The sequence below is a fragment of the Roseococcus sp. SDR genome (genome assembly GCF_019083995.1).
Taxonomy (GTDB): domain Bacteria; phylum Pseudomonadota; class Alphaproteobacteria; order Acetobacterales; family Acetobacteraceae; genus Roseococcus.
This window is the reverse complement of sequence record NZ_JAHRCU010000015.1, coordinates 1-111,923: the sequence shown is the minus strand read 5'-3', so window position 1 is coordinate 111,923 and position 111,923 is coordinate 1. Positions and strand designations below refer to the sequence as shown.

Genomic DNA, 111,923 nt, shown 5'->3' with positions numbered 1-111,923 from the left:
GAACGGCAGCGCATCATGGTGCTCGGCATCGGCGGCACGCGCACCGGCTTCATCGTGGACCAGGTGGTGGAGGTGCTGCGCATCCCGCGCTCGGCCATGCAGCCCGCGCCGCGTCTCTCCGAAGGGCAGATGCGCATCATGCCGCGGGTGGCGAACCTCACCGAAGCGAAGCGCATGGTGCTGATCCTGGAGGCGGCGCGCCTTCTGGATGCCGATGAACTCGCCGCGCTCGAAGCGGCCTGAGCGCCCGATGCCGCAGCCGATCCGATTGCTGGTGGTGGATGACAGCGCGCTGATGCGCAAGCACATGCGCCAGATCTTCGAGGCCGAGGGCGACTTCACCCTCGCCTTCGCCCGCAACGGGCGTGAGGCTCTGGACCAGGCGCGTGCCTTCCTGCCCGATGTCGTCACCCTCGATGTGAACATGCCCGAGCTGGACGGCCTCTCCTGCCTGGAGGCGCTGATGCAGGCCGAGGCGCCGGCCCGCGTCGTCATGGTCTCCTCCCTCACCGAGGAAGGCGCGGGGGTCACGCTGCGCGCGTTGGAGCTTGGGGCGGTGGATTTCGTGCCCAAGCCCGACGGTACCGTCTCGCTGTCCATCGACCGCATCCGACCTCTGCTTCTGGGCAAGGTGCGCGCGGCGGCTCGGGCGCGGCCGCGGCGCGTGGTGGGGCTGCATGCCCGCGTCTCCGCCCGGCGGCGCGAGGTGGAAAGCCGCAGCTTGGCGCGCCCGGCACCCGGTGTCGCGGTGCCGGGGGTGGTGCTGATCGGCGTCTCCACCGGCGGACCGCGCACGCTGGAGGACATCCTGCCCGCCCTGCCGACCGATTTCCCCTGGCCCGTGCTGGTCGCGCAGCACATGCCATCGAGCTTCACCGGCGTCTTCGCCCGCCGCATGGATGGCGTCTGCGCGCTCGAGGTGTGCGAAGTGGAGGGCCCGATGCCGCTGGCGGCCGGCCGCATCCATATCGGCCGGGGCGATGCCGATATCGTTCTGGAACGCCGGCTCGGCCGGATCGTGGTGAACTCCGTGCCTGCCGATGACACGCTCTGGCACCCGAGCGCAGACCGGCTGGTCGCCACCGCCATGCAGGTGATGCCGGCGGCGCAGATCACCGGCGTGCTGCTGACCGGCATGGGCCATGACGGTGCGGCCAGCATGGCGGAGCTGCGCGAGCGTGGCGGCCGCACGATCGCGGAATCGCAGGACAGCGCCGTGGTCTTCGGCATGCCGGCCGCGCTGATCCAGCGCGGCGGGGCCGACATGGTGCTCCCGGCCGAGCGTGTGGCGGCGCAGCTGCAGGCCTGGGCCCGGCGGGGGCGCTGAGCGTGCCGCTGACCCGCGCCGCGAGGCCGCGCGCCCCCCGCCCCGCGCCCCTGGACCATCCCGACCCCGCGCAGCGCCGCCTGGCGGTTGCGGATTGCAGCCTGGCTGAACCCCTCTTCGCCCGGCTGGAGGTGGAGGGCGACGCGGCCGTGCGCCATGCGATCCTCACGCGCCTCGGTGCCCTCGAGGAAGCGGGGCTGGAGGCGCGGCTGCTGCCGCTGCTGGCCTCCGAGGATGTGGCGCTGCGCCAGGACGCCATTCTCGCCCTGCGGCGCCGCGGGGGGGCGGCTGTGCCCGCGCTGGCGGCGCAGCTGGCCGCGCCCGAGCCGGATCTACGCATCTTCGCCGCCAATGTCCTGGAAGGCTGCGCCTTGCCTGATGCCCGGGCGGCCCTGACCGCGCGCCTTGCCGAGGAGGCGGATGCCGCGGTCTGCCTCGCTCTCGTGGAGGCGCTGGCGCAGATCGGCACGCCGCGGGAGGCGCCGGCCCTGCTCGCCCTGCGCGCCCGCTTTGCGGAGGAACCCTGCCTGGGCTTTGCCATTGCCATCGCACTGGACCAGATGGGGTCGGGCGCGTGACGCATCTTTCCCCAGCCCTGCCAGCCTCGGGTTTCGCGGAAGAGGAGATCGCGCGCTTCCAGGATTTCTTCTACCGCCGCACTGGCATCCAGTTCGGCGCGGCCAAGCGCTATTTCGTCGATCGCCGCCTGCAGGAACGCATCACGGCGACGGGCGCCGCCGATCTGCGCGCCTATCTCTTCGCGCTGCGCCATGACGATCCGGATGGCACGGAATTCCAGCACCTCGTCAACGCGATGACGGTGAACGAGACCTATTTCTTCCGTGAGGAGTACCAGCTCCGCGCGCTCTCGCGGGAACTGATGCCTGCCCTCGCCGCCTGCCGGCCGGGCGAGCGGTTGCGCATCTGGTCGCTCCCCTGCTCCACGGGCGAAGAGCCCTATTCCATCGCGCTGCACCTGATCCAGAACTGGCCGGGGCTGGACAGCGTGGAGGTGGAGATCACCGGCTCCGACATCGACACCCGCGTGCTGGCGCAGGCCCGGCGCGGCGTCTTCGAGGCGCGCTCGGTGCAGAACCTGCCGGGCGCCGTGCTGCAGCGGCATTTCGAGCGGATGAGCGAGGGCCGTTGGCGCATCAGCGAAGCCCTGCGCGAGGCGGTGAGCTTCAGCACGGCAAACCTCTCCGACCCCGACTCGATGCGCGCGCATCGCGGCCGGTATGACGTGATCTTCTGCCGCAACCTGCTGATCTACTTCGACGATGCCTCCCGCCGGGAAGCGGCGGAGGCGCTCTATGACAGCCTGCGCCCGGGCGGCTTCCTGTGCCTCGGCCATTCGGAATCCATGAGCCGCATGTCCTCGCTCTTCACCGTCCGGAAATGTGCCGATGCCATGGTGCATCAGAGGCCCCACGCATGACACGCGCCCGCACCGCCCTGGTCGTCGACGACGCGACCACCATGCGCAAGTTCCACCGCTCGGTGCTGGAGCAGGCGGGCTTCGCCGTGTCCGAGGCGATGGATGGCGTGGCGGCGCTGGAACAGCTGCTGGAAGCTCCGGGCCGCTTCGGCCTGGTGCTGGCCGATGTGAACATGCCAGGCCTGGATGGCTACGCGCTGGTGGGCCGCATCCGCGCCGAGCCCGCGCTGGCCGCCCTCCCGGTCATCATGATCACGACCGAGCGTGAGCCGCGCGATGCCGCGCGCGGCTTCGCCGCCGGGGCCAACCTCTTCCTGGTGAAGCCGGTGCGGCCGGAGCGCCTGGCCGCCTTCGCCCTCGCTATTGCTGCGGAGCCCGCGGCATGAGCCTGCTGGAGCATCCGCTGCTCGCGCAGTTCATTCCCGAGGCGAGGGAGCTGCTGGAACAGGCGGGGCGCAGCCTGCTCGCGCTGGAGCGCGAGCCGGGGGATGCGGCGGCGATGGCCGCGCTGTTCCGCGCCGTCCACACGCTGAAGGGAACCTCCGGCCTCTTCGAGATTCCGCCCGTCATCCACAGCCTGCACGCAGCCGAGGACCTGCTGGGCGCGGCGCAGTCGGGCCGCCTCCCGCTGACGTCCGAGCTGGCGGACGTGCTGCTGGACGTGCTGGATCAGCTGGCCCGCTGGATCGAAGCCCTGGCCTGCGACGGCGCCCTTGGCGGGGAGGCCGAGGCTCTGGCCGCCGCCCTGGTCCAGCGCCTGGCCGCGCCGCTCGGCCGGGACCAGGCCCAGGCCTCCGAGGGGCCGGCTCTGGAGGAGCCGCCCGCCTGGCTCGCGCGGATCGGCACGCTGCCCGAGGGGCCGCTGCTTGCCATCACCTATACGCCCGATACCCATTGCTTCTTCCGTGGCGAGGACCCGCTGGGCCTGGTCCGGCAGCTGCCTGGGCTCGCCTGGATCGGCGTCGAGCCGCTGGAGCCCTGGCCGCGGCTGGAGGCGCTGGACCCCTTCGCCTCGAACCTGCGCTACCTGGCGCTCGCGCGCTGCGCCCCGGCCGAGGCGGCGGAGCTGTTCCGCTATGTCCCGGAGCAGCTGCGCATGGCCGCCATCGGCGGGCTCAGGGGTGCCGATGATGACGAAACCCTGCGCGCCGTGCTGGCCGCGCAGCTTCGCCTGCTGGAGGCTGCCCCGGAGCCCGATCCCATCGCCGGCGGCCGGATCGCCGCGGCGCGTGGCGCGGCACAGCGCGCGCTCGACGCGGCCGGGCGCGGGGCCGAACTGCCCGCGACGCGGCCCGAGCTGCACGCGGCGCTGGTGGCCTTGCTCGCCCCGCCGGCCACGCCCGCCGCCGCTGCCCCCGCAGAGGTGCCGCGCCCTGCCGCGCCCTCGGTCCTGCGGGTCGAACAGGCCAAGGTGGATGCGCTGATGAACCTCATCGGTGAATTCGTGGTGGCCAAGAACTCGCTCGCCTGGCTTGCCCGCCGCGCGGCGGAGGAAGATCTGCAGCCCCGCCAATTGGCGCGCGAGATCAAGGACCGTCACGCCCTCTTCAACCGCATCGCCGAGGAAATGCAGACGGCCATCATGTCGGTCCGCATGCTGCCGGTGGACCACGTCTTCCAGCGCTTCCCCCGCCTGGTGCGCGACATCGCCCGCCGCCTGGACAAGCAGGTGGAGCTGCGCCTGCAAGGGGCCGAGACCGAGGCCGACAAGACCGTGGTGGAAGCCCTGGCCGACCCGTTGATCCACATGGTGCGCAACAGCCTCGACCATGGCATCGAGGTGCCGGCCGAGCGGCTGGCCGCCGGCAAGCCGGAGCACGGCACGCTCATCCTCTCGGCACAGCACGAGAACGACCATGTGGTGATCCGCGTGCAGGATGACGGGCGCGGCCTTGATGCGGTGCGGCTGCGCGCCAAGGCGGTCGAGAAGGGCCTGATCGAGCCCGATCGTGCCGCCGGCATGAGCGAGGAGGAGGCCTTCCAGCTGATCTTCCTGCCCGGCTTCTCCACCGCCGCCGCGATTTCGGACCTGTCGGGCCGGGGCGTCGGCATGGATGTGGTGCGCACCAGCATCGAGAGGGCCGGCGGCCGGCTGCGGCTTTCCTCCCGCCCGGGCGAGGGCACGCTGGTGGAGATCGCGCTGCCGCTCACCATGGCCATCACGCGCATCATGACGGTCGCCTGCGGGGACCGGCTCTTCGGCGTGCCCATGGCGTTGGTGGTGGAGACGGTGCGGGTGCCGCGCGGCGCGCTGCATCGCGTGGGCGAGAATGATGCCTTCGTGCTGCGGAACCGCGTGGTGCCCGTGCTGCGCCTCGCCCGGCTGCTCGACCTGCCGGAGCCCGAGGGCGAGACGCCCGCGCAGGAGGCCATCCTGGTGGTGCGACTCAATGGCGAGCGGCTGGGCATCGTCGTCTCCGCCTTCGAGGAGGTGATGGAGACGATCGTGAAGCCGCTGGAGGGCGTACTCGCGGGGCTGCGCGGCTTCACCGGCACCACGGTGCTGGGCGATGGCCGGGTGCTGCTCATCCTTGACCTGCCGGAGCTTGTGGCCTGATGCCGATGATCATGGAGGGAGGCCTCGCCCGCCTCAGCGGCCAGGTCGCCATCGAGGAGGCGGAGCCGCTGGCCGAATGGCTGCGCGCCACGCCCGATGCGGCGCTCGATCTCTCGGCCTGCGAGGGCCTGCACAGCGCCGTGCTTCAGGTGCTGCTGGCGGGCGCGCCGGCCTTGCTCGCCCCCCCGCCTGATCCCTGGCTGGCCGGCCTGCTCCCTCGAACCCCGCTCCCAAATTCAACGGCTGAGGTGCCCTGATGAAACCCGTGATGCTCGTGGATGACAGCCCGACCATGCTTGCCAGCATGGCCAGCGTGCTGACCCAGGCCGGCCAGCCTGTCGAAAAGGCGAAGAGCGCGGAGGATGCGCTGTCCCAGCTCAAATCCATGCAGCCGCTGCGCGCCATGATCACCGACTACCACATGCCCGGCATGAACGGCGCGGCGCTGGTGCGCGAGATGCGCAAGCTGCCTGCCTACCGCTTCTTGCCGATCCTCGTGCTGACCACCGAGTCCGAGCAGTCAAAGCGCGATGAGGCGCGCGGCGCGGGGGCCACCGGCTGGCTGGTGAAGCCGGTGGCGCCGGACAAGCTGCTCGAGGTGCTGCGCCAAGTGGCGCCGGGCTGAGCCCGCGCATGCCCTTCGACGCCCTGGCCCCGCCCCGGCCGCAACCCACGCCGCGCGCCGGCCGGCGCCAGGTGGCTGCGATGCTGCTGCTGGGCATGCTGATCTGCGTCTCGGCCAGCGCGGCCGGGCGGGCGGTGCTGGGCGTTTCGCTCCTCGCGGACCTGCTGGGTGCGCTGGCCTTTGCCTGCGTCCTGCTGCCGCTGCTGGTGCGGCCGGTGCCGGCCTTGCACGCACCCGTCGCGCCGGCCGCGCCCGCCCTCGCCACGCCTCCGGCCGGGCTGCCGGCCCCGGCGCCGCACGCGGCCCCGGCCGTCGCCGCTGAATTGCTGCGCTATCGCGAGGTTGCGGGCATCCTGCAGGCCCAGGTGGACAATGCCATCGCGGAGACGGAGGGCGCCGCGCTCGGCCTGATCCAGGATCTCAACGCGCTGGACGCTGCCGCGCGCGAGCTGATGGCCGATCTGGCGCAGGCCGAAGCCGGCGCAGCCGGGTCGAATCAGGAGGGCCAGGCCGATGTGGAGAGCATGCGCCACGCGATGGAGGCGCTGCGCGCCAGGCTGGCCCAGCGTGCCATGCAGATCGAGGCGGACCGCACCGTCTATGAGCGTATCGCACAGGAGGCCGAGGGCTTCGCCCAGGCGATCGGCGATATCAGCCGGATCGCCACACAGACCCGTCTGCTGGCACTGAACGCCACGATCGAGGCGGCCCGGGCGGGCGAGGCCGGCAAGGGCTTCGCCGTCGTGGCGCAGGAGGTGCGGGAGCTGGCCGGCCAGTCGGCCAAGGTGGCCGATGGTGTGAATACCGGCCTCATCCGCCTGAGGGAGCTGATGCGAGCCCGCATGTCGGATGCGCTGGACACGGAGGCGGACCATCAACTGCTGGATGGCGCGCAGGGCCAGGCGGCCGGCGCGGCTGCGGCCTTCGCGCGCATCGCCGCGGGGGCCGGCGCGGTGCTGACCTCCACCGGCGAGCATGGTCAGCGCATCTCCGGGCACATCACCCAGGCGCTGGGCGCCATGCAGTTTCAGGACATCGTCCGGCAGCGGCTGCAGCAGGTGGCCGAAGCCATCGAGCGCATCGGGCTGCATGCCGGCTGGCTGGCCGAGGCGCTGCACGAACGCCGCTCGGTCGAGAGTGTCGAAGCCACCCTGCTGCGCCGCATGGAGGACAGCTACGTGATGCATGCGCAGCGCCAGGTCCATGGCAACGCCGCGGGGCAGGCGGGGCCCGCCATCGAATTGTTCTGACGGAGACGACCCATGGTCTGGCTGGCCTGCCTGCCGCTGCTGCTGAGCATCGGCTTCACCACCAAGCTCCTCGTGATCCTGCTGGCCGGCCCGGAGAATGGCTCGGCCATCGCCTCGCTCATCCTCGCGCTGACCTTCGCGGCCTTGGCCGCCCAGCAGTTCCGGCTGCGCCTCGCATCGCGTCTGGCCGAGCCCACCCGGGCCGCACCCGCTCCGGCCACGGTTCCGACGGCCCATCAGGCCGCTTCCGCCCCGGGCGAGCGGCGCCGCCACCAGCGTCTGCCGGCGGACTGGATGGTCGAGATCGCCTGGTCGCAGGCGCCCCGGGTTGCCGTCCAGCTGCATGACCTCTCGCGCGGCGGGGCAAGGCTGCGTCATTTCGCGCCCGAGCCCATCGGGCGGCGCGGCCTGCTGCATTCGCCTGGGCTCAGCCTGCCCGTTCCCTTCACCGTGGTGGAGTCCCAGGCGCAGAGCGGGCTGCACATCCGCTTCGATCTGGAGGGCATGGGCCTTGAGGCGCTGGAAGCACAGTTGGAGGCGGTGCTGAACACGCAGGAGTCCAGGAAAGCCTAGCTCCCGCGCATCGTCGTTGCATTCGTGCTTGGTCGGAGCCCGTACACGATGGCGATATCACCGCCGAGCGGCCGCCGACTGGTCATGATCGCACCGGTCGGAGCGCCGCGGTTGCCATAGGATATGGTCACGCAGGAGCCGATGTTCGGGGGTGTCACGAAGCACGCTCAGGCCGTCGGTGCCGGCTGCTGGATGACCTGACCCGGTGACTGTCCGGCGTCAGCACCCTGGGGACAGGCAAGCGTGTTGGAGAAGCGGAGGATTTCCGGCTCATCGTAACCCCCAGGAGAGTGAAGATGAGCCAGAAATCCTCCGCCCCCGCCGCCAGGCCGCCCACCGAGAAGCTGGTGCGCGACATCCGCCGCGCCACCCGCAAGCACCACTCCGCCGAGGACAAGATCCGCATCGTCCTCGAAGGCCTGCGCGGCGCGGAAAGCATCGCCGCTGACGTGCTCCCCTGAAATGGCGCCATTTTTCGGGAGCGTCCGATCCAGCAAGGGGCGGACGAATGAAGCGCAGCAGCTTCAGCGATGAGCAGAGCATCGGGATACTGAAAGAGCGGGGTTGATCGCTGCGTGCGATCAACGGTGCGGCAACGGCCGATATGTGCCGCCGTCACGGCCTCAGCGGGGCGACCTTCTGCAAGTGGAAGGCCAGGTTTGGCGGCCTTGAGGTGACCGAGGCCAAGCGGCTGCGGACGTTGGAAGAGGAGAACGCCAAGCTCAAGAAGCTGCTGGCGGAGGCGATGCTGGACATCGCGGTGCTGAACGACATCTCGACAAGAAAATGGTGACGCCCGGCGCGAAGCGGACCACGGTCGCCCAGGGGAGCACGTCACAACCGCTCGATCAACGAACAGCAACGAGAGAGGCACGGCAAAGGGGCCTCACCTGAAGCTCATCTTTGGCTTCGCATTCACTTAACCTGGCATTAATGTACCTGGGCTGATCCGGAGCCGGAATTGCCCCCTATCCTGCCGCACTGCCTTGGTGTCACGGTCAACAGTCAGGTGGCGCTACCCCGCTTCGCGGCCAACGTCGCGCAGGCCTGCCCCTCATTGATCTTCTGCGATCAGGCTGAGGCCATTTGCGCCGGACGCACGCTCGAGCTGGCCATGGAGCTGCCCGATCAGGTCACGGCGCTTCCGGCCGGGCTCTCCTGCAGGTCGCGCACTTCGCTCGGGGCTCTGGCTACGACGTTGACAAGGCGCTCGCGCATGTTGGCCGGCACGATACCTGATACCGACCTCCATGGCCTGAAGATCGTGCAGGGGTTCAATGAACCAGGGCTGACCCTCGGCCTGCTGGCCTGTACCAGTGCGTCAGGGCCTCGGGCTTCCGCGAACCGGACCCGCGTCGCTCTCGCTGCGATGGATCTGGGCGCCTTCGCCTCGGGCCAATTCGCGATGTTGGCCGAGGCTAAGGCCGCCTTGGCACCTCGCCAATGACCGCTTCCTGCGGAAGATGGACGTGTCCACCGGTCGGCTTGGCGCATGGGCGTTGGCGCAGCCGAGGTCGGGCATCGCGCCCCAAAGGGTCGCCGGCATCCAACGCCTCGGTCGGGCGCTTCGTCCGGGCGGCCTATCGCGCCCCATACGCCGAGACGTTCGCAGCCCCGACGATGCGGTGCGGAGAGTGGCGCGCGTCATGAACAGCTTCGATCGCCCGCGGAACATCGTGATCGACCCGCGCGGCGCGAGCGTGGAGGGGCTGGGCGTCCCCACAGCATCGGGTGCGGCCGTGCCGGACATCTCCAGCGATCACATGTCCTGGATCGCGCTGACCGATCTGGAGCGCTCCACCTTCCATCTGCGGGCCTATGGCGGCCGAGATGACGTGAAGTTCGACCTCACGACGATGATCGGCATCGCGCCGACGCGGTCCATCCCCCTCGCTTCGTTGAGCGGCGCGGCCGCGGAGGGAACGGCCTCGCTGATCGTGGTGCGGCAGGCGGCGCCAGGGATCAGACACGCGCCAGCGATGGTTGAACTCCAGGACTCATCAAGCTGGACACGGGCTGACGACCAAGACCACAGCGGAGCATAGAGCCAACGATGCAGCGCAAAGACCGTCGGCGGAAACTGCTTCGGGGCGCGCGAGGCGGCGCGGCTCTGGCCCTGCTCGCCGGCGCGCCTGCCGCGGCGCAAGACGTCCCGGCACTCCAGCTCTCCGCGGGGAATGTTTCGCTGGTCACGTCGCAGGCGCCTGACCCCACGAACAACTGCTCGGCACGGCAGACGGTCTATAATTCCGCGACACAGGCCGCGGGCTTCGCGAATGGCGTCGTTGCCTGCGTCGCCGGCATCTCGTCACCCGGCACGGTCATCTCCGGCCCGACCAGTGACTCCGCCGGCACCGTCACGATTGCCAATTCGGCGAATATCGTGGCGACGGCGGCCAATGCGCCAGGCGCGGCAGGGCCAGGCGCGGCAGGGATTGTCGGCCTTTCCATCGGCGGCACGCCCGACGTGGCCACGCCCGGCTTCGTGCCGGGGCCCGGGGCGGGCGGGGCGGTGATCATCAACAATACGGGCAGCATCAGCGCCGTGCCGGGAACGGCCACCCCACCCACAACCTTCGTCAGTGGCCAGAATTTTGGCTTCTTTGTCCTGCCCTTCGGCGGGGCCGTGGCGGGCGTTTCCTTCGGCGGGCAAGGGACGGGCGGGTTCGCGTCGAAAAGCCAGTCCGGCGCCGCGACGACGCTGGTCACCGGCGGGGCGGCGGGGGACGTGACCATCGCCAACGGCATCGACGCGTCCGGCAACCAGAGCTTCGTCAACATCTCCACCGGCGCCAGCGTGACGGTGCCGGCGGCCGGCACCTTCCAGGCACAGCCCAGCATCAATGCCGGGCTGCTCGCCATCAGCCTGGGTGGGGATGCGGCCAATGATGGGGGCATCGGCATCGGCCAGGGCGGTGCGGGTGGTGCGGTCAGCATCACCACCCTGGGCAACATCTCGACCATCGCCGACAACAGCCCAGGCGTGCTGGCCTTCAGCGCGGGCGGCGGCGGCTCGGTCGCCGCGGGCAGCCAGGGCGGCGGGAGTGGCGGGGCGGTCGGCGTCTCGTTCGTGGCCTTTCAGGGCAACACCGGCGGCCGCATCTCGACCAGCGGCGGCAACGCGCCGGGAATCCTCGCCATCAGCGCGGGCGGCAACATCATCGGCAGTGAGGAGCAGGGCAATGGCGGCGCGGGTGGGCCGGTCACGGTCAACGTCGCCAGCCCGAACCAGATCGTGACGTCGGGTGCCTTCTCGGCCGGCATCATCGCCGGCAGCCTCTCCGGCGGGGCCACGACCGGCGTCCCGCAAAGCCGCCTCTTCTTCAACGCGCCCGGCAGCGGTGGCGCGGTCACGGTCACCAGCAACGCGACCATCGTGACGCAGGGGCCTGGCAGCGACGGCATCGTGGCGCAGAGCATCGGCGGCGCGGGCGGGACGCAGCAGGCCAGCAACGTCACCACCAGCTTCACCCTTGGCTTCGGCACGAGCAATGTCAGCACTGCGAGCCTGGTCACGGTCACCCATGGCGGCAGCATCACGGTGGGCGCAGCCGGCATGTCGAGCGGCACCCAGGCCGATTCGCAGAACCCCGCTCTGATGGCGAATGGCATCGGCATCCTGGCGCAGAGCATCGTCGGCGGCGGCGGCATCGCCTATCTCGTCAACACGGCCGAGGGTGCGACGGTCAATCTCGGCGCGCCGAGCGGCGGGGGCAATGCCTCGGCCGCGGGCGGCGTCACCGTCACCAACACCGGCGCGATCACCACCTGGCAGGCGGGCGGCGTCGGGATCCTGGCGCAGTCCATCGGTGGCGGCGGCGGCAACGCCAAGAGCGTCTCCGGCCTGTTCCGCGTCGGCGGGAATGGCGGCGAGGGCGGCACGGGTGGCGTGGTCACGGTCGTCAATTCGGGCAGCATCCTGGCCAATGGCTGGCAGGCCCAGGCGATCGTGGCGCAAAGCCTGGGCGGCGGCGGCGGGAGCGGCTCCACCGTGCGCTCCGCCTTTTCGGCCGTGGGCGGCAGTGGCGGCGGTGGCGGCGCCGGCAATACCGTGCAGGTGACGGCGGAGGCCGGTGGCAGCATCCGCACCACGGGCGATGACAGTGCCGCCATCGTGGCGCAGAGCATCGGCGGGGGCGGCGGCCTCGGCGGGAAGGCCAACGCCTGGGGGATCATCGCGAGTGCCGCGGTCGGCGGCAGCGGGGGCGAGGGCGGCCCCGGCGGAGCAGTGACCGTGACCGCGGCCGGCACCATCGCCACCGGGACGGCGACCACCGTCGGCAGCAATATCTTCACCACGGGCGCCCACGCCTTCGGCATCATGGCGCAGAGCGTCGGCGGCGGCGGCGGCGCGGCAGGCGCTGCCTTCTCGACCCAGGCGGGTTTCCCCTTCGCCATGAGCGTCGCGGTCGGCGGCACGGGCGGGAAAGGCGGCGATGGCGGACCTGTCTCGGTCGCCTTCGGGGGAAGCGGGCCGGGCCAGCTCTCCACGATCGGCCCCGATGGACATGCCATTGTCGCGCAATCCATCGGCGGCGGCGGCGGTGCCGGGGGGCAGTCGCGCGCGCGCTCCTGGGGCCTGGTGTCCACCACGGCCATGCCGAGCCTGCAGATCGCGACCGCGGTCGGCGGGTCCGGAGGCGTGGCGGGCACGGCGCAGGGCGTGACCGTGACGACGGCGGCGCCGATCACCACCTCGGGGATTGGCGCCATGGGCATCCTGGCGCAGAGCATTGGCGGCGGCGGCGGCGCGGGCGGCGACAGCACCGCCCTGGCCACGACCCTTTTCGCGACCGGCAGCGCCGCCATCTCGGTGCCGGTCTCGGTGGGTGGCCGGGGCGGCGCGGGGGGCGATGGCGGCACCGTGGCGGTCACGCTCGGGGGCAGCCTCTCGACCATCGGCGATGGCGCGCATGGCATCGTCGCGCAGAGCATCGGCGGGGGCGGCGGGACCGGCGGTATCGGAAATTCGGCGGCGCTTCCGACGCTCGGCACCGGCACGGCGGCAACGGTCGCCTTTGCCGTTGGCGGCGATGCGGCGGGGGCCGGGGCCGGCAATACCGTCAATGTCTCCACCACGGCCGCCTTGCAGACCCAGGGGCTGCAGGCGCATGGCATCCTGGCGCAATCCATCGGCGGTGGCGGCGGCGTGGCCAATGGTGGCCTGGTCAATGGCTCCACCTCGACGAGCGCGGGCAGCGCGTCCTATGCGCTGACCGCCTCCATCGGCGCCAAGGGCGGCGCCGGCGGCAATGGCGGGGCGGTGACGGTCAATGCCGGCGCGGGGATCACCACGAGCGGCGCTTCCTCCATCGGCATCCTGGCGCAGAGCATCGGCGGCGGCGGCGGCGCGGGCGGCACGGCGGCCCCGCCACCGCCGGAGAACTGGCTGGCCGCCCTCGCGAACCAGGCCAACCAGATCTACGGCTTTGGGACCGTGGCGCAGGCGGCGCTGCTCCAGGGCAAGTTTCCAAGCATCATCAGCCTCACCTCCTTCACGGCCAACCTCACCATTGGTGGCCGCGGCGGTGCGAGCGGCGATGGCGGGAGTGTCACCCTCAACCAGACGGCGGGGGTCATCTCCACCACCGGCCTGCAGGCGCATGCGATCGTCGCGCAGAGTATCGGCGGTGGCGGCGGCATTGGCGGGGCCTCCTCCACGACCTCCAGCACCTCGACCCTGACGGCACCGCTCTCCGCCTCGCTCGATGTCGCGCTGGGTGGGGCGGGCTCATCTGGTGGCATTGGCGGGCTGGTGACGGTCAATCTCGGCACCGCCGGCCAGCCGGGGCAGACGGGCGTGTCCACCACCGGTGTCTCGGCCCATGGCTTGCTGGCGCAATCCATCGGCGGCGGCGGTGGCCTGGCTGAATCCGGCGGGGTGCAGAGCGCCGGCGTGATGACCCTGGGCTTCGCGCAATCCGGCAATGGGGGCGGCGGGGGCGCGGGCGGGACGGTCAACGTCACCAATTACAGCACCGTGCAGACGGCGGGCGATGGCGCGCTGGGCATGCTGGTCCAAAGCATCGGGGGTGGCGGCGGCGCCAGTTCCCCGCCGACCTTGACCGCCGGCGTAGGGCCGATCTCCTTCCGCCTGGGTGCGACCTTTTCCGGCAGCGAGGGCAGCGGCGCCACGGGAGGGGCCGTGAACATCGCGCATAACGCCGGACTGACGACGAGCGGGCCGCGGGCGATCGGCATCCTCGCGCAGTCCATCGGCGGCGGCGGCGGCTACGCGCCCACGCTGTATGGGCAGACGGCCCCGGTCTCCCTCGTGGCGGCCGGTTCCGGTGCCGCGAGTGGCGGCGCTGTCAGCGTCAATCTGGGGCCGGGCGGCTTCGTCGCCACCAGCGGGGCCGGGGCGCATGGCGTCATCGCGCAGAGCATCGGCGGCGGTGGCGGTGTGGCTGGCAACATGGACCAGCCAACCGTCTTTGGCCTGGCATCCGGGACCATCTCGAGCACCGCGAACGGCCATGGCGGCGCGGTGACGGTGCAGGTGAACGGCGGGACGGTCTCGACCACCGGCGCCAACGCGCATGGGATCATCGCACAATCCCTGGGCGGCGGCGGTGGCATCTTCGGCGGCAACATGGGCGCAAGCGGCCTCAAAGGTACGGCGGGGCCTGTCACCGTGAACATCGTGGGCGGCAGCGTCAGCTCCGCCCAGGGCTATGGCATCCTGGCGCAGAGCGCCGGCTCGACTGCCGGCGGCGCGGTCCAGCTGTCCATCACGGGCGGCGCCCAGGTGTCCGGCGGGTTGGCGGGCGTGGCCATCGATACGTCAGGTGCCAGCGGGAGCACTGCCGCGACCCTGACCATCGGTCGGGCATCGGCGCTCTGCGGCACAAGCTGTTCCACCAACACCGGCAGCCCGGTCACTCTGGTCAATCCGTCGAGCCAGGTGCTCGTCACCACCTACGGGCTGATTGCCGGCACGTTTCAGACAGAAGGGGCCGAGGTGTTGGCCCAATTGGGCGGCACATTGCGGTTGAGCGGGACGAACACGCTTGGCGGGCTGACGATGACCCCCGGCAGCACCCTCGATCTCCAGACGTTCAGCACCTTCGCCGGCGTGACACTCCAGACGCCGGCTGGGTCGCTTGTCCTGGACAGGGCGACCATCCTGATGCCGGTGGATTTCCTGAACCAGCAGTCCAACCGCCTGACGCTGATCGGAAATTATGGCGTCTACGGCGTGAAGCTGGGGATCTTCCCGACCAACCTCTACCCGGTGTCCAGCCCGGTCGAGGTCATCGCCGCCCAGGGCGTCAACCTCGGCAGCGAAACCCTCGCGAACGGGGTGTCCGTCGCGAACAGCGACCTCGTCTACAGCTTCTCGCTGGTGAACCAGACCCTCCAGCAGGCCAACACCCTGGGTGTGACGGTTGGCGCCAATTTCACGCCGGCCAATGTCGCGCTGAGCGGCAATCAGTCCCAGGTGGCGGCTGCGGTGCAGTCCAGCTGGAACACGGATGCGGCAGGGCAGCCCAACTCCTACACGCCGCAGCAGCGCGCCGTGGTCTATTCCAGCCTCTATGGCCAGAGCGCCAGCAGCTATGGCACCGCGCTTGGCAATCTTCAGAGCCAGACGCCGGGCGCCCAGGTGGCCAACAGCCTGAGCAGCGGGGCTGCGCTGGCCAATACCCTGCAATCCTGCCCGGATTTCGCGGGGCCGGAGACGCTGCTGCGCGAGAATACCTGCCTTTGGGCCAGGGTGATCGGCCGGCTCAGCGACACCGGCCGCACCCAATTCGGCTCCACCTCGAGCGCCTCCGCCGTGGCGTTCCAGATTGGCGGGCAATATGAGTTCGCGCCCAATTGGTTCATCGGCGCCGTGTTCAGCGAGGAGCAGGCCTGGCTTCGTGCCTCGGCCGGCAATGAGCGTGCGACGCTCCAGGGCCAATCCCTCGGCGTGACGCTGAAGCGCCAGATCGGCACCTGGCAGGTCTCGGCCTCGGCCCTTGCCGGCTACGCTTCGGGTGACGCGCGTCGCAGCCTTCCCGCCTTCGGCGCGAGTGCCACCAGTTCGCCCGGCGGCGACATGCAGATCGGGCGGCTGCGCGTGTCACGGGAGTTCGTGGGCGAGGCCGTCTACGTGAAACCGGCCGTCAACCTTGACGTGATCCGGCTGGGCGCCTGGGGCTACACGGAGCAGGGTGCCGGCGCTTTCGGATTGCGTGTGGCTGGCAGCAGTCAGGTGCAATTCGCCGTCACGCCGCAGGTCGAGCTGGGCGGCCGCTGGAATGTCTCCGAGAACACCGTGCTGCGTCCGAACGTGACCCTCGGCGCCACCTTCCAGTCGGAGAGCAGCTACGAGACACGGCAATATCTGCTGGGCCAGCAGATGCGGATCCGCAGCCCGCTGGCGGGGACGATCGGAAGCTTCGCCCTCGGGGTGGACCTGACGCATAGCCGGGGCTTCCAGATGCGGGCGCAGTATGTGCTGGATGCATCCGCGGACATGACGGCCCATACGGGGACGCTCCGTGCGGGGTATCGGTTCTGAGGCGACGCGGGCTTTGGCGCCTTGACGGTGGTCGGGCGATGTCGAGCCCCAGAGTCCAGAGAGCAAGTTCACCGTCAGCCTCTTCCCTCGGCAGCCGTGCGGCGCGTCATGCTGGCGGTCTGATCCACGCACCTGGCGGTCGCGGATACCTCCGGCGGGACGCTGTAAATGTCTGCGTCGTCGGTCCTCATGGCCGAGGAAGCTTGCTCGGCAGGCGGATAGGGTGAACACGCGTCCAGAAGAAAGAAGTTGACTAACGGACTTCTTTATCTCCAATTACAAGCATGCGAAGTCAATTATATAATTTGAAGTTATTTTTGCAAAGAATATATTTGTGACTGATGGGCTTGAACTTGCCAATGCAAGTTGCGTCGGCAGATTCCCATGGTCGCAAGTGCTGACCAACTCTCCTCCGCCGCGGCATGGGTCGTCTGGCGCCGTTGCCCGACCTTCCCGGGCCTCCCTGATTCGGGACGAGCGCCTTCTTCTGAGGGACATGCGCGATGCCTTCCACGGCTGACCGTCCAGCGGATCGTATGGCAACGACCATCCGCAGGCGTGTACAAGCGCCGAGGGTGCTGGCCCTCTGTGGTATTCTGCTGGGCCTCTGCCCGATCGCCCCCGATCGCGGGCCGGCGCGCGAGACATGTCGCGACGCGCCATGGCGCGCCACGACCTGGACCCCGTAGCGCCATGCCGAACGACATTCCTGCATCCGCCGGCCGAGAAGCGGCAGCCCCGTCCGAGGACGATCTGCTGGCGCTTGCCGGCCTTGGCACCTGGCGCGTGAACCTCGATGACGGGGAGGTGTCCTGGTCCCGCCTGACGCGGGAACTGCATGAGGTGGAGTCCGGTTACGTCCCGAGCCTCGACACGGCCCTGGCCTTCTATCCGCCGAGCGCGCAGGCCGCCCTGAGGCAGGCGCTGGAACGTTCCTCCCGCGATGGAACGCCCTGGGACCTCGACTTGCCGTTCAGGACAGCGCGCGGCCGCGCGCTGATGGTGCGCGTGCGCGGCTGCGCCGTTCCCGGCCCGAACGGGCGGGGTCTGATCTACGGCATCGTCGAGGATATCACGGCGCGTGAGGCACATCAGGCCGAACATGCTCGCCTTGCGCTGGTGGTCGAGCAGATGACCACGCCCGTCATCATCACCGATGCGGCTGCGCGCACCGAATGGGTGAACGAGGCGTTCGTGCGCGCGACGGGCTACAGCCTGGAAGACCTGCAGGGGCGCACGCCCGGGTCGGTCCTCCAGGGGCCGCAAACTGAACCTGGCACCGTGAACCAGATGCGCCGGGCCATTGCTGCGGGGGAGGCCTTTCACGTCGTCGTCGCCAATCACCGGAAGGACGGCAGCCCCTACTGGGTCGAGATTGAGGCAAGCCCCATCCTGGGGCCAGACGGAACCGTGACCGGCTTCATCGCCGTCGAGAATGACATCACGGCCCGCCGAAGGGCCGAGGAGGAAGCGCTGGCCGAGATCGCCCGCCGCACGCAGGCTGAGACTCTGCTGCGCGAGATCATCGATACGCTGCCCTCCGCCCTCTACGTTTGTGACGAGCAGGAGCGGATCATCCTTTGGAACGCGGCCTACGCGGCCATGTTCCCCAGCCTCGCAGAGGTGCTGCGGGACGGGACCACGATCGAAGAGCTGATCCGGTCCGGCGTCGCGAGGGGCGCCTATGCCGAAGTGGTCGGCCCTGATACGCCCGTGCCCGAACGCGAGGGCTGGATCACGGATCTCGCGAACCGGATCCGTTCCGCCAGCCCCGACAGCCCAAGCCGCGAAATACCCCTGCCGTGCGGGCGCTGGGCGCAGGCGTTGGAGCGGCGCACACCGTCGGGACATATCGTCAGCCTTCGCACCGACATCACGGCGCTGAAGCGGGCGATGGCCGAAGTCGAGGCGGCGGCTGAGGCGAAGAGCATGTTTCTCGCGCGCATGTCGCACGAGTTGCGCACGCCACTGAATGCGATCCTCGGCTTCGCCCAATTGCTGCTGGCCGACGGCTGCGCGACGCCGGGGCAGCGCGAACAGCTTCATCTGCTGCACGACGCTGGCGCGCATCTGCGTGACCTGGTCAATGGCCTGCTCGACCTCGCGAAGGTCAACTCAGGAAAGTTGGAGCTGGAGCTTGCCCCTCTTGCGCTTCTGCCCTTGCTGGAGGGCTGCGCCGAGTTGCTTGGCCCCGAGGCTCAGCGGAAGGATGTCGCGCTGGTGCTCGACTGTGCGCCGGAGCTGCCGGCGGTGGTGGAGGCGGATGCGACGCGCCTGCGGCAGATGGTGCTGAACCTGCTCTCCAACGCGGTGAAGGTTTCGCCGCACGGCGCGCATGTTACGCTGCGGGCGGCGCTCGGCGCCGGGGGTTCCGTCCGCATCGAGGTGCAGGACCACGGACCAGGTGTGCCGGAGGAGAGGCGCACCCGGCTGTTTCAGGATTTCACCCAGCTCGGCCGCATCTCCGATACGGATAGCCCCGGTACGGGCCTTGGGCTCGCCATCACGGCGCAGCTGGCGGCACTGATGGACGGGCGAGTCGGTGTGGAGAGCATGCCGGGCCAGGGCGCGACCTTCTGGCTGGACCTGCCGTTGCGCCCGGCCATTCTCCCCGCGCCGACCGATGAGGCCTCTCGGGAAGCTCGGGGGAGCCGGCCGCTGCGCCTTCTGGTGGCGGACGATGTCGCCGCGAACCGCATCCTCATGCGCACGATGCTCGGCGCCGCGGGGCATGTGGTCACCCTCGTCTCGGATGGCGCGGAGGCTCTCGAGACGGTGCAGGCCGGCGACTTCGACGCAGTGCTGATGGATGTGCGGATGCCGGTGATGGACGGGCTGGAGGCAACACGCCGCATTCGCGCGCTGCCCGCGCCGTTGAGTCGCATCGTGGTGATCGCCGTCACGGCCTCCGCGCTGCCCGAGGATGTGGAGAACTGCCGGGCTGCCGGCATGGATGCGCACATCTCGAAGCCAGTGGGGCGTGCTGCGATGCTCGACCTGCTGGAGCGGCTTTGCGCACCCTCTCGAGGTATGGCGCTCCAGGTCGAGGGAGTGGGTCTCTCGCTGCTCGATCAGCTGGGCCCTGCTGGGCCCGAGGTAGCACGGGCGCTCATGGAGGAATTGGAGGCGGTGGCGGAAGCGCTGCATTTGCCCCGAGCTGAGCAAGACCCGGACTCGCTGCGTGCTCTGCTCCATCGTGGCCTGGGCGCGTCGGGCGTGCTCGGTGCCGACGCCATCCGGCTCGCGATCGAGCAGGCTTCGGCGATGCTTCGCCAGGACGGTGAGGTGGCCGCTGCTCTCGCACCACTGCGGGACGCGCTGCTTCACCTTCTGCCCGCGCAGCGCGTCGCGTTCGAAGATGTGCTCCTCGGGAAGGCCGCGGCAGGAGCAGAGGGTTCCACCGAACCGGAGGCCCAGGCGAACGGCGAAGGCCCTGGCGCTGTCCGTGCCGGCAGACACGCATGACCCTTCGCCTTGCCGATGCGCCCCCCCCCCGCCGTTGAGTTCGTCGCCATTTTCTGGCTGTTCAGCGTGGCCTGCCCTCGCAGAAGCGGCCCGCAGGTCATGTCGTCCGGCGGCACCGAAAGGGTGGCTGGGCGACGGCGGGTGGAGGTGCCGCTCTGCCCTGGCGACCGCGTCTGAGGCTGTTCCAGGCGGTCGAGCCGCTGGGCGGCGGATTGAGCGTCACGCACACCGCCTTGGAGCTCGGATACGGAACAACCTCCGCGTCCTTCTTTTGCTTTTCGCAGCCATGTGGGGCGCAGCCCACACATCTGCATGCGCAGGAAGAGCGGTGCGCTCATGGCACCGGGTGCAACCGCGGAGGTGAAGACGGACGAAATGAAATGCCGACATCGGTGGTGCCCATGTCTCGCGCTTGATCTGCGATGGGGAGTGCAGCCCCAGAGCCGTATCTGGTCCGTCGACAGGGCTTCCGACGAGAAGCAGCAAATCAAGCTGTCCGTGCGTCCCAAGAGCCTCGCATCCACCGTGGCTTGCTGATGCTCCAACGCATGTGCGACCACCCATACGACCGGCGCGACACACACTCTCTCCGCGGGCTTGGTCTGTATCGAGCAGCGGGCCACGGCCAGTCGCATCGCCGGTTTCCGGCCGAGCCCGCACGCGAAGGCAAGCCAGCGCAATGCCTCCGGACCCTCGCGCGTGGCGTTGTTCTGCGGCGGCTCGGGAAGCGACGCGGCCCCAGCCCGACCGACCTCTAACCGGCATCTACCGCACAGGCGTCAACGAGTGCGCGGTTGTCTCGGCCAAAGGACGCTGGCTAGGCCCTTTGCGGCCGGTGAACACGACGCCCGCCATCCATTGTCCCGCTCGGCCCTCAGCCAGCTCTTCTGAATGTCCTGAGTTTCACACTATTTTTTGCATGCCGCCTGATACCGTTGGCCGGTGTGGAACGCCTCGAGGTGGAGTCGCCACGCCAACGACACAGGTTGGGAGAACGGTATGCGAGGAATATTCACGACCAGCCTCATGGTGGCTGGCATGGTCATGAGCCTTTCCATCGCCTCGCCCGCCCAGCAGCTCCGCGGTACGCCTGGTTCGCCCGATGCGGTGCTGACGCCCGACGGCTCCCACCTGCCGGCCCCCACGCCGCCCTTCAGCGGGAGCATCATGCCCAACCTGGTGGACAGTCAGCCCGCCTGGCCGCCGCAGATCATGCCGCCGCAGGGCGCACCCAACATCCTGCTGATCCTGACCGATGACGTGGGCTATGCCGCCCCCTCCACCTTCGGCGGCGTGATCCCGACGCCCAGCCTCGACGCCGTGGCGCAGACGGGGCTGCGCTTCACGCAGTTCCACACCACCGCCCTCTGTTCGCCCACCCGCGCCGCGCTGCTGACGGGCCGCAACCACCACAATGTCGGCTTCGGCAACATCTCCGAGCTCTCGGGCGGCTTCCCCGGCTACAACTCCATCATCCCGCCCGAGGCGCAGACCGTCGCCGCCACGCTGCAGCGCAACGGCTATGCCACCGCCTGGTTCGGCAAGAACCACAACGTGCCGCCCTGGGAGGCAAGTGCGGCCGGCCCCTTCACCAACTGGCCGATTGGAATGGGTTTCGACTATTTCTACGGCTTCATCGGCGGCGATACGTCGCAGTGGCAGCCGGGCAACCTCTTCCGCAACACGACGCCCATCCACCCCTATGTCGGCCAGCCCGGCTTCAACCTGATCACCGCCATGGCGGATGACGCCATCGCGCATATCCGCACCCAGACCGAGATCGCGCCCAGCCGCCCCTGGTTCGTCCATTACGCGCCAGGCGGCACGCATGCGCCGCACCACCCCACGCCCGAGTGGATCGCGCGCATCGAGGCGATGAACCTGTTCAACGATGGCTGGGAGCGGCTGCGCGAGCGGATCTTCGCCAACCAGCAGCGCCTCGGCGTGCTGCCGGCCAATGCGCAGCTCTCGCCCTGGCCCGATTTCCTGCCGCGCTGGGACAGCCTCTCGGAAGCGGACAAGCGCCTCTACATCCGGCAGGTGAATGTCTATGCGGCCTATCTCGCCTATACGGATCACGAGATCGGCCGCGTCATCGCCGAGGTGGAGCGGCTGGGCCAGCGTGACAACACGCTCATCATCTACATCAGCGGCGACAATGGCAGCAGCGCCGAAGGCTCGATGCATGGCACGCCAAACGAGGTCATGTACTTCAACGGCGTCGCTCTGACGCCGGAGCAGCAGATGCCCTTCATCCCCGTCTGGGGAAGCGACCGCACCTATAACCACATGGCGGTGCCATGGACCTGGGCCTTCGGCACGCCCTATCGCTGGACCAAGCAGGTCGCCTCGCATTTCGGCGGCACGCGCAACGGCATGGCGATTTCCTGGCCCAGCCGCATCACGGATCGCGGCGGCATCCGCCACCAGTTCCATCACGTGATCGACGTGGTGCCGACGGTGCTGGAGGCGGTCGGCGTGCCGCAGCCCCAGCAGATCAACGGCATCGCGCAGCGCCCGCTGGATGGCGTGAGCATGCTCTATACGCTCCCGCGCGAAGCAGCGGCCGCGCCTTCGCGGCGGACCACGCAGTATTTCGAGATCCTGGGCAACCGCGCCATCTATCACGAGGGCTGGATCGCCAGCACGACGCCGCCGGCGCCGCCCTGGGAGGGCACGGCGCCGCGCCCGGAAGACGCGATGAACGGCTTCCGCTGGGAGCTCTACAACATGAACTCCGACCCGTCGCAGGTCCGTGACCTCGCGGCGCAGGAGCCGGATCGGCTGCGGCGCATGCAGGACCTCTTCACCATGGAGGCGACGCGCAACCAGGTGTTTCCGCTGAACGCGAACGGCCTCTCGGGCATGCTGGTCTCGCGGCCCGGGCCGGCGGCGGGGCGCCGGCAATTCGTCTATACGGGGCCGTCCTGCTGCACCCAGGCGAATGCGGCGCCCAGCATCCTCAACCGCTCCTTCCGCATCACGGCGGAGATCGAGGTGCCGCAGGCGGGTGCGCAGGGCATGCTCGTCACCCAGGGCGGGCGCTTCGCGGGCTGGGGGTTTTATCTGCGCCAGGGCCGGCCGGTCTTCACCATGAACCTGCTCGGCCTCGAGCGCGCGAAATGGGAGGCGCCGGATGCGCTGCCGCCCGGGCGGCACACGATGGTCTTCGATTTCTCGATCGACCCACAGGGCGCCGTTCCCTTCGGCCATGGCGGCAGCGGCACGCTGTCGGTGAATGGACAGCAGGTGGCGCAGCGGAGCATCCCGCACACCACGCCCTTCACCTTCGCCTGGGACGAGACCTTCGATGTGGGCCAGGACACGGGCACGCCGGTGGATGACCGTGACTATCAGGTGCCCTTCGCCTTCACGGGGCGCATCGGCCGGATCACGGTGGATCTGGGCGAGAGCACGGTGACGCCGGAGGCGATCCGCAACTTCGGCGTGCTGATGGCCGAGCGGGCGCGCGCGGCGGCCGGTGGGGCCCAGCCGGCCGCAGCCCCGGCCCAACCGCAGCGGCGCTGAGCGCCGCGCCCGGAACGGTGCTGCGCCGCGGCCTGGCCACGCTCGGTCTGCTGCTGCTCGCGGGTCTGCCCGCGCTGGTGGCGGGCCTTCTCGTGCAGCCCAGCCTGCCCGTGGCGCGGGAGCGGGCGCTGGCGGGCTTCGTGGGCTCCGCCACCTGCGCCGGCTGCCATGCGCGCGAGGCCGAAGCCTGGCGTGCCAGCGACCACGCCCGGGCCATGGCTTCCGCCACGCCCGCCCATGTGCTGGGCGACTTCTCCGGCGTGACGGTGACCGATGGCCGCCACACGGCCAGCTTCCGGCGCGAGGGCGAGCGCTTCCTGATCCGCACCGACGGCCCGGGCGGCACGGTGGCGGATTTTCCGGTGAGCGAGACCTTCGGCGCCGATCCGCTGCAGCAATACCTCGTGTTCTTTCCTGACGGCCGGCGGCAGGTGCTGCCCTGGGCCTGGGACAGCCGGCCGGCGGGCGAGGGCGGGCAGCGCTGGTATCACCTGATGCCGGCGGAAGCCTTGCCGCCGGGCGACCCCCTGCATTGGACCGGGCGCGACCAGAACTGGAACTTCATGTGCGCTGCCTGCCACTCAACGGGGCTGACGCGCGGCCATGACGCGGCGCAGGGCCGCTACGACACCGCCTGGACGGAGATCAGCGTGGGATGCGAGGCGTGCCACGGCCCCGGGGCGGCGCATGTGGCCTGGGCGCAGGGCGGGCGCCCGCCGGGCCTTGCGCATCGCGGCCTCGCGGTTGCGATGCGCGACGCCTCGGGCGGCGCCTGGCGCTTCCCCCCGGGCGATGCGCGCGGCATCGCACGCTGGGAAGGGCCGCCCCGCGAGGGGGTGGCCGCGCAGCTCGACACCTGCGCGCCCTGCCATGCACGGGCGCGGCCCATCGTGGCGGACCCGCAGCCCGGCGCCCGCTTCCTGGACACGCATGCGCCCGTGCTGCTGCAGCCTGACCTCTATCACGCCGATGGCCAGATGCAGGGCGAGGTCTTCGAATGGGGAAGCTTCGTCCAGAGCCGGATGCAGCGCGCGGGCGTCACCTGCGGCGACTGCCATGATCCGCACAGCGGCCGCCTGCGCGCCGAGGGCAATGCCGTCTGCGCCCAGTGCCACCTGCCTGCACGCTTCGACACGCCGGCGCATCATCACCACGCCGAAGGCGCCAGTTGCGCCGGCTGCCACATGCCGGCCGTCACCTATATGGTCGTGGACCGGCGGCGCGATCACAGCTTTCGCGTCCCGCGCCCGGATGTCGCGCAGGCGGTCGGCGCGCCCGATGCCTGCACCGCCTGCCACACCGGCCGCACGGCCGAATGGGCGGCGCAGCGCATCGTGGACTGGCATGGCCCGGAGCGGCGGGAGACGCCGCACCCGGCGCTGACGATCGCCGCCGGGCGCCGCGGCGAGCGGGGGGCGGATGCTGCGCTCGCCGCCCTGGCGATCGACCGCAACCAGCCCGCCATCCTGCGGGCCACCGCGCTGACGCTGCTGCCCGTGCCGCCCACGCAGCCTGCCGCCCAGGCGGTTGGCGCCACGCTGCTGGACCCCGAGCCGCTGGTGCGCGCCACGGCGCTGCGCGCGCTGGAGGGGCTGCATCCGCGCAACCGGCTGCACGCGGCGCGCTTCCTGGGCGACCCGGTCCGCCTCGTCCGCATCGAGGCGGCGCGCGCCTTGGCGCCCGTGCCGCTGACCGCCCTGCCGGAGGCGGCGCGCCCCGCCTTCGCCCGCGCCTGGGACGAGCTGATCGCGAGCGAGCGCGTCGCGGCCGAGCGGCCGGAGGCGCATGTGAACATCGCGGGGCTGCTGGCCCAGCGCGGCGACGCCGCCGGAGCCGAGGCCGCCTGGCGGGCCGCACTCGCGCTCGATCCTGACTATCTGCCGGCGCTTGTGAACATGGCGGAGTTCGAAGGCCAAGGTGGGCGCAGTGCAGCCGCGCTGGCGCTGCTCGAGCGCGCGGTCGCGGCCCATCCCGCCGATCCTACCGGGCATCATGCGCTGGGGTTGATGCTCGCGCGTGCCGGCCGGGCTGGCGCGGCGCTGCCGGCACTGACCCGCGCTGCGGAACTCGCCCCGGAGCAGCCGCGCTATGGCTATGTCCGCGCCATCGCGCTCAACAGCCTCGGGCAGCGCGGCGAGGCGCGGCAGGCGCTGCGCGAACTGGTCCAGCGCCACCCCCGGCATCGTGACAGCCTGGTGGCGCTGGCCACCCTGGAGCGCGACCTGGGCGACCGTGCGGAGGCCGCGCGGCTGGCCGCGCTGCTGCTGACGCTCGACCCCTCGGATCGGGCGGCGGCTGCGCTGCGCGCGGAGTTGGGGCAGCCCTGAGCGTGGTGGGTGGAGGCGAGGTGAGGGACCGAGCCAATCCGCTTTGGATGCAGACAGATCGGCCAACGCGGCCATTCGGGCCAACCGCCAAGGGCAGAGGATCATGGAACGGGACCGCCGGTTGCGCGTCCCCGCATTCCGAACAGCGGCCACGCGGTGGAAGTTGAGGGGTTTGTTGCTGGTCAGCTCATCGCTGGCGGGACCGATGCGGGCGCGGCCTATGTCGTCTTCGGCAAGTCCACCGGTGCGCAGGTGAACCTCGGCGCCCTGGGTGCCGACGGCTACCGCATCACCGGCCAGGCGGGCGAGGGAGCGGGCAGCAGCGTCAGCGGCCTCGGCGATGTGAGCGGCGATGGTCGCGCGGATCTCCTCGTCGGCACCGCCTCGGGTGGGCATGCCTATGTGGTGTACGGCAAGACGGGCGCGGCGGAGGTCCTGCTGTCCGACATCGCGTCCGGCACGGGCGGCTTCCTGATCACGCCGGAACTGCCCGACGACCTGGCCGGCATGACCGTCACCGGCGGGCGCGACCTGAAACGCGACGGCGTGGTGGACCTCGTCATCGGCACCCCGCATGAGGGCGAGGGCGGCCTGGATGCGGGCGCGGTCCATGTGATCTGGGGCGGCGGCCACGGCCAGGTGGATCTCTCACTGGTTGCGCAGGGCATCGGTGGCGCCAAGATCGTTGGCGAGGCCGGCAATCCGCTCGGCAGCGCCCATGAGATGCCGGCGTCTCCCACCCCCTCATCCCGGCAGGATCGATCAATCGCCCGCCTCTGACGCGGCTCAGGAGTGGATCGGGAAAGGCTTGCCCTTGCTGATGAGCCGGTTGATCTGCCCCTGGGCGAAACCCACCAGCATCGGGCTCCTGTGGCCAGGCAGCAGGGCGATGTCATAAAGCTCCCGCACCACCCCGCCGAGGCGCAGCCAATGGACGACCGCGCCCGTTGCAAGCTCCACCACCAGGATCGCACATTCCGGCGCCCTTCCGGCAGCCTTCAGCCTCTCCTCGAGCGGCAATCCGGCGAAGACCTGATTGGCGCGCGGCAGCGAGGTGCCGACCAGCGCATAGCCGCCCATGAATGCAAGCCCTCGTGCGAATCCCGGCACGGATGCGATGGCTTCGAAGCGCCTCGCCGCGCGATCCACGACGCCCAGTTCGCCGGTGCCCGCATTCAGCACATACAGCGCCCCACGATGCAGCCGCGGCGAGTGCGGCATGCTCAATCCGCGGCAGACCACGGACTGGGTGGCGAGATCGAGCACGACGCCGTGGCCATCCCGCTTGTCGGCCCAGCCACGGGGCGTGTCGGTTTCCGCCACCGCGGTCATGTAGGCCGGGCGGCCCGTCGTGTCGTCCATGGCCAGCCCGTTGAGGTGGCAGCGATCCTGCGGCGCGAGTTGCGTGATGAAGGGCGGCGTCCAGACGGGGCGGAAGCTCGTCGCCTCGTCCACCGTGGCCAGGCAGCCGAACAGCGTGTTGACGAAGAGCGGCCGGCCATCGGGCAGCACGCCCACGTCATGCGCGAAGACGTCGCCCGTGTACCAGGCCACCTGCGGCACATAGACCGCGTCATGCCCCTCGAGCTCCTGCCCCTTGGGGACGACATTGGCGAAGCGGTAGATGGCGTTCAGGCCGGCGAGGTAGAGGCTCTCCCCCTGCACGGCCACGCCGAGGCAGCGCTCGAAGGTGCGTTCCGTCACATGGAGCTGGCCCGCATCGGGCGCGCCGACCAGGAAGAGCTTGCCGATCTGGTAGGTGGTGATGGCGAGCGAGACATCATGCTGGCGCAGCCAGCCCGCCATCCCGGGCGAGGCATCCACACGGTAGGGCGGGGCGCTGTCGCCACCGGATTGGATGTTCACGGGGACGGAGGACATGGGAGGCGGCGCACTCCGAGGCGAGGGATGGAGGCGTAACGATCACCCAGCCGCGCCTGCCGGGCAATCGGAGGTTTTCTTGAAAGTTAGACTTCCGTGGCTTTTCAACTGAAAAATTAAGTGTTGAGATCGCCTGAGTAATGATCTCACCGTGCCGCGCCCATGATGGGCGTGCCGGCCCAGGGGGTGCTCATGGCCAATCGGATCCTGTTCAGCGCCGATGACGGCCTTGACGGCCCGGCACTCTGGATTTCCGACGGCACCGCCCCCGGCACCAGCCTGGTCACCGACATCAACCCCGGGGCCGATTCGCCGTTCATCGGCAACTTCACGCTCCTCGGCGGCGGCCGGGCGCTCTTCACCGCGGATGACGGGACCACCGGCCAGGAACTCTGGATCACGGATGGCGGCCCGGGCGGGACCTTCCTGGTCAAGGATATCCGCCCGGGTGCCGATGCCTCGTCGATCACCAACATCACGGCGCTCGGCAATGGCCTGGCCGTGTTCCAGGCGAATGACGGCACGACCGGCCGCGAACTCTGGGCGACGGATGGCACCGAGGCCGGCACGATCCGGCTCTTGGACATGGTGGCCGGGGCGACCAACAGTCCCTTCACCACCTTCGCGGTGCTAAGTGGCGGACGGGCCCTCTTTACCGGCACGGACGGCACCAACGGCAGCGAGCTCTGGGTGACCGACGGCACCATCGCTGGCACCGGCCTGCTGAAGGACATCCGGACCGGCTCAGCCGGTTCCGCTCCCGGCAACTTCACCACCTTTGGCGCGGGCCAGATCCTGTTCCGCGCGACCGGCTCGACGGCGCAGGGCCAGGAGCTCTGGATCAGCGACGGGACGGTCGCGGGCACCACCCTGCTCAAGGAAATCCGGCCCGGCAGCGGTCAGACCTTCATCTCGGACATCACCGATCTCGGCGATGGCCGCGCGCTTTTCAGCGCGAATGACGGCACGCATGGCACGGAGCTCTGGATCACCGACGGCACCACCGCCGGCACGGTCCTGGTGCGGGACATCAACCCTGGTTCCACCAGCAGCAGCATCGAGCTGGTCACGCCGCTCGGCGATGGCCGCGCGCTGTTCCAGGCCGATGATGGCACGCACGGGCCGGAGCTCTGGGTCACGGATGGGACCGAGGCCGGCACCACACTGGTGTTCGAGCTGCAGCCGGGCGACCAGACCAGCTACTACCCCTCGGTGCGGGAGATCGTCTCGCTCGGCGGCGGCACGGCGGTCTTCGCCGGCGATGATGGCGTCAACGGCCGCGAATTATGGGTGACGGACGGCACGGCCGGCGGCACCAGCCTGCTGCGGAACTTCATGCCGGGTGACCTCGATGGCGCCCCGGGCGATTTCGTGGCCAATGGCGATGGCACCGCCTTCTTCGTCGTGGATGACCCGGTGGTGGGCGCCGAGGTCTGGGTGACGGATGGCACCGTCGGCGGGACGCAGCTGGTCGCGGACGTCAATGTCCAGGGCAATCCGTTGATCGGCGGCGCTCCGGGCTTCCTCAAGGCGACCGGGACGGGGGAGGCGGTCTTCCTCGCGGCCGATGGCGATGGCATCGGCGCCTGGATCACCGATGGCACGACCGGCGGCACGCAGCGCCTCCTGGATGGGCTGAATGCGGGCTATGCCACCGCCGCGTTCCGCCTGGACGCCGGCACGCTGCTCTTCGCCGCCAGCACCGGCGCGACGGGCCTCGAATTGTGGGTGACCGACGGGACGGCGGCCGGCACCAGCCTGCTCAAGGACATCAACCTGGGCACCGCCCCCTCCTATCCAGGGGGCTTCTTCTCGCTCGGCGACGGAACCGCGCTGTTCTCGGCGGGGGACGGCGATCATGGCTTCGAGCTCTGGATCACCGATGGCACGGCGGGTGGCACCACCCTCTTCAAGGATCTCAATCCCGGCCTCGGCGGCAGCTATGCCTATGGGCTGACCGCGCTGGGCAATGGCCTCATCGTGTTCAGCGCCGGCGATGATGACCATAACACCGAGCTCTGGGTCACGGACGGCACGGTGGGCGGGACGGTCCTGCTCAAGGACATCAACCCCGGCACGGCCTATAGCTCCCCCACCGCATTCACGCTGATCGCCGGGAACCGGGCGCTGTTCCTGGCGCAGGATGGCGATGGCAGCGAACTCTGGGTGACCGACGGCACCAATGCCGGCACGGTCAAGGTCAAGGACATCAACCCGGGCGCGGCAAGCGCCACGCCCCACGGCTTCACGGCCCTCGGCAACGGCCAGACGCTGTTCAAGGCCGATGACGGCGTGAACGGCATCGAGCTCTGGACCACGGACGGCACCGAGGCCGGCACCGCCCTGGTCAAGGACATCCAGGCGGGCAGCGGGCACGGGCTGGGCAACAACGGCGCCATCACCGCGCTCGGCACCGGCCTTGCGGTCTTCACCGCCAATGACGGCACGAACGGCGTCGAACTCTGGGTGACCGACGGCACCGGGGCCGGGACCAGCCTGGTGAAGGACATCCGCGTCGGCGGCTATGGCAGCCGGCCCTACGGCCCGGTCGCGCTGGGCGACGGCACGGCGCTGTTCATCGCCGATGACGGCGTGCATGGCTATGAGCTGTGGCGCACGGATGGGACGACCGGCGGCACCACCCTCGTCAAGGACATCTGGCTGGGCGCCACCGGGGGAATCGCCACCGCCTTCGACCTGACCTCCCTCGGTGACGGGCGGGTGATCTTCTCTGCCAATGACGGCAGCACCGGCCCCGAGCTCTGGATCAGCGACGGCACCGAAGCGGGCACCGTGCTGCTCAAGGACATTCTGTCCGGCACCACGAACAGCGCCGAGGCGGGGCCACTCTTCCTGCTGCCCGAGGCCATCGCCGCCGATGCGCCGACCGGGCTCGACATCGCGGCCATCCTGGATACCGGCGTCTCCAGCACCGACAACATCACCAGCATCACCACGCTCACCATCACCGGCCTCGCCGCGCCGGATGTGCTGGTGACGCTGCGCGATGAGGCGACGGTCGTGGGGCAGGTGCGCTCCGATGCGGTGACGGGCGCCTGGAGCATCACGCCCGCCGCCCTGGCCGACGGCACCCACCGCTTCACGGCGACGGCGCTGAACGATTCGCTCGTCACCTCCGCCTCCTCCGCCGTGCTGACCGTGAAGGTGGACACGGCCGACCCGGTGGTGGCGATCACCTCGGGCGGCGGCATCGTCGGCGTGGCGACGCAGACCATCACCGGCTCGGTGTCCGACGCCAATCGCGGCACCCAGGTGCAGATTTTCGACAATGGTGGCGTCACGCCCATCGCCACGACGACGATCGGCGTCGGTGGGCTCTGGTCCGTCAGCGTGGATCTGGGCGACGAGGGGGACCACAGCCTGGTCGCCGTCACCACCGACCTCGCCGGAAATATCGGCAGCAGCGGCGCGGTGGTCTATACGCTCAGCACCGTCCTGCCGCCGCCCAGCGTCCAGCTCGGGGCGGGGTCCGACAACGGCCCCGACACGAATGACGGCGTGACCGGCATCACCACGCCGGAACTCGTCGGCACGGCGGAGGCCGGGGCGGTGATCACGGTTCGTGAAGGCGGCACGGTCCTGGGAACCACCAACGCCAATGGGGCGGGGGCATGGAGCCTGGTCCTGCCTGTGCTCGGCGCCGGCGCGCATGCGCTGGAGGTGTCGCAGACGAGCGGTGGCCTCACCTCGGTGGGAGCGGCCTTCGATGTCACCATTGACCTGCGGCAGCAGACGGGCACGGCGCGGCGCGACGTCTTCACCTTCACCAGCGCTGGTGATTTCACCGATCCGGCGCGCTGGATCGACGGCCTGGGCGAGCATGACACGCTGATCCTGAACTTCGCGGTCAACCTGGACGACTCCTCCTTCGGCAATCTGCATAACCTCGAGCAGATCACGCTGGGCGCGGCCGGCCTCCAGAGCCTCGTGCTCGGTGCCCAGGCGGCGCTTGGCTTTGGCCCGGTTCTGGAGGTGGTTGCCTCTGCGGTCACGGCGCTGAGCCTGGACGGGTCGGCGCTGGGCGCGGGGACCGGCCTTCTCGTGACCGGCTCGGCCGGGAATGACAGCCTGGTCGGCGGCGCGGGCGACGATGTCCTTCGGGGGGGGCTGGGTGCCGATCAACTCGAAGGCGGCCTGGGCGATGATCGCTTCGACGTGGATCAACTGGCCGATACGACGGTCGAAGCCGCGGCCGCCGGCTATGACCGTGTCATGGCTTCGGTCGACTGGGTCCTGGGCGGCAACATCGAGCGGCTGACGCTGCGCCCCGGTGCTGCGGTGGCCGGGACGGGCAATGCCCTGGACAACCGCCTCGATGGCAATGCGAATGACAATCTCCTGGATGGCGGGGATGGGGCCGATCGCCTCTATGGCATGGCAGGCGCGGACACGCTGATCGGTGGCGAGGGTGCCGACGCCCTTGTGGGTGGGCTGGGCGCTGACAGCCTGGTGGGTGGCGCCGGTGACGACACCTATCACGTGGATGACGCCGGCGATGTGGTGGTGGAGCAGGCCGGCGGCGGTTACGACCGCGTGGTCGCCACGCTGGACCATGTCCTCGGAGCGGAGGTCGAATGGCTGAGCCTGGTCGGCTTGGCGGATCTCGATGGCACCGGCAATGGCGGGGCGAACCGTCTCGACGGCAATGCCGGCGCCAACCGACTGGATGGCGCCGATGGCAATGATGTGCTGTACGGCAATGGCGGCGCCGATACGCTGCTGGGCGGCGGCGGTGCCGATGTGCTGATCGGGGGCGCTGGCAGCGATGACCTGACCGGTGGCGCCGACGCGGATCGTTTCATCTTCCGCACCGCCATGGACGCCGATGGGGATGTCATCCTGGATTTCGACGCGGCGGAGACGGACCTCATCGATCTCAGGACGATTGATGCGAATGCGAACCTTGCCGGTAACCAGGCTTTCGCCTTCATCGGTGCCGCGGGCTTTGGGGGGGCTGCGGGACAGCTGAGATTCGCCGGCGGCCTCCTGCAGGGCGATGTGACCGGTGATGGCGCCGCCGATTTCGAGATCGGGCTCACGGGTGTCCTCGGCCTTGCTGTTGGAAGCATCTGGCTGTGACCCGCGTCCGCCTTCGGTGCGCGATGGTCAGACACTGACCTTGCGCCGCCGCTCCGGGACACGGCGCGCGGCGGCTGCGGCAGTTCGTCCTGGACGGGCATGCTGAGGGCTGTTGCCTCGGGGGCCTTCCGTTCGAGGCCCTGGAATTCGCCACCTTCGAGCGGGTGGACTGGCTCAACCGCCGGCCGCTGCCGGAGCCGATCGGCAACATCGCGCCGGCCGTAGCACTCTGCCGGGCAGCCCGGGCCCCCTGCCATGGGCGGCCAACACCCGCTCCGCGTTCTGCGCCCCGCCGCCTGTGAACATCAGCCGGATTGAGCTTTAGCCCGTGAAGCAGGTCCCGGGCGGCTTCGCCTATGCCGACTGCAGCGGCGGCGCGGCCTCGCCCAGCGAAAGCATCAGGCGGTTTGCCCAGTTGAAGAAGGCGGCGGCGTGGATGATGTCGGCTATGCCGAGGTCATCCAGCCCGGAGGCACGAAGCGCATCCACGTGCTCCGGACCGAAGCGCGAGGGCGTCTCGGTCAGCGCCACCGAGGCGGCGATGACGGCGTTCCAGCGCTCGCCCAACCCGGCTTTCACCCCCTCCGCCAGCAACCGGTCCACATCCTCCTCGCGCTTGCCATAGGTCGCGGCGAAGCGGGCATGGACCGAGGCGCAATAGATGCAGCCATTGAGTCGCGAGACGACGGTCGCGGCCAGCTCACGTTCGGCGCGCGGCGCGCCCCCCTGGGTATTGTAGAAGATATCCTTGTCCGTTCGGGTGCGATGCTCCAGCGCATCCGGGTCGCGCGCCAGGAGGCGGAAATAGGGGGACTTGGCCCGTGCCGCCTCGACCAGCGCGGCGATATGGCGCGGTGTCAACGCCTCTTCCGCCAGCGGCTCCAGCCAGGGCAGCCATTCCACCTTGGCGCGCGTGAACAGGACGGGCTCGACATTCTCGGGGTGGGTCAGGATGGCATCGGTCATGGGGGTGCTCACAACCGCCCGGCCAGGACGCCGAGGCCCTGGACGACGCGGATCTGGTAGGAGAGGAAAGCCACGATCTGCGACAGCGTGACGATGCCATCCGTCGTCCAGCCAGCCTCCAGCAACGGACGGAAAGCCGCGGGCGACGCGTCGCGTGGGTGAAACACCAGCATATGCGCATGGGCGAAGGCGGCCACCAGGCGCGGACCGAGCGTCGCCGCCGTCTCCGCCGCGAGCGCGAAGGGCGGGGCAGGGCTGTCCTCGGCGCTGAGCGGCCCCGCCGGAAAATGGCCGGTGGGGCCACACGCGCGGGTTTGCGCGGCGGCGGCTTCCACCGCCCCGCGGTTCGCAAGCGCAGTGGCATAATGCTCCAGCAGGGCCTGGGCGCCATGCAGGGCGCAAACATAGGTGCCCAGCGCCATCCGTTCCTCGATCGACACATCGCCGGCCGTCTCGGGCCGGAAGAGCACGCGGTGACTCTCCTCGGTGTGGGTGCGGGTCAGGTGGCGTTGCAGGCGCAGGGTGGCGAGCGGCGATTGCGGCTCGATGCCGAGCAGGGTGTCAATGAGGTCGCTCATGCGATCATCCTTCCAGGGCGGGCTTGGGAGCTAGGGGTGGCACCTCGCCAGCCAGAATCCTCAGCGCTCAGACGGCACGACATCGCTCCTTCCCGATGTTCACCGAGCGCCGTGCCATGGTCAATGCGCGCGGCGTGCGCCTGCGCGCGCGATGCAGGTTCACGGTCTCGCTTGAGTGGCTTGCACGGGCGCATGCCGCCGCGTGGGCGCGGTCTCCCGGTTCTTCTCGGCGCCTGTGGGGGAAGCCGGCCCGTCGGGCCGATGGAGCAGCCGTGCCATCCGCTTCGGCAGCGGCGGCGCTCTCCGAACGCGCCGCTTCGGGGTTTTGCCTAGGAACACGCCAGAATGTGCCTGATTATCATGCTGTGAGGGCGTTCATGCGGCGCCTCGATTTCGCTTTCCAATAAAAAATCATTTATTTATAATTACTTGACCGAGAATCCGGAATGTGGGCCTCTGGCACGGAACTTGAATGGGAAGTCAAGTTACCTCCTCTCTCTCCGGCCTTCCCTTCAACCAGGAGCCCTCCCATGGACGACACACGCGAAAGCCCCGCCGCCCCCCGTCTGGGAAGGGCCAGCCTTGAGCGAAGGGCGCTCTTTGCCGGCGCCGCCGGCCTTGCCGCCGCTGGAACGATGCCAGGCTCGGCCGCGGCCCAGGGGCGCGGCCGTACGCTGGTCATCGCTTCTTCCGCCACGCCGCAGAGCATGGATGTCGAGAACGCGCTCTCCATCGGCTCGCGCAATGTCATGGCCGGCTTCTATGACAACCTCACGCGCTATCCGCTGATGAATGATCCGCGTCAGCCGGCCTATCAGCGTGAGAACTTCGGCGTGGCACCCGAAGGGCAACTCGCCCAGCGTTGGGAGTGGTCGGCCGACAACCGCCGCATCACCTTCCACCTGCGCGAGGGGGTGCGCAGCGGTTGGGGCAACCCGCTGACCGCTGAGGATGTGAAATACACCTTCGACCGCAAATTCGCCCTGCGCGGCCGCGATGGCTTCATGACGCGGGCCCTGGGCCTCTCCGACCCCGACCAGGTGCGCGTCGAGGGGCCGCTCGCCGTCTCCTTCTCGATCGAGCGGCCGAACGCCATCTTCCTGCCGGTCACCACGCATATCGGAAACCCCATCTTCGACCAGAAGAAGGCGAAGGAGATGGCGGCGGGGGATGACCCCTGGTCCCGCCGCTGGCTTGACACCAATGTCGCTGGCTTCGGCCCCTACAACCTGCGTGAATTGACGCGCGGCCAGCAGATGGTCGCGACCGCCCGCGATGACTACTGGGGCGGCAAGCCCTTCATGGAGACGGTGATCTTCCGCGAAGTCGCGACTTCCGCCGCTCGTCTCTCGCTGGTGCAGGGCGGCGCGGCCGACATCGCGCAGTTCCTCGCGCCGACCGACTATATCGCGCTCGCCAACCATCGCACGGTGCGCGTCGCGAACCTCGATGCGACGCAGGGCATCTGGATCCAGATGAACACGCGCATGGCCCCCTTCAACAATGTGGCCGTGCGCCGCGCGATGAACCTCGCCTTCCCGCGTGACGAGGTGCTGCGCAGCGTGCTCCAGGGCTTTGGCGCGCCCCTCAAGGGCGTCATGCCGCTCTTCTATCCCGGTGCCACGGACCAGTTCTGGGAATACGACACGAACATCGAGGCCGCGCGCCGGTTGCTGGCGGATGCGGGCTTCGCCGGCGGCTTCCGCACCGAGCTCTCCTACAACGCCGGCGTGCCCGAGCAGGAGCCGATCGCCATCATGTACCAGACGGCGTTGCGCGCCCTGGGCATCGAGCTGACGCTCAACCGCATTCCGGCGGCCACCTATTTCCGCTTCATGACGGATCGCTCGCAGCCGCTCATGTTCCATGTGGACGCGCCCTTCACGCCCGACCCATCCTTTGCGCTCAACCTGTATTTCCGCAGCACGTCTTTCATCAACCACACGAGCTACACCAATCCGGAGGTGGATGCGCTGATCGACGAAAGCCTGCAGACCATGGACTGGCCGCGCCGGCAGGAGATCGTGACGCGCGCCCAGCAGATCGTGATGCGCGAGAGCCCCTGGGTTCACATCGCCTTTACCGGCTACCAGTTCGCGCATCAGACCGGGCTTTCGGGCCTGGCCTACTACAGCTCCAACACCATCCGCTTCCAGGATGTGCGGCGGGGCGTGTCCTGAGCCAGGCGGCGGCCGGGATGGGCGGGCGCGCGGGGAGCCTCGGCTTCTTCGCCGCCTTCCTGCGCCGCCACCCCCTTTATGCGCTGGGTTATGCGATCGTCCTGGGCATGGTGGTGATCGCGATCCTGGCGCCCTGGATCTCTCCGCATTCGGCGACGCAATCCATCCCTGGCGCCTTCCTCCTGCCGCCCTCCTGGGCGCATCCCTTCGGCACCGACCAGGCAGGGCTCGACGTGCTGAGCCGCGTGCTGCACGCGCCGCGCATGGACCTCACCATCGCGTTGCTGGGCACGCTCATCTCCGCCCTGCTGGGCAGCGCGCTGGGCGCCTTCGTCGGCTATCATGAAGGGCGGAGCGGTGCGGCGGGCCTCGTCTCGCTCGCGGTCCTGCGCGGCAGCGACGTATTGCAGGCCTTTCCGGTCTTCGCCTTCGCCCTCGCGCTCGTCGCCGTCTTCGGGCAGAGCCTCGAGAGCATCATCTTCGCCATCGTCTTCGTCTCCACGCCGATCTATCTGCGGCTGATGCGCGCGCAGGCGCTGGCGCTGCGCGGGCGCAACTTCATCGAGGCCGCGGTCATCGCCGGCGCCTCCGACACCGTCATCCTGCTGCGCCACATCATTCCCAATGCGCTGGGGCCCATCCTGGCGCAGACCTCGGTGAACATCGGCATGGCGATCCTCCTGACGGCGGGGCTCAGCTTCATCGGCGCCGGCGTCCGCGCGCCCACGCCCGAATGGGGCAACATGATCGCCATGGGCTACCAGAACGTCATCACCGGCCAGTGGTGGCCCTCGCTGTTCCCGGGCCTCGCACTCTCCATCACGGTGTTCGGCTTCGCACTGATCGGCGCCAGCATCGAGATCCTTTCCGATCCCGGAAAGCGCCGCGCGCTGGGTGACCTCAGGGGGCGCGGCTGATGTGGTTCCTGCGCCACGCGGCCCTCCGCCTCGCCTATCTTATTCCGCAGCTCTTCGGCATCGTGCTGGTCAGCTTCTTCCTGATCAAATCCATCCCCGGCGATCCGGTGCCGCTGATCCTCGGGCCGCTCGCCACGCGCGAGAACCTGGAGCAGCTGCGCGAGCAGATGGGTCTGAACGAGCCGCTATGGGTGCAGTTCGGGCATTACCTTTCGCGCCTCGTGCAGGGCGACCTCGGCACCTCCTGGCTCACCACGCGGCCGGTGCTGGAGGATCTGTTGCGGAAATTTCCGGCGACGCTGGAGCTGGTGACGCTCGGCCTGCTGCTCGCCATCGCCATCGGCGTGCCGCTCGGCGTGCTGGCGGCGCAGCGGCCCGAGGGCTGGGTGCGCCGCCTTTCGGACGGCTATGGCTTCGCGGCCGGCGCCCTGCCGGATTTCTGGTTCGCGCTGCTGCTGATCCTGGTCTTCTTCTCCTTCCTCGGCTGGGCGCCGCCGCCCATGGGTCGGCTCGATATCGGCCTGCTCGCGCCGCCGCAGGTGACCGGCGTTCTCACGCTGGATGCGATGATCGCGGGCGACTGGGAGGTCTTCTGGTCCGCCGCGGCGCAACTCGTTCTGCCCGTGCTCACGCTCGGCATCGTCAATGCGGGGCCGATCCTGAAGATGACGCAATCGACCATGGAACGCATGCTGGAGGCCGATTTCAGCCAGTATCAGCATCTCTGCGGCCTGCCGCCCGCCGCCATCCGCCGCCATGCGCTGCGCAACGCGCTGCCCTCAGTGCTCACGGTGGTCAGCGTGCTCTACGGCTACCTGCTGGGCGGGGCCGTTCTTGTGGAGATCGTCTTCAGCTGGGGCGGCGCCGGGCAGTATGCGGTTGGCGCCGTGCTGAATGCGGACCTCAACGCCATCATGGGCTTCATCATCTTCGCCGCGATCTTCTCGTTGCTGGTCTATCTGATCGTGGATTTCCTCTACCTCCTGATCGACCCCCGGACACGAGGCTGAGATGACGCCGGCGCTCTCCATCCAGGGGCTGAATGTGGCCTATCCCGCCTATGGCGGGCGCAGCGTGGAGGCGGTGCGAGGCCTGGACCTCGAGGTCGGCGCGGGCGAGATCATGGCGCTGGTGGGCGAGATGGGCTGCGGCAAGACCACGCTGGCGCGTGCCATCATGGGCGCGCTGAAGCCGCCGGGGCGCATCACCGCCGGCTCGATCCGCCTTGGCGGGCAGGATCTGGCGCGGCTCGGCGAGGCGGAGTTCCGCAAGCTGCGCGGCCGGGATCTCGCGATGATCGTGCCCAATCCGCGCAGCGAGCTGGACCCGATGCGCCCCGTGGGCGAGCAGATCGCGGCCGTGCTGCGCGCCCATCTGGGCCTGACGCGCAAGCCGGCGCGGGAGCGTGCGCTGGCCACGCTGGAGGCGGTGCGCATCCCCGATCCGGTCCGCCGCTACAATGCCTATCCGCACGAGCTCTCAGGCGGCATGGCGCAGCGCGTGGTGATCGCCATCGCGCTGGCCTGTGAGCCGCGCTTCATCATCTCGGACGATGCGACGAGCGGCCTCGACGTCACAGTGCAGGCGCAGATCCTGGACCTGCTGGCGCGGCTGGTGAGTGAGCAGCGGACCTCCATGCTCTACATCACGCGCGACATCGGCGTGGCGGCGCATTTCTGTACGCGGATCGCCGTCATGCATCGCGGCGAGGTGGTGGAGACGGCCGATCGTGACGCGTTCTTCTCGGCGCCGCGCCACCCCTACAGCGCCACGCTGCTGGCCGCCTTCGCCCATTCGCCGGCGCTGCGCGCGCGCTGGACGCGGCCCGATGCCTCGGCCGAGATCCCCGAGCGCGGCTGCCGTTTTGCGCTGCGCTGCGTGCGCGCGATGGAGCGCTGCGCGACGGATGCGCCGGCCCTGTCGGTGCTGGCGCCGGGCCATGCTGTGCGCTGCCACGCCCCCATCCGGCATATGGCGGTACCGGCATGAGCGCCCCCCTGCTGGCAGTGGATGATCTGCAAAAGACCTTCCCGGCCGCCGGCGGCGCGATGGTGCGGGCGGTGAACGGCGTCTCCTTCCGGCTTGATGCGGGCGAGACGCTGGCGCTGGTGGGGGAGTCGGGCTCGGGCAAGACCACCATCGGCCGTTGTGTGCTCGGCCTCCTGCCGATCACGGCGGGGCAGATCACCTTCCGCGGCCATGCGATCCGCGGGCGCGCCTCCATTCGTGAGGCCTGGTTCCGAGGCAGGCTGCAGATCGTCTTCCAGGAACCGGCCGAGGCGCTGGACCCGCGCTTCACCATCGGCGCCTCCATCGAGGAGCCGCTGCGCGCGTTGGGCCTGGCCGACCGTGCCAGCCGGGTGGAGGAAGCCGCGCGGCGCGTCGGGCTTTCGGCGGCCAGCCTCGACGCCCGGCCGGGTGAACTCAGCGCCGGCACGCTGCAACGCGCCGGCATCGCGCGCGCCATCGCGAGCCGCCCCGAGATCATCGTGCTGGACGAGCCGACCTCGGCGCTCGACCCCACCTCCCGCGCCGAGGTGGTGGATCTGCTGCAGCGCCTCCAGGCCGAGATGGGCACGGCCTACCTCTTCATCTCGCACGACCTCTCGACCGTGCACCACCTGAGCGACCGCATCGCCGTGCTGTATCTGGGCGCCATCGTCGAGCAGGGTCGTGGCGCCGATGTCTTCGGCCGTTCGCGCCACCCCTATTCGCTGGGGCTGCTGCAGTCGGTCCTGCTGCCCGATCCGGGTCAGCCGCGCGGCAGCGCCCTTGCGCTGCAAGGTGAGATTCCGAGCCCGATCGACCTGCCCCCCGGCTGCTTTCTCGCCTCGCGCTGCCCCTTTGCCGAGCCGCGGTGCCGGGCGGAGCGCCCGCTGCCACTCGACCTCGGCGGAGGCCACCAGGTGGCCTGCTTCCGCCAGGAGCACGTGCTGCGCGAGACCGCGGTGACGGATCGCTTCGCGGCCTTCCAGCGCCATGCCGAGCGCCTGCTCGGCCAGGATTGAGCTTCCCCGGAGATCGCCATGCCCGACATCATCCCCACCGCCAGCCTCACCTATGCCGGCGCGCGCCGCGTGCTGGACGCGGCCATCGCCCATGCCGAGGCGATCGCCGCACCCATGTGCATCGCGGTGGTGGACCCAGGCGGCAATCTGCTGGCCTTCGCGCGGATGGATGGCGCGAAGTTCCACAGCGTCGGCTCCTCCACCATGAAGGCGCAGGGGGCGGTGGCCCAGATGGCGCCGACCGGTGGCGTGCATGCGGATGTCGAGATGCAGGTCACGCTCGCGATGCAGGGGCGCTACACCAACCTGCTGGGCGGGCTGCCTTTGCTGGTGAACGGGCAATTGGTTGGCGGCATCGGTGCGGGGTCGGGCACCGGGCCTCAGGATCTGGCGGTGGCGCGCGCCGGGGCGGCGGTGATCGGCGCCGGGCTCTTCCCCGATTTTGTGCCGCAAGGGCTGGAAGACACCGGCTGGCGAGGCGGCCGCTGATGGAGGGAGCGGCCCCGCTCTGGCGCCAGGACGCGGCCACCCTCGCGCGTGAGGTCGCTGCTGGCCGCCTGAGCCCCGTGGCGGTGACCGAGGCGCATCTGCACCAGATCGCGGCGCGGGATGGCGATCTGCACGCCTTCTGCACGCTGGATGCGGAGGGCGCGCTGGCCAGCGCGCGCGCACTTGAGCGCCGCATCGGTGCGGGCGGGGCGGCCGGGCCGCTCGCCGGCGTGCCCGTCGCGGTGAAGGACCTGATCGCCACGCGCGGCCTGCGCACCACCTTCGGCTCGCGCCTTTATGCCGAGCATGTGCCCGAGGCGGATGACATCGTGGTGGAGCGGCTGCGCGCGGCGGACGCCATCCTGCTCGGCAAGACCAACACCTCCGAATTCGGCTATGGCGGCATCGGTCACAACCAGCTCTTTCCCACCACGCGGAACCCCTGGCGGCTCGACCGTACTTCGGGCGGGTCGAGTGCCGGCTCGGCGGCGGCGGTGGCGTCCGGCATGGCCGCGCTGGCGTTGGGCAGCGATGGCGGGGGCTCGGTGCGCATTCCCGCGGCGTTGTGCGGCATCGTCGGCCTGAAGCCCAGCATGGGCCGCGTCCCGCTCTGGCCCGGCTGTCGGGACGCGGCACAGCCCGGCGCCTCGGGCTGGGAATCGCTCGAGCATATCGGCCCGCTTGGCCGCAGCGTGGCGGATGTGGCGCTGATGCTCTCGGTCATTGCCGGCCCGGATGACCGCGACCGGTGGTCCCTGCCGGAGGAGGCCGCCCCCTGGCGGCTGGAACCGCTGGAGGATCTGCGCGGGCTGCGCATCGCATACAGCCCCGATCTTGGCTTCGCGGCGGTCGAGCCCGGGGTGCGCCGGCTTGCCGATGCGGCAGCGGAGCGTCTGGCGAGCCTCGGTGCCGAGGTGGTGCTGGCGGATCCCGGCTGTGGCGACCTCGGCCCTCTTTTCCGCGCGCTGGTCGCGCTGGAGACGGATCTGACCGGGCTGCGGCGCCTGGCTTCGCCACGCCGCGCCGAGATCTCGCCCCAGCTTCTGGCGCTGCTGGATCACCCCTGGGCAGCGGAGGATTTCACCGACGCCGTCATGGCGCGCAAGACCGTCGCCAACCTGATGTGGCGCTTCATGCGCGAGCATGACCTGCTGCTCACGCCCACCGTGGCGGTGACGGCCTTCGCGACGGATCTGCTCGGCCCGGCGAATATCGCCGGCCGTGCGGTCGGCCCCGATGACTGGACGCCCTTTGCGGCGCTTTCGAACCTCACCGGCCAGCCCGCGATCTCACTGCCGGCAGGCTTCGCCGATGGCCTGCCCGTCGGCATCCAGCTGATCGGGCGGCGGCTGGAGGATCGGCACCTGCTGCGGGTGGCCGCCAGCTTCGAGGCGGCAGCGGGGGAGGCGCGACCCTGGCCCCCCATGGCCCCACCCGCCGATTTGCACGCCGTGGCGGCCGCGTAGCATAAGCGCCCGTCTAGGACGCACATGGACGAGGCGATGGCGATCAGGAGTCCAAGGCGGCCGTCCGGGCCGCCAGCCCAGGAAGAGCGCGCGGAGACGCTGCAGATCGGCGCGCGCGTGCGCTATGCGCGGATGCTCAAGGGGGTGCGCGCGCGCGAATTGGCCGAACGCGTGGGCTGCACGGAGAGCATGATCTCCAAGATCGAGAATGATCGCGTCGTCCCCTCCCTGCCCATGCTGCAGAAGATCATCCATAGCCTGGAGACGGATATGGCGACCTTCTTCGGGCTGACGCCGCAGAATTCCAGCGTGGTCCAGCGGGCCGGCCAGCGGCCGGTCACGGAGACGGACCCGATTCGCGGCGGCACCGGCGTGCGCTACGAGCGGCTGGTGCCCTTCGGCTCCGGCAACCTGTTGGAGGCCAATATCCATGTGGTCTCCGAGGGAGGTGCGAAGGTGGATGACATCACGCACCAGGGCGAGGCGCTGGGCTATGTCATCGAAGGTCAACTCGAACTCACGATCGACGGGACGACCTATCTGCTCGGGCCGGGGGATTCTTTCTTCTACAAGGCGCATCTGACGACGCGATACCGCAATCCAGGGCCAGGGACCGCGCGGCTCGTCTGGGTCAATACGCCGCAGATTCATTGAGCGGCATCGCGCGGGGAACGAGTGTCCAGGCGCGTGCCTCGCTGCTCCATGACCGTTTGGTTCCGGCACACCGCGGGACGTCGGATCTTCGGTCACGATGCCGCCTGGCGTGACGGTCGCCTGAATCCTCAGGCAGCCGCGGATCCGAGGCTGGCGCCTGCGCATGCCCGGTCCGGTCGCGCGTCAGAGCGGTCGCGGCCGGCATGGCGGGGTGCAGGCGGCGCAGGCGCGCTGCCCGGCCTCCAAGGTGCCATCGTTCCCGGGGAAAGGCCGCTTCACCGTCTTCGCGTGCGGTGAAGCTGCCCTCGCGCCGGATGCGGCTGCGGGGAGGAAGAGCCTGGGTTGGCGAATGGCGTTGCACGGGGTTCCGCCGCTCCCGGGGGTCTGAGACGGAGGCGTTCCGGGTGCCGCGATCCGGCGTGCCTCGGTCGCTGACGACGGGTTTGGGCACGCGCCTGCGGCTCGTTGCCCTTGCCATGCCCATCACGCCGACGACGCCCGGCGACGGGGTGCATCAAGCGGAGCAGCCGTTGCCGGCTGGCGAAGGCTGTCTCCACCCTCTCCCTATGGGCGTGGTCGCCACGCATGATCGCGCGATCAACGCCGTCACCCATCGCCTCCGCCGATCCGCGGAGGCCATCTCAAAAGCGCAGCGTCAAAGCCGGGACGTAGCTGATGGCCAGGAGGACGCCGACCGCCACACCGAAGAAGGGCCACATGGCTCGGACTGTGTCTCCCATCTGAGCCCGCGCCAGCGTCGAGGAGATGAAGAGCGTCGTTCCCACCGGCGGTGTGTACAGACCGATGCCGAGGTTGATCACCATCATCAACCCCAGCTGCAGTGGATCCATGCCGATCTGCGCGGCGAGCGGCAGGAAGACCGGCGTCAGCAGCAGGATGGCCGGCGGCAGGTCGAGGGGGCCGCCGATGAGCAGCATGATCAGGTTCATCGCCAGGATGATCAGGATGGGGTGCTGCAGCGTCATCGAGATCCATTCGGCGAAGCGCTGCGGCACCTGGTCATAGGTCAGGATCCAGGAGGCGGCCGCACTGCCCATGATCACCAGCATGACGATGCCGGTGGCGATGCCCGCATCGACGAAGGCGCGCAGGAACCGCCGCCAGCTCATGTCCCGGTAGATCAGGACGGAGGCCGCGATGGCGTAGAACACAGCCATGACCGCGATCTCGGTGGGCGTGGCGAAGCCGAAGCGCAGCGCGAGCAGGATGAGGATGGGCAGCAGCAGCGCGGGTGAGGCGAGCAGCGCCAGGCGCGAGAGCCGCTTGACGTCCAGCCTGGTGTCGGCCTCCGGTGGGCGCCCCTTCCACCAGCACACCGCCATGAAGCCGCCGGCCATCATGAGCCCCGGCAGCACGCCCGCCAGGAACAAGGCACCGACCGAGACGCCCGAGACGACCGAGAAGAGGATCATCGGGATCGAGGGCGGGATCAGGATGTCGATCACCGAGGAGGTCGCGTTGTTGGCCGCGCAGAGGCCCGGCGCATAGCCGAGCTTCCGTTGCCACGGGATCAGCACCGAGCCGAGTGCAGAGGCATTCGCCACGGCCGAGCCCGAGACACCGCCGAAGACGACGGAGCCCACCACGGTCGCCTGCAGCGGCCCACCGCGGAAGGGCATCATCGCCTCGCCCGCGAAGCGCAGCAGCTCCTGCCCCAGGCGGCCATCCATCATCAGGGCGCCGGCCAGGATGAAGAAGGGCAGGGCCAGCATCGGGAAGGATTGCGTCTGCGCGAACATCTGCTGCGCCACCAGCATCAGGGGCATCTGCCCGTCCCACATCACCGCGAGGCCGGAGGCGATCACCAGCGCATGCGCCACCGGGAGTGCGGCCATCATCAGCCCGAGGAAGGAAAGGATCAGGACAAGGCTCATGTCACCGCGGTCTCCCCGCCCTCGCGCGGCAGGCCCTCGGGGCCGAGCAGCGCGACGCGGATCATGTTGGTCAGGGTGCCCAGCACCAAAAGCACGCAACCGGCCGCCACCGCCCAATAGCCATGCGCGCCGGAGAGGCCGAGCACGGGTGAGCGCTCGATGGAGGCGATCTCCGCCACCTCCAGCGAGGATTGCGCCAGCATCACATAGGCCACGATGACGAGGGCGTGGCCTGCCAGCAGGAGCAGCTGCGCACCGCGACGCGGCAGCAGGTAGAGTGCGGTCTCGACGGCCACATGGCCGCCGGTCTGCACGGCGAGTGCGACGCCGGCCATGATGAACCAGGGGAAGAGGCGCTCCGGCACCTCCTGCGCCCAGTCGAAGCCGCCCGTCTCGAAGATGTAGCGGGCGATGACATTGGCGCCGAGGGCGAGCATCAGGCCGATGCCGGTCAGCACGAGGACCAGTTGGCACAGCCCACGCACGGCCAGCTCGACCCTCCCGGCCATGCGCAGGCCGCCCATGTCAGCTCACCGCGCCGCGCAGTTGCCGCACGAAGCCGCCGATCGGCCGGCCCTGCCAAGCGTCCAGGACGCCGGCCGTCGCGGCCCGGAAGGCGGCCTGGTCGGCCAGGTTCACTTCGACGCTGGACATGCCGCGATACTCCGCCAGCAGCTGCACATCGGCCTGCTGCATCAGCATGCGGTTGTGCAGCGTCGCCTCGCGGGCTGCCTGCATGATGAGGTTGCGGTCCGCCTCGTTCAGCCGCCCCCAGGCCATGCGCGAGGCGAGAAAGGGCGAGCATTCCCACTTGTGCGCCGTGAGCGAGATGAAGCGGTTCACCTCGTGCAGCTTGGAGGCGTGGATGTTCGCCAGCGGGTTCTCCTGCCCATCCACCACGCCCTGCTGGAGCGCGACATAGAGTTCGGAGAAATTGATCTGCTGGGTGGCGGCGCCCAGCGCCTGGAAGGTATCGATCGTCGCCGGGTCGGCGGGCGTACGGATGCGCAGGCCGCGCAGGTCCTCCGGCCGGTTGATCGGGCGGCGGCGGTTGGTGATGTGGCGAATGCCGTTGTCCCAGAAGCCGAGTGAGACCAGGCCGACGCCGGCGAGCTTCTGGCCCAGTTCCTGCCCCACCGGGCCATCCACCACGCGATAGGCCGCATTGGCGTCGGCGAAGAGGAAGGGCAGGCCGAGCGCCGCGATCTCCGGCACGAGCGAGGAGGTCGGCCCCTGGCTGTTCACGCTCATGTCCAGCGTGCCGGTGCGCAGTGCGGTCAGCATCGCCACGTCGTCACCCAACTGTGCGGCATGGGCGACGCGCATCTCGATGCGGCCGTTGGAGAGTTCGCGCAGGCGCGCGGCCATGCGGTCGGCCGTGACGCCGCGCGGATTGGCGGCGGCAGTGCCATGCGCGAGCGTAAGCCGCACCTGGCCTTGCGCACGCAGCGTGGCGGGTGCCGCCAGGATGGCGGTGCCGGCCAGGGCGGCGCGGCGGGTGATGGTGATGTTCATTCGTCTTCTCCCTGTCTTGCCCCCTTGAAGGGGTCAGCTTGGTTGCAGCGTCGCGAAGCGCACGGGCAGTTGCTCGGCCAATGCGGGAAAGCCCGCGCGGAACCGCGCGAGATGGGGTGTGGCGAGATGCGCGTCGAAGGCCGCGCGGTCGTCATAGATCTCGTAGAAGAGGACGCGGCCCTCGCCGCCTTCGAGTTGCGTCACGTCGAAGCGGCGGCAGCCTGGCTCGTCCCGCACGGAATGGCTGGCATCCTCGCGCGCAAGCGCCAGGAACTCCGCCATCCGGCCGGGCTTCACCTGGAATTCGGCGAAGACGACGAAGCCGCTCATGCGGCGCGCGCCTTGCCGGGCGCGGCATTGCGCTCCATCTCCTGCCGCAGCGCCAGCACGTCGAGGTCGCGCGTGATCTCCACATCGTCGAAGGAGACCAGCGCGCCCTCCGCCACCGGGCGGCGCAGCTTGACGTTGTGCGCGAGGCCAATGGGCAGCGCGCGGGCGGCGAGGCTGCGTGTGGCCGGGAGCGCATCGGCGAAGACGGTGAAACCGCCCTCGCCATCCAGCATCTCGCCCGGCTGGAGGTTGCGCTTGGCGATGCAGACCGCATCGCCGCGGAACTCGCGCGGCGTGCCGGTCGGTTCGCCGCGCAGCACGGCGGAGAGGACGGACACGCTGGTCTCGAGCCCGATCATGTGGAAGGGGCGCCACATCGAGCCGTACCATCCGGACTTGTCCACCAGCAGCCCGTACTGGTTGAAGCAGGCGCGGGTGTATTCGTTGTTGGCGCGGAAGGTGACGAAGACGCCGTACTGGATGTGGTTGTGCACCACGCGGCCATCGGGTTCGCGGCTGGCGGCGATGTCCACCAGCCCCGCGCGCGGCAGGCGCCCGCCCTCGGAGGCCGGCTTGAAGACCTGCGCCAGGTCATGCAGGCCGGTGGGCGGGAAGGCGAGACCATTGTCCGGGCAGTCGAGGCCCGTGCCGTTGGCGACGGCCGCCATCTCGATCGCCGCTTTCGTGCCATCGGTGAAGGAGTTGTACATCTTCGGGTTGAAGTCGCCCTTGGCCACCTCCTCCTCGGTCCAGCCGAAGAAGCCCCAGACGGTGTCCGGCGTCGATTGGCGGTAGTGGGGCGCGAAGTTCATGCCCTTGCCGGCCGAAACCAGCTCGAAGCCGCAGGAATGCACCCAGTCCACCAGTTCGCAGATGATGGCCGGCTGGTCGCCATAGGCCATGGAGTAGACGAGGCCCTTGGCACGCGCGCGCTCCGCCAGCAGCGGACCGCAGAGCACGTCGGCTTCCACATTCACCATGATCACGTGCTTCCCACCCTCGATGGCGGCCAGCGCGTGGCGGATGCCGGCGATGGGATGGCCCGTCGCCTCGATGATGCATTCGATGCCGTCGAACGCGGCCAGCGCGGCGGCATCATCCAGCACGCAGGTGCCGCCCGCGCGATGCGCCTCCTCCAGGCTGCGGGCGGCGTAGCGCTCAGCCGGCCAGCCGACGCGATCGAGTGAAGCGCGCGCCTTGCTGACATCGAGATCGGCCACGCCCACCACATGGAAGCCTGGAATGCGCTGCGCCTGGGCGAGCACCATGGAGCCGAACTTGCCCGCGCCGATCAGACCGACCCTTACCGGACGGCCGCGCGTGGCCAGCAACGTCGAAAGATTCACTGTATCCTCCCTTGGTCTTTCGTCGTGCCGAGGCTAGGTGGCGGCTTGCATTAGCGACAAACGAGTTTTTTCGGCGTTTGCTTCAGTTTTTCTAACGAATTGGCCTGCCATGCCTGCGCCTCCGCGCGCAGCCAGTCGGCAAACAACTGCACGCGGCGATGGCGCAGGCGGCCCGGCGGGCAGACCAGCCATTGCGTGGTGCGTCGGATCTCGGGCGGCGCCGCGACGGGGCAGACCAGCCGTCCGTCTTCCAGCGCATCGCCCATCATCAACGTGCTTTCCAGCGCGACCCCCATGCCGGCGATCGCCGCATCCACCGACATATGACTGCGGTCGAAGAGGACGCGGCGCGAGGCGGGCAGCGGTGTGCCGGCGGCGGCGAACCAGGCGGCCCATTTCACCTGTGACTTCACCGAGTGGATCAGCTGGTGCGCGCCCAGCCCCTCGGCCGTCAGGCTGCGCGCCGCGGCCAGCCGCGGCGCGCAGACGGGCAGGAAGCGTTCCTCCGCGATGGGCGTCACGACGAGTCCCGGCCAGTCCCCCTCGCCATGGCGCACCTCCAGGTCCACGCCCTCGCGCGTGAAATCCGTGGGCTCGTTCGTCGCGTCCACGCGCAGCTCGATCTCGGGATGGGCGTCGAGGAAGCCGGGCAGGCGCGGCAGCAGCCATTTCGTCGCAAAGCTCGGCGTGGCGCGCAGGATGAGGGAGGCGGAAGAGAGCGAGCCGCGCACATAGCGCGTCGCTTCCGCGATATGCTCCACATGCGGCGCGATCATCTCGAGGTAGCGCTGTCCCGCCTCGGTCAGCGCGATCCGCCGCCCATGCCGCGTGAGCAGCGCCGTGCCGAGCTGCACCTCCAGCGCGGAGACCTGTTGCGAGACGGCCGAGGGCGTGACACCCAGCTCCGTCGCCGCGCGCGTCAGGCTGCCGGCCCGGGCGACCGTGTGGAAGATGGCGATGGCGCGCAGCGGGAGCATCAGCCGAGCCAGGCCTTGATGCGGGCCGCCATCGCGGTGGCCGAGATGCCGTAGCGCTCATGCAGGGTGGGCAGTGCGCCGGCATCGAGGAAGGCGTCGGGCAGGGCCACCTGCCGGAAGCGCGGCGGGATGGCGCCCTCGGTCAGCAGCAGCGTCGCCACCGCCTCGCCCAGCCCGCCGATCACGCTGTGGTTCTCGGCGACGATGACGAGACGCGGCTTGCGGCGGACCTCCTGCAGGATCGTCGCGGTGTCGAGCGGCTTGATGGTCGGGCAATGCAGCACCGCCACATCCACGCGATCGCCCGCCAGCAGCTTCGCCGTCTCCAGCGCGCGCATGGTCATGAAGCCGGAGGAGATGAGCAGCACATCCGCGCCGTCGCGCAGCAGCTTCGCGCGGCCGAGTTCGAAGCGGTAGTCGTACTCGTCCAGCACCAGCGGCACGTTGCCGCGCAGCAGGCGCATATAGACGGGGCCCGGATGCGCCGCGATCTGCGGCACCGCCTGCTCGATGTCGAGCGCGTCGCAGGGGTCCAGGATCACGAGGTCCGGCATGCCGCGGAAGATCGCGAGATCTTCCGTCGCCTGGTGGCTCGGGCCGTAGCCGGTGGTGAGTCCGGGGAGCGCGCAGCAGATCTTCACCGGCAGGCCTTCCTCGGCGATGCCTTGGCTGATGAAGTCGAAGGTGCGGCGTGAGGCGAAGGCGGCATAGGTGGTGACGAAGGGCACGAAGCCCTCATGCGCGAGGCCGGCGGCGGCCAGCATCAGCAGCTGCTCGGCCATGCCCATCTGGTAGAAGCGGTCGGGATAGGCCTGTGCGAAGATGTGCAGGTCGGTGTATTTCGCGAGGTCCGCCGTGAGGCCCAGGATCTCCGGGCGGGTGCGGCCCAGCTCCACCAGCGCGCGGCCGAAGGGCGCGGGGCTGATGCGCTGATCCTCGCCTGCCAGTGAGGCGATCATGGCGGAGGTGGTCAGGCGTGGCCGGTTCGGATCGGTCGCCGCGATCTGCTTCTTGCGGCTCATGTTTGCCGCACGAAGGCGTGGCCTTCGTGCCCCTCAGACGCCGGGCGCCACGCCTCCGCGTGGCTTGGCTTCGCGGCATAGGCCGCGGCGCGCATTCGCGCGCTCGGCCCTGCGGGCCGCAAGGCGGCTGGCGTATCATTCTTCATGCGCGCTCTCCCGCATCCAGCGCGGCCAGCGCCAACGCCCATTCATGCGCCTCGACGCGCAGGAAGTGGGACTTCTCCCGCGTCTCCAGGAAGGGCACGCCCTTGGCCATCTTCGTGTCGCAGATGATGACGCGCGGCTTCGGCTCCGGCGTGTTGCGCGCCGCGTCGAAGGCGGCGACGAGGGCCGGGATGTCGTTGCCGTCCACCCGCTGCACATGCCAGCCGAAGGCGGTCCATTTGTCGGCCAGCGGTTCGAAGTTCAGCACGCCGGTGGAGACGCCATCCGCCTGCATCCGGTTCACGTCCACCACGCAGATCAGGTTGTCGAGCTTGTGGTGCCCGGCCGACATCGCGGCTTCCCAGGTCGGGCCCTCATCCAGCTCACCATCGGACATGAGGTTGAGCACGATGCTGTCGCTGGCCTTCCGCTTCAGCCCCAGGCAACGCCCCACGGCGATGCCGAGCCCGAGGCCCAGCGAACCGCCACTCATCTCCATGCCCGGCGTATAGGCGGCCATGCCCGACATCGGCAGGCGGCTGTCATCCGTGCCGTAGGTCTCGATCTCGCTCTCCGGGATCACCCCGGCCTCGATGAGGCCCGCATAGAAGGCGATGGCGTAGTGGCCGATGGAGAGCAGGAAGCGATCCCGCCCCTCCCAATCCGGATCGTCCGGCCGGTGGCGCAGCGCATGGAACCAGGCGACGGCCAGCACATCGGCGATGCCGAGCGCCTGGGCGATGTAGCCCTGGCCCTGCACTTCCCCCATGCGCAGCGCATGGCGGCGGATGTTGCGGGCGCGCTCGGCGAGGCTGGGGGCGTTGGGGCGCGGCATCAGTGGATCAGCATGCCGCCATTGACGTCGATCACCGCGCCGGTGACGTAGCCGGAGAGTTCCGAGGCGAGAAACAGGTAGATCCGCGCCACATCAATGGCATCGCCGAGCCGGTTGAGCGGGATGCCCTTCAGGATCTCCGTCTTCATCTCGGGCGTCAGCTTGCCGCCGGTGATGTCGGTCTGGATCAGGCCGGGTGTGACGCAGTTCACACGGATGCCATCGGGCCCCAGCTCGCGCGCCATGGCCTTGGCGAGGCCCAGCACGCCGGCCTTGGCGGCGGAATAATGCGGGCCGCCGAAGATCCCGCCGCCGCGCTGCGCCGAGACGGAAGACATGCAGGCGATGCTGCCCTGCTTGCGGGCGCGCATGTGCGGGATGAAGGCCTGGCTCAGATAGAGCACGCCGGTCATGTTCACATCCACCACGCGCTCCCAGTTCTCGGGCGCGATCTCCATGATCTTCAGGGGCTGGGTGATGCCGGCATTGTTGATCAGGATGTCCACATGCCCGAAGGCGCCGATGGCGACATCGGCCGCGGCGCGGCAGCTCGCCGGGTCGGCCACGTCGCAGCCGATGCCGACATGCCCGGCGCCGAGTTCGGCGGCGGCGGCCTTCGCACCCGCTTCGTCGAGGTCGAGGATGGCGACGCGGGCGCCTTGGGCGGCGAAGAGCTGGGCCGTGGCACGGCCGATGCCGCGCAGGCTGGCGGCGCCCGAAATCACGGCGGTCTTGTTGGCAAGCAACATGCGTTTCCCCTGGAAGTCTGGTTCTTGCGGGGATGTGACGCGCAGCCTTGCTCATCCACAAGCGAGAAATTCACGCCTGAAGATGAGTTGGACTCACCGAATGGCGCTGGTTTCGAGGGCGTCCAGGTTCAGGGCAAGGCCCAGCTCCTGGCTCATCCAGCCCAGGAAGAGCTGCATGGAGCGCGAGTAGCGCTTGCTCCGCGGCAGGACGAGCCAGTGGCCGGTATAGACCACATCCTCACAAAGGCCCTGCAGCGGGCGCACAAGCCGGCCGCTTGCCAGCTCACGCTCGGCCAGCAGGGTGCTTTCCAGCGCGACGCCGAGGCTGTCCGCCGCTGCGCTGATGGAGATGAAGCTGCGGTCGAAGCGTGGCCCGCGCGGAGCGGGCGCGCCGAGCCCATTGGCGGCGAACCAGGCGGGCCAGCGGACGCGCTTGTTGTCGCTCTCGATCAGCGGCAATGCGAAAAGGTCCTGCGCGCTGTGGATGCGTGCGGCCATGGCGGGCGAGCAGAGGGGGGTGACCACTTCGGTGCCCAGCGGCAGGACGATGACGGCCTGATGGCCCGTGCCGGCATTTTCGGCCGGGGGCGCGCCGTAGACGATATCGGCGTCGAACTCGTCCGCCAGGAAGCGCGTGTAATCGGTGCCGGCGGCGAGCCGCAGCTCCAGCCCCTCGCATTCCTCGAAGAGGCGGCCGAGGCGCGGCACCAGCCACTGCGCGGCGAAGCTCGGCGCGCTGTGCACCTTGAGCAGATGCGGCCGGCGGGCGGCGACGCTGCCGATGCCCAGATGCAGCTCGCCGAAGCCACGCTCCACATGGCGCATCAGCGTCTCGCCCTCGGGCGTCAGGCGGATGGAGCGGCCCTCGCGCTCGAAGAGCATGGTGCCGAGGTCGCGCTCCAGCCCGCGGATGGCATGGCTTACGGCGCTGGGCGTGAGGCTGAGATCTTCGGCGGCCGCGCGGAAGGAGCCGGTGCGCGTCGCCGCCTCGAAGACGCGCAGCGCGGAGAGGGGGAGGTGCTGGGCCATCGCGAATGATGAGCTGAATTCAGCAACCCGTGCAATATTCTCGCTTGTCGGTGAACCATACGCAGGGCGACATCACGGCAACCAGGAGGAAGCCGGCCATGCGCCACACGATCGACCCACGCCGAATGGCCCATGCCGTCCGCTTCCTCGCCATGGACGCCTGTGAGCGCGTGGGCGAGGGGCATCCCGGCACGCCGCTGGGTGCGGCCGATATCTGCACCGCGCTCTTCACCCGCCATCTGACATTCAACCCGGCCGACCCGCTCTGGTTCGACCGTGATCGCTTCGTGCTGAGTGCCGGCCATGGGAGCATGCTGCTCTACGCGCTGCTGCACCTGACCGGCTATGCCGGCATGCCGATCGAGGCGTTGCAGAGCTTTCGCGAATTGGGTTCGCCCTGCGAAGGCCATCCCGAGTATTGCCCGGCGCATGGCGTGGAGGTGACGACGGGCCCGCTCGGCCAGGGCATCGCCAACGCGGCCGGCATGGCGGTGGCCGAGGCCTTCCTCGCTGCGCAATTGCCGGGCGTGGTGGACCACCGCAGCTACGCGCTGGTGGGTGATGGCTGCCTGCAGGAGGGCGTGGCGCATGAGGTCGCCTCGCTCGCGGGGCATCTGCGCCTCGGCAAGCTCACCTGGCTCTGGGATGACAACCGCATGACCGATGATGGCCCCATCGGCATCGCGCAAAGCGAGGACCTGCCCGCGCGCTTCCGCGCCGCGCAGTGGCAGGTGCTGGAGGTGGACGGGCATGATCCCGAGGCGCTGGACGCCGCACTCACCTTGGCCAAGCGCGACCCGCGGCCGAGTTTCATTGCCTGCCGCACCATCATCGGCCGCGGCCTGCCGGGCGTGGAGGGCACGCGCGCCGCGCATTCCGGCAAGCTGACCCGCGCCATCACCGATGCGGCGCGCGCGGCGCTCGACTGGCCGCATCCGGCCTTCGTGGTGCCGCCCGATATCGCCGAGGCCTGGCGCATGGCGGGGCGCCGCTCGGCCGGCGCATACCAGGCCTGGCAGGGCCGCGTGGCCGCGCTGCCGCCCGAACAGCGCCGCCTGCTGGACCGCCTGCGCGAAGGCCGCCTGCCCGAGGGCTGGCAGGATGCGCTGCGTGCCTATGCGCACAAGGCGGCGGAACAGGGGCTGACGCAGCATGGCTGGAAGACCTGCGGTGAGATCGTCGAGATCGCCAGCGTCGCCATCCCCGAGATGCTGGCCGGCGCGCCGGACCTCGAGGCCGCGACGCAGCACAAGCGCAAGCTCTCCGCCTTCACGTCGGAGGATCGCGCTGGCCGCTATGTGCATTACGGCGTGCGCGAACACGCGATGGGCAGCATGATGAACGGCATGGCCGCGCATGGCGGCGTGGTGCCGAGCGGCGTGACCTATCTGGTCTTCTCCGATTATGAACGCCCTGCCTTCCGCATGGCGGCGATGATGGGGCTGCCGGTGCTCTACGCCTTCACGCATGACAGCATCGGCATCGGGCGCAACGGGCCGACGCATCAGCCGGTGGAGTATCTCGCCGCGCTCCGCGCCATCCCGAACCTGCATGTCTTCCGACCGGCGGATGCCGTGGAGGCGGCCGAGTGCTGGGAACTCGCGATCGGGCATCGCAGCGGTCCGTCGGCGTTGATCTTCGCGCGGCAACCTCAGGAGAGCGTCCGGCGCCAGGCGGGGCCCAACCGCAGCGCGGCTGGCGCCTATGTGCTGGCGGAGGCCGATGGACCGCGCGCGGCCACCCTTCTCGCGACCGGTACGGAAGTGGCGCTGGCCATGCGCGCCCGCGCGATGCTGGCCGTGGAGGGCATTCAGGTGGCGGTGGTGTCGATGCCCTGCTGGTCGCTGTTCGAGGAGCAGCCGAGGGCCGAGCGTGAGCGCATCCTGGGTGGAGCGCCGCGCGTCGGCGTGGAGGCCGCGGTCCGGCTGGGCTGGGATCGCTGGATCGGGCCTGAGGGAGTCTTCATTGGGATGAACGGCTTCGGTGCCTCAGGCGCGGAGGACGACCTCTGGCGCCATTTCGGCATCACGGCCGAGGCGGTGGCAGCAGCCGTTCGCAGCCTATTGGCGGCCTGAAGGTGCCCGGCTCCTCGCATGGCCGAACACCCTCCGAAGAGGCACCCCCAACGTCCTGAGCGCTCGCATCCAGCCCCCGAGGCTGCCCTCCATTTCCGCCGGGCGGCGTGTGGAAGTGCCACAGGTCAACAATCCGGCGTCTCGCGCCCTCAGCTGAACCCTTGCCCATCAGCGACGAAGCGGGAAGCATCGCCGGGCGCGGATGATCCCCACACCCGTATCGCCCGGGGCGGTGTGCTTCGTGGCGCGCATGCGAGGGCCGCGCCAATCGCCAGCATTCGGCACATCGCTCTGCCTGCCATGGCGTAGGAGGCCTTCGCTGCTGTCAGCAGGATCATGGCGGCCCGTCGTCGGCTGCGCGCTGGCCACCGTTCATTCGAGGAAGGTGAATCCCATGGTCCGCGCGTGATAATGCAGCCCGCCATCCTGCACGATCAGGAAGCGCGCCTGCACATCGCCTCCATTATGATGCGAGTGGGGCTCGCCCGGCGGGGTCACGAGGGTGTTGTGCAAACTCCACGGCCGCGTCTCTCCCGCAATGCGCGAATGGCAATCCTCCCCCTGCAACACCAGCGTGATGGCGGCGGCGTTGTGGCGGTGTGCCCGTTGGCTCTGGCGCGGCGGCAAGGTGTTGAGGGAGAGCGTCATGCTGGCGGTCAGATTTCGCCAGGCTTCAAGGCCATCGGATGAGAAGATCAGTGCGAGGCCTGCGGTGTTGTCATTGCTGGTGCAGGCGCCGATGAGGTCCAATTGCCGGTCGATCTCCGCGGCGGGGAAGTGCACGGGCGCCATGCGCGCAGGGCCGGCACGCAAGTTCTCGAAGGCCAGAAGGGGATCATTTCCGACAAGCCAGAGCACTGCATCCTCGCGCGCATGCAGTGCCACGGCACCGCCGGGCAGCAGCAGCACATCGCCCGCTCCCCAGGCGAAGCCGTCGCACTGGCCCGCACCGCGCAGCACATGCCCGATCAGCCCGGTGGCTTCGGTGTCGAGCGCGAGTGTTTCACCTGCGCGGATGACGGCATAGCGCGCGAGCATGAGCGGCGAGGTGGCCGGGAAGGGACATCCGATTGCGGCGGATTGATCGCAGAGGTGGATCCCCGTCGGCGCCCCTGGCGCCAGGGCGGCGGCCGCGATGCCGCCGAACTCCGCCGCCGGCACGGGCGGGAGCTTGACGTTGAAGGCATTGCCCGAATTGAAGAAGCGTGCCCGCGCCGCGGCCGGCGTGGCCGGCGCCTTGGGACGTTGCACGGGCAGGCTGGCCATGTCCGTCATGCGCAAAGCTCCTTTACCGTCTCGGCCAGCACGGTGGCGCCGGCCGCGACATGCGCGGGCTCGGCCCATTCCAGGGGCGAGTGGCTGATGCCGCCCCGGCAGGGGATGAAGATCATCGCCGTCGGGCAGCGCGGCGCCATGTGGCGCGCGTCATGTCCGGCAGCGGAGAGCAGCTCCATCTGGCCCAGGCCGAGGCGTGTGGCCGCGGCGGCGATGCGCGCGCGCAGCCCCGCATCGAAGCTGTTGGAGGGCGCATGGACCAGCCGCGTCATCATCACGCCGCAAGGGGCGGCCCCGGCGACGGCGATCGCTTCCAGCCGCGCGCCATGCGCGAGCAGTGCGGCGTTGTCCGGGTGCCGCAGGTCGATGCGGAACACCAAGCGACCCGCGATGACCGAAGGTGCGTTGGGCTCCACGCGCACCATGCCGATGGTGAATTTCACGATCGGGTCGGCCTCACCCACCTCGCGCTGCATCCGCGCCGCGATGCGCGCGAAGGCCATGACGGCATCGCGCCGCTGCGCCATGTCGCGCGTGCCGGCATGGCCTTCCTCACCCTCCAGCACCACCTCCCAGGTGATCTTGCCCTGGATGCCGGTGACCACGCCGATGGGCAGCCCGGCCTCCTCCAGCAGCGTCGCCTGCTCGATATGCGGCTCGATGCAGAAGGCGAAATCGCGGCCGAGGGGCAGGCGGGGCAGATCGGGGAAGGCGGCGTGCAGCGCATCCAGCGCATCGCCCAGCGCCGCGCCATCGGCATCGCGCAGGGCACGGATGGTCGCGACGTCGCGCAGCCCGGCAAAGACTTCCGATCCGGTCATGCCGGGGGCGAAGCGGCTGCCCTCCTCATTGCACCAGGCGACGACGCTGAGGTCGCGCGCCGGCGTGAAACCGAGGTTGCTCGCGACCTCCAGCGCGGCCAGCACGCCGAAGGCACCGTCGAACTTGCCGCCATTGGGCTGGGTATCGAGGTGGCTGCCGATCACGCCCGGCGGCAGGGAGCGGTCACGGCCGGGCAGGGTGAGAAAGAGATTCCCGGCATCATCCGTCGCCGCCTCCAGCCCGGCTTCCGCGGCCCAGCCGAGCATGAGCCGCCAGGCCTCGATCTCGCCCGCCGTCAGCGCCTGGCGGTTCACCCCGCCATCCGGTCGTGCGCCGATTTCGGCGAGGCGCATGAGCCGTTGCCAGAGGCGGTCCATGCGTCAATCGGTCCGCATGATCTGGCCGGGCAGGGCGCGTGGGTCGCGCACCTCCCAGCGGCCGGCTTCCACCTGCGCGATGAACTCGGCCAGGTGCCTGTTGAACCAGTCCGGCTCTTCGAGGTTCAGCGTGTGGCCGGTCTTGGGGAAGACGCAGAGGCCGCAGGCCGGAATGGTCTTCTTCAGGAAGATGCCGGGCTGCAGGCAATGGTCATCCTCATCGCCGACGATGACGAGGGTCGGCAGCATCATGACCTTCAGCTCGGCTTCAAGATCCCAGAAGGAGGGGCGGCGCGCCTGGACGCCGCGCATGGTCAGCGCCGCGCCCATATCGGAATGGGTGGCAAGGCGCTCGGCGAATTCCTTCCAGCCGCGCGGGTCCTTGTTCTGGAACTGAACGCGGCTGGCGCCCGCGCCATAGGTCGGCGCGAAGGCGCGCGCGCCATCCGTCTCGAAGCGCTTCGCCACTTCGAGCGAGACGTTGCGGAAATACTCCTCATGCTCCTTCTCGCAGCCATAGCCGGCGCCGGCCACGGTGAGCGACAGCGCACGCTCCGGCGCGCGCAGGCCGAAATGCACGGTGGCGAAGCCACCCATGGAGAGGCCCACGATATGCGCCTTGGCGATGCCAAGCCCGTCCAGCACCGCCACCGCATCGGCCACCGCGATGGCCTGGGAATAGCGCTCCACGTCGTTCGGCACGTCGGAGGGCGGATAGCCGCGCGCGGCATAGGTGATGCAGCGGTGCCGCCGGGTGAAGTACCGCATCTGCGGCTCCCAGCTTGCGTGATTGCCGCCGAATTCATGGATGAAGAGGATCGGCGTGCCTTGGCCCGCTTCCTCGTAGTGCAGGGAAATGCCGTCCGGCGTGGTGATGCGGGGCATGGGGCCTCCTCTCAAAATTGCGGCGTGATGTCGTTCAGGCTGCGCGCCGTCTCGACCAGGGCGGGCAGGCGATCGGCGAGCTTCTCGGCCCATTCGCCGGGAACCGAGGTGCTGATCTTCACGAAGCGATGCCCGAAGCGCGCGGTGTGATAGCTGCCCTGGCGGATCATGATTCCCTCGCGCCGCGCGGCCTCGACCAGCGCTTCGGGCCGGATTTGCGCGGCCTCGGTCTCGACCACCAGGAAATTGCCGTGGCTCGGCCAGACCGGGACGGAGAAGCCGGGGATGGCGCAGGCGGCGGCGTGGATCATGGCGTTGTTGGCCCGCGTGGTGGCGCGCACGCCCGCCATCCATTCGGGCTTCACGGCGAGGCCGGCCAGGGCCGCGCGCTGCGCGATCACGCTCGCCCCCAGCACGCCGGTGGCCTGCTCCGCGAATTCCTCCAGCAGGGCGGCGGGAGCCACCAGCGCGCCGATGCGAAGCCCCGCGAGCCCCAGCCATTTGGAGAAGGAGAGCGAGACGACGGCATGCTCCGGCGCCTCCAGCAGGGCCGGGTGATGGCCATCGGCGAAGTCGCGATAGGTGCAGTCATGCACCAGCAGCGCACCCACCTCCTTCGCGATGGCGGCGAAGGCGGCGATCTCGTCCCGCGTGTAGCAGATGCCGAGCGGGTTGTTCGGGTCCACGATGTAGATGATGGCGGTGCGCGCATCCACCGCCGCGCGCAGCGCCTCGGGCGTCAGGCGGTACGCGCATGCGGGATCGTAGATCGGGATCTCGATCACCTCGGCGCCGGCCTGGCGGGCGAAGAGGCAGGGCCATTTCCAGGTGGGGTCGGTGGTGACGAAGCTGGTGCCCGGGCGGCAGCGGGCGCGGCAGACCAGCGCCAGGGCGTTCACGCCGCCCTCGGTGACCAGCGCTTCGGCGCCCGCCAAGCCGAGATCGGCGATGATGGCCGCGCGCAACGCTTCGAAGCCGAGCGGGGGCGCATAGGCGTTGAACTCCAGCCCATCCACCGCCGCATGCATCGCGGCCAGAACGGCCGGGTGCGCCGGGATGTGGTTGGTGTTCTGCCCCATCCAGGCAAGGCCCGGCGTGGCGCTGAGCTGGTCGAAATAGCGATTGCGGAGAAGGGCGCCCGCCATCAGATGACCGAGCCGCGGGCCGAGATGCCGCCATCGATGGTGACGACCGTGCCGGTGATGTAGCCCGCGCGCGGCGAGGCCATGAAGGCGCAGAGATCGGCCGTCTCGCGCGCCGTGGCGGGGCGCTTGCCGGGATATTTGGCAAACAGCTCCTCCCAGCGGGTCTCGTCGCCCAGCATGTCGCGCGCCTTCATCTTCATGATCTTGATCATGCGGTCGGTCGCGACCGGGCCCGGATTGATGCCGACGACGCGGATGCCGTCATCCAGGCTGCGCCCGCCGATCGCCTTGCTGAAGGACATCAGCGCCGCATTGCCGGTGGAGCCGGCGAAATAGCTGGCATCCCAGTTCTCGCCGGAATTGCCGATGACGTTGATGATGACGCCATCCCGCCCCTTCATCCGCGGATAGAACAGCCGCGTGAGGGTGATGTAGCCGAAGACCTTCAGGTCGAAGCCATCCCGAAGTGCCGCGTCCGTCACCTGGTCCAGCGGGCCGGCGGGGATGTCGCCGGCATTGTTGATCAGGATGGTCGCGTCCTGCGCGGCCTCGGCCAGCTGCTCCATGGCGGCGGTGCTGGAGAGATCCATCGCATGGGTGGTGACGCGGATCTGGTGCTGCGCGCGCAGGCGCAGGGCCGCCTCGGTCAGCGCGGCGCCGTTGCGGGCGGCAAGGTGGAGGTGGCAGCCCTCCTCGGCGAGGACCTCGGCACAGGCGAGGCCGATGCCCTTGGAGGCCCCGGTGATGAGGACGGTCTTTCCCGCGAGATCCAGCTGCAAGAGGCGCTCCTTTGATCATGTTGTATGCAAAGACCAGCAATCTGCATACCAACACGCTGGAGCCCCTCAGTCGAGGCCCGCGATCAGGTCCAGCAGGTTCTCGCCCAGCAGGGTGAGGTGGGCACGCATGCTGCGATGCGCCGCCTCCGGATCGCGCGCCAGGATGGCGGCCATGATCTCGGCATGCTCGCGCAGCGTGTCCTCGACGCGGGTCGGCATATGGGTGACGCGGCGGCGATAGGCGGCCACGCGATTGCGCAGGCGGCGCGTTTCCTCGGCCAGGAAGGCGTTGTGCGCGGCCTCGTAGATGGCTTCGTGGAACTCCTCATTGATGTCGTAGAAGACATCGGCGGGGGCGGATGCCGCCTCGACGAGGCGTGTGTGAATGGCCTGCAACCCGGCGTTCTGGGCCGGCGTGCTGCGCCGTGCCGCGAGGCGCGCGCAAAGCCCCTCCAGCTCGCCCATCACCTGGAACATCTCGATCAGCGTCTGGGCGGAGATGCTGCGCACCACCGCACCCTGCCGGCCGCGCAGCTCGACCAGGCGCTCGGCGGCGAGGAGGCGGAAGGCCTCGCGTACCGGCGTGCGGGAGCAGCCATGGATGTCGGCGATGTCCTGCTCATCCAGCCGCGCGCCGGGCTCCAGGCGTCCGCTGGCAATCTCGTCGCGGAGGCGGCGGTGCAGTGTGTTGGCCAAGGTGCCGGCGCCCGGCGTCGCGCGGGCGATGCGCCCGGAAGCTGGCCAATCTGCCTCGGCGGATGCCTGTTTCGCGCGCATGTGTGTGCGAAGACCCTTTCAATGTGTGCAAACTCGGGCTCTTTGTATTTCAAAACCGGCCTCCTGTCGCGAAGATGTTGCAGGCCTCACCCCGGGGCGCCGCAATGGGAATGCCTGTGTCCAGTTCGCCCTCCCCCCTGCTTGAGCTGCGTGGCCTGTCGAAGCGCTTCGGCACGGTGCAGGCGCTGGATGGCTTCGGCCTGGATGTGCAGCCGGGGGAATTCGTCACGGTCGTCGGCCCCTCCGGCTGCGGCAAGAGCACGCTCTTCAACATCGTCGCCGGTCTGGATGAGCCGGATGATGGCGGCATCCTCCGCTTCAAGGGCCGCGGCTGCCACGCGAAGGAATTGCTGGGCCAGGTCTCCTTCATGCCGCAGCGGGACCTGCTGCTGCCCTGGCGCAATGTCGTGGACAACGCGATCCTCGCCAATGAGATCGAGGGCGCCAGCCGGCGGGAGGCGCGCGCGAAGGCGCTCGCCATGTTGCCGGAATTCGGGCTGGCCGGCTTCGAGACGCAGTATCCGCACCAGCTCTCCGGCGGCATGCGCCAGCGTGTGGCGCTGATGCGCACCTTCCTCTTCGAGCGCGAGCTCATGCTGCTCGACGAGCCCTTCGGCGCGCTGGACGCGCTGACGCGCAGCATGATGCAGCGCTGGCTGCTCGATGTGTGGCAGCGCCATCGCCGCACCATCCTCTTCATCACGCATGACGTGGATGAGGCGATCTTCCTGGGCGACCGCGTGGTGGTCATGACCGCGCGCCCGGGGGCGGTGAAGCTGATGCGCGCGGTGAACCTGCCCCGCCCGCGCGCGCCGGACCTGCTGACCTCGCCCGAATTCACCGCCATCAAGCGCGAGGTGCTGGACGCGATCGAGGAAGAGGCGATGAAATCCTTCATCTCCGGCACGGCGGCCCCTCCATGAGCCATTCCATGACGGATGCCGAGCGTGAGGCGCGCATCTCGCTCGCCGCCTGCTACCGCCTGGTGGCGCGGCTCGGGCTGGATGACGTGATCTACAACCACATCTCGCTGCGCGTGCCGGGAGAGGACGGGGCCTTCCTGCTCAACCCCTATGGCTTCCTGTTCAACGAGATCACCGCCTCCTCCCTCGTGAAGATCGACACCGAGGGCCGAAAGCTGGCGCCGAGCCCGCATGAGGCCAATGTCGCGGCCTTCGTGATCCATGCCGCCATCCACAAGGCGCGGCATGATGCGGGCTGCGTGCTGCATGCGCATTCCGATGCGGCGATCGCCGTTTCGGCCCAGGAGGGGGGGCTCAGGCCACTCAGCCAGTTCGCCATGTGGTTCTACCAGCGCCAGGCCTTCCACGATTACGAGGGTGTCGCGATCGACCTCGACGAGCAGCAGCGCCTGGTGCGGGATTTCGGCACGCATCCCATCATGCTGATGCGCAACCATGGCACGCTGACGGTCGGCCGCACGCCGGGTGCGGCCTTCATGCTGCTCTACTATTTCGAGCGCGCGGCGCGCATCCAGCTCATGATGCAAGCCTCCGGCAAGCCGATCATCGAACCCCCGCCTGAGGTCTGCGCCCGCGCCGCCAACCAGTTCTGGCAGCAGCAGGGCGACATCCTGGGGCCCGGCGAGCGCGAGTGGCCCGCCTTCCTCCGGCAACTGGACCGCGAGGACCCGTCCTATCGTGACTGACATCCCGCAGGAGATCCGAGCATGAACAGGCGCCACATCCTGGCCGCGAGTTTGGCCGTACCCTTGGCCACCGCCTTGGCCAGCCCCTTCATCCGCCCCGCCGGCGCGCAGACCCTGGTGCGCGCCTCGCTCCGCCTGAAATGGCTGACGCAGGCGCAGTTCGCCGGCTTCTACGTGGCGCTGCAGAAGGGCTATTACCGCGAGGCGGGCATCGACCTCACGATCAACCCGGGCGGGCCGAACCTGCTCACGGAGAACCTGGTGGCCTCCGGCGCCGATACATTCGGCCTCTCAGGCGGCACGGACAGCGTCTTCGCGGCGCGCGAGCGCGGCCTGCCCATCGTCTGCGCGGGCGTGATGCACCAGCAGACGCCCTTCGTCTTCGTGGCGCGCGCCGACGGCCCCATCCGCACCCTCGCCGATTTCCGGGGCAAGACCATCACCACCTGGTTCACCGGGGCCAATTTCGTGCTGCTCGGCATGCTGGCCCAGGCCGGGCTGAACCGGGGCGACTTCACCATGCAGCCGCAGCAGGTCAGCGTGCAGCCCTTCGTGGACCGCCAGGTGGATGTGGTCACCGCGACCCGCTACAACGAGTTCTTCACGCTGATGAGCCGCGTGGGCCGCGAGAATCTGCGCAGCTTCGTGCCCGATGAGCACGGCATCACCTTCCCGCGTGACACGGTGATTGTCAGCGAACAGACGGCGCGGGACCGGCCGCAGCTGGTCTCGGGTTTCCTGCGCGCCACCATCCGCGGCTGGCGTGATGCGCTGGCCGACAACAAGCTCGGCGTGGATTCCGTCATGTCCGTCGCGCCCACGCTCAACCGCCCGCACCAGGAGTTCATGCTGGTGGAGGCCGGCAAGCTGATGGTCGCAGGTGGCGCCGCGCAGAATGGCCTCTTCTGGATCGATCATCCGGTGATCCAGGCCGCGCATGATTTCTTCCTGCGCAACGAGGTGATCAAGGCACCGCTCGACCTCGCGGCCGCCTACAACTCCAGCTTCCTCGAGGCCCTGCCGGTGGCGGACCGCATGGCATGAATGCGGCGGCGATCGCCGCACTCCGCCTCCTGGGCGGGGTGATCCTGGCAGGCCTGGTCTGGGAGGCGGCGGTGGTGGGCTTCGGCATCCGCCCGCACCTCCTGCCGCGTCTGTCGGAGATCCTGGCGGCCTTCGCCGTCACCCCCGGCGCCTATTGGGCCGGGCTGCAACGCACCGCGGCCGAGACGCTGATCGGCTTCGCCGCCGGGACGGCGGTGGGAATCATGAACGGGGTGATCTTCTTCCGCGCGCCGCTGCTGCGGGACATGCTGCTGCCGGTCTTCATCGTCTCGCAGACCATCCCGGTCATCGCCTTCGGCGCGCTGGTCGTGATGTGGTTCGGCAATACCCTCTTCGCCAAGGCGGTCATCGCCTTCTACCTGACCTTCTTCCCCGTGACCGTGAACACGCTGCTCGGCCTGAACAGCGTGGACCCGCGCCAGGTGGCGCTGCTGCGCAGCTTCGGCGCAAGCCCGCGGCAGATCCTGTTTCGCCTGCAATTGCCCATGGCACTGCCGCAGATCTTCGTCGCTTTGCGGCTGGGCGCCTCGCTCAGCCTCGTTGGTGCCATCGTCGGCGAGTGGTTCGGCGACAATACCGGCATCGGCGTGTTGCTGCTGCAGGCCATGTACAATGAGAGCGTGGTGGCGCTCTGGGCCGCCATCCTTTGTGCCGCCCTGCTGGGCACCGGCTTCTACGCGCTGGTCGCCTGGGCCGAGCGCCGTATCGTCTTCTGGGGGGCGGAGCAGTGAATGCCACCGCCGCCGTGCGCGGCGCCGTGGGCGCGGTGCTGATCCTGGCGCTCTGGGAAACCCTGGCACGCGGCCTCGCGCTGCCCGCCTATACCCTGCCGGCGGTGAGCCAGATCCTGGCCGCTGTGGCCGAGCATCGCAGCGTCCTGCAGGCGGCGGCGCTGGTGACGGGCTTCGAGGCGCTGACGGGCTACGTGATCGGGGCGTTGGCCGGCATCGGCGTGGCCACGCTGCTCATTCTCGCGCGGCCCTTGCGGGCAGGGGCGTTGCCTTTGCTGCTCGCGATCAACTCCGTGCCGGTGGTGGCGTGGTCTCCCCTCGTGCTGCTGTGGTTCGGCATGGGCGTGGCCTCCAAGATCGTGATGGTGGCCCTCGCCGTGGGGTTCACGGTCTTCCTCAGTGCGCTCGCGGGCTTCGACCGTGTGGATCGGCGCAGCGTGGATCTGATGCGCAGCTTCGGCGCCGGTCGCTTCGGCATCTTCTGGCGGCTGCGCCTTCCGGCGGCGCTGCCGCTGATCGCGGCGGGCTTGCGCGTCGCCACCGTGCGCAGCCTGATCGTGGCCATCGTGACGGAAATGCTGGGCGCCTATGGGGGCCTGGGCTGGATCATCTACCAATCCGTCACGCTGATCGATTTCGTGCAGGTCTGGGCCGCCATTCTTGTCGCCTCCATGTTGAGCCTTGCCTTCTTCGGCCTGGTGGGCGCGCTCGAGCGGCGCCTGATCTTCTGGCGATGAGTGTGCCCATGCGACAGATGCATCTCGGCCTGTTCCTGCTGGGGACCGGCAGCCATGTCGCCGGCTGGCGCATGCCGGGCGCAGTGACGAGCTTCCAGGACATCCATGCCATCCGGCAGATGGCGGCGACGGCCGAGCGCGGCTGCTTCGACCTCATCTTCATGGGCGACAATCTCTACGCGGACCCCGGCGCGCACCCCTCCTACACGCTGCGCCTGGAGCCGCTGACCATGCTGGCGGCGCTGGCGATGACGACCACGCATATCGGCCTGGGCGCCACCGTCGCGACCACCTACAGCGACCCATGGAGCGTGGCCCGCGCCTTTGCCTCGCTCGACCACATCAGCGGCGGGCGGGCGGCCTGGAACGCGGTGACGGGATCCAGCGCGCAGGCGGCACCCAATTTCGGGCGGACCCATCCCAACCATGCCGAACGCTATGCCATCGCCGCGGAATTCGTGGATGTGGTGCGCGGCCTCTGGGATGGCTGGGAGGATGACGCGCTGGTCGCGGACCGCGCGACGGGCCTCTATCTCGATCCGGCCAAGCTGCATCCGCTGAACCATGAGGGCGTGCATTTCTCGGTGAAGGGGCCGCTCAATATCGGCCGCGCGCCGCAGGGCCGGCCCATCATCCTGCAGGCAGGCGGCTCGGAGGCGGGGCTCGACCTCGCGGCCCGCACCGCCGATGTGGTCTTCGCCGTGGTGCAGGATTTCGATGAGGCGCGCGGGCAATACCAGGCATTGAAATCCCGCCTGCCCGCACATGGCCGCCGGCCGCAGGATGTGGCCGTGCTGCCCGGGGTGATGCCCGTGGTGGGCCGCACCGAGCGTGAGGCGCTGGACAAGCTCGCCCAACTGCAAGGCTTCATCAGCCCGGGCAATGCGCTGCAACTGCTGCAGGACCGGCTGGGCATGGACCTGTCCGGCCGGGACATGGATGCGCCGCTGGGCGACCTGCCGCTGCATGATGGCGGGCACGGCTTCGCCCGCACCCTGCTGAGCAAGGCGCGGCGCGACAACCTCACTTTGCGCGATGTCTACAACCTGCTGGGGGCGGCGCGCGGCCATTGGGTGCTGTGCGGCGCGGCCGAGCAGGTGGCGGATACCTTGCAGCATTGGTTCGAGGGGGGCGCGGCCGATGGCTTCAACGTCATGCCCTCGCATTTCCCGGGCGGCATGGATGATTTCGTCGATCTGGTCGTGCCCATCCTCCAGGCGCGTGGGCTGTTCCGCACGCGCTACGAGGGGCGCACCCTGCGCGACCTCCTGGGCCTCGCCCGGCCCGAACGCCTCGGCGGAAGGGCGATGGCCTGAACCTGTTCCGGCGGGCGTGGTGAAGACAGCCGTCCATGGCATGTCGCGGCTTGCGGCTGCGTGGAGTGGCGGCCAAGGCCGACGCATGGTGCGGTGGCCGACATGCCCGGCTCCGGGCTCTCCTTGACCCTTCGCGTCTTCGCCGCGGCGCGCCGGCGCCGCTGCACAGAGGTGATGATCTCCACCTGCTCGGGAGCATGAGGCATGGGCACGGCCATGCTCCCGGAGCCTGATCGCCTTTGGTGGAATCACCAAAGGCTTGCGCAGCCTCTCAGCAGGGTCTGACGTGTGATCAATCTTTGCTGATCACGCTTCAGCCCTTACGGGGGTTGGAGACCGTCCCCGGCCAAATCGCGGGCTGCGTCACCCGCCCGGCTTCGCGCGTCATCCGCAGCGCACGGACATGCCGCCATCCACCACCAGCTCCGTCCCTGTGATGAAGCGTGCCTCCGCCGAGGCCAGGAACAGCACCGCACTCGCCGTATCGCGCCCATCCCCCGCGAAGCCCATGGGGATGCGCGAGAGCCGCTGCGCCACCAGCGCCTGCACATCCCCACCCGAGCGCTGCGCGGCCAGCCGCACCTCCACCATCGGCGTGTGCATCTGGCCGGGTACCACGGTGTTCACCCGGATGCCCTTCGCTGCGTATTGCACGGCCACCACGCGGGAGAGCTGGATCACGCCGGCCTTGGACGCCGCATAGGCAACCTGCGCCGCGCCGGTCCAGCGAATGCCGGAGGTGGAGGCGAGGTTCACCACAGCGCCGCCGCCCTGCGCCTCCATCAGCGGCAGCACGTGCTTCAGCATCAGGAAGACGCTCTTGAGGTTGGTGTCGATCTGCAGATCCCACACCTCCTCCGCCATCTCCACCGGCCCGCCCGCCGCCGAGCCGCCGACATTGTTGACCAGCACGTCGATGCGTCCATGCCGGGCGGCGATGGCCCGCACCGTCTCGCCGACCGCCGCGGCATCGGTCACGTCCAGCGTCATCGGCTCGAAGTGCCCACCGGCGTCGGCGATGCGCTCGGCCGTCTCGGTCATCGAGGCCGCGTTGCGGTCCAGCCCGATGACGGTGGCGCCTTCCTGCGCGAGTCCGACGGCGATGGCGCGTCCATTCCCCCAGCCGGGGCCGACGCAGCCCGCGCCGGTCACGACGGCGATCTTGCCGGCAAATCTCTCGCTCATCCTGCTCCTCCGTCGCCTTGGCGCAGCATTCCTCCGAGCCATCCGTACTATGCAAGCATCTTCCATCAGACGAAAGAGTGGCGATAGGATCGACCCCGCCCGGTGCCAGGAGGAAGGAAACCGCCATGCCACGTCTGCACCTGCCGCCCGAGGCCGAGATGACGCCGGCGCAGAAGGCCAGCGTGGCGGAGGCGGTCGCCGGCATCCGGGGCCGCGTGCCCGCGCCGATGATCGCCTGGCTGCGCAACCCCGTGCTCGCCAGCCGTGGTCAGAAGCTGGGCGAACTGCTGCGCTACGAGACGTCCCTGGAACCGCGGCTGTCCGAGCTCGCCATCCTGGTCTGCGCCCGGCACTGGACGTCGCATCACGAATGGACCGCCCATAAGCGCGAGGCGCTGAGGGCGGGACTGGCGCCGGAGGTCATCGCCGCGATCGCTGCCCGGCGCGCGCCCGTGCTCGGCGAGGCACGCGAGCAGGCGGTCTTCGAGGTCTCGCAGACGCTCCTCGCCACCGGGCGGGTGCCAAAGCCGCTCTACGAGGCCGGGCTCACCGCCCTGGGCGAGCGTGGCATGGTCGAGCTGGTCGGCATTCTTGGCTATTACTGCCTGGTCGCGCTGACGCTGAACACCTTCGAACTCGGCCTGCCCGGCAGCATCGCCTCCGAGCTGGACGACCCCGAATTCGCCGGAGCCGCCGCATGAACACCGCCACGCATCAGCACCAGATCCCCGTTCGCGAGGAGTGGCTGGCGACCCGCGCCGAGGCGGCGCTGGACCCCGCGCAACCGATCATCGACCCGCATCACCACCTCTGGGACCAGCCGGGCTGGCGCTACCTGCTGGATGAGCTGCTGGCCGATCTGCGCAGCGGCCACGATGTGCGCGCGACGGTCTATGTCCAGTCCGCGCGCTCCATGCTGCGCGCCGAGGGGCCGCCCGAGATGCGCGCGGTGGGCGAGACGGAATTCGCCAATGGCGTGGCCGCGATGTGCGCGAGCGGCGCCTATGGCGCGGTGCGCGCCTGTGCCGGCATCGTCGCCGCCGCCGATCTGCGTCTGGGTGCGGCGGTGCGGCCGGTGCTCGAGGCGCATCTGCGCGCGGGCGGCGAGCGCTTCCGCGGCGTGCGCCTGACCGCCACCTGGGATCCTGATCCGGCCATGCTGAACCCGGCCTATTCGCCGCCGGAGGACATGCTGGACAGCGCCGCCTTCCGCGCCGGCTTCACGGAGCTCGCCAAGCTTGGCCTCACCTTCGACGCCTGGATCTACTTCCACCAGATCCCGCGCCTCGTCAGCCTGGCGCGCGCCTTTCCGCAAGTGCCGATCGTGCTCGACCATTGCGGCGGCATCCTCGGCATCGGGCGCTATGCCGGGAAACGCGATGAGGTCTTCGCCACATGGTCCGCGAACATGCGCGAATTGGCGACCTGCCCGAATGTGATGGTGAAGCTGGGCGGCCTCGGCATGCGGCTGCCCGGCTTCGGCTTCGAGGCGCGCGCGCAGGCTCCGTCTTCCCTGGAGCTCGCCGAGGCCTGGGGCCCCTGGATGACCCGCTGCATCGAGATCTTCGGCGCGGCGCGCTGCATGTTCGAGAGCAACTTCCCGGTGGACAAGGGCGGCTTCGGCTATGCGATCGGATGGAACGCGATGAAGCGCATCGCGGCCGGAGCCAGCGCCGAGGAGAAGGCCGACCTCTTCTGGCGCAGCGCCGCGCGCTTCTACCGCCTGCCCGACATCGCCTGACGACAACGAGACCCGGAGGAACATCGCCATGAGGCGCTTCGTCATCACCGCTCTGCTCGGCGCGCTCGCCACCCTGCCGGCCATGGCACAGGAGGCTTTCCCCTCACGTCCGATCCGCTTCATCGTCCCTTTCGCGGCGGGCGGCCCGAGCGACATCGTGGCGCGCATCATCGCGCCGCATATGCAGCAGGCGCTGGGCCAGCCCGTGGTGGTGGACAACCGCCCCGGCGCCGGCGGCGTGACGGGGGTGGACGTCATCGCGAAGGCGGCACCGGATGGCTATACCTTCGGCATCGGCAGTGCCGGTGCGCTCGCCATCTCGCCCAATCTCGGGCGCGGTACGCCCTATGATCCGCTGCGTGACCTGGCGCCGATCACGCTTGGCGTGCTGGTGCCGGAGCCCGTGGTGGTGCCTGCCGCCTCGCGCCACCGCAGCCTGCAGGATCTCATCGCCGATGCACGCGCCCGGCCGGGCGCGCTGAATTTCGGCTCCACCGGCAATGGTTCCATGCCGCACCTGGCGGCTGAGCAGCTTCGTGCGGCGGCCGGGCTCGACATCGTCCAGATCGCCTATAACAGCGGCGGCCAGCTCGCCACGGCGATCCTGCGGAACGAGGTGCAGCTGGGCTTTGCCGACCTGCCGGTGCTGCTGCCGCAAATCCAGGCTGGAACCCTGCGCGCCCTGGCCGTGGGCACGCCGGAACGCCTGAGCTGGATTCCGGATGTGCCGACCTTCCGCGAGCTGGGATTGCCGTCGGTGGATGCCAGCAACTGGCATGGCCTCGTCGCCCCCGCGCGCACCCAGCCGGTGGCGCTGGAGGCGCTGCGCCGTGCGGCGATCACCGCCCTTCAGGATCCGGAGGTGCGGCGCCGGCTGAACGAGCAGGGCGCGATCCCCGGCGGCAACAACCCGGAGGAATTCGGCGCCTTCCTGCGCAGCGAGAATGCGAAATGGGGCGAGGTGATCCGGCGCAACAACATCCGGCCCGACTGAGGGCGGCTCAATCCGCTGCCATGTCGGTCCCCAGCCGCCGTGGGTCGCCGCCCAGTTCGCGCGTCACCTGGAGTGCCTCGCGCATCGTCAGCCGCCGGCAGAGCGCTTCCATCTCGGGTGTGAAGCGATAGAGCGGCACCGAGACGCCGATGGAGCCCGCCACCCCGCCGGCGGCGTCCAGCACCGGCGCGGCGATGGCGGCGAGGTCGGGGTGGCGCTCGGCGCGCGTCACCACGGGCAGGGCCGGCGGGCCCGCGCCATCCTCCAGCGCGATCAGCGCGCGCCCATGCGCGCCATGGCCCAGGGGAAACACCTCCCCCACCGGGGCATAGGCGCGGACGAGCTGTGGGGAGTCGAGCCGATAGAGGCAGCGCCGCTGGTCGCCGTCGCGCACGAAGAAGACGGCGCTCTCGTCGGTTTCCGCGCGCAGCCGCTCCAGCGCCGGGATCACGTGGTTGTCCAACCGGAGCGAGCGACGGAACCGCTCCCCCAACAGCAGCAGCGTGGCGCCCAGCAGGTAGCCGCCGGAGGGCAGGCGCTGGACGAAGCCCTGCGCCTCGAGGGTCTGCAGCAGGCGGAGCGCCGTGGTCATGTTCAGGCCGACGCGGCGCGAGAGTTCGGCCAGGCCGAGCGGCCCATCCTCGTCGCGAAAGGCGCCAAGCAGAGCGATGGCGCGGTCGACGGCGCGCACATTGCCATCCGCGAGGCCCGCCCGCGCCTGGGGGGCAGCCGCTTTCGGCTTCGCGGGTTTGCGGCTTGGCGTTCGGCTCACGTGGGCGGCTTCCAGGGGTTGGGTCGGGTCATGATCCGTGAGGGTAACATGAATGCTCGCACCGGCACCGCTTGGGTCAGGTGGTCCCGGCGTCTCGGGCCGCCTCCTGGACCAGCCAATCGGCGAACAGCCGCAGCGAGGGGCTGATCCTGCCTTGCGGCAGCACGAGCCAGTAGCTGTCGCCCGTCATCGCCGCTGCCTCCGCGAGGGCGACAAGGCGCCCCGCGCGCACCTCCTCCCGCACGAGGCCCGGCGAGCAGATCACCACGCCGAGCCCCTCGAGCGCGGCCTGGATGGCGAGCGTCGTGCTCTCGAAGAGCAGCGGGACGGGCGTGCCGGCGAGGCCCGCATGCCGCTGCCAGATCGCCCAGTCGCGCGCACGGGCCTTGCTGCCCAGAAGGCGGCCGCCTTGCACCTGGTCCAGCCCGCCTCGCAGCGACGCCGCCAAGGCCGGCGCGGCGAAGGGCGCGATGGTCACGGGCTGGAGCGGCCGCAGCGTCGCCGAGGCCCGGGTCTTCAGCGGCGCGGTGCGGACCGCGGCATCCACGTCGTCGCGCGCCAGGTCCACGGGCGCGGTGGAGGTGCTCACCTCCACATCGATGCTGGGATGGGCTCGCTTGAAATCCGCAAGACGCGGGATCAGCCAGCGCAGTGCCCAGGTGGTATAGGCCCGGATGCGCAGAGGCGCCGGCTGGGTCCGCAGGGCCCGCTTGGCGGCCTCGATCTGGGCGAAGCCCGCGCGCAGCGCCTCGGCGAAGCGCCGGCCCGGTTCCGTCAGGCTGAGCGCGTTCGGCCCGCGGCGCACCAGGGGGCAGCCCAGCGCCTGCTCCAGTTCGCGCAGGCGCCGGCTGACGGCGGGCGGCGTGACCCGCAAGGCGGCGGCCGCCGCCGCGATGCTCCCGCTCTCCGCGATGAGATGGAAGGTCCAGATGTTCTGCAGCGAGGGTCCGCGCTCGGTCATGTGCCAGCATAACACCAGCTTGGGGTAGGCCGAAAAACTCTGCGGCTTTCGGCGCCTCCCCGATCATGCGAGCCCTGGCGCAGCGCCGCGCATGGCCGAAGGAGCCCGCATGATGACTGACGAATCCCCGATCCTCCTCACTTGCACCGACGGCATCGCCACGCTCAGGATCAACCGCCCTGCACGCCGGAACGCGATCGACGACGCCACCCGCGGGCTCATGATCGAGGCACTGGAAGCCGCCGCGGCCGACCCCGCCGTGCGTGCGCTCATCATCACCGGCACCGGAAGCGCCTTCTGCGCGGGCGGTGACGTCGCCGGCATGCAGCAGCGCCTCTCCGCGCCGCAGGAGGAGATCGCCTTCAATGGCTGGCGCCGGCAGGCCCGCACGCATCGCGCGGTGGCCCTGCTGCACAATTTTCCGAAGCCCACCATCGCCGCCGTGAATGGCGCCGCCGCCGGGCTCGGCTGTGACGTCGCGCTCTGCTGCGATTTCGTCGTGGCGGCGGAGAGTGCCCACTTCACCATGAGCTTCGTCACGCGCGGCCTGATCCCGGATGGCGGAGGCATGTATTTCCTGCCGCGCCGCGTCGGCCTCGCCCGTGCCAAGGAGCTGGTCTTCAGCGGGCGCCGCGTCGGCGCCGCGGAGGCGCTGGGCCTTTCCATGATCGAGCGCGTGCTGCCAGATGCCGAGCTGCTGAGCGGCTGCGAGGCCTGGGCGCGGGAGCTTTCGGCCGGCTCGCCCGTCGCGCTCTCGCTGGCGAAATCCGTGATGGACCGCTCGTTCGAGATGAGCTTCGAGGATGTGCTGGCCGAGGGCTCCAAGGCCCAGGCCATCTGCTACACCTCGGGCGAGCATCGCGCCTCGGTGGCCGCCTTCCTGGCGAAGACCTCGCGATGAGCGCGCTCGCTGCGCTGCTGCGGCCGCGGAGTGTGGCCGTCATCGGGGCCTCGGCCGACCCCGCCAAGATGACCGGCCGCCCCATCGGCTACCTCCAGCGCCACGGCTTCGCGGGCGCGATCTGGCCGGTCAATCCGCGCGCCGAGAGCATCGCGGGCCTGCCCTGCTTCGCGGATGTCGCCGCGCTGCCCGGCGCGCCGGACGCCGCCATCGTGCTGCTCGGCCCCGAGCGCGCCGAGGCCGCCGTGCGCGATCTCGCTCAGCGAGGCTGCCAGGCCGCAATCGTGCTGGCCAGCGGCTATGGTGAGGCGAGCGAGGAAGGCGCACGCCGGCAGGAGGCGCTGAAGCTGGCCGCGGGCCCGATGCGCCTGCTCGGCCCCAACACGATCGGCCTGGTCAACCTGACCGATGGCATCATGCTCTCGGCCACCGGCGCGCTCGAAGTCGGCGATCTGCCGGCCGGCCGCATCTCCGTCGTCTCGCAAAGCGGCGGCATTCTGGGTTCGCTGCTCTCCCGCGCGGCCGATCGCGGCATCGGCTTCGCCAAGCTGGTTTCCACCGGCAACGAGGCGGACCTCGACAGCAGCGACCTGCTCGCGGAGCTGCTCGAGGACCCCGCCACCGATGCCGTCGCGGTCTATATGGAGGGGTTGCGCCGGCCCGAGGCGTTCCGGCGGGCCGCGCGCCGCGCCGCCGAACTCGGCAAACCGATCGTCGTGTACAAGGTCGGCCGCTCGGAATCCGGGGCGCGGGCGGCGAGCTCGCATACCGGCGCCATGGCTGGTTCGGATCGCGTCTATGACGCGATGTTCCGTCAGCTCGGCGTGATCCGCGCAGAGAGCTTCACCGACCTGCTGGACATCCCCGCTGCCCTGGTGACGGGGCGGCGGATGGCCGGCCAGCGCGTTGCCATCCTGACTTCGACCGGGGGGGCCGGCACGCTGCTGGCCGATCACTGCGGCCTGGCCGGCATCGAGGTGCCCGCGCCCGATGCGGGCACCACCGCGCGGCTCGCGACCTTGCTCGATGAGGAGCAGGCGACGGTCGGCCGCAACCCGGTGGATGTGACCCTGGCGGGGCTCCGGCCCGACCTGTTTCGCGGCGCCATCGGGGCGTTGCTGGACAGCCCCGCCTATGACGCGCTCGTGGTGGTCATCGGCTCCTCGGCGCTGGCGGCGCCGGAGCTGGCGGCGCGCGCCATCGTCGAGTGCCAGGCGCGGAGCGACAAGCCCGTGCTGGCCTATGTGAGCCCGCACGCGCCGCATCTTGTGCGGCTGCTGAACAGCCGCGGCATCGCCGCCTTCGCCACCCCGGAGAGCTGCGCCCCGATGCTGCGTGCGTTGCAGCGCCGTGCCGTGCCGCCTGCGCCCGAGGCGCCGAGCGTCGATCCCGGCCTGCTTGCCGGCTTGCCGCCGGGCAATCTGAACGAGGCCGAGAGCAAGTCGCTCTTCGCCCGCTTCGGCGTGCCTGTCACGCGCGAGGCGGTGGCGGCCGATGCCGCCTCGGCCGCCACCGCGGCGCGCGCGTTGGGCGGGGAAGTGGTGCTGAAGATCCTCTCGCGCGCCATCCCGCACAAGAGCGAACTGGGCGGCGTGCGGGTGGGACTGACGGCCGAGGAGGTGCCGGCGGCCTGCGCCGCGATGCTGGACCGGCTCCGAGCGGCAAGCGCGCCCGCGCCGGAGGGTTTCCTGGTGCAGGAGCGGGTGCGAGGCGGCATCGAGATGATCCTGGGCTTCCACCGCGATGCGCAACTCGGCCCCGTGCTCCTCGTCGGCGCCGGTGGCGTGGCGGTGGAGCTGTTCCAGGACACGGCGCTGCGCCTCCTGCCCATCACCCGCGCCGATGCCGAGGCGATGCTGGAGGAACTTCAGGCCGTGCGGCTGCTGCGTGGCTGGCGCGGTGCGCCGCCCGCAGACCGGACCGCGCTGGTGGATGCGATCCTGGGCTTTGCCACGATGGTCGCCGCGGCGGGCGAGAGGCTCATCGAGGCTGAGATCAATCCGCTCCTCGTGCTGCCGGAGGGGCAAGGCGTCCGCGCCGCGGACGGACTGGCCGTGCTGCGGTGAAAGCGCCGCCCCCCTCGGTGGGGGGCGGGCGGTGCATCTCCAAGCGAGGGGTCGGGTCCCGCCGGTCAGGCCGGATCGTAGGTGTGGCTCTCGTAGAGGATGCAGCCACCCTCGCTGCGGAAGGGTCCGTGCCAGGCGCCTGGCGGGCGGGACGCGTAGGTCATCGGCAGGAACTTCTCGCCACCCTTGCCCTCGGCATCATTGCCGACAAAGAGGTCGCCGCTCACCAGGAACACCTCTTCCCAATAGTCGTGCACGAAGGGAGCGGTGGTGAAGGCGCCGGGCGCGAAGCGCAGCAGGCGCGTGCGGCAGCCGCGCTTGCCCGCCTCATCCAGAGCGCCGGCCAGGATCTTCTGCTGGATGCCGGGCGGATAGCCGGGCGGCGTCTCCCACCCGGTCGAGAGATCCAGCGTGTGGAATTCGAGATGGGCCTTGTTGATGGTCATGGCTGCCTCCCTGCGTCATCACAAAATGCTGAAGAAACTCAGCTCTGCTGTCCAGCAGGAATGGCGTCTCGCTTGGAGAGAAATGCGTTGCAATGCTTAATCTAGTTAACCTACGCTCCCGTTCATGCCGAAACGCCGTGCCCCCGTGCCGAGCCCCGCGCCGCTGACCACCTCCCGGTCCGCGCTGCTGGAGGATGGTTCGGATGCCGCGTTCCGCCGCTTGGTGAACGGGCTGCTGGCGCTCTCCCAGCGGCACCAGGCCTTGCGTGATGGTCATGCCGCGCGCATCGGCCTCGCCGGTCCCGCCTATTCCATCCTGATCTCCGTGCTGCATCTGGGCACGCAGGGCGCGGTTTCGGTGAGTGACGTGGCGGCCCATATGAAGGTGAGCGCCGCCTTCATCACGGCCGAGACGAACAAGCTGGAAGCCGCCGGATTGCTGGAGAAGCGGCGCGATCCGCAGGATGGGCGCCGCCTGCAGCTGGTGGTCACGGCCGCCGGCAGCGCGCGCCTCGCGGCGCTGGCGCCCACGCAGCGGGTGATCAACGACATCGAGTTCGGCCCGCTCAGCCGCGCGGAATTCCGCACGTTGCTGCGCCTCGTCGAGAACCTGAACGGCGCCGCCGACCGTGCGCTCGAATTGCAACGCGCCCTGGCAACCGAAGACCAGCGCGGTGCCGCATGAACCTTGAGGGAGTGTCCCAGCATGGCTGACGTGAAGACCGGTGCCCAGCACATCGCGAGCCTGCGCGATGGCCGCAGCGTCTATCTCGATGGCGCGCTCGTCGCCGATGTGACGACCCATCCGGCGTTCCGTGGCGCCGTGCAATCGGCGGGCATGCTCTATGACTATCAGGCGCGCCCCGAGAATATCGAGCGCATGACCTTCGATTGCGGCGGCGGGCGGCGCGTGAGCCGCGCCTGGCAGATGCCGCGCTCGCGCGAGGAACTGGTGGCGCGGCGGCAGGCCTTGTCCAGTTGGTCGGCGCAGTCCTGCGGCTTCATCGGCCGCAGCCCGGACCATGTGGCCTCCGCGCTGATCGGCCAGGTCATGGGCATCGAGGTTTTCGAGAAGCACGGCCCCGCGCGAGCGCGCGCCTTGCGTGACTACGTGGCGGAGGCGACGCGCCAGGATTGGTTCCTGACCTACGTCATCATCAACCCGCAGGCCGATCGCTCCAAGGCCTGGGGCGAACAGGCGGAGGCGGATCTCTCGGCCCGCATCGTCGATGAGGATGCGGGCGGCATCACCATCCGCGGCGGCAAGATGCTCGGCACCTCCTCCATCATGGCCAATGAGGTGCTGGTCGCGAATCTCCAGCCGCTGAAGCCGGGCGAAGAGGATCTTGCCTTCTCCTGCGCGCTGCCGATGAACACCAAGGGGCTCAAGGTCCTCTCGCGCAAATCCTATGAGGCGCATGCGGTGAGCGAATGGGACAACCCGCTCTCCTCCCGCTACGACGAGAATGACGCGGTGGTGTGGTTCCAGGATGTGAAGGTGCCGTGGGAGCGCGTCTTCGTGCATCGCGACACGGATATGTGCCGGGCCCAGTTCCACGACACCTGGGGCCATACGATGCAGAACTACCAGGCGCAGATCCGCCTGACGGAGAAGCTGCGCTTCCTGACCGGCATCGCCCGCCGCGTCGCGGAGACCATCGGCACGGTGAACATGCCGCCCGTGCGCGATGCGCTGGGCAAGCTCGCCGCCCAGGCGGCGGGCGTGGAGGCCATCCTGCACGGGATGGAGGCCTCGGGCGCGCAGCAGGGCGAATGGTTCGTGCCCAACAAGCATATGATGTACGCGGCCCAGGTGCTGACGCAGGAGCTCTATCCGCAGATCGTCTCCACCATCCGCGACCTCGCGGGCGGTGGGCTGATCATGCTGCCCTCCTCGGCGGCGGATTACGGCAATCCGGAGGTCGCGCGCATCATCCGCACGACTCAGCAGTCGCCGGTCGCGACGCCGGATGAGCGGGTGAAGTTCATGAAGCTCGCCTGGGATGCGGTGGGCAGCGAGTTCGCCAGCCGGCATCTGCAATACGAGATGTTCTACGCCGGCGCGCAATTCGTGACGCGCGGTCATTCCTGGCGCACCTATGACTGGGAGCGCGCACTCGGCATGGTGGACGGATTGCTGGGCAGCTACGGCATGCCGGATGGCAGCGCGGCCGGGCGCGCGGCATGATCGCACAGCAGCTCGTCAACGGGCTGATGCTGGGTGGGATTTATGTTCTCGTCGCCGTTTCCTTCACGCTCTTCTTCGGCTGTCTGAATTTTCTGAACTTCTCCGTCCCCGCGCTCTTCATGCTGGGCGGCTTCCTGACCTGGGCCGGCGTCGCGGCCGGCCTGTCCTGGCCGCTTGCCGTGCTGTTGGCGCTGACGGTGGCGGCCCTCGCCTCGCTGCTGGTGGAGCGGCTCACCTGGCGATTGCAACGTGGCGGGCCGCCCTTGATTCCGTTGGTCTCCTCGCTCGGCTTCCTCATCCTGTTCGAGAACCTCGTGCTGGTGCGCTGGGGCTCCGATGCGCGGGCCATTCCCTCGCCCTTCGGCGATGCCAATTGGCGCATCGGCGATGTGGTGATCGGCCTGCCGCAGCTCTTCGGCCTGATCCTCTCGATCAGCCTGGTGTTCGGCCTGCAGGCGCTGTTGAAGCGGACCAAGCTCGGCCGTGGCATCCGCAGCCTTGCCGAGAACGCCGAGACGGCAACCATGCTGGGCGTGGAGGTGGATCGCGTGGCGCCGCGCCTCTTCCTGCTCGCTGGGCTGTTCTGCGCGCTGGCGGGTGTGCTCTTCTCGCTCTCCTACCAGCTGGTCTCGCCATACATGGGCGATCAGGTGGCGCTCAAGGGGCTTTCGGCGATGGTGCTGGGTGGCATGGGCAATATCTGGGGTGCGGTGATCGGCGGGCTCGTCATCGGCCTCGTCGAGATCTTCGCGGTGGGCGCGCTCTCGGCCGATCATGTGAATGTGGTGGTCTTCGGCATCCTGCTCTTGAGCCTGATCATCAAGCCGACCGGCCTCTTCGGGGACCCCGCGCTTGGGCAGCAAAAACTGTGAGCGGCTATACCGCCGCCATCCTGACGCTGCTGGCGATCAACATCATCGCCGCCTATGCGGCCTGGCTGCCGCTCGCGGCGGGACAGGTGAACCTCGGCACGGCCGGCTTCATGGCGATCGGCGCCTATTCCTCCGCCGTGCTGAGCAATGAGTTCGACTGGTCCCTGCCCATGGCCATCGCGGCCGGCGCGGTCTGCGCCGGCGGCCTCGCCATGGCCATCGGCGGGCCGGTGCTGCGAACGCGTGGGCTCTATCTCGCGCTCGCCACGCTCGCCTTCAATGAGGTGGTGCGGGGCATCCTGATCAATCTCGATGTGGTGGGGGGTGCGGCCGGCTATCCCGTGATCGGCCATCTGGGCTTGGCCCCCATCGCCGCCTGCGCGGCCGGTGTCTTCCTGCTGGCGCTCTGGCTGGGGGCGAGCCGGTTGGGGATGAACCTGCACGCCATCGAGCAGGATGAGACGGTGACGGCGCTGTTCGGCGTGCACGTGCCCTTCACGCAGCTTGCCGCCTTCACCATCGGCGGCGTGCTGGCGGGTCTGGCAGGCGGGCTCTACGGGCATCATTTCTCCTTCATCGAGGGGCAGCATTTCAGCGTGCTGCTCTCGGTCACCATCGTGCTCTCGGTGGTGCTGGGCGGGACGCAGACGGTCTGGGGGCCGGCCATCGGCGCTGCCTTCTTCACCCTGCTGCCGGAGATCTTCCGCGGGGCAGCCGCCTGGCGCTACGTCCTCTTCGCCGCCGCCGTCATCCTCGTCATGGCGATCCGGCCGCAGGGCCTGCTGACGCGGGCCGACCTCATGCGGTTGCGCCGGGTGGTCCGGCTGGCATGAGCGCGCCGCTGCTCGACATTCGCGGCCTGCGCAAGAGCTTCGGCGGCCTGGATGTCGTGCGGGGCCTTGACCTGCAGGTGGGGCAGGGCGAGCGCGTGGCGCTGATCGGCCCCAATGGCGCGGGCAAGACCACCGTCTTCAACCTGATCAACGGCTATTACGCGCCGGATGCCGGAGAGATCCGGCTGGGCGGCGTGGACCTCGTGCCCATCGCGCCCCGCCGCCGCATCCGCCATGGCCTGGCGCGCTCCTTCCAGAACATCCGGCTGATCGGGCATCTCACGGTGCTGGAGAATGTGCTGCTGGGCGCGCATGTGCATGCCGGCGGGCCGCTCGCCATGCTGTTGCCGCTCGGGCTGGGACGGGGTCGGCGGCTGCGCGAGGAGGCGCGGGCGCGCCTGGCCGAAGCGGGGCTCGCGGACCATGCCGGCAGCCTGGCGGCCGGTCTCGCCTACGGGTTGCGCAAGCGCGTGGAGGTGGTGCGCGCGCTGATGGCGCGGCCGCGCCTCCTGTTGCTGGACGAGCCCTGCGCCGGGTTGAACACGCAGGAGCGCGGCGCCCTTCTGGCTGAGCTGCATCGCGTGGCCGAAGGCGGCGTCACGCTTCTGGTGGTCGAGCATGACATGCATTTCGTGGGCGGGCTGTGCGGGCGCGCTGCCGTCCTGAATTTCGGCGAGAAGATCGCGGAAGGCACGCCGGCCGAGATCGCGCGAGAGCCCGCCGTGATCGAGGCCTATCTGGGCCATGCGCCGGAGCGCTACGCGCATGCTTGAGGCGGCCGGAATCTCCGCGGCCTATGGGCCGGTGAAGGCGCTCGCCGAGGTGTCGCTCACGGTGGCCGAGGGCGATGTGATGGCCGTGCTCGGCGCCAATGGCGCGGGCAAGACGACACTGCTGCGAACGCTGCTTGGCCTGCTGCCGGCCCAGGCGGGACGCATCCGCTTTCGGGGCGAGGACATCACGCGCCTCAAGCCCGCCGAGCGCGTGCGGCGCGGCCTCGTCATGGTGCCTGAGGGGCGGCGTGTGCTGACGAGCCTGACGGTGGAGGAGAACCTCCTCATGGGCGCCTATCCGCGGCGCGACACGCCGGGTCCCGCGGAGCTGGACGCCATCTATGGCCGCTTCCCGAACCTCGCGCAGCGGCGGCACATGAAGGCCGTCGTGCTTTCGGGTGGCGAGCAGCAGATGCTGGCCATCGGCCGCGCGATGATGGCGCGGCCGAAGCTGATCATGCTGGACGAGCCCTCGCTCGGCCTCTCGCCGCGTCTGACGGCCGAGGTCTTCGCGCTGATCGCGAGCCTGAATGCCGAGGGCATTGCCATCCTGCTGGTCGAGCAGAATGCGATGCTGGCGCTGGAGGCGAGCCGGCACGCGCTGGTGCTGGAGCTGGGCCGCACCGCCTTCGACGGTGCATCGCCCGCGCTGCTGCAGGATGACCGCGTGCGCCGCGCCTATCTGGGCGGCAGCGCGCCCGAGGATACGCCCCACCACACCCCACCGGAAGGAGTTCCCCCATGATCCGCCGTCGCCCTCTGCTGCTGGCCGGGCTTGCCATGCCGGCCATCGCCACCGCGCAATCGGGCCCGCTGCCGCTGGGCTTCACCACGGCCAAGTCGGGCAACTGGGTCTCGCTCACCCGGCGCAACGAGATCGCGGTGAACCTCGCCGTCGAGGAGGTGAATGCGGCGGGTGGCATTCATGGCCGGCCCATCGCCATCCGCACCTTCGATACCGCGTCGCGTCCCGAACAGGCGGCGATCGCGACGCGGCAATTCGCGGAGGATGACGGCGCGCTGGCGGTGATCGGGCCCTTCAGCAGCAGCGAATGCCGCGTGGCCTTCCCGGTCGGCGACCGGCTGGGCATCGCGCAGATGGCCATCGCCAGCAGCGCGCCGGGCCTCGCCGCGCCCTTCCGCTTCGCCTTCCGCAACACCTCTGACGAGGCCTATCTCTTCGAGCGCCTGCTCTCCGTGGTGCGCGAGCGCGGCATCGAGACGCGCAACGCCGCCATCGCCTATACGACCGATGAGGTGATCGGCCGCTCCATGGGCACGGATGTGTTTCCGCGCCTGTTGCAGGCGGCGGGGATTCCGGTCACCGGCTCCGTCTCCTTCCCGGTGGCCGCCTTCGACATGTCGGCGCAGGTCGCGCAGATGCGCGGCGCCGCGCCGGACCTGGTCTGCATGGGCGGCCCGCCCGAGCCCGCCATCGTGCTGGTGCGCGAGATGCGGCGCCAGGGCATGCGCGGGCGCATCGTGGGCGGCACCACCATCGTGGATGTGAACCTGCCCTCGCGCATGGGCGCGGATGGCAATGGCACGCTGGTCTCCTCCACGCATTTCTACAATTTCGACAGCCCGCGCGCGATCGCCTTCCGCGACGAGTTCGTCCGCCGCGCCCAGGCGGCCGGCGAGACGGGCGACCTGCGCCCCGGCATGTATGACGCGGCGGCGCACAGCATCGTGCATTTCTACGCCGCCGCGATGCGCCAGGTGCGCGTGACGGGCGAGCGCGCGCGGCTCGCCGCCGAGCGCGCCGCGATCCGCGATGCGCTGCGCGCCATGCGCAATGTGGAGACCATCGAGGGCACGCTGGCCCGCTTCACCGAGCAGGGCGACGCGCTGAAGACCACCTATGTGCTGGAGGTGCGTGACGGCAGCTTCGTGCTTGTCGGCAGCCGCCCGCCGCCGGCCAATGCCTGAGGCCGCGGCGATGCGGCTCGAACTCCGGCGGTCCTTCGTGATGGTGGATCAGATCGAGGTGCCGCCGGGCAGCCGCGACACGGGCCCGCCGCTGCGCCGCGTGGCGGTGACGGGCGTGGTGGCGAACCCCTATGCCGGGCAGGGCTTCGTCGAGGATCTCTCGGCGAGCATCGCGGCGAGCGAGGCGGTGGGGCGCGAGCTTTCCGCCATGGCGGTCGCCGCCATGGGGGCGCACGCCATCGAGAGCTACGGCAAGGGGGCTGTGGTGGGCCTGGCGGGCGAGCAGGAGCATGCGAACGCCATGCTCACGACGATCTTCGCCGAGCCCTTGCGTGCGGCGGTGGGTGGCGGCCTCGCCTGGCTGCCCTCCTTCACCAAGCGCGGCGCGCCGGGGACCATGATCGACGTGCCGCTGGCGCATAAGGACGCGCTCTATGTCCGTTCGCATTATGACGGCATGACGCTGATGCTGCCCGATGCGCCGCAGGCGGATGAAGTGGCGCTCATCATCGTCATCGCCAATCGCGGGCGCATCGATGCGCGCGTGGGCGGGCTGAAGGCCGCTGAGATTTCGAAGCGCGACGGGCTGCGCTGATGCGCTGCGCCATCGTGAACCTGGGCGGCCTTGCCACGGGTGATCTCGCCGCGCCGCTGCGCGAGGCCGAGGCCATCCTGATGGAGGCGGGGCGAATCAGCCGCATCGGCACGCTGGATGCGGCGACACTGGAAAGCTGCGACGTGGTGGTGGATGCGGGGGGCACGCTCGCCGCACCGGGGCTGATCGACAGCCATGTCCACATCACCTTCGGCGACTATACGCCGCGCCAGCGCACGGTGGGCTTTCTGGAGAGCTACCTGCATGGCGGCGTCACCACCGCCATCACCGCCTCCGAGGTGCATGTGCCGGGGCGGCCCAAGGACCCGGCGGGGGTGAAGGCGCTGGCGCTGGCCGCGGCCGCCTGCTTTCGCGACTATCGGCCGGGCGGCATGCGCGTGCATGCGGGCTCGGTCATCCTGGAGCCGGGGCTGACGCCGGAGGATCTGCGGGAGCTGGCCGCGGCCGGGATCTGGCTCGCCAAGGCCGGTTTCGGCGCCTTTCCGACGCCGCATGACTATGCGCCCCTGATGCAGGCGGCGCGCGCGGCGGGCATGATCACCACCATGCACACCGGCGGCTCCTCCATCCCCGGCTCCTCGGGCATCTGGGCCGAGCATGTGCTGGCGAGCCACCCGCATGTCAGCTTCCATGTGAATGGCGGCCCCGTCGCCATGCCCGAGCCCGGCTTCGTGCGGTTGGTGAAGGAGAGCGACATCGCGCTGCAGATCTGCACCGCGGGCAATCTCCGCACGGCGCTGCTGACCGCGAAGCTGCTGGAGGAGGCGGGGCAGCTGGAGCGCCTGCTCATCGCCACCGATACGCCGACCGGCAGCGGCATCATGCCGCTCGGCATGCTCTACACGATGAGTCACCTGGCCAGCCTGGGCGGCATGGCGCCGGAGATCGCGATCGCCGCCGCCACCGGCAACAACGCGCGGGTCTATCGGCTCAACTCCGGCATCCTGGCGGAGGGGCGGGATGCGGATGTGATCCTGCTCGATGCCTGCGCCGGCGGGGCTTGCGGCGATGCCCTCTCGGCGCTGCGCAATGGCGATATTCCCGCCGTCGGCGCGGTGTTTTCCGCAGGCGTGCCGCGCTTCGTCGGGCGCAGCCGGAACACGCCCGCGACCATCCGCGATGTGCGCGTGGCGGCCTGCCGGTTGCCGATGGATTTCTCCGCCGCCGCGCATTGAGGTGACGACACCTCAAGCGCGCGGCAGGCCCGACCAGCCGCGCAGGCGCAGGCCGAGCCATGCACCGGGCAAGGCGGCGGCAAGCCAGACCAGCCCGTGCAGGCTGCCCGAGGCGGTGCCGCTGATGAACGCGCCGATGTTGCAGCCATAGGAGAGGCGGCCGCCCACCCCCATCAGCAACCCACCCAGCGCCGCGGCGATCACGCCCTGCGTGCCGATGGCGACGCGGTGGCGCATGCGCCCCGCACCCGCTGCGGCCAGCAGCGCGCCGAGGAACATCCCCACATCGGTCAGCGCCGTCACATGGCCGAGCCAGGGCCCCTCCAGCCCCGCAGCGGCATGCGCCGCCATCCAGTAGTCGGCTGCCCCGGCATCCAGGCCGAACCAGCGCAGCGCCTTGGCCCCCCAGATGGTCAGCCCGAAGGTGATGCCCCAGGGCTCGCGCGCCAGCAGGAAGATCAGCCCGGCCAGGGCCGCGATCAGCGCGGCATGGCCGAAAGGTGCTGCCACCAGGCGGGGCGCGCGCCGCAGCAGCAGCCAGGCCAGCGCGAGCAACATCGCTTCCATCGCCAGCACGCCGCCCCAGGGGCCGAGGCTCTCCAGCAGGTCGAGATGGCCGAGGCTGGGAAGCCGTGCCTCCAGCGCTGGTGCGAAGAGGCTGCCCGCCACGCCGCCCAGGCTGAAGAAGGGCAGGGCCACCCACATGCGGCGCGAGCCCTCGCCCGCCGCGACCACGGCGCCGGAGGCGCAGCCATTGGTCATCTGCATGCCGAAGCCCATCATCGCGGCACCCAGGATGAGCGAGAGGTTGATGGGTGCGACGAAGCGCGTGTAGCCGGGGTCGGCCGCGGCGAGCGGCAGGATCAGCGGCAGCAGCAGGGCGGGAATGACGAGCGAGGCCGCCATGGCCCGGCCATCACCGGCGAGCAGGAATTGCCGGTAGCCGCCCGCGAAGCCGAAGCCCACGCGCACGAAGACGGCGCCCATCGCCACGGCGGTCAACAGCAGGCCGAGCCGCTGCCCATCCCCCTCGCGCATCAGCAGCATGAGCAGCCAGGACAACGCCAGGAGGCCCAGCAGGGCCGGCGCGCGGTCACGCAAGACCGGTCACCGTTCGGGTGGCGGCCAGCGCCAAAGGACCAGCGGCCAGAGCAGGATGAGGCCCGGCAGCAGCAGCGGGCGGAAGGCATGGGCGCCGCGCGCGGCCGGTGTCGCGCGCTCGATCGGCCCCGCCAGGAAGGCCAGCGCGACGGCGAGGCCGCCCGCGCCATACCCCGCCAGCAGGCCCAGCAGCAGCCGGGCCGCTTCCGCGCTCAGCATTCAGCCGAGATAGTCATGCACCACCTCTCCCAGTTCGAGCGTGAGATCCGCGAGGAGATGCGTGGCGGAGAGCACCTCCAGCACCGGCAGCTCCGCCACCGGCGCCAGCGCATGCGGCACCAGGGACAGGGCTGCCGGGCCGGTCCAGCCGCCATGCAGCACGATGTCGGCCAGGTGGTAGCGCACCAGTTCGCAGATGCGCGGCCGACCATCCACATGCGGGATGATCTTGAGCAGGAAGCCCGGCTCCTCCAGCGCGGCGCGCAGCGCCGGCGCGGGCAGGGGACGGTGCTTGTAGCCCATGCTGGCGCTCGCCACCCGCACGCCGCCGACATCGAGCGTGCCGACCAGCGTGTCATGCTCCACCCGCAGCACGGGGGAGGCGAGCTTCTTCGGAAAACCCCAGAGCTCGCGCCCCCCCGCGATGGGCGGATCGTCATCCAGATACATGGCGTGCACGTAGCCGCCATGCTGATCCCCGAACCGCACCGGGATCACCTGACCGCTCTCGGTGTAGTCGCCGAAGCCGGTGCTGTCGGGCATGCGGATGAACTCGTATTTCACGATGGGTTCGGGGGCCACGAGCGGCTTGGGCAGGATGCGCGCCAGCGCCGCAGGATCGGTCCGGTAGGCGATGATGAGGTATTCCCGCCGCAGAAAGCGATAAGGCCCCGGCGGATAGGAGGGGTTGGTGAGCGGCATGGCGAAGGCGCGGGCGCGAACCTGGTCGGGCGTCATGCGCCGTCCTCCGCTTCGAGGTAGTCGTGCAGCACGGTGCCGAGGGCGAGCGTCACATCGGCGATGACATGTGTGGCGCCGCGCAACTCCAGCACGGGCAGCTCCGCCACGGGGGCCAGGGCGTGCGGCATGAACTGCAGCGTGGCCGGGCTGCTCCAGGCACCACGCACGGTGACGTCGGTCAGCGTGAAGCGCACCAGCTCGCAGATGCGGGGCGTGCCGTCGACATGCGGGATGATCTTCAGCAGCACCCCCGGCTCGGCCAGCATCGCTGCCGCCGCGCCGCCGGGCAGCGCGCGGTGCTTGAAGCCCATGCTGCCGACCGCCACCGGCAACGGCCCGAAATCGAGACGTCCGACCAGCGTGTCCCGCTCCACGGCGAGAGCCGGCCGCGCCAACTTCTGCGGAAAGCCCCAGAGCTCGCGCCCACCCGCGATGGGGGCATGCGCGTCGAGGTACATCGCGTGCACATAGCCGCCCGCCTCGCCGCCGGGCAGGCGCACCGGGATGACCTGCGCCGCGCCGTGATAGACACCGAAACCCGTGCCATCCGCGATCCGCACGAACTGGAAGCGCGCCGTCTCGCCCAGGGGCGTCAGCGGCTCGGGGACCAGATCGCGCAGCTTCGCCGCCTCCGTGCGGTACTCGATCGTGAGGTATTCCCGCCCCGTGAAGCGATAGGGCCCTGCCGGATAGGAGGGGCTGGTGCGCGGCATGGCGAAGGCGCCCTCGCGAATCGCGGCCTCCTCCATCAGGCGAGCTTCCGGCGCTTCATCGGCGCGACGACGGCCGGCACCTGGTCCTCCGCGGGTCTTGCCTCGTGCCGGGCGGCGCCCGCCACGTCGAAGCTGCGCGCACCGAGTTCCGCCGGCATGGGGGCGAGCCAGGGCGAAGCCTCCAGCGTCTGCCGCGCATCGGCCAGGCCCTGTGCCCAGCGGCGTTCCATGGTCGCGCGGCTGAATTCGTAGTCCTTCGCCTGGCCTTGCGCGACATCGCCGCGATGGATGAGCTGCACGATGTCCATCGTGGTCACGCAGCCGAAATCGTAGAGGTAGCGGCCCTCGGGCGTGTTCCGCAGCGCGTCGGGCAGCTTGTCCCACAACGTGTTGATGTTGTGCCGCAGGTCATGCGCACGGGCCAGCATGTCGCTCGCGGCACGGGTGCGGCTGCTGTAGCGGATGTCCTTCTCGCGCTCCTGCACCTCCTCGATGGTGCGCGGCAAGGAGCCTCGCGCGGGGAAGAGATCCACCTGGAAACTGAGGCGGGAGCGGCGGGGGACCTGCGAGACGACGTATTGCAGCGGCGTGTTGGAGACGAGGCCGCCATCCCAGTACATCTCGCCGTCGATCTCGATGGCGGGGAAGCCGGGCGGCAACGCGCCGCTCGCCATCACGTGCTGCGGGCCGATCGCTGTCTCGGCATTGTCGAAATAGACCATGTTGCCGGTGCGGATGTTCACGGCGCCGATGCTGAAGCGCATCTCGCGCGCGTTGATGCGGTCGAAATCCACCAGCGCCTCGAGCGTGCCGCGCAGCGCGTCGGTTTCGTAGAAGCTGACGCGGCTTTCGCCGAACAGCCAGTAGGCGGCGGGGCGTGGCCGGAAAAAGCCGGGCTGGCCCAGCATGAGGGCACGCAGGGCCGCGGCCGGCCGAGGGTCGCTCCAGGTCGAGAGCGAGGTTTCGAGCCAATCCGCCCAGAGCGAAGGCGGCGCGGTGATGGACTCCCAGAACATCCTGAGGCGCTCCACCCGCCGCTCCGGCGCATTGCCCGCGATGATGGCGGCGTTGATGGCGCCGATGGAGATGCCGGCCACCCAGTCGGGCAGGTATTCGCTTTCGGCGAGCGTCTCATAGACACCGCCCTGGTAGCTGCCGAGCGCGCCGCCGCCCTGCAGCACGAGCGCCACCTTCTTGTCATAGGCGGCGGGGCGCTTGGGGATGGGCTTTTCGGGCATGGGCATCTCCTACTCCCCCGCTTCGAGGTGGGACGCGGGCCGGTTACGGGGCGGGCGCGTGACATCGCCGCAAGCCTCCAGGCGCTGGTGCAGCGCCTCCCGCGCGCGGTGCAGGTTCACCTTGATGGCGCCGACCGTGCGGCCCGTGGCCTCGGCCGCGGCGCGCAGGTCCATGCCGCCGATGGCGACGAGCTCGATCACCTGGCGCTGGGCCGGGGGCAGCAGGGCGATGAACACCCCCAGTGAATCGGCCAGGAGCCCGCCGGTGACGCCACCGTCCGCGCCGGCGCTCTGCCAGGCCAGGCTGTGGGTGCGCCAGGCCAGTCTGCGGCGATCTTCCCGCATGTCACGCCGCCAGCGATCCTTCGCGCAATGGCGGGTGATTCCGATCAGCCAGGGCAGAAAGGGACGGGCGGGATCGTAGTTCTCGCGGCTGCAATACAGGGCCAGAAGGGTGTCCTGCACCACATCGTCCAGGTCGGCAGCCGCGACCCCCCGGTTACGCGCGACCTGCCGCAGGAGCGGCGTTACCCGACGAACCAGCTCCGCATAGGCCTGAGTCTCGCCGGCCTTGATGTCGGCCATCAGCTCCTCAAGCCGTCGCGGGGGATCCGCTGCCGGGACGCGAGAGATGCGCTCCCGCCCTTGGCACAGCTTGGCGCGGTGCAATTCCATTGAGCCTTGTCTCCTGCAACCTGGAGACGAGGCTCGCTGAAACGGTCGCGCATTCGATAGCAACTCCCTGCGCCGTTTGTTGAATTCCGGGCATCAGTTGGGCCCCCGCTCAATTCCGTCCGGCGGCGGGAACCAGGGCGCCGGTCAGCGCTCCGGCCGCGTCGGACAGCAGGAAGGCGATGAGGCGCGCCACCTCCTCCGGCCGCACCCAGGCGCCTGGCTCCGCCCCCGGCATGGCGGCGCGGTTCTGCGGCGTGTCCATGGTGCCCGGCAGCACGGCGTTCACGCGCAGGCCGGTGCCGCGCAACTCCTCCGCGTAGCTCTCCACCAGCCGCAGCACCGCGCCCTTCGACGCCGCATAGGCGCCCATCTCCGCCGGCGCCTTCAGGGCGGCGAGCGCGCCGACCGCACACAGGCTGCCCCGGCCGGCCGGGCGCATCGCGGCGATGGCGGCGCGAAAGATGTTCAGCGTCGAGAGCAGGTTCAGCCGGAACATCGCCTCCCATTCCGTCGGCCCGGCTTCGGTCAGCGGCTGCATGGCGAAGCCGCCCACCGTATGCGCCACGCCATCCAGCCGGCCGAATCGCGCCATGACACGGGCGATGCCCGCCTCGCAGGATGCGGCGTCCAGCAGGTCGAGCCCCGGGAGGGCGAGATGCGCCGTGGCGTCAGGAAGGTCAGGCGGCAAGAGGCTTGCCGCATCGCCCATCCGGTCCACCGCCACCAGCGTCGCGCCCTCCTGAGCGAGGCAGGCGAGCGTGGCGCGGCCGAGATTGCCGGCGGCGCCGGTCACGAGGATCACGCGACGGGGATCATGGGTCATGCGGGTCTCCGGGGGTGTGTTCGGTCCAGCGGGCGAGCAGGCCGAGGGCAGGAAAGAGCAGCAGGCCGCGCGCCAGCGGCCCGAGATCCGGCAGGGCCAGGATCGCGGCCGCCAGCGCGAAGGGCGCGAGGCGCCTCACCCGGGCGGCTCGGCGTGGAAGATGAGGAGGCGCCCCAACCGCTCCACCCGGCCTTCGAGGGTCACGCGGCGACCGATGAGGGGGCGGAGCGCGGCATCCATCGGCCCGCCATCGGGCCCCGCCAGCAGCAGATAGGCGTGGCCGAGCAGCGGCGCCTGGCTGACGAAGACCGCCGGGATTCCCCCGTCCAGGCACAGCGCGGCGCAGGCGCGATGCGCGATGCCGATGCCCGGCCGCATGCCGTCGGCCGCGCATTTCCCGTCGCAGATCTCGCCGGTGATGCGCCAGCGGCCGAGCGCCTCGCGGGCGGGCGGCGTGGCGCCGCCCAGGGCCCGCGGCGGTGCGCCGAGGACGAGCATGGCGATGTCCCCGCGCGAGAGGAGGAAGCCCTCGGCCGTCACGCGCTGCCCGTCCAGAACGCTGAGATCGCCCGGCGGGCGCTGCTTGCCGTCGCCGGCCAGCAGCAGCGTGCGCATCCCGCCGCCCTCGCCCACATGCAGCAGCGGATAGGGGCGCAGGGTGAGCACGCCGGTCACGCCGGGCTCGGGCATGGGCAGGCTCGGCAGGGGGGCGCCGCCGGTCGCGAAGCGCGGCCCCGCCGGGTCCTGCGGGGCGAGGCCGAGGATGAGGCCGAGGCCGAGCAGCATGAGCGGCAGGCCCAGCGCCAGGCGGCGCAGGAAGGCGCGCAGATGCGCCGGCGGGCGCGCCGCCCAGCCCACGAAGATCTCCTTCACGGCAGCACCAGGGCGGGCACATGCGTGCCCGGCGGATTGGCGCGCGGATCGAGCCAGATCCAGCCGCCTACCAGCCGCAGCCGGTAGGTCGCGATACGCTCGGTGAAGGGTGGCGGCGAACGCCCATCCTCCAGCCGGTACTGGTAGCCATGCCAGGGGCAGGTGATGCAGCCATCCAGCACCTGGCCCTCGCCCAGCGGCCCGTGCTGGTGCGCGCAGAGATGACTGACCGCGGAGAGCCGCCCCTCATGCCGGAAGATCGCGACCTTCTCGCCGCCGGGCGGGCGGACCACGAGGGCGCGACCTTCGGGGATCGCCGCGGCGCGGCCGGCGATGAGCCAGGGCGCGACGGGCGCGGGCGGCGCGATGTCCGCATCCACCCGCGCCTCGCGGCTGGCGGCGATCAGGTGCAGCGCGAGCAGCGCGCACACCGCGAGCCCGAGCAACAGGGCCAGAGGCAGCGCCCCCGGATCCTGCAGCCGGCCAAAGGCGAGGTGAGCGACCACCGCCGCATAGGCGAGATAGATCAGCTGGTGCAGGCCCTTCCACAGGCCGGGGCCCAGGAAGGCCAGCCAGAAATCATGGCTCGTCGCCGCCAGCAGGATGAGGACGCAAAGCGCCAGCAGGCCGAAGGCGATGAAGGGAAGCGCGCCCGGCTCCGTGGTCAGCAGCGCGACGGCGCCGGGCGTCGGGCTGAAGGCGAAGTGCCAGCCCAGCACCTCGGCCGCATGCGCCAGCGCCAGCAGGCAGGTGACGACGCCGAGGTGGCGGCGGTTGTAGAGCAGCGGCAGGAAGCGCGGATCGAGCCGCGCCAGCGGGCCGATGGCGAGCGCCAGGGTCAGCAGCAGGAAGGCGCCGCTGCCGAAGGCGCGCATGCGCAGGCTCTGGTCGTCGAGCGGCGTGGCGCCCAGCAGCGGTGCGAGCCGGACATAGGCGACGAGATAGGCCGCGACACCTCCCAGCAACGCCGCGTCATACAGGATCTTGCTGCGCGTCCAGCCGACGGGGACGAAGCGGTGGCTCATGGCGGGGCGATCCGCACCGGCACCTCGCGCGCGGGGGCCGCGGCGCGCTGCCACAGCGCGGCGCCGAGGATCAGCGGCAGCAGGACCAGCAGCGCGCGCCAGGCCAGGAGATGCACCCGCCGATGCCGGAGGCGCATCGCGCTACTCCATGCACCAGCCATGGCTGACGATCAGCGACTGGCCGGTGAGCGCGTTGGAGGGTGCGGCGGCGAAGACATGGACCGCCTCCGCCACATCCTCCACCGTGGTGAACCGGCCATCCACCGTCTCGCGCAGCATGACGTTGCGGATGACCTCCTCCTCGGAGATGCCGAGCGCGCGCGCCTGCTCCGGGATCTGCTTCTCGACCAGCGGCGTGCGCACGAAGCCGGGGCAGACGACGTTCGCGCGCACGCCATGCGCCGCGCCCTCCTTCGCCACCACCTTGGCGAGCCCGATCAGCCCGTGCTTCGCGGTGACATAGGCCGATTTCAGCAGCGAGGCCTCCTTCGAATGCACCGAGCCGATGTAGATGATGCTGCCGCTGCCCTGGCGATACATCTGACGCAGGCTGGCGCGCGTCGTGAGGAAGGCGCCGTCCAGGTGGATCGCGAGCATCCGCTTCCATTCGGCGAAGGGATAATCCTCGATCGGGTGGACGATCTGGATGCCGGCATTGCTCACCAGGATGTCCAGGCGGCCGAAGCGCCGGACGACCTCGGCCACGGCCGCCTCCACCATCGCCTCGTCCGAGACGTCCATCGCCACCGCCTCGGCCTGCAGCCCTTCGGCCCTCAGGGCAAGGGCGGAGGCCTCGGCGGCGGCCGGCGAGAGATCGGCCAGCACCGCCACCGCGCCAGCCTGCGCGAGGCGCCGCGCGATGCCGAGGCCGATGCCGCCGGCGCCGCCGGTGACGATGGCGACCTGGCCGTTGAGGCTGGCAGGGGGCATGGGAATTCCTTTGCGGGCTCGCGGGGGGCGGGGCGCCTTCCGCCTCGTCCTCTCTTCTCCGCTGTGCGCGGCGTGGTTACAGCGCCGGCTGTCGCGATGGACGGGACCCGCGGCCGGCGCTATGTTTGGCGGCATACAACGCGCCCGAGGAGATCCGGCATGCGCCGCAGCGCCTTCCTGTCCGTCTTCGCCGCGCTCGCGCTGTCGTTGGGCGCGACGGGTGCGGCCCGCGCGCAGGAGGCGGTGACGGTCTTCGCGGCCGCCAGCCTGACGGATGCGCTGCGTGACCTCGGCGCCCAATGGGCCGCGCGCGGCAACCCCGCGCCGCGCTTCTCCTTCGCCGCCTCCTCCGCGCTGGCGCGGCAGATCGAGCAGGGCGCGCCGGCGGATCTCTTCATGTCGGCCGACGAGGCCTGGGCGAACTACCTGCAGGACCGCAACCTGCTCGTGAATGCGACGCGCAGCTCGCCCGTCGGGAATGCGCTGGTGCTGATCGCGCCCGCGCAGGCGGCGCGGCCAGTCACGCTCACGCGCGGAACGGACCTCGCCGCGCTGCTCGGCCCGCAGGGGCGCATCGCCACGGGCGACCCGGCGCATGTCCCGGTGGGCCGCTATGCCCAGGCCGCGCTCACCTGGATGGGGCAATGGCCGGCGCTCTCGCCGCGCCTGGCGCGCGCCGAGAATGTGCGCGCCGCGCTGCTGCTGGTGGAGCGGGGCGAGGCGCCGCTCGGCATCGTCTATGCGACGGATGCGGCGGCGAGCCCGGGCGTGCGCGTCATCGGGACCTTTCCGGCCGAAAGCCATGCGCCCATCACCTATCCCTTCGCGCTGACGCGCCGCGCCGAGGGGAATGCGCAGGCGCGCGCGCTGCTCGCCTTCCTCACCGGGGCGGAGGCGGCGCCTGTCTGGCAGCGCTTCGGCTTCACGCTGCCGCGGTGAGTGTCTGGCTGAGCCCCGAGGAGTGGACGGCGGTGCGCCTCAGCCTGGAGGTGGCGACGCGCTCCGTCGCCGTCTCGCTGCTGCCGGCGGTCGGCGTCGCCTGGCTGCTGGCGCGCGGGCGCTTCCCGGGGCGCATCCTGCTGGATGCGCTGGTGCACCTGCCGCTGGTGGTGCCGCCGGTGGTGGTGGGCTGGGGGTTGCTGATGCTCTTTGGCATCCGGGGCCCCATCGGCGCGCCGCTGCACGAGTGGTTCGGCATCCGCCTCGTCTTCACCACCGAGGGTGCCGCGCTGGCCACCGCCGTCATGTCCTTCCCGCTGATCGTGCGCGCGGTGCGCCTCGGGCTCGAGGGCGTGGATGAGGGGCTGGAGGCGGCGGCGCGCACGCTGGGCGCGGGGCCGGTGGACCGCTTCCTCACCGTCACGCTGCCGCTGATGTCGCCGGGCATCCTGGCCGGCGCGGTCACCGCCTTCGCGGCGGGGCTGGGGGAATTCGGCGCCGTCATCACCTTCGCCTCCAACATCCCGGGCGAGACGCAGACGCTGCCGCTTGCCATCTATGCCGCGACGCAGACGCCGGGCGGCGAGGCGGTGGCGGCGCGGCTTGCCTTCGTCTCCTTCACGCTGGCCGTCTGCGGCCTGCTGCTGGCGGAGCTGATCGCGCGGCGCATGGGGCGGCTGCTGGGGCGCGCCGCGTGATCGGCGTCGCGCTGCGGCATCGCTTCGGCCGGGCGGGCTTCGCGCTCGACGTCGCGTTTGACGCGCCGCCGGCCGGGGTGACGATGCTGTTCGGCCCCTCGGGTTGCGGCAAGAGCACGATCCTCTCGGCCGTGGCGGGGCTGCTGCGGCCGGATGCGGGCCGGGTCGCCGTCGGCGAGGCCGTCCTGCTCGACACCGCGCGGCGCATCTGCGTGGCGCCTGAACACCGGCGCTGTGGCGTGGTGTTCCAGGAGGCGCGGCTGTTTCCGCATCTCAGCGTGGAGACCAATCTGCGCTACGGCCTGAAGCGCGCGCCGGCCGATGCCGCGGGCCCCGGCTTCGAGGAAGTGGTGGCGCTGCTTGGCATCGGGCACCTCCTGGCGCGGCGCCCGGCCGGGCTTTCGGGCGGCGAGCGGCAGCGCGTGGCGCTCGGGCGCGCTTTGCTGTCCCGCCCCCGGCTGCTGCTGATGGACGAGCCGCTCGCTGCGCTGGATGCGGCGCGCCGGGCGGAGGTGCTCCCCTTCCTTGCGCGGCTGCGCGATGTGGCCGGGTTGCCCATCCTCTACGTCACCCACGCGCTGGAGGAGGTGGATGCGCTGGCGGATCACCTCGTGCTGCTGGAGGCCGGGCGCGTCGTCGCCGCCGGCCCGGCCGAGGCGCTGTCCATGCGCACGGACCTGCCGCTGCTCGCCGGGCGGCGCGATGCGGGCGTGCTCCTGGCCTGCACCGTGCGGCGCGCGGTGGGCGGGCTGACGGCGCTGGGCTTCGCGGGCGGGGAATTGCTGACCACGGCGCGCCCGGGGCCGGAGGGCACGCGGCTGCGCATCCGGCTCCGCGCGCGCGACATCGCCATCGCGACGGAGGAGCCACGCGGCCTTTCCACCCAGAACATCCTGCCGGCGACGGTGGCTGACATCACGCCGGGCGGCGATCCGGCCGAGGCCTTCGTGCGCCTCGCGGTCGGGCCCACCCTGCTGCTGGCGCGCATCACGCAGGGCAGCGTGGAGCGGCTGGCGTTGCGGCCCGGCCTGCCGGTCTGGGCGCTGCTGAAGGCCGTGACCTTCGACCATCGCCTGGCGGCGCTGCCGCGGCCGGAGGGCGACGCATGAGCCAAGCGCCCACCGGGCTGCTGAGCCTGCGCATCGACCTGCCGGGCGGACGCATCGGACCCGGCAAGATCAACCTGCTGGAAGCGATCGAGCGCGAGGGCTCGATCTCGGGCGCGGGGCGCGCGCTGGGCATGAGCTACAAGCGCGCCTGGGACCTGGTGGACGCGCTGAACAAGCAGCTGGGCGCGCCGGTGGTGGCGGCGAGCCCGGGCGGCGCGCGCGGCGGCGGTGCCACGCTGACCGAGGCCGGCCGGAAGCTGGTGGCGGATTATCGCGCCATCGAGCGCGCGGCGCAGCGGGCCGCCGGGCCGCGTCTCGCCGCGCTCATGCGGCGGATGGCGCCGTAGCGGCTACCAGGCGGGGAAGGGCGGGCGCGTCCAGGCGGCACGGGCCGCGATGTCCCGTGCCAGGGTGAAGAGATCCGCCTCGCCGCCGAAGCGGCCCACCAGCTGCACGCCGAGCGGACGGCCATCCGCATGCGGGCGGCCGGGGATGCTCAACCCCGGATGGCCCACCGCATTGACCCAGGTGGCGAAGGTGTTCTGGGCCGCCGCATGGCCGGGCTTGCCGCCGATCTCGGCCGGGAATTCATCGTCGATCGCCCAGGCGGGGGAGGCGGCGCTGGGGCAGAGATACACATCCACCTCGCCCCAATTCTCCGAGACCTGGGCGCGGATGGCGGCGAGGCCATCCAGCGCGCGGACATAATCCACGGCACTCATGGCGAGGCCGCGTTCGGCGGCGGCCGCGATGGCGGCGCTCGCTTCCTTGCGCCAGCGCTCCGCGTGCATCTCGGCGGCACGCGCTGCGCCCGCGGAGCTGATGGCGCCCCAGACGCGGCGCACCAGCGCCACGTCATAGGGCGGCGGGCAGGGTGTGACCTCGTAGCCCGCGGCTTCCAGCAACGCCGCGCATTCGGTGACGGCGGCCTCGACCTCGGGGTGCACCAGCTCGCCCTCGTAACGCGCGAACCAGCCGATGCGCGGCTTGCCCCCCGCGCGCGGCGGCGGGAAGCGCAGCGAGGCGGGGTCGCGCTCATCCGGGCCCGCGAGCAGGCCATAGGCGAGTTCGAGATCGGCCAGCTCGCGCGCGACGATGCCGACCGCCTGGAAGTCGATCCCCATGGGTGGGAAGCCATGCCGCCGTGCGAGGCGGCCATTGGAGGGGCGCAGCCCGTAGAGCCCGGTGTAGCTGGCGGGGATGCGCGTCGAGCCGCCCGCATCGGTGACGATGGAGAAGGGCACCATGCCGGCGGCCACGGCGGCGACCGAGCCACCGCTGGAACCACCGGGTGTCAGCGTCACATCCCAGGGGTTGCGGGACTTGCCGTGCAGCGGGCTGTCGGTGCGGCCGGAAAGCGCGAATTCCGGCGTGTTGGTCTTGCCGATGATGACGGCGCCCGCCGCGCGCAGGCGCTCGACCACGATGTCGTCGCAGGGCGGCGTGAAGTCGGACCAGAGGCGGCTGCCCCAATGCGCCGGCATGCCGGCCACCCAGAGATTGTCCTTCACCGCGACGGGCACGCCATCGAGCGGGCTGAGGCGCGTGCCCGCCGCTTGCCGTGCGCCGGCTTCGGCGGCGGCTTTGGCCGCGCCCTCCGGATCCAGGTGCACGAAGGCGCCGAGCGCGGCATCCGCGCGCGCGACACGGGCCAGGGCATCCTCCAGCAGCGCGGCGGGCGTGGTGGTGCGACGCTCCAGCGCTTCGGCCATCCGGGTGGCGCTGAGCGGTGCGGTGTTCTTGTTTGTCATGCAGCGGGGCTTTCGGCTTGGGCGGCGGGGGCGATGGCGAGCATCTCCCGCAGTGCCTGTTCTTCACGAAGGAGGATGCGCGCCACCTGCTCGATCCGGCGCGGATCGAGCCGCTCGGTGATGGCGATGACGGACAGCGAGGCGGGCACGCCGCCGATGCCGTTGCCGACGGCGATCGCGACACCGCGATAGCGCGCGACGATGCGGCCCGAGGTGATGGCGAAGCCGCGCGCGCGCGTGGCCTCCACATAGACGCGGATGCGCTCGGCGGTCAGGCCGTGGCGGCGGTAGCGGCGGGCATTCGCTTCGATGACCGCATCCGCCTCGCCCGGTGGCAGGCTGGCCAGCACGGCCAGCGCGCCGGCGCCCACGCCGAGCGGGCGGCGATTGCCGATCTCGATGGGCAGGGCCTGGATCTCGAAGCTGCCTTCGCGCCGGTCGAGGCAGAGCGCGTCATTCCCGCTGCGGCTGTTGAGATAGGTGGCATCCCCCACCGCGCGGGTGATCCGGTCCAGCGTGCCCGCGCAGAGGCGGCGCGCATCCACGCGCGGCGCCACGGCCAGGCCGAATTCATAGAGCAGGGGGCCGAGGCGATAAGCGCGGCTGGCGGCATCGCGCTCCAGGAGGCCTTCCTGCTGGAGCAGCTTCAGCAGGCGGTGCGCGGTGGGCTGCGGCAGGCCCGCGCTGTCGGCCAGCGTCTTCAGTGTCGCGCCATTGCCGCGCGCGGCCGAGACCTCGCGCAGGAGGGAGACGGCGCGGCGGAGGACGCGCGCGCCGTCGGGCGAAGAGGCAGGCTGGCAGTCCATCGCGCTGATCCCGAATGCGCGCCCAGCCTATCGGGGCGTGAGGCGCCGAAAAAGCCGCAAGTGACATGCATTTCTCACGGAGAATTTCACATCGTGGAAGTGCGGATCGAAATCCCTTGGCAGCGGGGCGGCGGCTTCGGGATGCTCGGCGGATCATCCTGGAAGGGACGCATCATGACGACATCCAGCCTCGCTCGCCGCGGCCTGATCGCCGCCGGCCTTGCCAGCCTTGCCCCGCGCGGCGCGCAGGCGCAGGGCTTTCCCAACCGCTCGGTCCGCGTGATCGTGCCCTTTCCGCCGGCGGGCGCCGCGGATGTGATCACGCGCCTCCTCTCCGAGGCGCTTTCGCGCGAATTGGGCCAGACGCTGGTCATCGAGAACCGCACGGGCAGTGGCGGGCGCATCGGCACCGAGGCCGCGGTGCGCGCCACGCCCGATGGCTACACCATGCTGATGGGCAGCCAGGCGACGAACTCGATCAACCCGGAGCTGTATCGCGATTCCAGCTTCGATCCGGCGCGGGATCTCGTGCCTGTCGCGCTGGTCGGCGGCGTGGGGTCCATCATCTATGTCCGCAACAGCCTGGAGGTGCGCAGCCTGGCCGACCTGCTGGCGCTGGCGCGCCGACGGCCCGGGGAGCTGACCTATGGCTCGGCGGGGAATGGCGGTGCCCCGCATCTCTCGATGGCGCTGCTGGAGGCGATGGCCGGCATCCGGATGACGCATGTGCCCTATCGCGGCACGGCGCCCGCGACCTCCGACCTGCTGGCCGGGCGCATCGATGCGATGAGCGACCCGATCACCACCGCGCTGCCGCATGTTCAGGCCGGCGCGGTGCGCGCGCTGGCGGTGACGACGCCGCAGCGCTTCCCCGCGCTGCCGAACCTGCCGACGGTCGCCGAGGCCGGCGTTCCGGGCTACGAGGCCGTCAGCTACTACGGCTTCTTCGCACCCTCGGCCGTGCCCGCCGAGCCGCTGGCGCGGCTGCGCGCCGCCTGCGCCGCCGCCATCGCCGACCCCGCCGTGGCGCGGCGGCTGGAGGAGCAGGGCATCGTCCGCCTCGGCCTCAACCCCGAGCAATTCGCCGCCTATGTCGCGACCGACCGCGCCCGTTGGGGCCGCGTGATCCGCGATGCCAACATCACCGTGAACTGAGCCAAGGAGAGGCCCCATGGAAATCGTCGATCTGAGCCGCGAGATCTTTCATCGCACGCAGACGCATCCCTCGCATCCGCCGGTGATCATGACGGTGTGGAACGACCACTCCGAGAAGAAATATGCGGGCGATACGGTCTTCACCAGCAAGGCCATGTCCATCGCCTTCAGCGACCATGCGGGCACGCATGTGGATGCGCCGGTGCATTTCGATCCGCGGCCCGGCGCGCTCTCCATCGACCAGGTGCCGCTCACGAACTTCATCACCTCGGCCTTCTGCATCGACCTCTCGCATGTGCCGTTGAAGCACGCGGCGACGGTGGAGGAGGTGCAGGCCGCGGTGAAGGCCTCGGGCGAGACGATCCGCAAGGGCGATACGGTGCTGATCCTGATGGGCACCAATGCGCGGCTGCTGGGCAAGCCCGGCTATGGCCACGACTTCCCGGGCCTCTCCATCGAGGCGATCCATTGGCTGGCGGGGCAGGGCATCGGCATGTTCGGCGTGGAGGCGATCAGCCCCGCGCCGGAGGGCGAGCTGAACTTCAAGGCGCACATGGCCTGCGCGGAGCTCGGCATCACGCATATGGAGTGCCTGGCGAACCTGGAGGCCGTGGTGGGGCGCGGGCGCTTCCGCTTCATCGGCCTGCCGCTGAAGATCCGTGGCGGCACGGCGAGCCCGATCCGCGCGGTGGCGCTGTTCGAGTAGGATGCGCGCCGCGCAGGGCGGATCGCCGCCCTGCGCGGTGGCTGCCCGCGCGGGGCGGGGCCATAGTCACGATCCACGAACCAGAGGATCGCACGGCCATGACCGCCCTTCCCATCAGCCGTTTTCCCGTGCCGACGCTGGCGGAGATCCCGGAGGATATCCGTGCGCGCCTGCTCGCCGTGCAGGAGAAGGCGGGCTTCATCCCCAATGTCTTCCTCGTGCTGGCCCGCCGGCCTGAGGAGTTCCGCGCTTTCATGGCCTATCACGACGTGCTGATGGACAAGCCCGGCGAACTCACCAAGGCCGAGCGCGAGATGATCGTGGTGGCCACCAGCAACGCGAACCAGTGCCAGTATTGCGTGGTGGCGCATGGTGCGATCCTGCGCATCCGCGCGAAGAACCCGCTGATCGCCGACCAGGTGGCGGTGAATTACCGCAAGGCGGACATCACGCCCCGCCAGCGCGCCATGCTGGACTTCGCGATGAAGGTGGCGCTCCAGGCGCAGGCGGTGGAGGAGGCGGATTTCGCCACCCTCGCCGAACATGGCCTGGGCCAGGAGGAGGCGTGGGACATCGCGGCGATCGCGGCCTTCTTCGGCATGTCCAACCGCATCGCCAATGTCACGAGCCTGCGCCCCAACGACGAATTCTACACGATGGGGCGCTGAGCCGCCGCCCCGCGCGCCGGACTCGCGCGCGGGATGATCAGGCCCTGGCTCAGCCCGCCCGGTTCACCGGGCAGGTGTTCAGTCCGAGCACGCTGTAGAGCGGGCAATTGCCCATCAGGCCCGTCGCCAGCGGGACGATGCCGATGGCCCCCCACCAGCCGAGCGGGCCGAAGGCGCCCAGCGCCAGAAGGGCCAGGCCCGCCACGATCCTCAGGCCCTTGTCCAGGCCACCGACATTCTTCGTCATCGTCATTCTCCGTCCTGCTGCGACGCGGACCGCGCCCGCGCCATTCTGGGATTTCCCGGTCTTGTTGCCTTGATCGCGGTCAAGGTGGATGGGCCGCCAGGGCACGCTCGGCCCAGGCGGCGATGTCGCGCGCGCGCATGGCACCCGCCTGCCGCGCCACCTCCCGCCCGCCCGCGAAGAGGGCGAGCGTGGGGATGCTGCGGATCTGGAGTTCGGCGGAGAGCGCGGGCGCTTGCTCCGTGTCGATCTTCACGAGGCGGAGGCGCGGCTCGAGCAGGCGCGCGGCCGCTTCGAACTCGGGCGCCATCACGCGGCAGGGGCCGCACCAGGCCGCCCAGAAATCCACCAGCAGCGGCACGCCCGAGAGGCGCAGGTGGCGGCGGAAACCCTCCTCATCCAGCGCGAGCGGCTTGCCCTGGAAGAGCGCCGCCTTGCATTGCCCGCAGCGCGGATCGTCGGCGAGACGCGCGGCCGGGACGCGGTTCACGGCGCCGCAGCCGGGGCAGATGATCTGCAGCGCGTCGCTCATCGCGCCTGCTCCGGAAGCAGGCGGAACAGGCCCATGCCCGCCAGCATGGCGGCGACGAAGAGCCAGGGCTGCCAGCCGCCGAAGCCGAGGGCGGCCAGCGCGGGGCCGGGGCAGAAGCCGGCAAGCCCCCATCCCAGGCCGAAGAGCACGGCGCCGCCGATGAGGCGCGCATCCACCAGGCCGCGTGGCGGCGTGGCGAAGCCTTCCGCGCAGAGCGGCGCGCCGCGGCGGCGGCCCAGCGCGAAGCCGATGGCGGCCACCGGAATGGCGCCGCCCATGACGAAGGCGAGGCTCGGGTCCCAATCGCCCGCCACATCGAGGAAGGCCAGCACCTTGGCCGGATTGGCCATGCCGGAGAGCACGAGGCCGGCGCCGAAGAGCGCGCCTGCCGCCAGCGCCGCGAGGATGCGTGTCATGTCCTCAGCCCCCCAGGACGTGGCGCGTGAGGAAGACGGTGGCGGCCGCCGTCACCATGAAGATTCCGGTCGCGGCGATGGAACGCGGCGAGAGCCGCGCGAGGCCGCAGACGCCATGCCCGCTGGTGCAGCCCGAGCCGAGCCGCGTGCCGAAGCCGACGAGCAGCCCGGCGGCGACGAGTGTCAGCGGGCCGGCCGCGACATGCAGGGCCGGCGCGCCGGCCAGCGCGGCCCAGGCGAGCGGCGCGCCGATAAGGCCCACGAGGAAGGCGATGCGCCAGCCGCGATCGGAACCGATGCTGCCGGCCAGGATGCCACTGATGCCCGCGATGCGGCCGAGGGTCAGCCAGAGCAGGGCGGCCGCGGCGCCGATCAGCGCGCCGCCGGCCAGCGAGGCGAAGGGGGTGAAGCTCGTCATCACAGCACGTCCAGCGGAACCTTGAGGAAGCGCTTGCCATCCGCGCCTGGGGCGGGGAGCTGCCCCGCATGCATGTTCACCTGGAGCGAGGGGATGATGAGGCGCGGCATGGCGAGCGTCGCATCCCGCGCCTCGCGCATCGCGACGAAGACCTCCTCCGTCACGCCGTCGCGCACATGGATGTTCTCCGCGCGCTCGGCGGCGACGGTGGTTTCCCAGCGGATCTCGCGGCCATTGGGGCCGTAGTCGTGGCACATGAAGAGGCGCGTGGTCGGCGGCAGGGCCAGCACGCGCTGGATGGAGCGGTAGAGCACGCGCGCGTCGCCGCCCGGGAAATCGGCGCGCGCGGTGCCGCCATCGGGCATGAAGAGCGTGTCGCCGACGAAGGCGGCGTCGCCCATCACATGCGTCATGCAGGCGGGCGTGTGGCCCGGCGTGTGCAGCGCGACGCAGGGCAGGCCGCCGACGGTATACGTTTCGCCATCGGTGAAGAGGTGATCGAATTCGCGCCCGTCGCGCTGCCATTCGGTGCCCTCGTTGAAGACCTTGCCGAAGGTGTCCTGCACCACGGTGATGCGGTCGCCGATGCCGATCCTGCCGCCCAGTTCGCGCTGGAGATAGGGCGCGGCGGAGAGATGGTCCGCATGCACATGCGTCTCGATCAGCCATTCGACCGTGAGGCCTTTTGCGCGGACATGCGCGATGATGGCGTCGGCCGAGCGCGTGGCGATGCGGCCGGCGGCGTAGTCGAGGTCCAGCACGCTGTCCAGGATGGCGCAGGCGCTGGAGCCGGGGTCCTTCACGACATAGCTGATCGTGTTCGTGTCGGCGTCGAAGAAGGGCGTGACGTCGGGGCTGGGGTGGTGGTCGGCGTGGGACATGGCAGGGCCTTTCACAGGGAGCGCCAGATGATGAAGCCGGCGACGACGAGGACGATGCCGGCGAAGATGCGGGTGAGCGTCTCGCGCCCGGTGGCGAGATGGCGGGCGGCCTGGAGGCCGAGCGCGCCGCCCAGCACGCCACCCGCGATGAATTCGCCGGCGACGGCCCAGTCCACGAGGCCGGAGGCCGCATAGTTCAGCGCCGTGGCCAGCCCGAAGAGACCGACCGCGAGCAGCGAGGTGCCGACGGCGTGCAGCATGGGCATGCCGGTGGCGAGGATGAGGCCGGGGACGATGAGGAAGCCGCCGCCGATGCCGAAGAAGCCGGCCAGCAGGCCGACGCCCAGGCCGATTCCGGCCAGGCGCAGCGCCATGGCGCGGGTCAGCGGGCCGGGCGCTTCCTCGGCGCCCGGGCGGCGCGGGCGCAGCATGGCGAAGCCGATGACGAGCATCATCATCGCGAAGAGCAGGATGAGGCGCTGGCCATCCATCATCTTGCCGAGCGTGGAGCCGGCCAGCGCGCCGGCGAGGCCCGTGGCGCCGAAGATGGCGGCGGCGGCCCAGCGCACATGGCCCGCGCGCGCATGCCCCGCGAAGTTCACGAAGGCATTGGCCGAGACGGCGAGCGCGCCGGTGCCGAGCGCCATGTGCGGCGAGAGGCCGACGGCATAGAGCAGCAGCGGCGTCGCCACGATCGAGCCGCCGGCGCCGACCAGGCCCAGCACGAAGCCGACCAGGCCGCCCGAGCCGATGGCGAGCAGGGCCTCGATCATCGTGCCAGGTTCCAGCCGGCCAGGGCGAAATGTCCGGCCTCGCCGGCGGCTCGCGGCGCTTCGGGTGCCTTGGCGGGCGCGGGTGCGGCCTCGCGCGGGGTGGCCGCCGTGCCGCCGATGGCCGCGCCCCCCATGGCGCTGCGCAGCGCTTCCAGCACGCCGGCGACGCGACGATCGGCCAGGCTGTAGATGATGGATTTCGACTCGCGCCGCGTGGTGACCAGCCCGGCCTCGCGCAGCGCGGCGAGCTGCTGCGAGAGATTGGGCTGGCGCAGGCCGAGTTCGCTCTCGAAGCCGGCCACGGCCAGCTCGCCGTCCAGCAGGCGGCAGAGGATGCGCAGCCGCATGGGATGGGCGAGGGCGCGCAGGAATTCCGCCGCCACCTCGGGGTCGCAGCCCAGCGCGCTCATGGCTTCACCGTCTTGCGGCTGCGCGTCGTGGGCTGGGTCTGGTGATACCAGGCGGGCGTGGCGCTGCGCGCGGCCTCCTCCAGCGTTTGCGGGGGCGGGCGCAAGGCGGGTGCGCCCGGCTGCCAGTCGGCCGGGGTGGAGAGGCCGGAGGCGTCGTGCTCCTGCAGGGCGGCCAGGCTGCGGAGCAACTCCTCCACGCTGCGGCCGGTGCTCATCGGGTAATAGGCCAGCAGGCGGATGATGCCGGCGGGGTCGATCAGGAAGCTGCCCCGCACGGTGGCGGTGCTGGAATCGCCCGGATGGATCATGCCGTAGGCGCGGGCCATGGCCATCGAGATGTCCTCGGCCACGGGGAAGGGGATGGCGACGCCGAACTCGGCCTCGATGGCGCGCAGCCAGGCGAGATGGGCGAAGAGGCTGTCCACCGAGAGGCCCAGCAGCTCGCAGCCCAGCGCCTGGAAGCGCGGATGGGCGCGGGCCAGGGCGATGAACTCGCTGGTGCAGACGGGCGTGAAATCGGCCGGGTGGGAGAAGAGCAGCAACCAGCGGCCGCGGTAATCCGCGAGGCTCCGCTCGCCCATGGTGGTGCGCACGCGGAAGGGGATGGCGGGCGCGCCCAGGCGGGGCGGGTCGAGCGGGATGGGTTCGGCGGGTGTGTCGGGCATGGCGGTCATCTTCTATATACAAATGATAGTTTCATCAAATGTATAATGTCAAGCCGAAATTCGAGGCCCTCTCCGCGTCAGCGTCCAGCCAGGGTCAGGCGGGCATTGCCAGCTCGCGCCAGGGCGCGCCGAAGCCCGCCGCGAGCCCTGCTGCCGCGTCAGGCTTGAAGGCGGCGTACAGACCACGCGCGGCGCCCTCGATGGGATGGGCGCGGTGCAGCACGCGCACGAAGCCGAGGTCGCGCAGCAGCGGGCCCATCAGCGCCGGGTTCGGCGCCCAGCCCGAGACCAGGGCGCCATAGGGCATGGGGCGCGTGGTCGCCGTCAGCATGGGGCGCGCCTCGTCCAGCGCCGCCTGCGCCGTCTCGAGCAGCAGCACCTGGCCGGTGACCGAGGACATGCCACGCAGCGCGAGGATCGGATTGAAGAGCTGCTCGAAGAAGGCGGTGCCGAGCACGAGGTCGAAGCGGCCGAATTCCGGTGTCAGCGCGCGCGGGTCGAGCACCATGGCCTGGGCCGGCGCGCCCGTCGCCTCCAGCGCCAGCATCGTGGCCATGCCCGCCTCCGCGCCCGGCAGGCTCCAGGCCAGGTGGTCCGTCACCACCGCGCTGACCGCGCCGCGCCGCAGGGCCGCGAGGCTGAAGCCGCCATTGCCGGCGCCGATCTCGAGCAGCGTCATGCCCATGAGCGGCAGCGGGCCGAACAGCGCCTCGGCCTCCGCCTCCAGCGTCGCCTCGGGCTTGGCGCCCGGCGTCACCAGATCGGGCGCGAGGCGCAGGCTTTGCAGCCAGGTGAGTGCGGCGACCTGCTCATGCAGGGGGGGGCCGAGCGTCATGGCCGGAAATCCCGCATCGCGCCCGCGGCCCCGAGATCGCGCCATTCGATCCCGAAATGGGCCGACATGGCGGGCTCCGCGCCGGGCAGGATGGCGGCGAAGATGCCCCGCGTGCGGCTGCCCTCGGCCGGCAGATAATGCGGGTGGTCGCGGTAGTAGATCCGCGCGAAGCCGAGTTGGCGCAGCAGGTGCAGCATCAGCGGCGGGTTCGGGCCCCACCAGTTGGTGTCGTCATTGGCGAGCGTGCGGCCCGGATAGAAGACCATCGCGGGCTCCTCGCGCTCCAGTGCGTCCTGATGCGTCTCCACCAGCAGGACCTGGCCGGTCACCGCGCGCATGCGCTGCAGCACGTCGATCGGATCGAAGAGGTGGTAGAAGACGCCCAGGAAGAGGACGAGGTCGAATTGGCCGAGCGAGGCGTCCATCCGCGTCGGATCGAGTTGCAGCGTCTCGACCTCGAGGCCGAGCTCGGCGCGGGCCAGCTCGAAGGATTCCAGGCCCTTGTAGGTCGGGTGCGTCCAGGCGAATTCGTCGGTGGCGAGCACGCGTGCCGCGCCGCGCCGCTTGGACGCGAAGCTGAAGGCGCCGTTCCAGGCGCCGATGTCCAGCACGGAGCGGCCACGGAGGTCGAAGGGGCCGAGCAGCGCCTCCTCCTCGCGCCGCAACACCGCCAGGCTCTTGGCGCCGGGCGTGACGATGCCCGGCCGCAGCTCCAGCGAATGGAACCAGGTGATGCGGCCGATCCGCGCCAGCAGCTCCTGGTCGGAAAGCTCGGATTGCGGCGTCATGCGGCCTGGGGCGATGTCACGTTGATCCAGGGCGTGTGGAAGCCTTCGAGCAGCCCGTCCGGCGCCTCGGGCAGAAAGGCGGCGTAGAGGCCGCGCGCGGCGCCGAGCGTCGGGTGGTGGCGGTAAAGCACGCGGCTGAAGCCCAGATCCGTCAGCAGCTGCGTCATGAGCGGCAGGTTGGGGCCCCAGCCGAAGACCCAGCTGCCCTCTGGTCCGCCGATCGGCAAGACCTGTCCGTGGCCCATCATCAGGGGCCGCGCATCAGCCAAGCCGTCCTGCAGCGTCTCGATCAGCAGGACGCGCTCGGTCACGCTGCGCATCCCGCGCAGCGCCTGGATCGGATTGAAGAGCTGGTCGAAGCAGGCGGTCGCCATGACCACATGGAAGCTGCCGAAGCGCGGCGTCAGCTCGCGCGGGTCGAGCGGCGACATCTCGATCCCGGCACCCAGCGCATGCGCCGCCCATTGCGTGGCCGAGAGCGCGTCGCTGCCCGGCAGGGTCCAGGCGAGGTGGTCCGTCGCCAGCACACGGGCCGCGCCGCGGCGGAGCGCCGCGAAGCTGAAGGCACCGTTGCCCGCACCGATCTCAAGCAGATGCGCCCCCTTGAGATTCAGCGTGTCGAACAGCGCGGCCTCCTCGGCCTTGAGCTGTGCCTCGGGCTTCAGGCCGGGGGTGACGAGGTCGGGGCGCAGGCGCAGGCTCTGCAGCCAGCGATGACCGGCGACGGCGGTGCGGAGTTCGGCCTCGCTCACGGGGTCAGCAATCCTTCGATGGCGCCGGGCACGTCCAGGTCCAGCCAGTTGGAGTCGAAACCGCGCACCAGGCTGTCCTCCACTTCGGGGGTGAAGGCCGCGTAGACGCCCCGCGCCCGGCCGAGCGTCGGGTGATCCCGGTAGAAGACGCGGGTGAAGCCCAGCTGCAGCAGCAGGCTGAGCATCAGGGCGGGGTTGGGGCCCCACCAGTTGGTCGCATCCTGGTTCAGGATGTCGCTCGGGTAGAAGACCATGCCGGGCCGTGCGTCATTGGTCAGGTCCTGGTGCGTCTCGACCAGCAGCAGCTGGCGGGTGATCCGGCGCATGCGCGCCAGCACGTCGAGCGGATCGTAGAGGTGGTAGAAGACGCCCAGGAACAGCACGACGTCGAACAGGCCAAGCTTCTCGGTGATATCGGGCGGGTCGATCATCTTGGCTTCGATGTCGAGGCCGAGTTCGGCGCGGGCCAGCTCGAAGGCCTCCCGCCCGCGCCAGACCGGATGGTTCCAGGTGTAGCTGTCGGTCGCCAGCACGCGGGCCGCGCCGCGGCGCTTCGCCGCGAAGCTGAAGGCGCCGTTCCAGGCGCCGACATCCACCACGCTGCGGCCGGTGAGGTCGAAGGGGGCGAGAAAGGCGTCCTCCTCCTGCGCGAGGATTTCCATGCTCTTGCCGCCCAAGGTCGTCAGCCCGGGGCGCAGCGCGATGGAATGCCACCAGTGGAAGGACTGCATGCGGGTGAGGAGCTCGGCATCCGAGATGCGGGCATCGGGCAGGGTCATCGCGCGCAGATACCAGAGCGCCGCGGGTTTCGCCATTGACCCGTGGCGCGCTGCGCCGCACCAATGGGCCATGCATGTCCTGATCCTCGGTGCCGGCGTGACCGGCCTCGCCACCGCGCGCGCCTTGGCCGAGGAGGGCCACGCGGTGACGGTGCTGGACGCCGAGCCCCGGGTGGGGCAGGGGGCCAGCTTCGCCAATGGCGGGCAGCTCTCCTACAGCTATGTGGCGCCCTTCGCCGGCCCGGGCGTGATCGGCAAGGTGCCGCACTGGATGCTGGACGCCGACGGCCCGCTGCGCTTCCGGCCGCGAATGGACCCTGGCCAGTGGAAATGGCTCATCGCCTTTCTGCGCGCCTGCAATCCCGCGACGGCCGAGCTCACCACCCGCCGTCTGCTGCTGCTGAGCTACCTCTCGCGCGACCTGATGCGGGATCTGGCGGCACGGGAGGGCTTCGACTTCGCCTTCGCACCCGCCGGCAAGCTGGTGCTGCAGCCGGACGAGGCCGCCATGGCCGGCGCCCGCCGCCAGATGGAATTGCAGGCGAAATGGGGCACCGAGCAGCGGGCCCTGACGCGGGATGAATGCCTGGCGCTGGAGCCCGCCTTGGCCGGCATCGCGCATCGCATCGCGGGCGGCATCCACACGGTGAGCGAGGATGCGGGCGATTGCCGCCTGTTCTGCGAGGGGCTGGCCGCGAGCCTGCAGCGGTCCAACGCGGGCGTGAGCTTCCGGCTGGGTCTGCGCGCCACGCAGATCATCCGCGCCGAGGGCCGCGTGCGCGGGGTTGCCACCAGCCAGGGCGTGATCGAGGCGGATGCGGTGGTGCTGGCACTCGGCGTCGGCGCCCGCGCGCTGGCGCGCCCGCTCGGGCTCGACCTGCCGATCTACCCGCTCAAGGGCTATTCCCTGACCCTGCCGATCCTGCGGGACGACGCGGCGCCGCGCATCAGCGTGACCGACAGTGCGGCCAAGCTGGTCTACGCGCGGCTGGGCCCGCGGCTGCGGGTGGCCGGCATGGCCGATGTGGTGGGCTATTCCACTGCCTTCGAGGAGAAGCGCCTGACCAGCCTGGTGCGCCAGGCCCGCGCCGCCTTCCCCGGGGCGAGCGACTGGCGGGAGCTGAACCCCTGGGCCGGGCTGCGCCCGGCGACGCCGACCGGACTGCCCATCCTGGGCCGGGCGCCCGGGACGCAGGGGCTCTACCTCAACCTCGGCCAGGGTTCGCTCGGCTTCACGCTCGCCATGGGCAGCGCGGCCGTGCTGGCGGCCGAGATCGGCGGCCGTGCATCACCCATCCCGATGGATGGATTCCGAATGGGTCCGGTCCCTTGACCCATTGGGCAGGCGCTGCCAAACACCCCGCGCCCGCGTGAGGTGGGCCAGCCTGACCGGGGTGTCCGGTCGCCCACTGGGTGTTTCCACGGGCTGAATTCCGTTCCGGAACATTCACCAGCGACAAGAGGCCGAACCAAGCCATGCGCGACAAGGGCGAATACCTGTTCACTTCGGAGAGCGTCTCCGAAGGCCACCCCGACAAGGTCGCGGATCGCATCAGCGATACCGTGCTCGACACCTTCCTCGAACAGGACCCGTATGCCCGCGTGGCGTGCGAAACCCTGGTCACCACCAACCGCGTCGTCATCGCGGGCGAGGTGCGCGGCCCGGCCTCGATCACGCCTGAGCTGCTGATGCACAAGGCGCGGCTCGCGATCCAGGATATCGGCTACGAGCAGGACGGCTTCCACTGGAAGAACGCGCATGTGGAGTGCCACCTGCACGCCCAGTCCGCGCATATCGCGCAGGGCGTGGACGCGGCCGGCAACAAGGATGAGGGCGCCGGCGACCAGGGCATCATGTTCGGTTACGCCTGCACCGAGACGCCCGACCTCATGCCCGCGCCGCTCTACTACGCGCACCTGATCCTGCGCCGCATCAGCGAGATGCGCCGCAATGGCGACGTGGCCGTGAAGGGCCTGCTGCCCGACGCGAAGAGCCAGGTCACGCTGCGCTATGTGGACGGCAAGCCGGTGGGTGCGACCTCCGTCGTCGTGTCCACGCAGCATGAGGAAGGCCTGGAGCAGGCGCAGATCAAGGCGATGCTGAAGCCGCTGATCGCCAGCAGCCTGCCCGCCGGCTGGATGTGCCCGGACAACGAGCTCTACATCAACCCGACCGGCACCTTCGTGATCGGCGGCCCGGACGGCGATTGCGGCCTGACGGGGCGCAAGATCATCGTGGACACCTATGGCGGCGCGGCCCCGCATGGCGGCGGCGCCTTCTCCGGCAAGGACCCCACGAAGGTGGACCGCTCGGCCGCCTATGCCGCGCGCTATGTCGCGAAGAACGTCGTCGCCGCCGGGCTGGCGGACAAGTGCACCATCCAGGTCAGCTACGCGATTGGCGTGGCCAAGCCGCTCTCGGTCTATTTCGACCTGCACGGCACGGGCAAGGATGTGGACGAGGTGAAGCTCGCCAAGGTCGTCCAGGATCTGGTGAACCTCTCGCCGCGCGGCATCCGCGAGCATCTGCACCTGAACCGCGCGATCTACGTGCCGACCTCCAGCTACGGCCATTTCGGCCGCACGCCGGATGAGGAGAAGGGCACCTTCACCTGGGAAAAGACCGACCTGGTCCCCGCGCTGAAGGCGGCCTTCGGGCGCTGAGGCTTTCCCCAGGAGATCGCTTCGCGCTCTCCTGGGGGCCCCATCTGATTTCCCCGAGAGATCGCTTCGCGCTCTCTCGGGGGCCCCGGATTGGTTTCCATCCTGGTGGGATGGCTCATCCTCGCGTGGCGAAGCCACGCGAGGGCTCCAGGGGGCGGAATGGCCCCGCAGGCACGGCCGCATGACATCTGACGATCCTGGCGCGACGGGCGATTGGCCCGAGGGAATTCCGCATCGGCTCTATGGGCGGCGGCGTGGCAAGAAGCTGCGCACGCGGCAGGAGAAGCTGCTGGCCGAGGCGCTGCCGCGGCTGCGCTTCACCGATCTGGATTTCGCGGCGGGCGCGGATGCGCTGTGGTTCGAGGTGGGCTTCGGCGGCGGTGAGCACACGCTGGCGCAGATGCAGGCCAACCCCGACACCGCCATCATCGCGAGCGAGGTCTATGAGCATGGCCTCTGCTCCATCCTCAGCGAACTCATTCCCGAGGGCGCGGAAGCGACGGCGCCCCCGCCGCGGCACCTGCGCCTCTGGCCCGAGGATGCGCGCGAATTGCTGATGGCATTGCCGGAGGCGAGCCTCGACCGCCTCTTCCTCATGTTCCCCGACCCCTGGCCCAAGGCGCGCCACGCCAAGCGCCGCTTCGTGCATCCGGAGATGCTGCCCATCGTAGCGCGGGCGCTGAAGCCTGGCGGGATCTGGCGCGTGGCGAGCGACGACCCGACCTATCAGGGCTGGGTGACCGAGGTCTTCGCGGCGCAATCCGTCTTCACCGGTGCGGCGCCCGCCACCACGCGCCCTGAGGGCTGGCCGCCCACCCGCTATGAGGCCAAGGCCCTCGCCGCGGGGCGGCAGCCGCTCTACTGGGAATGGAGCCGCGCCGGCTGAAGCGAGCCCTGCCGGATCGCGGCAGGGCCCTTCCAGTGCGGCGGAGCTTGGGCGTAGCATCGCGCATGACCGCGAAGACGCCCTTCCGCCTGCTCGGCCTCACGCTGCTGCCGCTGCTGCTGGGCGCCTGCGAGGCGGTGGCCCAGGCTGGACCCAAGGGCGCCGCCACGGCGCCCGCCGGCTGCGACGCCAAGCAGATGATTCTCATCCAGCACGCGGTCTCCGTGGCTGAGCGCCGCACCGCGGCGGCCGTCGCCTTCATCGATGCCGATCCCTATCATGCGCATGTGCGCGAGTGGTTCGGCACCACGCCCGCGCCCAAGATCCGCGTCCGCCTGGCCCGCACGCTGGATCTGCTGCGGCCGGAGCGCCGGCCGCCGCTGATCTGCGGCACGGCCGAATCCTGCGGCAACCGTCCGGTCTTCGCCATCGCCAACCTGACGCGGCGCGTGGTGACGCTCTGCCCGATGTTCTTCCAGGCCCGGAACGAGGGGGCGGATTCCCGCCCCGGCATCATCGTGCATGAGATGACCCACCTCGCGGCCGGAACCGGCGACATGGCCTATGGCCGCAGCGCGGCCCTGGCCCTCGCCCGCAAGGAGCCGGACCGGGCGGCGCTGAACGCGGACAACTACGAATACTTCGTCGAGTTCCTGCCTGACCGCGCAGCCGCAAGGCCCTCCCCGCGATAGGCTCACCCGCACACGCGCGACGAAGCCGGGCGTGTTGCGCCCGCTTCGTGGGGGCCTGCCCGCGTGGAGGGGTTGATTCGGCGTTTCCGCCCCACCGCATCATGTCCTAGGCTCCAAACCCAATCAGTTCTAGGCGCGACGCGGCGGGGTGTGATTCAAGCTGCTGGGTAGCGGAGCTTGGGTCATGGCGGGTGAGTTCTGGCTTTCGGACCGGCAATGGGCGGCGATTGCGC

General features: G+C 70.2%; 107 protein-coding genes and 2 pseudogenes (1 of these 109 running past the window's edge). 60 read left to right on the top strand and 49 right to left on the bottom strand.

The window, feature by feature from the left end; all coding sequences use genetic code 11:
* The 19 genes and pseudogenes from KTR66_RS17065 to KTR66_RS16975 all read left to right on the top strand — a co-directional run.
* On the top strand, nt 1-243 hold the 3' end of the coding sequence (locus KTR66_RS17065) for a chemotaxis protein CheW (RefSeq protein WP_213614585.1). Its footprint begins 1,278 nt before the window's first position; the window shows 243 of its 1,521 coding nt (coding positions 1,279-1,521); its start codon lies beyond the left edge, outside the window; its stop codon occupies nt 241-243.
* A 7-nt stretch (nt 244-250) separates the two neighbouring features.
* Nucleotides 251-1,327 carry a chemotaxis-specific protein-glutamate methyltransferase CheB gene (cheB, locus tag KTR66_RS17060; RefSeq protein WP_213614583.1) on the top strand — a complete coding sequence of 359 codons (1,077 nt, stop codon included), beginning with the start codon at nt 251-253 and terminating at the stop codon, nt 1,325-1,327.
* 2 nt (nt 1,328-1,329) lie between these two features.
* Nucleotides 1,330-1,905: a HEAT repeat domain-containing protein gene (locus KTR66_RS17055; RefSeq protein WP_213614580.1), complete on the top strand. Its 576-nt coding sequence runs from the start codon at nt 1,330-1,332 to the stop codon at nt 1,903-1,905.
* Entirely contained in the window at nt 1,902-2,765 is an 864-nt protein-coding gene (locus KTR66_RS17050; protein ID WP_371819155.1) for a protein-glutamate O-methyltransferase CheR, read from the top strand. The genes KTR66_RS17055 and KTR66_RS17050 overlap by 4 nt, the downstream gene beginning before the upstream one ends.
* The gene (locus KTR66_RS17045) at nt 2,762-3,151 is read left to right on the top strand and encodes a PleD family two-component system response regulator (protein ID WP_213614578.1); all 390 of its coding nucleotides are present in this window, start codon (nt 2,762-2,764) and stop codon (nt 3,149-3,151) included. Before KTR66_RS17050 ends, KTR66_RS17045 begins: the two co-directional genes overlap by 4 nt.
* Nucleotides 3,148-5,322, top strand: coding sequence for a chemotaxis protein CheA (locus KTR66_RS17040; RefSeq protein WP_249732209.1), 2,175 nt, complete (start codon nt 3,148-3,150; stop codon nt 5,320-5,322). The genes KTR66_RS17045 and KTR66_RS17040 overlap by 4 nt, the downstream gene beginning before the upstream one ends.
* Nucleotides 5,322-5,579 carry a hypothetical protein gene (locus KTR66_RS17035; RefSeq protein WP_213614576.1) on the top strand — a complete coding sequence of 86 codons (258 nt, stop codon included), beginning with the start codon at nt 5,322-5,324 and terminating at the stop codon, nt 5,577-5,579. Before KTR66_RS17040 ends, KTR66_RS17035 begins: the two co-directional genes overlap by 1 nt.
* Nucleotides 5,579-5,947, top strand: a complete 369-nt coding sequence (locus KTR66_RS17030; protein ID WP_249732208.1) for a response regulator — start codon at nt 5,579-5,581, stop codon at nt 5,945-5,947. Before KTR66_RS17035 ends, KTR66_RS17030 begins: the two co-directional genes overlap by 1 nt.
* An 8-nt stretch (nt 5,948-5,955) precedes the next feature.
* Nucleotides 5,956-7,197, top strand: coding sequence for a methyl-accepting chemotaxis protein (locus KTR66_RS25195; RefSeq protein ID WP_305799137.1), 1,242 nt, complete (start codon nt 5,956-5,958; stop codon nt 7,195-7,197).
* A 12-nt stretch (nt 7,198-7,209) separates the two neighbouring features.
* Entirely contained in the window at nt 7,210-7,770 is a 561-nt protein-coding gene (locus tag KTR66_RS17020) for a PilZ domain-containing protein (RefSeq protein ID WP_213614574.1), read from the top strand.
* 296 nt (nt 7,771-8,066) lie between these two features.
* A pseudogene (locus KTR66_RS17015) lies at nt 8,067-8,213 on the top strand (IS3 family transposase); the annotation flags it as partial.
* A gap of 65 nt (nt 8,214-8,278) precedes the next feature.
* A pseudogene (locus KTR66_RS17010) lies at nt 8,279-8,631 on the top strand (transposase); the annotation flags it as partial.
* 100 nt (nt 8,632-8,731) lie between these two features.
* Nucleotides 8,732-9,217, top strand: coding sequence for a hypothetical protein (locus KTR66_RS17005; RefSeq protein ID WP_213614572.1), 486 nt, complete (start codon nt 8,732-8,734; stop codon nt 9,215-9,217).
* A gap of 199 nt (nt 9,218-9,416) precedes the next feature.
* The gene (locus tag KTR66_RS17000) at nt 9,417-9,815 is read left to right on the top strand and encodes a hypothetical protein (protein ID WP_213614570.1); all 399 of its coding nucleotides are present in this window, start codon (nt 9,417-9,419) and stop codon (nt 9,813-9,815) included.
* A gap of 8 nt (nt 9,816-9,823) precedes the next feature.
* Nucleotides 9,824-16,279: an autotransporter outer membrane beta-barrel domain-containing protein gene (locus KTR66_RS16995; RefSeq protein ID WP_213614568.1), complete on the top strand. Its 6,456-nt coding sequence runs from the start codon at nt 9,824-9,826 to the stop codon at nt 16,277-16,279.
* Between the two features lie 693 nt (nt 16,280-16,972).
* On the top strand, nt 16,973-19,744 hold the full coding sequence (locus KTR66_RS16990) for an ATP-binding protein (RefSeq protein ID WP_213614566.1): 2,772 nt from the start codon (nt 16,973-16,975) through the stop codon (nt 19,742-19,744).
* Nucleotides 19,745-20,788: 1,044 nt separating this feature from the next.
* Complete coding sequence (locus KTR66_RS16985) at nt 20,789-23,272, top strand: arylsulfatase (RefSeq protein ID WP_213614564.1); 2,484 nt, start codon at nt 20,789-20,791, stop codon at nt 23,270-23,272.
* 17 nt (nt 23,273-23,289) lie between these two features.
* Nucleotides 23,290-25,599: a tetratricopeptide repeat protein gene (locus KTR66_RS16980; protein WP_213614562.1), complete on the top strand. Its 2,310-nt coding sequence runs from the start codon at nt 23,290-23,292 to the stop codon at nt 25,597-25,599.
* A gap of 156 nt (nt 25,600-25,755) precedes the next feature.
* Nucleotides 25,756-26,379 carry a hypothetical protein gene (locus tag KTR66_RS16975; RefSeq protein WP_213614560.1) on the top strand — a complete coding sequence of 208 codons (624 nt, stop codon included), beginning with the start codon at nt 25,756-25,758 and terminating at the stop codon, nt 26,377-26,379.
* Between the two features lie 6 nt (nt 26,380-26,385).
* Here the strand turns inward: KTR66_RS16975 and KTR66_RS16970 are convergent, their stop codons facing one another.
* On the bottom strand, nt 26,386-27,480 hold the full coding sequence (locus tag KTR66_RS16970; RefSeq protein WP_213614558.1) for a TIGR03032 family protein: 1,095 nt from the start codon (nt 27,478-27,480) through the stop codon (nt 26,386-26,388).
* 192 nt (nt 27,481-27,672) lie between these two features.
* Between KTR66_RS16970 and KTR66_RS16965 the strand changes: the two genes are divergently transcribed.
* Nucleotides 27,673-32,580 carry an S-layer family protein gene (locus tag KTR66_RS16965; RefSeq protein ID WP_213614557.1) on the top strand — a complete coding sequence of 1,636 codons (4,908 nt, stop codon included), beginning with the start codon at nt 27,673-27,675 and terminating at the stop codon, nt 32,578-32,580.
* Between the two features lie 354 nt (nt 32,581-32,934).
* Here the strand turns inward: KTR66_RS16965 and KTR66_RS16960 are convergent, their stop codons facing one another.
* Nucleotides 32,935-33,546: an alkylhydroperoxidase domain protein gene (locus KTR66_RS16960; RefSeq protein WP_213614554.1), complete on the bottom strand. Its 612-nt coding sequence runs from the start codon at nt 33,544-33,546 to the stop codon at nt 32,935-32,937.
* An 8-nt stretch (nt 33,547-33,554) separates the two neighbouring features.
* Entirely contained in the window at nt 33,555-34,124 is a 570-nt protein-coding gene (locus tag KTR66_RS16955) for a CMD domain protein (protein ID WP_213614552.1), read from the bottom strand.
* A 530-nt stretch (nt 34,125-34,654) separates the two neighbouring features.
* Here KTR66_RS16955 and KTR66_RS16950 point away from each other — a divergent pair.
* From KTR66_RS16950 to KTR66_RS16915, 8 genes are read left to right on the top strand one after another with little or no spacing between them, the layout of a single operon-like run.
* Nucleotides 34,655-36,304 carry an ABC transporter substrate-binding protein gene (locus KTR66_RS16950; RefSeq protein WP_213614550.1) on the top strand — a complete coding sequence of 550 codons (1,650 nt, stop codon included), beginning with the start codon at nt 34,655-34,657 and terminating at the stop codon, nt 36,302-36,304.
* Nucleotides 36,305-36,321: 17 nt separating this feature from the next.
* On the top strand, nt 36,322-37,221 hold the full coding sequence (locus tag KTR66_RS16945; RefSeq protein WP_213614548.1) for an ABC transporter permease: 900 nt from the start codon (nt 36,322-36,324) through the stop codon (nt 37,219-37,221).
* Entirely contained in the window at nt 37,221-38,231 is a 1,011-nt protein-coding gene (locus KTR66_RS16940; RefSeq protein ID WP_213614546.1) for an ABC transporter permease, read from the top strand. Before KTR66_RS16945 ends, KTR66_RS16940 begins: the two co-directional genes overlap by 1 nt.
* Before the next feature lies 1 nt (nt 38,232).
* Nucleotides 38,233-39,210: an ABC transporter ATP-binding protein gene (locus tag KTR66_RS16935; RefSeq protein WP_213614544.1), complete on the top strand. Its 978-nt coding sequence runs from the start codon at nt 38,233-38,235 to the stop codon at nt 39,208-39,210.
* Entirely contained in the window at nt 39,207-40,229 is a 1,023-nt protein-coding gene (locus KTR66_RS16930) for an oligopeptide/dipeptide ABC transporter ATP-binding protein (RefSeq protein WP_213614542.1), read from the top strand. The genes KTR66_RS16935 and KTR66_RS16930 overlap by 4 nt, the downstream gene beginning before the upstream one ends.
* Nucleotides 40,230-40,247: 18 nt before the next feature.
* Complete coding sequence (locus KTR66_RS16925; RefSeq protein WP_213614540.1) at nt 40,248-40,718, top strand: heme-binding protein; 471 nt, start codon at nt 40,248-40,250, stop codon at nt 40,716-40,718.
* Complete coding sequence (locus tag KTR66_RS16920) at nt 40,718-42,184, top strand: amidase (RefSeq protein WP_213614538.1); 1,467 nt, start codon at nt 40,718-40,720, stop codon at nt 42,182-42,184. Before KTR66_RS16925 ends, KTR66_RS16920 begins: the two co-directional genes overlap by 1 nt.
* 24 nt (nt 42,185-42,208) lie before the next feature.
* Nucleotides 42,209-42,838, top strand: coding sequence for a cupin domain-containing protein (locus KTR66_RS16915; protein WP_213614536.1), 630 nt, complete (start codon nt 42,209-42,211; stop codon nt 42,836-42,838).
* A 641-nt stretch (nt 42,839-43,479) separates the two neighbouring features.
* Here KTR66_RS16915 and KTR66_RS16910 read toward each other — a convergent pair.
* The 10 genes from KTR66_RS16910 to KTR66_RS16865 all read right to left on the bottom strand — a co-directional run bounded on the left by KTR66_RS16910 (nt 43,480) and on the right by KTR66_RS16865 (nt 52,680).
* The gene (locus KTR66_RS16910; protein WP_213614534.1) at nt 43,480-44,733 is read right to left on the bottom strand and encodes a TRAP transporter large permease; all 1,254 of its coding nucleotides are present in this window, start codon (nt 44,731-44,733) and stop codon (nt 43,480-43,482) included.
* Nucleotides 44,730-45,257 (bottom strand): TRAP transporter small permease, encoded by a 528-nt coding sequence (locus KTR66_RS16905; protein ID WP_213614532.1) that lies wholly within the window; start codon nt 45,255-45,257, stop codon nt 44,730-44,732. The genes KTR66_RS16910 and KTR66_RS16905 overlap by 4 nt, the downstream gene beginning before the upstream one ends.
* A 1-nt stretch (nt 45,258) precedes the next feature.
* Nucleotides 45,259-46,248: a TRAP transporter substrate-binding protein gene (locus tag KTR66_RS16900; protein WP_213614530.1), complete on the bottom strand. Its 990-nt coding sequence runs from the start codon at nt 46,246-46,248 to the stop codon at nt 45,259-45,261.
* Between the two features lie 33 nt (nt 46,249-46,281).
* Nucleotides 46,282-46,578: a putative quinol monooxygenase gene (locus KTR66_RS16895; RefSeq protein ID WP_213614528.1), complete on the bottom strand. Its 297-nt coding sequence runs from the start codon at nt 46,576-46,578 to the stop codon at nt 46,282-46,284.
* Entirely contained in the window at nt 46,575-47,924 is a 1,350-nt protein-coding gene (locus KTR66_RS16890; RefSeq protein ID WP_213614526.1) for an SAF domain-containing protein, read from the bottom strand. The genes KTR66_RS16895 and KTR66_RS16890 overlap by 4 nt, the downstream gene beginning before the upstream one ends.
* Nucleotides 47,925-47,974: 50 nt before the next feature.
* A complete protein-coding gene (locus KTR66_RS16885) occupies nt 47,975-48,901 on the bottom strand; it encodes a LysR substrate-binding domain-containing protein (RefSeq protein WP_213614524.1) in 927 nt (308 codons plus the stop codon).
* Nucleotides 48,901-49,923, bottom strand: coding sequence for a transketolase family protein (locus tag KTR66_RS16880; protein ID WP_213614523.1), 1,023 nt, complete (start codon nt 49,921-49,923; stop codon nt 48,901-48,903). The genes KTR66_RS16885 and KTR66_RS16880 overlap by 1 nt, the downstream gene beginning before the upstream one ends.
* Nucleotides 49,924-50,065: 142 nt before the next feature.
* Nucleotides 50,066-50,902 carry a transketolase gene (locus tag KTR66_RS16875; RefSeq protein WP_213614521.1) on the bottom strand — a complete coding sequence of 279 codons (837 nt, stop codon included), beginning with the start codon at nt 50,900-50,902 and terminating at the stop codon, nt 50,066-50,068.
* A complete protein-coding gene (locus KTR66_RS16870) occupies nt 50,902-51,651 on the bottom strand; it encodes an SDR family NAD(P)-dependent oxidoreductase (protein ID WP_213614519.1) in 750 nt (249 codons plus the stop codon). The genes KTR66_RS16875 and KTR66_RS16870 overlap by 1 nt, the downstream gene beginning before the upstream one ends.
* 93 nt (nt 51,652-51,744) lie before the next feature.
* Nucleotides 51,745-52,680 (bottom strand): LysR family transcriptional regulator, encoded by a 936-nt coding sequence (locus KTR66_RS16865; RefSeq protein WP_213614517.1) that lies wholly within the window; start codon nt 52,678-52,680, stop codon nt 51,745-51,747.
* 98 nt (nt 52,681-52,778) lie between these two features.
* Here KTR66_RS16865 and KTR66_RS16860 point away from each other — a divergent pair, with 98 nt between their 5' ends.
* The gene (locus KTR66_RS16860) at nt 52,779-54,755 is read left to right on the top strand and encodes a transketolase (protein ID WP_249732207.1); all 1,977 of its coding nucleotides are present in this window, start codon (nt 52,779-52,781) and stop codon (nt 54,753-54,755) included.
* Nucleotides 54,756-55,127: 372 nt separating this feature from the next.
* Here KTR66_RS16860 and KTR66_RS16855 read toward each other — a convergent pair whose 3' ends face one another.
* From KTR66_RS16855 to KTR66_RS16830, 6 genes are all read right to left on the bottom strand, one after another.
* Complete coding sequence (locus tag KTR66_RS16855; protein ID WP_213614515.1) at nt 55,128-56,030, bottom strand: cupin domain-containing protein; 903 nt, start codon at nt 56,028-56,030, stop codon at nt 55,128-55,130.
* Entirely contained in the window at nt 56,027-57,229 is a 1,203-nt protein-coding gene (locus tag KTR66_RS16850; protein WP_213614513.1) for a hydantoinase/carbamoylase family amidase, read from the bottom strand. The genes KTR66_RS16855 and KTR66_RS16850 overlap by 4 nt, the downstream gene beginning before the upstream one ends.
* 3 nt (nt 57,230-57,232) lie before the next feature.
* Entirely contained in the window at nt 57,233-58,114 is an 882-nt protein-coding gene (locus KTR66_RS16845) for an alpha/beta fold hydrolase (RefSeq protein WP_213614511.1), read from the bottom strand.
* Nucleotides 58,115-58,125: 11 nt separating this feature from the next.
* Entirely contained in the window at nt 58,126-59,259 is a 1,134-nt protein-coding gene (locus KTR66_RS16840; RefSeq protein ID WP_213614509.1) for a pyridoxal phosphate-dependent aminotransferase, read from the bottom strand.
* On the bottom strand, nt 59,259-60,038 hold the full coding sequence (locus tag KTR66_RS16835) for an SDR family oxidoreductase (protein WP_213614507.1): 780 nt from the start codon (nt 60,036-60,038) through the stop codon (nt 59,259-59,261). Before KTR66_RS16835 ends, KTR66_RS16840 begins: the two co-directional genes overlap by 1 nt.
* A gap of 66 nt (nt 60,039-60,104) precedes the next feature.
* A complete protein-coding gene (locus KTR66_RS16830; RefSeq protein WP_249732206.1) occupies nt 60,105-60,734 on the bottom strand; it encodes a GntR family transcriptional regulator in 630 nt (209 codons plus the stop codon).
* Between the two features lie 197 nt (nt 60,735-60,931).
* Here KTR66_RS16830 and KTR66_RS16825 point away from each other — a divergent pair, with 197 nt between their 5' ends.
* From KTR66_RS16825 to KTR66_RS16800, 6 genes are read left to right on the top strand one after another with little or no spacing between them, the layout of a single operon-like run.
* Nucleotides 60,932-61,738, top strand: a complete 807-nt coding sequence (locus KTR66_RS16825) for an ABC transporter ATP-binding protein (RefSeq protein WP_371819152.1) — start codon at nt 60,932-60,934, stop codon at nt 61,736-61,738.
* Nucleotides 61,735-62,484 (top strand): class II aldolase/adducin family protein, encoded by a 750-nt coding sequence (locus KTR66_RS16820; protein ID WP_249732205.1) that lies wholly within the window; start codon nt 61,735-61,737, stop codon nt 62,482-62,484. The genes KTR66_RS16825 and KTR66_RS16820 overlap by 4 nt, the downstream gene beginning before the upstream one ends.
* 21 nt (nt 62,485-62,505) lie before the next feature.
* Nucleotides 62,506-63,528: an ABC transporter substrate-binding protein gene (locus KTR66_RS16815; protein WP_213614502.1), complete on the top strand. Its 1,023-nt coding sequence runs from the start codon at nt 62,506-62,508 to the stop codon at nt 63,526-63,528.
* Nucleotides 63,525-64,280, top strand: a complete 756-nt coding sequence (locus KTR66_RS16810; RefSeq protein WP_213614500.1) for an ABC transporter permease — start codon at nt 63,525-63,527, stop codon at nt 64,278-64,280. Before KTR66_RS16815 ends, KTR66_RS16810 begins: the two co-directional genes overlap by 4 nt.
* Nucleotides 64,277-65,017 carry an ABC transporter permease gene (locus KTR66_RS16805; RefSeq protein ID WP_213614498.1) on the top strand — a complete coding sequence of 247 codons (741 nt, stop codon included), beginning with the start codon at nt 64,277-64,279 and terminating at the stop codon, nt 65,015-65,017. Before KTR66_RS16810 ends, KTR66_RS16805 begins: the two co-directional genes overlap by 4 nt.
* A gap of 8 nt (nt 65,018-65,025) precedes the next feature.
* Complete coding sequence (locus KTR66_RS16800; RefSeq protein WP_249732204.1) at nt 65,026-66,333, top strand: LLM class flavin-dependent oxidoreductase; 1,308 nt, start codon at nt 65,026-65,028, stop codon at nt 66,331-66,333.
* A gap of 384 nt (nt 66,334-66,717) precedes the next feature.
* On the opposite strand, the gene KTR66_RS16795 is transcribed toward KTR66_RS16800, so the two are convergent.
* Nucleotides 66,718-67,518, bottom strand: coding sequence for an SDR family NAD(P)-dependent oxidoreductase (locus KTR66_RS16795; protein ID WP_213614494.1), 801 nt, complete (start codon nt 67,516-67,518; stop codon nt 66,718-66,720).
* 125 nt (nt 67,519-67,643) lie between these two features.
* Here KTR66_RS16795 and KTR66_RS16790 point away from each other — a divergent pair, with 125 nt between their 5' ends.
* Genes KTR66_RS16790 through KTR66_RS16780 form a run of 3 tightly spaced genes read left to right on the top strand, consistent with a single transcriptional unit; the run spans nt 67,644 to nt 70,253 of the window.
* On the top strand, nt 67,644-68,219 hold the full coding sequence (locus KTR66_RS16790; RefSeq protein ID WP_213614492.1) for a carboxymuconolactone decarboxylase family protein: 576 nt from the start codon (nt 67,644-67,646) through the stop codon (nt 68,217-68,219).
* Entirely contained in the window at nt 68,216-69,259 is a 1,044-nt protein-coding gene (locus KTR66_RS16785) for an amidohydrolase (RefSeq protein WP_213614490.1), read from the top strand. Before KTR66_RS16790 ends, KTR66_RS16785 begins: the two co-directional genes overlap by 4 nt.
* A 28-nt stretch (nt 69,260-69,287) precedes the next feature.
* Nucleotides 69,288-70,253 (top strand): tripartite tricarboxylate transporter substrate binding protein, encoded by a 966-nt coding sequence (locus KTR66_RS16780; protein ID WP_213614488.1) that lies wholly within the window; start codon nt 69,288-69,290, stop codon nt 70,251-70,253.
* 7 nt (nt 70,254-70,260) lie between these two features.
* On the opposite strand, the gene KTR66_RS16775 is transcribed toward KTR66_RS16780, so the two are convergent.
* Together KTR66_RS16775 and KTR66_RS16770 are read right to left on the bottom strand one after the other, a co-directional pair.
* Nucleotides 70,261-71,025, bottom strand: a complete 765-nt coding sequence (locus KTR66_RS16775; RefSeq protein ID WP_213614486.1) for a helix-turn-helix domain-containing protein — start codon at nt 71,023-71,025, stop codon at nt 70,261-70,263.
* 76 nt (nt 71,026-71,101) lie between these two features.
* Nucleotides 71,102-71,986 carry a LysR substrate-binding domain-containing protein gene (locus tag KTR66_RS16770; RefSeq protein ID WP_213614484.1) on the bottom strand — a complete coding sequence of 295 codons (885 nt, stop codon included), beginning with the start codon at nt 71,984-71,986 and terminating at the stop codon, nt 71,102-71,104.
* Nucleotides 71,987-72,098: 112 nt separating this feature from the next.
* Between KTR66_RS16770 and KTR66_RS16765 the strand changes: the two genes are divergently transcribed.
* Together KTR66_RS16765 and KTR66_RS16760 are read left to right on the top strand one after the other, a co-directional pair.
* Nucleotides 72,099-72,887: an enoyl-CoA hydratase/isomerase family protein gene (locus tag KTR66_RS16765; protein WP_249732203.1), complete on the top strand. Its 789-nt coding sequence runs from the start codon at nt 72,099-72,101 to the stop codon at nt 72,885-72,887.
* Entirely contained in the window at nt 72,884-74,953 is a 2,070-nt protein-coding gene (locus KTR66_RS16760) for an acetate--CoA ligase family protein (RefSeq protein WP_213614480.1), read from the top strand. Before KTR66_RS16765 ends, KTR66_RS16760 begins: the two co-directional genes overlap by 4 nt.
* Before the next feature lie 65 nt (nt 74,954-75,018).
* Here the strand turns inward: KTR66_RS16760 and KTR66_RS16755 are convergent, their stop codons facing one another.
* On the bottom strand, nt 75,019-75,399 hold the full coding sequence (locus KTR66_RS16755; RefSeq protein ID WP_213614478.1) for a hypothetical protein: 381 nt from the start codon (nt 75,397-75,399) through the stop codon (nt 75,019-75,021).
* 124 nt (nt 75,400-75,523) lie between these two features.
* Here KTR66_RS16755 and KTR66_RS16750 point away from each other — a divergent pair, with 124 nt between their 5' ends.
* The 9 genes from KTR66_RS16750 to KTR66_RS16710 are packed head-to-tail and all read left to right on the top strand — an operon-like array spanning nt 75,524 to nt 83,785.
* The gene (locus KTR66_RS16750) at nt 75,524-76,084 is read left to right on the top strand and encodes a MarR family winged helix-turn-helix transcriptional regulator (RefSeq protein WP_213614476.1); all 561 of its coding nucleotides are present in this window, start codon (nt 75,524-75,526) and stop codon (nt 76,082-76,084) included.
* Between the two features lie 21 nt (nt 76,085-76,105).
* Nucleotides 76,106-77,587: a 4-hydroxyphenylacetate 3-hydroxylase family protein gene (locus KTR66_RS16745; protein WP_213614474.1), complete on the top strand. Its 1,482-nt coding sequence runs from the start codon at nt 76,106-76,108 to the stop codon at nt 77,585-77,587.
* Entirely contained in the window at nt 77,584-78,459 is an 876-nt protein-coding gene (locus KTR66_RS16740) for a branched-chain amino acid ABC transporter permease (protein ID WP_213614472.1), read from the top strand. The genes KTR66_RS16745 and KTR66_RS16740 overlap by 4 nt, the downstream gene beginning before the upstream one ends.
* A complete protein-coding gene (locus tag KTR66_RS16735) occupies nt 78,456-79,292 on the top strand; it encodes a branched-chain amino acid ABC transporter permease (RefSeq protein ID WP_213614470.1) in 837 nt (278 codons plus the stop codon). The genes KTR66_RS16740 and KTR66_RS16735 overlap by 4 nt, the downstream gene beginning before the upstream one ends.
* The gene (locus KTR66_RS16730) at nt 79,289-80,065 is read left to right on the top strand and encodes an ABC transporter ATP-binding protein (RefSeq protein ID WP_213614468.1); all 777 of its coding nucleotides are present in this window, start codon (nt 79,289-79,291) and stop codon (nt 80,063-80,065) included. The genes KTR66_RS16735 and KTR66_RS16730 overlap by 4 nt, the downstream gene beginning before the upstream one ends.
* Complete coding sequence (locus KTR66_RS16725) at nt 80,058-80,810, top strand: ABC transporter ATP-binding protein (RefSeq protein WP_213614466.1); 753 nt, start codon at nt 80,058-80,060, stop codon at nt 80,808-80,810. Before KTR66_RS16730 ends, KTR66_RS16725 begins: the two co-directional genes overlap by 8 nt.
* Nucleotides 80,807-81,994: an ABC transporter substrate-binding protein gene (locus KTR66_RS16720; RefSeq protein ID WP_213614464.1), complete on the top strand. Its 1,188-nt coding sequence runs from the start codon at nt 80,807-80,809 to the stop codon at nt 81,992-81,994. The genes KTR66_RS16725 and KTR66_RS16720 overlap by 4 nt, the downstream gene beginning before the upstream one ends.
* 10 nt (nt 81,995-82,004) lie before the next feature.
* Entirely contained in the window at nt 82,005-82,589 is a 585-nt protein-coding gene (locus KTR66_RS16715; RefSeq protein ID WP_213614462.1) for an amino acid synthesis family protein, read from the top strand.
* On the top strand, nt 82,589-83,785 hold the full coding sequence (locus KTR66_RS16710) for an amidohydrolase family protein (protein WP_213614460.1): 1,197 nt from the start codon (nt 82,589-82,591) through the stop codon (nt 83,783-83,785). The genes KTR66_RS16715 and KTR66_RS16710 overlap by 1 nt, the downstream gene beginning before the upstream one ends.
* A gap of 12 nt (nt 83,786-83,797) precedes the next feature.
* On the opposite strand, the gene KTR66_RS16705 is transcribed toward KTR66_RS16710, so the two are convergent.
* The 12 genes from KTR66_RS16705 to KTR66_RS16650 all read right to left on the bottom strand — a co-directional run bounded on the left by KTR66_RS16705 (nt 83,798) and on the right by KTR66_RS16650 (nt 92,123).
* Nucleotides 83,798-84,886: a YeeE/YedE thiosulfate transporter family protein gene (locus KTR66_RS16705; protein ID WP_213614458.1), complete on the bottom strand. Its 1,089-nt coding sequence runs from the start codon at nt 84,884-84,886 to the stop codon at nt 83,798-83,800.
* Nucleotides 84,887-84,892: 6 nt separating this feature from the next.
* Complete coding sequence (locus KTR66_RS16700; protein WP_213614456.1) at nt 84,893-85,105, bottom strand: hypothetical protein; 213 nt, start codon at nt 85,103-85,105, stop codon at nt 84,893-84,895.
* On the bottom strand, nt 85,106-85,843 hold the full coding sequence (locus KTR66_RS16695) for an acetoacetate decarboxylase (RefSeq protein WP_213614454.1): 738 nt from the start codon (nt 85,841-85,843) through the stop codon (nt 85,106-85,108).
* Nucleotides 85,840-86,595, bottom strand: coding sequence for an acetoacetate decarboxylase (locus KTR66_RS16690; RefSeq protein WP_213614453.1), 756 nt, complete (start codon nt 86,593-86,595; stop codon nt 85,840-85,842). The genes KTR66_RS16695 and KTR66_RS16690 overlap by 4 nt, the downstream gene beginning before the upstream one ends.
* Entirely contained in the window at nt 86,595-87,797 is a 1,203-nt protein-coding gene (locus tag KTR66_RS16685) for a DUF3734 domain-containing protein (protein ID WP_249732202.1), read from the bottom strand. Before KTR66_RS16685 ends, KTR66_RS16690 begins: the two co-directional genes overlap by 1 nt.
* Before the next feature lie 9 nt (nt 87,798-87,806).
* Nucleotides 87,807-88,382, bottom strand: a complete 576-nt coding sequence (locus KTR66_RS16680; protein ID WP_213614451.1) for an RNA polymerase sigma factor — start codon at nt 88,380-88,382, stop codon at nt 87,807-87,809.
* Nucleotides 88,383-88,581: 199 nt separating this feature from the next.
* The gene (locus KTR66_RS16675) at nt 88,582-89,295 is read right to left on the bottom strand and encodes an SDR family NAD(P)-dependent oxidoreductase (protein WP_213614449.1); all 714 of its coding nucleotides are present in this window, start codon (nt 89,293-89,295) and stop codon (nt 88,582-88,584) included.
* The gene (locus tag KTR66_RS16670) at nt 89,285-89,434 is read right to left on the bottom strand and encodes a hypothetical protein (protein WP_213614447.1); all 150 of its coding nucleotides are present in this window, start codon (nt 89,432-89,434) and stop codon (nt 89,285-89,287) included. The genes KTR66_RS16675 and KTR66_RS16670 overlap by 11 nt, the downstream gene beginning before the upstream one ends.
* Nucleotides 89,431-90,168 (bottom strand): hypothetical protein, encoded by a 738-nt coding sequence (locus KTR66_RS16665; RefSeq protein WP_213614445.1) that lies wholly within the window; start codon nt 90,166-90,168, stop codon nt 89,431-89,433. Before KTR66_RS16665 ends, KTR66_RS16670 begins: the two co-directional genes overlap by 4 nt.
* The gene (locus tag KTR66_RS16660) at nt 90,165-91,193 is read right to left on the bottom strand and encodes a Rieske 2Fe-2S domain-containing protein (RefSeq protein ID WP_213614443.1); all 1,029 of its coding nucleotides are present in this window, start codon (nt 91,191-91,193) and stop codon (nt 90,165-90,167) included. The genes KTR66_RS16665 and KTR66_RS16660 overlap by 4 nt, the downstream gene beginning before the upstream one ends.
* Entirely contained in the window at nt 91,190-91,330 is a 141-nt protein-coding gene (locus KTR66_RS16655) for a hypothetical protein (RefSeq protein ID WP_213614441.1), read from the bottom strand. Before KTR66_RS16655 ends, KTR66_RS16660 begins: the two co-directional genes overlap by 4 nt.
* A gap of 4 nt (nt 91,331-91,334) precedes the next feature.
* On the bottom strand, nt 91,335-92,123 hold the full coding sequence (locus KTR66_RS16650) for a 3-hydroxybutyrate dehydrogenase (protein ID WP_213614439.1): 789 nt from the start codon (nt 92,121-92,123) through the stop codon (nt 91,335-91,337).
* A gap of 159 nt (nt 92,124-92,282) precedes the next feature.
* Here KTR66_RS16650 and modA point away from each other — a divergent pair, with 159 nt between their 5' ends.
* The 4 genes from modA to KTR66_RS16630 are packed head-to-tail and all read left to right on the top strand — an operon-like array spanning nt 92,283 to nt 95,216.
* On the top strand, nt 92,283-93,062 hold the full coding sequence (modA, locus tag KTR66_RS16645) for a molybdate ABC transporter substrate-binding protein (protein ID WP_213614437.1): 780 nt from the start codon (nt 92,283-92,285) through the stop codon (nt 93,060-93,062).
* On the top strand, nt 93,059-93,760 hold the full coding sequence (gene modB / locus KTR66_RS16640; protein ID WP_213614435.1) for a molybdate ABC transporter permease subunit: 702 nt from the start codon (nt 93,059-93,061) through the stop codon (nt 93,758-93,760). The genes modA and modB overlap by 4 nt, the downstream gene beginning before the upstream one ends.
* Nucleotides 93,757-94,869 (top strand): molybdenum ABC transporter ATP-binding protein, encoded by a 1,113-nt coding sequence (gene modC / locus KTR66_RS16635; protein WP_213614433.1) that lies wholly within the window; start codon nt 93,757-93,759, stop codon nt 94,867-94,869. The genes modB and modC overlap by 4 nt, the downstream gene beginning before the upstream one ends.
* Entirely contained in the window at nt 94,866-95,216 is a 351-nt protein-coding gene (locus KTR66_RS16630) for a winged helix-turn-helix domain-containing protein (RefSeq protein ID WP_213614431.1), read from the top strand. The genes modC and KTR66_RS16630 overlap by 4 nt, the downstream gene beginning before the upstream one ends.
* Nucleotides 95,217-95,219: 3 nt before the next feature.
* Here KTR66_RS16630 and KTR66_RS16625 read toward each other — a convergent pair whose 3' ends face one another.
* Entirely contained in the window at nt 95,220-96,620 is a 1,401-nt protein-coding gene (locus KTR66_RS16625) for an amidase (protein WP_213614429.1), read from the bottom strand.
* Nucleotides 96,617-97,426 (bottom strand): IclR family transcriptional regulator, encoded by an 810-nt coding sequence (locus tag KTR66_RS16620; protein ID WP_213614427.1) that lies wholly within the window; start codon nt 97,424-97,426, stop codon nt 96,617-96,619. Before KTR66_RS16620 ends, KTR66_RS16625 begins: the two co-directional genes overlap by 4 nt.
* A gap of 174 nt (nt 97,427-97,600) precedes the next feature.
* On the opposite strand from KTR66_RS16620, the gene KTR66_RS16615 reads away from it, so the two are divergent.
* The 3 genes from KTR66_RS16615 (at nt 97,601) to KTR66_RS16605 (ending at nt 99,955) form a co-directional block, all read left to right on the top strand.
* Complete coding sequence (locus KTR66_RS16615) at nt 97,601-98,581, top strand: tripartite tricarboxylate transporter substrate binding protein (protein WP_213614425.1); 981 nt, start codon at nt 97,601-97,603, stop codon at nt 98,579-98,581.
* A gap of 16 nt (nt 98,582-98,597) precedes the next feature.
* The gene (locus KTR66_RS16610) at nt 98,598-99,287 is read left to right on the top strand and encodes a cyclase family protein (RefSeq protein WP_213614423.1); all 690 of its coding nucleotides are present in this window, start codon (nt 98,598-98,600) and stop codon (nt 99,285-99,287) included.
* Nucleotides 99,288-99,385: 98 nt separating this feature from the next.
* Nucleotides 99,386-99,955 (top strand): peroxidase-related enzyme, encoded by a 570-nt coding sequence (locus tag KTR66_RS16605; protein ID WP_213614421.1) that lies wholly within the window; start codon nt 99,386-99,388, stop codon nt 99,953-99,955.
* Nucleotides 99,956-100,004: 49 nt separating this feature from the next.
* Here the strand turns inward: KTR66_RS16605 and KTR66_RS16600 are convergent, their stop codons facing one another.
* The 12 genes from KTR66_RS16600 to KTR66_RS16545 form a co-directional block, all read right to left on the bottom strand.
* The gene (locus tag KTR66_RS16600; RefSeq protein ID WP_213614420.1) at nt 100,005-100,202 is read right to left on the bottom strand and encodes a DUF2892 domain-containing protein; all 198 of its coding nucleotides are present in this window, start codon (nt 100,200-100,202) and stop codon (nt 100,005-100,007) included.
* 79 nt (nt 100,203-100,281) lie between these two features.
* Nucleotides 100,282-100,731: a thioredoxin TrxC gene (trxC, locus tag KTR66_RS16595; RefSeq protein ID WP_213614419.1), complete on the bottom strand. Its 450-nt coding sequence runs from the start codon at nt 100,729-100,731 to the stop codon at nt 100,282-100,284.
* Nucleotides 100,728-101,147, bottom strand: coding sequence for a DUF6691 family protein (locus KTR66_RS16590; protein ID WP_213614418.1), 420 nt, complete (start codon nt 101,145-101,147; stop codon nt 100,728-100,730). The genes trxC and KTR66_RS16590 overlap by 4 nt, the downstream gene beginning before the upstream one ends.
* 4 nt (nt 101,148-101,151) lie before the next feature.
* A complete protein-coding gene (locus KTR66_RS16585) occupies nt 101,152-101,565 on the bottom strand; it encodes a YeeE/YedE family protein (protein WP_213614417.1) in 414 nt (137 codons plus the stop codon).
* The gene (locus KTR66_RS16580; protein ID WP_213614415.1) at nt 101,565-102,446 is read right to left on the bottom strand and encodes an MBL fold metallo-hydrolase; all 882 of its coding nucleotides are present in this window, start codon (nt 102,444-102,446) and stop codon (nt 101,565-101,567) included. The genes KTR66_RS16585 and KTR66_RS16580 overlap by 1 nt, the downstream gene beginning before the upstream one ends.
* An 11-nt stretch (nt 102,447-102,457) precedes the next feature.
* A complete protein-coding gene (locus KTR66_RS16575) occupies nt 102,458-103,219 on the bottom strand; it encodes a sulfite exporter TauE/SafE family protein (protein ID WP_213614413.1) in 762 nt (253 codons plus the stop codon).
* On the bottom strand, nt 103,216-103,629 hold the full coding sequence (locus KTR66_RS16570) for a helix-turn-helix transcriptional regulator (protein ID WP_213614411.1): 414 nt from the start codon (nt 103,627-103,629) through the stop codon (nt 103,216-103,218). The genes KTR66_RS16575 and KTR66_RS16570 overlap by 4 nt, the downstream gene beginning before the upstream one ends.
* Entirely contained in the window at nt 103,626-104,294 is a 669-nt protein-coding gene (locus KTR66_RS16565; RefSeq protein WP_213614409.1) for a peroxiredoxin, read from the bottom strand. The genes KTR66_RS16570 and KTR66_RS16565 overlap by 4 nt, the downstream gene beginning before the upstream one ends.
* A gap of 94 nt (nt 104,295-104,388) precedes the next feature.
* Nucleotides 104,389-105,129: a class I SAM-dependent methyltransferase gene (locus KTR66_RS16560; protein WP_213614407.1), complete on the bottom strand. Its 741-nt coding sequence runs from the start codon at nt 105,127-105,129 to the stop codon at nt 104,389-104,391.
* The gene (locus KTR66_RS16555) at nt 105,126-105,917 is read right to left on the bottom strand and encodes a bifunctional 2-polyprenyl-6-hydroxyphenol methylase/3-demethylubiquinol 3-O-methyltransferase UbiG (protein ID WP_213614406.1); all 792 of its coding nucleotides are present in this window, start codon (nt 105,915-105,917) and stop codon (nt 105,126-105,128) included. The genes KTR66_RS16560 and KTR66_RS16555 overlap by 4 nt, the downstream gene beginning before the upstream one ends.
* Nucleotides 105,914-106,669, bottom strand: a complete 756-nt coding sequence (locus tag KTR66_RS16550; protein ID WP_213614404.1) for a bifunctional 2-polyprenyl-6-hydroxyphenol methylase/3-demethylubiquinol 3-O-methyltransferase UbiG — start codon at nt 106,667-106,669, stop codon at nt 105,914-105,916. Before KTR66_RS16550 ends, KTR66_RS16555 begins: the two co-directional genes overlap by 4 nt.
* Entirely contained in the window at nt 106,666-107,484 is an 819-nt protein-coding gene (locus KTR66_RS16545) for a bifunctional 2-polyprenyl-6-hydroxyphenol methylase/3-demethylubiquinol 3-O-methyltransferase UbiG (RefSeq protein ID WP_213614402.1), read from the bottom strand. Before KTR66_RS16545 ends, KTR66_RS16550 begins: the two co-directional genes overlap by 4 nt.
* 34 nt (nt 107,485-107,518) lie before the next feature.
* Here KTR66_RS16545 and KTR66_RS16540 point away from each other — a divergent pair, with 34 nt between their 5' ends.
* From KTR66_RS16540 to KTR66_RS16525, 4 genes are all read left to right on the top strand, one after another.
* Nucleotides 107,519-108,781: a D-amino acid dehydrogenase gene (locus KTR66_RS16540; protein WP_213614400.1), complete on the top strand. Its 1,263-nt coding sequence runs from the start codon at nt 107,519-107,521 to the stop codon at nt 108,779-108,781.
* 143 nt (nt 108,782-108,924) lie between these two features.
* Nucleotides 108,925-110,112 (top strand): methionine adenosyltransferase, encoded by a 1,188-nt coding sequence (metK, locus tag KTR66_RS16535; protein WP_213614398.1) that lies wholly within the window; start codon nt 108,925-108,927, stop codon nt 110,110-110,112.
* A gap of 181 nt (nt 110,113-110,293) precedes the next feature.
* A complete protein-coding gene (locus tag KTR66_RS16530) occupies nt 110,294-110,998 on the top strand; it encodes a tRNA (guanosine(46)-N(7))-methyltransferase TrmB (protein ID WP_213614396.1) in 705 nt (234 codons plus the stop codon).
* Nucleotides 110,999-111,063: 65 nt separating this feature from the next.
* Nucleotides 111,064-111,690: a M35 family metallo-endopeptidase gene (locus KTR66_RS16525; protein WP_213614394.1), complete on the top strand. Its 627-nt coding sequence runs from the start codon at nt 111,064-111,066 to the stop codon at nt 111,688-111,690.
* Nucleotides 111,691-111,923: the final 233 nt, after the last annotated feature.

Bases quoted from the DNA above. Each gene is read 5' to 3' on its own strand.
- KTR66_RS16855 (WP_213614515.1), bottom strand. From the start codon at position 56,030: ATGACGGACATGGCCAGCCTGCCCGTGCAACGTCCCAAGGCGCCGGCC.
- KTR66_RS16765 (WP_249732203.1), top strand. From the start codon at position 72,099: ATGACTGACGAATCCCCGATCCTCCTCACTTGCACCGACGGCATCGCC.
- KTR66_RS16815 (WP_213614502.1), top strand. From the start codon at position 62,506: ATGAACAGGCGCCACATCCTGGCCGCGAGTTTGGCCGTACCCTTGGCC.
- KTR66_RS16910 (WP_213614534.1), bottom strand. From the start codon at position 44,733: ATGAGCCTTGTCCTGATCCTTTCCTTCCTCGGGCTGATGATGGCCGCA.
- KTR66_RS16720 (WP_213614464.1), top strand. From the start codon at position 80,807: ATGATCCGCCGTCGCCCTCTGCTGCTGGCCGGGCTTGCCATGCCGGCC.
- KTR66_RS16690 (WP_213614453.1), bottom strand. From the start codon at position 86,595: ATGGAGGAGGCCGCGATTCGCGAGGGCGCCTTCGCCATGCCGCGCACC.
- KTR66_RS16780 (WP_213614488.1), top strand. From the start codon at position 69,288: ATGAGGCGCTTCGTCATCACCGCTCTGCTCGGCGCGCTCGCCACCCTG.
- KTR66_RS16675 (WP_213614449.1), bottom strand. From the start codon at position 89,295: ATGACCCATGATCCCCGTCGCGTGATCCTCGTGACCGGCGCCGCCGGC.
- KTR66_RS16560 (WP_213614407.1), bottom strand. From the start codon at position 105,129: ATGACGCTCGGCCCCCCCCTGCATGAGCAGGTCGCCGCACTCACCTGG.
- KTR66_RS16870 (WP_213614519.1), bottom strand. From the start codon at position 51,651: ATGTTGCTTGCCAACAAGACCGCCGTGATTTCGGGCGCCGCCAGCCTG.
- KTR66_RS16540 (WP_213614400.1), top strand. From the start codon at position 107,519: ATGCATGTCCTGATCCTCGGTGCCGGCGTGACCGGCCTCGCCACCGCG.
- KTR66_RS16770 (WP_213614484.1), bottom strand. From the start codon at position 71,986: ATGACCGAGCGCGGACCCTCGCTGCAGAACATCTGGACCTTCCATCTC.
- KTR66_RS16575 (WP_213614413.1), bottom strand. From the start codon at position 103,219: ATGATCGAGGCCCTGCTCGCCATCGGCTCGGGCGGCCTGGTCGGCTTC.
- KTR66_RS16710 (WP_213614460.1), top strand. From the start codon at position 82,589: ATGCGCTGCGCCATCGTGAACCTGGGCGGCCTTGCCACGGGTGATCTC.
- KTR66_RS16945 (WP_213614548.1), top strand. From the start codon at position 36,322: ATGGGCGGGCGCGCGGGGAGCCTCGGCTTCTTCGCCGCCTTCCTGCGC.
- KTR66_RS16930 (WP_213614542.1), top strand. From the start codon at position 39,207: ATGAGCGCCCCCCTGCTGGCAGTGGATGATCTGCAAAAGACCTTCCCG.
- KTR66_RS16740 (WP_213614472.1), top strand. From the start codon at position 77,584: ATGATCGCACAGCAGCTCGTCAACGGGCTGATGCTGGGTGGGATTTAT.
- KTR66_RS16850 (WP_213614513.1), bottom strand. From the start codon at position 57,229: ATGGACCGCCTCTGGCAACGGCTCATGCGCCTCGCCGAAATCGGCGCA.
- KTR66_RS16990 (WP_213614566.1), top strand. From the start codon at position 16,973: ATGCCGAACGACATTCCTGCATCCGCCGGCCGAGAAGCGGCAGCCCCG.
- KTR66_RS16960 (WP_213614554.1), bottom strand. From the start codon at position 33,546: ATGACCGATGCCATCCTGACCCACCCCGAGAATGTCGAGCCCGTCCTG.
- KTR66_RS16555 (WP_213614406.1), bottom strand. From the start codon at position 105,917: ATGACGCCGCAATCCGAGCTTTCCGACCAGGAGCTGCTGGCGCGGATC.
- KTR66_RS16760 (WP_213614480.1), top strand. From the start codon at position 72,884: ATGAGCGCGCTCGCTGCGCTGCTGCGGCCGCGGAGTGTGGCCGTCATC.
- metK (WP_213614398.1), top strand. From the start codon at position 108,925: ATGCGCGACAAGGGCGAATACCTGTTCACTTCGGAGAGCGTCTCCGAA.
- KTR66_RS16900 (WP_213614530.1), bottom strand. From the start codon at position 46,248: ATGAACATCACCATCACCCGCCGCGCCGCCCTGGCCGGCACCGCCATC.
- KTR66_RS16880 (WP_213614523.1), bottom strand. From the start codon at position 49,923: ATGAGCCGCAAGAAGCAGATCGCGGCGACCGATCCGAACCGGCCACGC.
- KTR66_RS16970 (WP_213614558.1), bottom strand. From the start codon at position 27,480: ATGTCCTCCGTCCCCGTGAACATCCAATCCGGTGGCGACAGCGCCCCG.
- KTR66_RS16795 (WP_213614494.1), bottom strand. From the start codon at position 67,518: ATGAGCGAGAGATTTGCCGGCAAGATCGCCGTCGTGACCGGCGCGGGC.
- KTR66_RS16545 (WP_213614402.1), bottom strand. From the start codon at position 107,484: ATGGCGAAACCCGCGGCGCTCTGGTATCTGCGCGCGATGACCCTGCCC.
- KTR66_RS16655 (WP_213614441.1), bottom strand. From the start codon at position 91,330: ATGCGCCTCCGGCATCGGCGGGTGCATCTCCTGGCCTGGCGCGCGCTG.
- KTR66_RS16800 (WP_249732204.1), top strand. From the start codon at position 65,026: ATGCGACAGATGCATCTCGGCCTGTTCCTGCTGGGGACCGGCAGCCAT.
- KTR66_RS16620 (WP_213614427.1), bottom strand. From the start codon at position 97,426: ATGGACTGCCAGCCTGCCTCTTCGCCCGACGGCGCGCGCGTCCTCCGC.
- KTR66_RS16820 (WP_249732205.1), top strand. From the start codon at position 61,735: ATGAGCCATTCCATGACGGATGCCGAGCGTGAGGCGCGCATCTCGCTC.
- KTR66_RS16940 (WP_213614546.1), top strand. From the start codon at position 37,221: ATGTGGTTCCTGCGCCACGCGGCCCTCCGCCTCGCCTATCTTATTCCG.
- KTR66_RS16570 (WP_213614411.1), bottom strand. From the start codon at position 103,629: ATGAGCGCGCTGGGCTGCGACCCCGAGGTGGCGGCGGAATTCCTGCGC.
- KTR66_RS17020 (WP_213614574.1), top strand. From the start codon at position 7,210: ATGGTCTGGCTGGCCTGCCTGCCGCTGCTGCTGAGCATCGGCTTCACC.
- KTR66_RS16865 (WP_213614517.1), bottom strand. From the start codon at position 52,680: ATGGCCCAGCACCTCCCCCTCTCCGCGCTGCGCGTCTTCGAGGCGGCG.
- KTR66_RS16750 (WP_213614476.1), top strand. From the start codon at position 75,524: ATGCCGAAACGCCGTGCCCCCGTGCCGAGCCCCGCGCCGCTGACCACC.
- KTR66_RS17000 (WP_213614570.1), top strand. From the start codon at position 9,417: ATGAACAGCTTCGATCGCCCGCGGAACATCGTGATCGACCCGCGCGGC.
- KTR66_RS16565 (WP_213614409.1), bottom strand. From the start codon at position 104,294: ATGCCCGACACACCCGCCGAACCCATCCCGCTCGACCCGCCCCGCCTG.
- KTR66_RS16605 (WP_213614421.1), top strand. From the start codon at position 99,386: ATGACCGCCCTTCCCATCAGCCGTTTTCCCGTGCCGACGCTGGCGGAG.
- KTR66_RS16985 (WP_213614564.1), top strand. From the start codon at position 20,789: ATGAGCCTTTCCATCGCCTCGCCCGCCCAGCAGCTCCGCGGTACGCCT.
- KTR66_RS16600 (WP_213614420.1), bottom strand. From the start codon at position 100,202: ATGACGAAGAATGTCGGTGGCCTGGACAAGGGCCTGAGGATCGTGGCG.
- KTR66_RS16715 (WP_213614462.1), top strand. From the start codon at position 82,005: ATGCGGCTCGAACTCCGGCGGTCCTTCGTGATGGTGGATCAGATCGAG.
- KTR66_RS16680 (WP_213614451.1), bottom strand. From the start codon at position 88,382: ATGGCCGACATCAAGGCCGGCGAGACTCAGGCCTATGCGGAGCTGGTT.
- KTR66_RS16885 (WP_213614524.1), bottom strand. From the start codon at position 48,901: ATGCTCCCGCTGCGCGCCATCGCCATCTTCCACACGGTCGCCCGGGCC.
- KTR66_RS16785 (WP_213614490.1), top strand. From the start codon at position 68,216: ATGAACACCGCCACGCATCAGCACCAGATCCCCGTTCGCGAGGAGTGG.
- KTR66_RS16695 (WP_213614454.1), bottom strand. From the start codon at position 85,843: ATGACGCCCGACCAGGTTCGCGCCCGCGCCTTCGCCATGCCGCTCACC.
- KTR66_RS16935 (WP_213614544.1), top strand. From the start codon at position 38,233: ATGACGCCGGCGCTCTCCATCCAGGGGCTGAATGTGGCCTATCCCGCC.
- KTR66_RS16995 (WP_213614568.1), top strand. From the start codon at position 9,824: ATGCAGCGCAAAGACCGTCGGCGGAAACTGCTTCGGGGCGCGCGAGGC.
- KTR66_RS16895 (WP_213614528.1), bottom strand. From the start codon at position 46,578: ATGAGCGGCTTCGTCGTCTTCGCCGAATTCCAGGTGAAGCCCGGCCGG.
- KTR66_RS16610 (WP_213614423.1), top strand. From the start codon at position 98,598: ATGGAAATCGTCGATCTGAGCCGCGAGATCTTTCATCGCACGCAGACG.
- KTR66_RS16950 (WP_213614550.1), top strand. From the start codon at position 34,655: ATGGACGACACACGCGAAAGCCCCGCCGCCCCCCGTCTGGGAAGGGCC.
- KTR66_RS16585 (WP_213614417.1), bottom strand. From the start codon at position 101,565: ATGACGAGCTTCACCCCCTTCGCCTCGCTGGCCGGCGGCGCGCTGATC.
- KTR66_RS16840 (WP_213614509.1), bottom strand. From the start codon at position 59,259: ATGGCGGGCGCCCTTCTCCGCAATCGCTATTTCGACCAGCTCAGCGCC.
- KTR66_RS16875 (WP_213614521.1), bottom strand. From the start codon at position 50,902: ATGCCGCGCCCCAACGCCCCCAGCCTCGCCGAGCGCGCCCGCAACATC.
- cheB (WP_213614583.1), top strand. From the start codon at position 251: ATGCCGCAGCCGATCCGATTGCTGGTGGTGGATGACAGCGCGCTGATG.
- KTR66_RS17030 (WP_249732208.1), top strand. From the start codon at position 5,579: ATGAAACCCGTGATGCTCGTGGATGACAGCCCGACCATGCTTGCCAGC.
- KTR66_RS16580 (WP_213614415.1), bottom strand. From the start codon at position 102,446: ATGTCCCACGCCGACCACCACCCCAGCCCCGACGTCACGCCCTTCTTC.
- KTR66_RS16700 (WP_213614456.1), bottom strand. From the start codon at position 85,105: ATGCTGAGCGCGGAAGCGGCCCGGCTGCTGCTGGGCCTGCTGGCGGGG.
- KTR66_RS16660 (WP_213614443.1), bottom strand. From the start codon at position 91,193: ATGAGCCACCGCTTCGTCCCCGTCGGCTGGACGCGCAGCAAGATCCTG.
- KTR66_RS16525 (WP_213614394.1), top strand. From the start codon at position 111,064: ATGACCGCGAAGACGCCCTTCCGCCTGCTCGGCCTCACGCTGCTGCCG.
- KTR66_RS16685 (WP_249732202.1), bottom strand. From the start codon at position 87,797: ATGCCCGAAAAGCCCATCCCCAAGCGCCCCGCCGCCTATGACAAGAAG.
- KTR66_RS16755 (WP_213614478.1), bottom strand. From the start codon at position 75,399: ATGACCATCAACAAGGCCCATCTCGAATTCCACACGCTGGATCTCTCG.
- KTR66_RS16790 (WP_213614492.1), top strand. From the start codon at position 67,644: ATGCCACGTCTGCACCTGCCGCCCGAGGCCGAGATGACGCCGGCGCAG.
- KTR66_RS16965 (WP_213614557.1), top strand. From the start codon at position 27,673: ATGGCCAATCGGATCCTGTTCAGCGCCGATGACGGCCTTGACGGCCCG.
- KTR66_RS16845 (WP_213614511.1), bottom strand. From the start codon at position 58,114: ATGCCCCGCATCACCACGCCGGACGGCATTTCCCTGCACTACGAGGAA.
- KTR66_RS16905 (WP_213614532.1), bottom strand. From the start codon at position 45,257: ATGGGCGGCCTGCGCATGGCCGGGAGGGTCGAGCTGGCCGTGCGTGGG.
- KTR66_RS16590 (WP_213614418.1), bottom strand. From the start codon at position 101,147: ATGACACGCATCCTCGCGGCGCTGGCGGCAGGCGCGCTCTTCGGCGCC.
- KTR66_RS16730 (WP_213614468.1), top strand. From the start codon at position 79,289: ATGAGCGCGCCGCTGCTCGACATTCGCGGCCTGCGCAAGAGCTTCGGC.
- KTR66_RS25195 (WP_305799137.1), top strand. From the start codon at position 5,956: ATGCCCTTCGACGCCCTGGCCCCGCCCCGGCCGCAACCCACGCCGCGC.
- KTR66_RS16745 (WP_213614474.1), top strand. From the start codon at position 76,106: ATGGCTGACGTGAAGACCGGTGCCCAGCACATCGCGAGCCTGCGCGAT.
- KTR66_RS16925 (WP_213614540.1), top strand. From the start codon at position 40,248: ATGCCCGACATCATCCCCACCGCCAGCCTCACCTATGCCGGCGCGCGC.
- KTR66_RS16625 (WP_213614429.1), bottom strand. From the start codon at position 96,620: ATGACAAACAAGAACACCGCACCGCTCAGCGCCACCCGGATGGCCGAA.
- KTR66_RS17035 (WP_213614576.1), top strand. From the start codon at position 5,322: ATGCCGATGATCATGGAGGGAGGCCTCGCCCGCCTCAGCGGCCAGGTC.
- KTR66_RS17045 (WP_213614578.1), top strand. From the start codon at position 2,762: ATGACACGCGCCCGCACCGCCCTGGTCGTCGACGACGCGACCACCATG.
- KTR66_RS16810 (WP_213614500.1), top strand. From the start codon at position 63,525: ATGAATGCGGCGGCGATCGCCGCACTCCGCCTCCTGGGCGGGGTGATC.
- KTR66_RS16615 (WP_213614425.1), top strand. From the start codon at position 97,601: ATGACGACATCCAGCCTCGCTCGCCGCGGCCTGATCGCCGCCGGCCTT.
- KTR66_RS17040 (WP_249732209.1), top strand. From the start codon at position 3,148: ATGAGCCTGCTGGAGCATCCGCTGCTCGCGCAGTTCATTCCCGAGGCG.
- KTR66_RS16920 (WP_213614538.1), top strand. From the start codon at position 40,718: ATGGAGGGAGCGGCCCCGCTCTGGCGCCAGGACGCGGCCACCCTCGCG.
- KTR66_RS16630 (WP_213614431.1), top strand. From the start codon at position 94,866: ATGAGCCAAGCGCCCACCGGGCTGCTGAGCCTGCGCATCGACCTGCCG.
- KTR66_RS16860 (WP_249732207.1), top strand. From the start codon at position 52,779: ATGCGCCACACGATCGACCCACGCCGAATGGCCCATGCCGTCCGCTTC.
- KTR66_RS16725 (WP_213614466.1), top strand. From the start codon at position 80,058: ATGCTTGAGGCGGCCGGAATCTCCGCGGCCTATGGGCCGGTGAAGGCG.
- KTR66_RS16915 (WP_213614536.1), top strand. From the start codon at position 42,209: ATGGACGAGGCGATGGCGATCAGGAGTCCAAGGCGGCCGTCCGGGCCG.
- trxC (WP_213614419.1), bottom strand. From the start codon at position 100,731: ATGAGCGACGCGCTGCAGATCATCTGCCCCGGCTGCGGCGCCGTGAAC.
- modA (WP_213614437.1), top strand. From the start codon at position 92,283: ATGCGCCGCAGCGCCTTCCTGTCCGTCTTCGCCGCGCTCGCGCTGTCG.
- KTR66_RS16530 (WP_213614396.1), top strand. From the start codon at position 110,294: ATGACATCTGACGATCCTGGCGCGACGGGCGATTGGCCCGAGGGAATT.
- KTR66_RS16955 (WP_213614552.1), bottom strand. From the start codon at position 34,124: ATGAGCGACCTCATTGACACCCTGCTCGGCATCGAGCCGCAATCGCCG.
- KTR66_RS16650 (WP_213614439.1), bottom strand. From the start codon at position 92,123: ATGCCCCCTGCCAGCCTCAACGGCCAGGTCGCCATCGTCACCGGCGGC.